This is a genomic window from Nonomuraea africana, from assembly GCF_014873535.1.
Classification (GTDB): Bacteria; Actinomycetota; Actinomycetes; order Streptosporangiales; family Streptosporangiaceae; genus Nonomuraea; species Nonomuraea africana.
In genome coordinates, this window is sequence record NZ_JADBEF010000001.1 from 7,902,930 (window position 1) to 8,014,463 (window position 111,534).

112 protein-coding genes and 6 pseudogenes (2 of these 118 running past the window's edge) are annotated in these 111,534 nt (G+C 69.4%); 81 read left to right on the forward strand and 37 right to left on the reverse strand.

The window, feature by feature from the left end; all coding sequences use genetic code 11:
* Positions 1-456: the 5' portion of a hypothetical protein gene (locus H4W81_RS37680; protein ID WP_192779160.1), read on the reverse strand. The gene continues 219 nt to the left of window position 1, outside the view; 456 of the gene's 675 nt are visible here — the first part of the coding sequence; the start codon lies at positions 454-456; the stop codon falls past the left edge of the window.
* 171 nt (positions 457-627) lie between these two features.
* Here H4W81_RS37680 and H4W81_RS37685 point away from each other — a divergent pair, with 171 nt between their 5' ends.
* Positions 628-3,360, forward strand: coding sequence for a protein kinase domain-containing protein (locus tag H4W81_RS37685; protein ID WP_192779161.1), 2,733 nt, complete (start codon positions 628-630; stop codon positions 3,358-3,360).
* A gap of 104 nt (positions 3,361-3,464) precedes the next feature.
* Here the strand turns inward: H4W81_RS37685 and H4W81_RS37690 are convergent, their stop codons facing one another.
* A complete protein-coding gene (locus H4W81_RS37690; RefSeq protein WP_192779162.1) occupies positions 3,465-4,175 on the reverse strand; it encodes a hypothetical protein in 711 nt (236 codons plus the stop codon).
* A 66-nt stretch (positions 4,176-4,241) separates the two neighbouring features.
* Here H4W81_RS37690 and H4W81_RS37695 point away from each other — a divergent pair, with 66 nt between their 5' ends.
* The 4 genes from H4W81_RS37695 (at position 4,242) to H4W81_RS37710 (ending at position 7,382) form a co-directional block, all read left to right on the forward strand.
* Positions 4,242-5,030 carry an ABC transporter ATP-binding protein gene (locus H4W81_RS37695; RefSeq protein WP_192779163.1) on the forward strand — a complete coding sequence of 263 codons (789 nt, stop codon included), beginning with the start codon at positions 4,242-4,244 and terminating at the stop codon, positions 5,028-5,030.
* A 76-nt stretch (positions 5,031-5,106) separates the two neighbouring features.
* A complete protein-coding gene (locus tag H4W81_RS37700; RefSeq protein WP_192779164.1) occupies positions 5,107-6,027 on the forward strand; it encodes an SPFH domain-containing protein in 921 nt (306 codons plus the stop codon).
* Positions 6,028-6,347: 320 nt separating this feature from the next.
* Positions 6,348-7,103 (forward strand): sulfite exporter TauE/SafE family protein, encoded by a 756-nt coding sequence (locus H4W81_RS37705; protein ID WP_192779165.1) that lies wholly within the window; start codon positions 6,348-6,350, stop codon positions 7,101-7,103.
* 30 nt (positions 7,104-7,133) lie between these two features.
* Complete coding sequence (locus H4W81_RS37710) at positions 7,134-7,382, forward strand: hypothetical protein (protein ID WP_192779166.1); 249 nt, start codon at positions 7,134-7,136, stop codon at positions 7,380-7,382.
* Here H4W81_RS37710 and H4W81_RS37715 read toward each other — a convergent pair.
* From H4W81_RS37715 to H4W81_RS37740, 6 genes are all read right to left on the reverse strand, one after another.
* On the reverse strand, positions 7,361-7,528 hold the full coding sequence (locus H4W81_RS37715; protein ID WP_192779167.1) for a hypothetical protein: 168 nt from the start codon (positions 7,526-7,528) through the stop codon (positions 7,361-7,363). The two genes, H4W81_RS37710 and H4W81_RS37715, sit on opposite strands and share 22 nt — an antisense overlap.
* A 368-nt stretch (positions 7,529-7,896) precedes the next feature.
* On the reverse strand, positions 7,897-8,781 hold the full coding sequence (locus H4W81_RS37720) for a Rieske (2Fe-2S) protein (protein ID WP_318782269.1): 885 nt from the start codon (positions 8,779-8,781) through the stop codon (positions 7,897-7,899).
* Between the two features lie 30 nt (positions 8,782-8,811).
* Positions 8,812-9,423: an HD domain-containing protein gene (locus tag H4W81_RS37725; protein WP_192779168.1), complete on the reverse strand. Its 612-nt coding sequence runs from the start codon at positions 9,421-9,423 to the stop codon at positions 8,812-8,814.
* 37 nt (positions 9,424-9,460) lie between these two features.
* A complete protein-coding gene (locus tag H4W81_RS37730; protein WP_192779169.1) occupies positions 9,461-11,557 on the reverse strand; it encodes a molybdopterin-dependent oxidoreductase in 2,097 nt (698 codons plus the stop codon).
* Between the two features lie 144 nt (positions 11,558-11,701).
* Positions 11,702-12,343 (reverse strand): hypothetical protein, encoded by a 642-nt coding sequence (locus H4W81_RS37735; protein ID WP_192779170.1) that lies wholly within the window; start codon positions 12,341-12,343, stop codon positions 11,702-11,704.
* A gap of 1 nt (position 12,344) precedes the next feature.
* A complete protein-coding gene (locus H4W81_RS37740) occupies positions 12,345-12,482 on the reverse strand; it encodes a hypothetical protein (RefSeq protein WP_192779171.1) in 138 nt (45 codons plus the stop codon).
* Between the two features lie 679 nt (positions 12,483-13,161).
* Between H4W81_RS37740 and H4W81_RS37745 the strand changes: the two genes are divergently transcribed.
* Positions 13,162-14,025 carry a helix-turn-helix domain-containing protein gene (locus H4W81_RS37745; RefSeq protein ID WP_192779172.1) on the forward strand — a complete coding sequence of 288 codons (864 nt, stop codon included), beginning with the start codon at positions 13,162-13,164 and terminating at the stop codon, positions 14,023-14,025.
* A gap of 54 nt (positions 14,026-14,079) precedes the next feature.
* Positions 14,080-14,304 carry a DUF397 domain-containing protein gene (locus H4W81_RS37750; RefSeq protein WP_192779173.1) on the forward strand — a complete coding sequence of 75 codons (225 nt, stop codon included), beginning with the start codon at positions 14,080-14,082 and terminating at the stop codon, positions 14,302-14,304.
* A gap of 71 nt (positions 14,305-14,375) precedes the next feature.
* On the opposite strand, the gene H4W81_RS37755 is transcribed toward H4W81_RS37750, so the two are convergent.
* Positions 14,376-15,764 carry an MFS transporter gene (locus H4W81_RS37755; RefSeq protein ID WP_192779174.1) on the reverse strand — a complete coding sequence of 463 codons (1,389 nt, stop codon included), beginning with the start codon at positions 15,762-15,764 and terminating at the stop codon, positions 14,376-14,378.
* A 69-nt stretch (positions 15,765-15,833) separates the two neighbouring features.
* Between H4W81_RS37755 and H4W81_RS37760 the strand changes: the two genes are divergently transcribed.
* The 4 genes from H4W81_RS37760 to H4W81_RS37775 all read left to right on the forward strand — a co-directional run bounded on the left by H4W81_RS37760 (position 15,834) and on the right by H4W81_RS37775 (position 19,310).
* On the forward strand, positions 15,834-16,682 hold the full coding sequence (locus tag H4W81_RS37760; RefSeq protein ID WP_192779175.1) for a helix-turn-helix transcriptional regulator: 849 nt from the start codon (positions 15,834-15,836) through the stop codon (positions 16,680-16,682).
* A gap of 16 nt (positions 16,683-16,698) precedes the next feature.
* Entirely contained in the window at positions 16,699-17,772 is a 1,074-nt protein-coding gene (locus tag H4W81_RS37765; protein ID WP_192779176.1) for a CapA family protein, read from the forward strand.
* A gap of 10 nt (positions 17,773-17,782) precedes the next feature.
* Positions 17,783-18,571: an alpha/beta fold hydrolase gene (locus tag H4W81_RS37770; RefSeq protein WP_192779177.1), complete on the forward strand. Its 789-nt coding sequence runs from the start codon at positions 17,783-17,785 to the stop codon at positions 18,569-18,571.
* Positions 18,572-18,644: 73 nt separating this feature from the next.
* Positions 18,645-19,310 carry a TetR/AcrR family transcriptional regulator gene (locus H4W81_RS37775; RefSeq protein WP_318782273.1) on the forward strand — a complete coding sequence of 222 codons (666 nt, stop codon included), beginning with the start codon at positions 18,645-18,647 and terminating at the stop codon, positions 19,308-19,310.
* On the opposite strand, the gene H4W81_RS37780 is transcribed toward H4W81_RS37775, so the two are convergent.
* Positions 19,279-19,638 (reverse strand): hypothetical protein, encoded by a 360-nt coding sequence (locus H4W81_RS37780; RefSeq protein WP_192779179.1) that lies wholly within the window; start codon positions 19,636-19,638, stop codon positions 19,279-19,281. The genes H4W81_RS37775 and H4W81_RS37780 overlap by 32 nt on opposite strands.
* 196 nt (positions 19,639-19,834) lie before the next feature.
* Here H4W81_RS37780 and H4W81_RS37785 point away from each other — a divergent pair, with 196 nt between their 5' ends.
* Positions 19,835-20,332, forward strand: a complete 498-nt coding sequence (locus H4W81_RS37785) for a tetratricopeptide repeat protein (protein WP_225958988.1) — start codon at positions 19,835-19,837, stop codon at positions 20,330-20,332.
* Between the two features lie 95 nt (positions 20,333-20,427).
* On the opposite strand, the gene H4W81_RS37790 is transcribed toward H4W81_RS37785, so the two are convergent.
* Positions 20,428-21,126 carry a hypothetical protein gene (locus H4W81_RS37790; protein WP_192779180.1) on the reverse strand — a complete coding sequence of 233 codons (699 nt, stop codon included), beginning with the start codon at positions 21,124-21,126 and terminating at the stop codon, positions 20,428-20,430.
* 295 nt (positions 21,127-21,421) lie between these two features.
* On the opposite strand from H4W81_RS37790, the gene H4W81_RS37795 reads away from it, so the two are divergent.
* From H4W81_RS37795 to H4W81_RS37805, 3 genes are read left to right on the forward strand one after another with little or no spacing between them, the layout of a single operon-like run.
* Positions 21,422-22,207 carry an endonuclease domain-containing protein gene (locus H4W81_RS37795; RefSeq protein WP_192779181.1) on the forward strand — a complete coding sequence of 262 codons (786 nt, stop codon included), beginning with the start codon at positions 21,422-21,424 and terminating at the stop codon, positions 22,205-22,207.
* The gene (locus H4W81_RS37800; protein WP_192779182.1) at positions 22,204-22,833 is read left to right on the forward strand and encodes a hypothetical protein; all 630 of its coding nucleotides are present in this window, start codon (positions 22,204-22,206) and stop codon (positions 22,831-22,833) included. The genes H4W81_RS37795 and H4W81_RS37800 overlap by 4 nt, the downstream gene beginning before the upstream one ends.
* A complete protein-coding gene (locus H4W81_RS37805; RefSeq protein ID WP_192779183.1) occupies positions 22,830-26,108 on the forward strand; it encodes a helicase HerA domain-containing protein in 3,279 nt (1,092 codons plus the stop codon). Before H4W81_RS37800 ends, H4W81_RS37805 begins: the two co-directional genes overlap by 4 nt.
* Before the next feature lie 34 nt (positions 26,109-26,142).
* On the opposite strand, the gene clpB is transcribed toward H4W81_RS37805, so the two are convergent.
* Genes clpB through dnaK form a run of 5 tightly spaced genes read right to left on the reverse strand, consistent with a single transcriptional unit; the run spans position 26,143 to position 32,742 of the window.
* On the reverse strand, positions 26,143-28,719 hold the full coding sequence (gene clpB / locus H4W81_RS37810; RefSeq protein WP_192779184.1) for an ATP-dependent chaperone ClpB: 2,577 nt from the start codon (positions 28,717-28,719) through the stop codon (positions 26,143-26,145).
* Between the two features lie 4 nt (positions 28,720-28,723).
* Positions 28,724-29,074: a heat shock protein transcriptional repressor HspR gene (locus H4W81_RS37815; protein WP_192779185.1), complete on the reverse strand. Its 351-nt coding sequence runs from the start codon at positions 29,072-29,074 to the stop codon at positions 28,724-28,726.
* A 4-nt stretch (positions 29,075-29,078) separates the two neighbouring features.
* Positions 29,079-30,260 carry a molecular chaperone DnaJ gene (dnaJ, locus tag H4W81_RS37820; RefSeq protein WP_192779186.1) on the reverse strand — a complete coding sequence of 394 codons (1,182 nt, stop codon included), beginning with the start codon at positions 30,258-30,260 and terminating at the stop codon, positions 29,079-29,081.
* A gap of 26 nt (positions 30,261-30,286) precedes the next feature.
* The gene (gene grpE, locus H4W81_RS37825) at positions 30,287-30,871 is read right to left on the reverse strand and encodes a nucleotide exchange factor GrpE (protein ID WP_192779187.1); all 585 of its coding nucleotides are present in this window, start codon (positions 30,869-30,871) and stop codon (positions 30,287-30,289) included.
* A gap of 2 nt (positions 30,872-30,873) precedes the next feature.
* Positions 30,874-32,742, reverse strand: coding sequence for a molecular chaperone DnaK (gene dnaK, locus H4W81_RS37830; RefSeq protein WP_192779188.1), 1,869 nt, complete (start codon positions 32,740-32,742; stop codon positions 30,874-30,876).
* A 168-nt stretch (positions 32,743-32,910) separates the two neighbouring features.
* Here dnaK and H4W81_RS37835 point away from each other — a divergent pair, with 168 nt between their 5' ends.
* Entirely contained in the window at positions 32,911-33,447 is a 537-nt protein-coding gene (locus tag H4W81_RS37835) for an RNA polymerase sigma factor (RefSeq protein ID WP_192779189.1), read from the forward strand.
* Positions 33,440-34,567, forward strand: coding sequence for a CU044_5270 family protein (locus H4W81_RS37840; protein WP_192779190.1), 1,128 nt, complete (start codon positions 33,440-33,442; stop codon positions 34,565-34,567). The genes H4W81_RS37835 and H4W81_RS37840 overlap by 8 nt, the downstream gene beginning before the upstream one ends.
* Here H4W81_RS37840 and H4W81_RS37845 read toward each other — a convergent pair.
* On the reverse strand, positions 34,564-35,022 hold the full coding sequence (locus tag H4W81_RS37845) for a hypothetical protein (protein WP_192779191.1): 459 nt from the start codon (positions 35,020-35,022) through the stop codon (positions 34,564-34,566). The genes H4W81_RS37840 and H4W81_RS37845 overlap by 4 nt on opposite strands.
* 81 nt (positions 35,023-35,103) lie before the next feature.
* Between H4W81_RS37845 and H4W81_RS37850 the strand changes: the two genes are divergently transcribed.
* The 14 genes from H4W81_RS37850 to H4W81_RS37915 all read left to right on the forward strand — a co-directional run bounded on the left by H4W81_RS37850 (position 35,104) and on the right by H4W81_RS37915 (position 48,442).
* A complete protein-coding gene (locus H4W81_RS37850; RefSeq protein ID WP_192779192.1) occupies positions 35,104-35,991 on the forward strand; it encodes a proline dehydrogenase family protein in 888 nt (295 codons plus the stop codon).
* A gap of 55 nt (positions 35,992-36,046) precedes the next feature.
* The gene (gene proC / locus H4W81_RS37855) at positions 36,047-36,841 is read left to right on the forward strand and encodes a pyrroline-5-carboxylate reductase (RefSeq protein ID WP_192779193.1); all 795 of its coding nucleotides are present in this window, start codon (positions 36,047-36,049) and stop codon (positions 36,839-36,841) included.
* Positions 36,842-37,131: 290 nt separating this feature from the next.
* Positions 37,132-38,481 carry an efflux RND transporter periplasmic adaptor subunit gene (locus H4W81_RS37860; RefSeq protein ID WP_192779194.1) on the forward strand — a complete coding sequence of 450 codons (1,350 nt, stop codon included), beginning with the start codon at positions 37,132-37,134 and terminating at the stop codon, positions 38,479-38,481.
* On the forward strand, positions 38,478-39,251 hold the full coding sequence (locus H4W81_RS37865; protein ID WP_192779195.1) for an ABC transporter ATP-binding protein: 774 nt from the start codon (positions 38,478-38,480) through the stop codon (positions 39,249-39,251). Before H4W81_RS37860 ends, H4W81_RS37865 begins: the two co-directional genes overlap by 4 nt.
* Positions 39,248-40,432 carry an ABC transporter permease gene (locus H4W81_RS37870; RefSeq protein ID WP_192779196.1) on the forward strand — a complete coding sequence of 395 codons (1,185 nt, stop codon included), beginning with the start codon at positions 39,248-39,250 and terminating at the stop codon, positions 40,430-40,432. Before H4W81_RS37865 ends, H4W81_RS37870 begins: the two co-directional genes overlap by 4 nt.
* Before the next feature lie 198 nt (positions 40,433-40,630).
* Positions 40,631-41,794, forward strand: a complete 1,164-nt coding sequence (locus H4W81_RS37875; protein ID WP_192779197.1) for an acetoin utilization protein AcuC — start codon at positions 40,631-40,633, stop codon at positions 41,792-41,794.
* A gap of 349 nt (positions 41,795-42,143) precedes the next feature.
* Positions 42,144-42,926, forward strand: coding sequence for a phosphatase (locus tag H4W81_RS37880; protein WP_192779198.1), 783 nt, complete (start codon positions 42,144-42,146; stop codon positions 42,924-42,926).
* A gap of 312 nt (positions 42,927-43,238) precedes the next feature.
* Complete coding sequence (locus H4W81_RS37885) at positions 43,239-43,442, forward strand: helix-turn-helix domain-containing protein (RefSeq protein ID WP_026214222.1); 204 nt, start codon at positions 43,239-43,241, stop codon at positions 43,440-43,442.
* 221 nt (positions 43,443-43,663) lie between these two features.
* Positions 43,664-43,762: a 30S ribosomal protein bS22 gene (locus H4W81_RS37890; protein WP_018654693.1), complete on the forward strand. Its 99-nt coding sequence runs from the start codon at positions 43,664-43,666 to the stop codon at positions 43,760-43,762.
* A 20-nt stretch (positions 43,763-43,782) separates the two neighbouring features.
* Positions 43,783-44,763, forward strand: a complete 981-nt coding sequence (locus tag H4W81_RS37895; protein ID WP_192779199.1) for an NAD-dependent epimerase/dehydratase family protein — start codon at positions 43,783-43,785, stop codon at positions 44,761-44,763.
* A 23-nt stretch (positions 44,764-44,786) separates the two neighbouring features.
* Positions 44,787-45,650, forward strand: coding sequence for a lysophospholipid acyltransferase family protein (locus H4W81_RS37900; RefSeq protein ID WP_192781282.1), 864 nt, complete (start codon positions 44,787-44,789; stop codon positions 45,648-45,650).
* Between the two features lie 175 nt (positions 45,651-45,825).
* Positions 45,826-46,407, forward strand: coding sequence for an RNA polymerase sigma factor (locus tag H4W81_RS37905; protein ID WP_225958989.1), 582 nt, complete (start codon positions 45,826-45,828; stop codon positions 46,405-46,407).
* A gap of 2 nt (positions 46,408-46,409) precedes the next feature.
* Positions 46,410-47,453, forward strand: coding sequence for an LCP family protein (locus H4W81_RS37910; protein ID WP_192779200.1), 1,044 nt, complete (start codon positions 46,410-46,412; stop codon positions 47,451-47,453).
* 26 nt (positions 47,454-47,479) lie between these two features.
* The gene (locus H4W81_RS37915; protein WP_192779201.1) at positions 47,480-48,442 is read left to right on the forward strand and encodes an alpha/beta fold hydrolase; all 963 of its coding nucleotides are present in this window, start codon (positions 47,480-47,482) and stop codon (positions 48,440-48,442) included.
* Positions 48,443-48,572: 130 nt separating this feature from the next.
* Here the strand turns inward: H4W81_RS37915 and H4W81_RS37920 are convergent, their stop codons facing one another.
* The 3 genes from H4W81_RS37920 to H4W81_RS37930 form a co-directional block, all read right to left on the reverse strand.
* Positions 48,573-49,445 carry an HAD family hydrolase gene (locus tag H4W81_RS37920; RefSeq protein WP_192779202.1) on the reverse strand — a complete coding sequence of 291 codons (873 nt, stop codon included), beginning with the start codon at positions 49,443-49,445 and terminating at the stop codon, positions 48,573-48,575.
* Positions 49,446-49,549: 104 nt separating this feature from the next.
* Positions 49,550-50,167: a DUF5667 domain-containing protein gene (locus H4W81_RS37925; RefSeq protein WP_192779203.1), complete on the reverse strand. Its 618-nt coding sequence runs from the start codon at positions 50,165-50,167 to the stop codon at positions 49,550-49,552.
* A 74-nt stretch (positions 50,168-50,241) separates the two neighbouring features.
* Positions 50,242-50,892: a sigma-70 family RNA polymerase sigma factor gene (locus tag H4W81_RS37930; protein ID WP_192779204.1), complete on the reverse strand. Its 651-nt coding sequence runs from the start codon at positions 50,890-50,892 to the stop codon at positions 50,242-50,244.
* A gap of 180 nt (positions 50,893-51,072) precedes the next feature.
* On the opposite strand from H4W81_RS37930, the gene H4W81_RS37935 reads away from it, so the two are divergent.
* The gene (locus H4W81_RS37935) at positions 51,073-52,665 is read left to right on the forward strand and encodes a putative quinol monooxygenase (RefSeq protein ID WP_192779205.1); all 1,593 of its coding nucleotides are present in this window, start codon (positions 51,073-51,075) and stop codon (positions 52,663-52,665) included.
* Positions 52,666-52,667: 2 nt separating this feature from the next.
* Here the strand turns inward: H4W81_RS37935 and H4W81_RS37940 are convergent, their stop codons facing one another.
* Positions 52,668-52,904, reverse strand: coding sequence for a glutaredoxin family protein (locus tag H4W81_RS37940; protein WP_192779206.1), 237 nt, complete (start codon positions 52,902-52,904; stop codon positions 52,668-52,670).
* A gap of 100 nt (positions 52,905-53,004) precedes the next feature.
* On the opposite strand from H4W81_RS37940, the gene H4W81_RS37945 reads away from it, so the two are divergent.
* From H4W81_RS37945 to hemL, 7 genes are all read left to right on the forward strand, one after another.
* Complete coding sequence (locus H4W81_RS37945; RefSeq protein WP_318782279.1) at positions 53,005-53,694, forward strand: redox-sensing transcriptional repressor Rex; 690 nt, start codon at positions 53,005-53,007, stop codon at positions 53,692-53,694.
* Positions 53,691-54,947 (forward strand): glutamyl-tRNA reductase, encoded by a 1,257-nt coding sequence (locus H4W81_RS37950; RefSeq protein WP_192779208.1) that lies wholly within the window; start codon positions 53,691-53,693, stop codon positions 54,945-54,947. Before H4W81_RS37945 ends, H4W81_RS37950 begins: the two co-directional genes overlap by 4 nt.
* Positions 54,944-55,843, forward strand: a complete 900-nt coding sequence (gene hemC, locus H4W81_RS37955) for a hydroxymethylbilane synthase (RefSeq protein ID WP_318782280.1) — start codon at positions 54,944-54,946, stop codon at positions 55,841-55,843. Before H4W81_RS37950 ends, hemC begins: the two co-directional genes overlap by 4 nt.
* A 35-nt stretch (positions 55,844-55,878) precedes the next feature.
* Positions 55,879-57,384, forward strand: a complete 1,506-nt coding sequence (locus tag H4W81_RS37960) for a bifunctional uroporphyrinogen-III C-methyltransferase/uroporphyrinogen-III synthase (protein WP_192779209.1) — start codon at positions 55,879-55,881, stop codon at positions 57,382-57,384.
* 10 nt (positions 57,385-57,394) lie between these two features.
* Positions 57,395-58,378 carry a porphobilinogen synthase gene (gene hemB / locus H4W81_RS37965; RefSeq protein WP_192779210.1) on the forward strand — a complete coding sequence of 328 codons (984 nt, stop codon included), beginning with the start codon at positions 57,395-57,397 and terminating at the stop codon, positions 58,376-58,378.
* A 135-nt stretch (positions 58,379-58,513) separates the two neighbouring features.
* Positions 58,514-59,140 carry a bifunctional DNA primase/polymerase gene (locus tag H4W81_RS37970; protein ID WP_192779211.1) on the forward strand — a complete coding sequence of 209 codons (627 nt, stop codon included), beginning with the start codon at positions 58,514-58,516 and terminating at the stop codon, positions 59,138-59,140.
* A gap of 165 nt (positions 59,141-59,305) precedes the next feature.
* Complete coding sequence (gene hemL / locus H4W81_RS37975; RefSeq protein ID WP_192779212.1) at positions 59,306-60,595, forward strand: glutamate-1-semialdehyde 2,1-aminomutase; 1,290 nt, start codon at positions 59,306-59,308, stop codon at positions 60,593-60,595.
* A gap of 41 nt (positions 60,596-60,636) precedes the next feature.
* On the opposite strand, the pseudogene H4W81_RS48020 reads toward hemL, so the two are convergent.
* Positions 60,637-61,443 (reverse strand): annotated as a pseudogene (locus H4W81_RS48020) (EamA family transporter); the annotation flags it as partial.
* Between the two features lie 73 nt (positions 61,444-61,516).
* Here H4W81_RS48020 and H4W81_RS37980 point away from each other — a divergent pair.
* Positions 61,517-62,434 (forward strand): LysR family transcriptional regulator, encoded by a 918-nt coding sequence (locus H4W81_RS37980; protein WP_192779213.1) that lies wholly within the window; start codon positions 61,517-61,519, stop codon positions 62,432-62,434.
* Here H4W81_RS37980 and H4W81_RS37985 read toward each other — a convergent pair.
* A complete protein-coding gene (locus H4W81_RS37985; protein WP_192779214.1) occupies positions 62,427-63,269 on the reverse strand; it encodes an EamA family transporter in 843 nt (280 codons plus the stop codon). The two genes, H4W81_RS37980 and H4W81_RS37985, sit on opposite strands and share 8 nt — an antisense overlap.
* A 51-nt stretch (positions 63,270-63,320) precedes the next feature.
* Between H4W81_RS37985 and H4W81_RS37990 the strand changes: the two genes are divergently transcribed.
* Genes H4W81_RS37990 through ccsB form a run of 5 tightly spaced genes read left to right on the forward strand, consistent with a single transcriptional unit; the run spans position 63,321 to position 67,877 of the window.
* Positions 63,321-63,953: a histidine phosphatase family protein gene (locus H4W81_RS37990; protein WP_192779215.1), complete on the forward strand. Its 633-nt coding sequence runs from the start codon at positions 63,321-63,323 to the stop codon at positions 63,951-63,953.
* A 56-nt stretch (positions 63,954-64,009) separates the two neighbouring features.
* Complete coding sequence (locus H4W81_RS37995; RefSeq protein WP_192779216.1) at positions 64,010-64,579, forward strand: TlpA family protein disulfide reductase; 570 nt, start codon at positions 64,010-64,012, stop codon at positions 64,577-64,579.
* Positions 64,572-65,294, forward strand: a complete 723-nt coding sequence (locus H4W81_RS38000) for a cytochrome c biogenesis CcdA family protein (protein ID WP_192779217.1) — start codon at positions 64,572-64,574, stop codon at positions 65,292-65,294. The genes H4W81_RS37995 and H4W81_RS38000 overlap by 8 nt, the downstream gene beginning before the upstream one ends.
* Positions 65,294-66,835 carry a cytochrome c biogenesis protein ResB gene (gene resB / locus H4W81_RS38005; RefSeq protein WP_192779218.1) on the forward strand — a complete coding sequence of 514 codons (1,542 nt, stop codon included), beginning with the start codon at positions 65,294-65,296 and terminating at the stop codon, positions 66,833-66,835. Before H4W81_RS38000 ends, resB begins: the two co-directional genes overlap by 1 nt.
* Positions 66,825-67,877, forward strand: coding sequence for a c-type cytochrome biogenesis protein CcsB (gene ccsB, locus H4W81_RS38010; protein ID WP_192779219.1), 1,053 nt, complete (start codon positions 66,825-66,827; stop codon positions 67,875-67,877). Before resB ends, ccsB begins: the two co-directional genes overlap by 11 nt.
* On the opposite strand, the gene H4W81_RS38015 is transcribed toward ccsB, so the two are convergent.
* Positions 67,874-68,173, reverse strand: coding sequence for a PLDc N-terminal domain-containing protein (locus H4W81_RS38015; RefSeq protein ID WP_225958991.1), 300 nt, complete (start codon positions 68,171-68,173; stop codon positions 67,874-67,876). The two genes, ccsB and H4W81_RS38015, sit on opposite strands and share 4 nt — an antisense overlap.
* A gap of 180 nt (positions 68,174-68,353) precedes the next feature.
* On the opposite strand from H4W81_RS38015, the gene H4W81_RS38020 reads away from it, so the two are divergent.
* Together H4W81_RS38020 and H4W81_RS38025 are read left to right on the forward strand one after the other, a co-directional pair.
* The gene (locus H4W81_RS38020; protein WP_192779221.1) at positions 68,354-69,457 is read left to right on the forward strand and encodes a hypothetical protein; all 1,104 of its coding nucleotides are present in this window, start codon (positions 68,354-68,356) and stop codon (positions 69,455-69,457) included.
* Positions 69,458-69,467: 10 nt separating this feature from the next.
* On the forward strand, positions 69,468-69,710 hold the full coding sequence (locus H4W81_RS38025; protein ID WP_183652078.1) for a hypothetical protein: 243 nt from the start codon (positions 69,468-69,470) through the stop codon (positions 69,708-69,710).
* Positions 69,711-69,900: 190 nt separating this feature from the next.
* Here the strand turns inward: H4W81_RS38025 and H4W81_RS38030 are convergent, their stop codons facing one another.
* Positions 69,901-70,119 (reverse strand): BldC family transcriptional regulator, encoded by a 219-nt coding sequence (locus H4W81_RS38030; RefSeq protein ID WP_183652076.1) that lies wholly within the window; start codon positions 70,117-70,119, stop codon positions 69,901-69,903.
* 256 nt (positions 70,120-70,375) lie between these two features.
* On the opposite strand from H4W81_RS38030, the gene H4W81_RS38035 reads away from it, so the two are divergent.
* Complete coding sequence (locus H4W81_RS38035; protein ID WP_192779222.1) at positions 70,376-70,594, forward strand: DUF4229 domain-containing protein; 219 nt, start codon at positions 70,376-70,378, stop codon at positions 70,592-70,594.
* Here H4W81_RS38035 and H4W81_RS38040 read toward each other — a convergent pair.
* Complete coding sequence (locus tag H4W81_RS38040) at positions 70,591-71,772, reverse strand: hypothetical protein (protein ID WP_192779223.1); 1,182 nt, start codon at positions 71,770-71,772, stop codon at positions 70,591-70,593. The two genes, H4W81_RS38035 and H4W81_RS38040, sit on opposite strands and share 4 nt — an antisense overlap.
* Before the next feature lie 77 nt (positions 71,773-71,849).
* Here H4W81_RS38040 and H4W81_RS38045 point away from each other — a divergent pair, with 77 nt between their 5' ends.
* The 20 genes from H4W81_RS38045 (at position 71,850) to H4W81_RS38140 (ending at position 92,261) form a co-directional block, all read left to right on the forward strand.
* Positions 71,850-72,584 carry a demethylmenaquinone methyltransferase gene (locus tag H4W81_RS38045; protein ID WP_192779224.1) on the forward strand — a complete coding sequence of 245 codons (735 nt, stop codon included), beginning with the start codon at positions 71,850-71,852 and terminating at the stop codon, positions 72,582-72,584.
* 433 nt (positions 72,585-73,017) lie between these two features.
* The gene (locus tag H4W81_RS38050; protein WP_192779225.1) at positions 73,018-73,884 is read left to right on the forward strand and encodes a DUF5753 domain-containing protein; all 867 of its coding nucleotides are present in this window, start codon (positions 73,018-73,020) and stop codon (positions 73,882-73,884) included.
* Positions 73,885-73,941: 57 nt separating this feature from the next.
* Positions 73,942-74,145: a DUF397 domain-containing protein gene (locus tag H4W81_RS38055; RefSeq protein ID WP_192779226.1), complete on the forward strand. Its 204-nt coding sequence runs from the start codon at positions 73,942-73,944 to the stop codon at positions 74,143-74,145.
* A 163-nt stretch (positions 74,146-74,308) separates the two neighbouring features.
* Positions 74,309-74,518, forward strand: a complete 210-nt coding sequence (locus H4W81_RS38060) for a DUF397 domain-containing protein (protein ID WP_192779227.1) — start codon at positions 74,309-74,311, stop codon at positions 74,516-74,518.
* Positions 74,519-74,801: 283 nt separating this feature from the next.
* The gene (locus tag H4W81_RS38065) at positions 74,802-76,040 is read left to right on the forward strand and encodes a geranylgeranyl reductase family protein (protein WP_192779228.1); all 1,239 of its coding nucleotides are present in this window, start codon (positions 74,802-74,804) and stop codon (positions 76,038-76,040) included.
* Between the two features lie 76 nt (positions 76,041-76,116).
* Positions 76,117-76,476 (forward strand): NADH-quinone oxidoreductase subunit A, encoded by a 360-nt coding sequence (locus tag H4W81_RS38070; protein ID WP_183652058.1) that lies wholly within the window; start codon positions 76,117-76,119, stop codon positions 76,474-76,476.
* Positions 76,477-76,479: 3 nt separating this feature from the next.
* Positions 76,480-77,031 (forward strand): NuoB/complex I 20 kDa subunit family protein, encoded by a 552-nt coding sequence (locus tag H4W81_RS38075; protein ID WP_183652055.1) that lies wholly within the window; start codon positions 76,480-76,482, stop codon positions 77,029-77,031.
* On the forward strand, positions 77,028-77,705 hold the full coding sequence (locus H4W81_RS38080; protein ID WP_192779229.1) for an NADH-quinone oxidoreductase subunit C: 678 nt from the start codon (positions 77,028-77,030) through the stop codon (positions 77,703-77,705). Before H4W81_RS38075 ends, H4W81_RS38080 begins: the two co-directional genes overlap by 4 nt.
* Positions 77,702-79,027 carry an NADH-quinone oxidoreductase subunit D gene (locus H4W81_RS38085; RefSeq protein WP_192779230.1) on the forward strand — a complete coding sequence of 442 codons (1,326 nt, stop codon included), beginning with the start codon at positions 77,702-77,704 and terminating at the stop codon, positions 79,025-79,027. Before H4W81_RS38080 ends, H4W81_RS38085 begins: the two co-directional genes overlap by 4 nt.
* Positions 79,024-79,680 carry an NADH-quinone oxidoreductase subunit NuoE gene (gene nuoE, locus H4W81_RS38090; RefSeq protein ID WP_192779231.1) on the forward strand — a complete coding sequence of 219 codons (657 nt, stop codon included), beginning with the start codon at positions 79,024-79,026 and terminating at the stop codon, positions 79,678-79,680. Before H4W81_RS38085 ends, nuoE begins: the two co-directional genes overlap by 4 nt.
* Positions 79,677-80,966: an NADH-quinone oxidoreductase subunit NuoF gene (nuoF, locus tag H4W81_RS38095; protein ID WP_192779232.1), complete on the forward strand. Its 1,290-nt coding sequence runs from the start codon at positions 79,677-79,679 to the stop codon at positions 80,964-80,966. Before nuoE ends, nuoF begins: the two co-directional genes overlap by 4 nt.
* A complete protein-coding gene (locus H4W81_RS38100; RefSeq protein ID WP_192779233.1) occupies positions 80,963-83,335 on the forward strand; it encodes an NADH-quinone oxidoreductase subunit G in 2,373 nt (790 codons plus the stop codon). The genes nuoF and H4W81_RS38100 overlap by 4 nt, the downstream gene beginning before the upstream one ends.
* Positions 83,332-84,684, forward strand: coding sequence for an NADH-quinone oxidoreductase subunit NuoH (gene nuoH / locus H4W81_RS38105; protein WP_192779234.1), 1,353 nt, complete (start codon positions 83,332-83,334; stop codon positions 84,682-84,684). Before H4W81_RS38100 ends, nuoH begins: the two co-directional genes overlap by 4 nt.
* Positions 84,671-85,186: an NADH-quinone oxidoreductase subunit NuoI gene (gene nuoI, locus H4W81_RS38110; protein ID WP_192779235.1), complete on the forward strand. Its 516-nt coding sequence runs from the start codon at positions 84,671-84,673 to the stop codon at positions 85,184-85,186. The genes nuoH and nuoI overlap by 14 nt, the downstream gene beginning before the upstream one ends.
* Complete coding sequence (locus tag H4W81_RS38115; RefSeq protein WP_192779236.1) at positions 85,179-86,012, forward strand: NADH-quinone oxidoreductase subunit J; 834 nt, start codon at positions 85,179-85,181, stop codon at positions 86,010-86,012. Before nuoI ends, H4W81_RS38115 begins: the two co-directional genes overlap by 8 nt.
* Positions 86,009-86,305: an NADH-quinone oxidoreductase subunit NuoK gene (gene nuoK, locus H4W81_RS38120; RefSeq protein ID WP_192779237.1), complete on the forward strand. Its 297-nt coding sequence runs from the start codon at positions 86,009-86,011 to the stop codon at positions 86,303-86,305. The genes H4W81_RS38115 and nuoK overlap by 4 nt, the downstream gene beginning before the upstream one ends.
* Before the next feature lie 66 nt (positions 86,306-86,371).
* A complete protein-coding gene (gene nuoL / locus H4W81_RS38125) occupies positions 86,372-88,198 on the forward strand; it encodes an NADH-quinone oxidoreductase subunit L (RefSeq protein WP_192781285.1) in 1,827 nt (608 codons plus the stop codon).
* A complete protein-coding gene (locus H4W81_RS38130; protein ID WP_192779238.1) occupies positions 88,198-89,715 on the forward strand; it encodes an NADH-quinone oxidoreductase subunit M in 1,518 nt (505 codons plus the stop codon). Before nuoL ends, H4W81_RS38130 begins: the two co-directional genes overlap by 1 nt.
* 44 nt (positions 89,716-89,759) lie before the next feature.
* Complete coding sequence (nuoN, locus tag H4W81_RS38135) at positions 89,760-91,262, forward strand: NADH-quinone oxidoreductase subunit NuoN (RefSeq protein ID WP_225960644.1); 1,503 nt, start codon at positions 89,760-89,762, stop codon at positions 91,260-91,262.
* A gap of 9 nt (positions 91,263-91,271) precedes the next feature.
* Complete coding sequence (locus H4W81_RS38140) at positions 91,272-92,261, forward strand: polyprenyl synthetase family protein (protein ID WP_192779240.1); 990 nt, start codon at positions 91,272-91,274, stop codon at positions 92,259-92,261.
* 202 nt (positions 92,262-92,463) lie between these two features.
* On the opposite strand, the gene rarD is transcribed toward H4W81_RS38140, so the two are convergent.
* On the reverse strand, positions 92,464-93,360 hold the full coding sequence (rarD, locus tag H4W81_RS38145; protein ID WP_192779241.1) for an EamA family transporter RarD: 897 nt from the start codon (positions 93,358-93,360) through the stop codon (positions 92,464-92,466).
* A 109-nt stretch (positions 93,361-93,469) separates the two neighbouring features.
* Between rarD and msrA the strand changes: the two genes are divergently transcribed.
* Both msrA and H4W81_RS38155 read left to right on the forward strand, forming a co-directional pair.
* On the forward strand, positions 93,470-94,123 hold the full coding sequence (msrA, locus tag H4W81_RS38150; protein ID WP_192781286.1) for a peptide-methionine (S)-S-oxide reductase MsrA: 654 nt from the start codon (positions 93,470-93,472) through the stop codon (positions 94,121-94,123).
* Between the two features lie 402 nt (positions 94,124-94,525).
* Positions 94,526-95,536 (forward strand): DUF6414 family protein, encoded by a 1,011-nt coding sequence (locus H4W81_RS38155; protein ID WP_192779242.1) that lies wholly within the window; start codon positions 94,526-94,528, stop codon positions 95,534-95,536.
* Positions 95,537-95,635: 99 nt separating this feature from the next.
* Here H4W81_RS38155 and H4W81_RS38160 read toward each other — a convergent pair whose 3' ends face one another.
* The 3 genes from H4W81_RS38160 to H4W81_RS38170 all read right to left on the reverse strand — a co-directional run bounded on the left by H4W81_RS38160 (position 95,636) and on the right by H4W81_RS38170 (position 97,524).
* Positions 95,636-95,848: a hypothetical protein gene (locus tag H4W81_RS38160; protein WP_192779243.1), complete on the reverse strand. Its 213-nt coding sequence runs from the start codon at positions 95,846-95,848 to the stop codon at positions 95,636-95,638.
* A 113-nt stretch (positions 95,849-95,961) separates the two neighbouring features.
* A complete protein-coding gene (locus H4W81_RS38165; RefSeq protein ID WP_192774199.1) occupies positions 95,962-97,152 on the reverse strand; it encodes an ISAs1 family transposase in 1,191 nt (396 codons plus the stop codon).
* Between the two features lie 102 nt (positions 97,153-97,254).
* Positions 97,255-97,524, reverse strand: a complete 270-nt coding sequence (locus H4W81_RS38170; RefSeq protein WP_192779244.1) for a hypothetical protein — start codon at positions 97,522-97,524, stop codon at positions 97,255-97,257.
* A gap of 114 nt (positions 97,525-97,638) precedes the next feature.
* On the opposite strand from H4W81_RS38170, the gene H4W81_RS38175 reads away from it, so the two are divergent.
* Together H4W81_RS38175 and H4W81_RS38180 are read left to right on the forward strand one after the other, a co-directional pair.
* Positions 97,639-98,880, forward strand: a complete 1,242-nt coding sequence (locus H4W81_RS38175; RefSeq protein ID WP_318782284.1) for a helix-turn-helix domain-containing protein — start codon at positions 97,639-97,641, stop codon at positions 98,878-98,880.
* 7 nt (positions 98,881-98,887) lie between these two features.
* Positions 98,888-99,364: a hypothetical protein gene (locus H4W81_RS38180; protein WP_192779245.1), complete on the forward strand. Its 477-nt coding sequence runs from the start codon at positions 98,888-98,890 to the stop codon at positions 99,362-99,364.
* Between the two features lie 98 nt (positions 99,365-99,462).
* On the opposite strand, the gene H4W81_RS50245 is transcribed toward H4W81_RS38180, so the two are convergent.
* From H4W81_RS50245 to H4W81_RS50255, 3 genes and pseudogenes are all read right to left on the reverse strand, one after another.
* Entirely contained in the window at positions 99,463-99,762 is a 300-nt protein-coding gene (locus H4W81_RS50245) for a replication initiator (RefSeq protein ID WP_420538762.1), read from the reverse strand.
* A gap of 58 nt (positions 99,763-99,820) precedes the next feature.
* Positions 99,821-100,804 (reverse strand): annotated as a pseudogene (locus tag H4W81_RS50250) (replication initiator); the annotation flags it as partial.
* Positions 100,805-100,862: 58 nt separating this feature from the next.
* Positions 100,863-101,555: pseudogene (locus H4W81_RS50255) on the reverse strand (recombinase family protein); the annotation flags it as partial.
* A gap of 105 nt (positions 101,556-101,660) precedes the next feature.
* On the opposite strand from H4W81_RS50255, the pseudogene H4W81_RS38195 reads away from it, so the two are divergent.
* Positions 101,661-101,759 (forward strand): annotated as a pseudogene (locus H4W81_RS38195) (peptide-methionine (S)-S-oxide reductase MsrA); the annotation flags it as partial.
* A gap of 114 nt (positions 101,760-101,873) precedes the next feature.
* Here the strand turns inward: H4W81_RS38195 and H4W81_RS38200 are convergent.
* Positions 101,874-102,560, reverse strand: coding sequence for a hypothetical protein (locus H4W81_RS38200; RefSeq protein ID WP_192779246.1), 687 nt, complete (start codon positions 102,558-102,560; stop codon positions 101,874-101,876).
* 227 nt (positions 102,561-102,787) lie between these two features.
* Between H4W81_RS38200 and H4W81_RS38205 the strand changes: the two genes are divergently transcribed.
* Together H4W81_RS38205 and H4W81_RS38210 are read left to right on the forward strand one after the other, a co-directional pair.
* Positions 102,788-103,939: a sensor histidine kinase gene (locus H4W81_RS38205; protein WP_192779247.1), complete on the forward strand. Its 1,152-nt coding sequence runs from the start codon at positions 102,788-102,790 to the stop codon at positions 103,937-103,939.
* The gene (locus tag H4W81_RS38210; RefSeq protein ID WP_192779248.1) at positions 103,936-104,592 is read left to right on the forward strand and encodes a response regulator; all 657 of its coding nucleotides are present in this window, start codon (positions 103,936-103,938) and stop codon (positions 104,590-104,592) included. Before H4W81_RS38205 ends, H4W81_RS38210 begins: the two co-directional genes overlap by 4 nt.
* Before the next feature lie 132 nt (positions 104,593-104,724).
* Here H4W81_RS38210 and H4W81_RS38215 read toward each other — a convergent pair.
* Positions 104,725-104,877: pseudogene (locus tag H4W81_RS38215) on the reverse strand (IS256 family transposase); the annotation flags it as partial.
* 185 nt (positions 104,878-105,062) lie between these two features.
* Between H4W81_RS38215 and H4W81_RS38220 the strand changes: the two are divergent.
* Positions 105,063-105,482, forward strand: a complete 420-nt coding sequence (locus tag H4W81_RS38220) for a response regulator transcription factor (RefSeq protein ID WP_318782285.1) — start codon at positions 105,063-105,065, stop codon at positions 105,480-105,482.
* Between the two features lie 11 nt (positions 105,483-105,493).
* Here the strand turns inward: H4W81_RS38220 and H4W81_RS38225 are convergent, their stop codons facing one another.
* Positions 105,494-106,159: a DUF4386 family protein gene (locus H4W81_RS38225; protein WP_192779249.1), complete on the reverse strand. Its 666-nt coding sequence runs from the start codon at positions 106,157-106,159 to the stop codon at positions 105,494-105,496.
* Between the two features lie 153 nt (positions 106,160-106,312).
* On the opposite strand from H4W81_RS38225, the gene H4W81_RS38230 reads away from it, so the two are divergent.
* From H4W81_RS38230 to H4W81_RS38250, 5 genes and pseudogenes are all read left to right on the forward strand, one after another.
* The gene (locus H4W81_RS38230) at positions 106,313-108,301 is read left to right on the forward strand and encodes a sensor histidine kinase (RefSeq protein WP_192779250.1); all 1,989 of its coding nucleotides are present in this window, start codon (positions 106,313-106,315) and stop codon (positions 108,299-108,301) included.
* A 1-nt stretch (position 108,302) separates the two neighbouring features.
* Positions 108,303-108,962, forward strand: coding sequence for a response regulator transcription factor (locus H4W81_RS38235; RefSeq protein ID WP_192779251.1), 660 nt, complete (start codon positions 108,303-108,305; stop codon positions 108,960-108,962).
* A gap of 237 nt (positions 108,963-109,199) precedes the next feature.
* A pseudogene (locus tag H4W81_RS38240) lies at positions 109,200-109,298 on the forward strand (peptide-methionine (S)-S-oxide reductase MsrA); the annotation flags it as partial.
* 469 nt (positions 109,299-109,767) lie between these two features.
* Entirely contained in the window at positions 109,768-110,172 is a 405-nt protein-coding gene (locus tag H4W81_RS38245; RefSeq protein ID WP_318782287.1) for a DUF6230 family protein, read from the forward strand.
* Between the two features lie 62 nt (positions 110,173-110,234).
* Positions 110,235-110,783: a DUF6114 domain-containing protein gene (locus H4W81_RS38250; RefSeq protein ID WP_225958993.1), complete on the forward strand. Its 549-nt coding sequence runs from the start codon at positions 110,235-110,237 to the stop codon at positions 110,781-110,783.
* A 47-nt stretch (positions 110,784-110,830) separates the two neighbouring features.
* On the opposite strand, the gene H4W81_RS38255 is transcribed toward H4W81_RS38250, so the two are convergent.
* Positions 110,831-111,534, reverse strand: the 3' portion of a protein-coding gene (locus H4W81_RS38255) for a SulP family inorganic anion transporter (RefSeq protein ID WP_192779254.1). 979 nt of this gene lie beyond the right edge of the window; 704 of the gene's 1,683 nt are visible here — the last part of the coding sequence; the start codon falls outside the window, past its right edge; the stop codon is at positions 110,831-110,833.

Below are 111,534 nucleotides of genomic sequence, written 5' to 3' on the forward strand. Positions count from 1 at the left end.
CGCGACCACGCCGAGCTTGGCCTTGGCCAGGCCCTTGGTGTTCTTCTTGAGCGTCAGCTGGAAGTTCAGCCACGTCGTGCCGCCGACCGGCACCTGGTACCGGGGCATGCACAGGAAGACCTGGCCCTGCCAGACGCACTTGGTGCCCTTGGGCCCGCCCCACTTCAGCGTCGGCACGACGCCCTTGGGCACGAAGCCGCCGATCCCGAAGTAGTCGGCGTCGTACGGCCCGCGGTTCTTCGCCTTGATGTAATACGTGATCTTGCCGCCGCGCTTGGTGGCCTTCGTGTACTTGACGCTCACGGTGAACTTCGAGAACGGGTCCTTCTTCGCGACGGCCACCACGGGGCTGGACGTCGCCGGTGCGACTGCCGCAACGGCCGGCGCGGCGGCGGCCAGCGGGGCCAGTGGTGCGATCAGGCCAAGGCCCAAGAACATGCCGAACTGTCGGCGCATGGTGCGGCTCCCCCTAACGGAACTGGAAATCCCCCATTCTCTAGACGATTATTGCCTAGGGTAAAGATTCCGCAAAGAGTGATGATCTATCGTGATATGGCGTTGCTTGCGTACCCTGCGCCACGCCGGTCACTCTTGCGACGGGGGAAACGCACGAGGGGGAGGCTGCAGGTGCCGGACAAGCACCCGTTACAGCCCGGAGACCCGGCTGAGCTGGGCCAGTACCGGTTGCTCGGACGGCTGGGCAAAGGCGCGCAGGGAGTCGTCTACAAGGCCCAGGGCCCTGACGGGGAACTGGTCGCGATCAAGCTGCTCAACACCAGGCTGGACCGTCCGGGCATCGACGCCGAGCGCTTCATGCGCGAGGTGGCGGCCGCGCGGCGGGTCGCGCAGTTCTGCACCGCGCAGGTGATCGGCGCCAACATGGACGGCGATCTGCCGTACATCGTCAGTGAGCTGGTCGAGGGGGTCTCGCTCCAGCGCGTGGTGCAGACCGACGGCCCCCGGTCGGGCGGGGCCCTCTACCGGCTGGCCGTGGGCACGGTCACCGCTCTGGCCGCCATCCACCGCGCCGGCATCGTGCACCGCGACTTCAAGCCGAGCAACGTGCTGCTGGGCCCCGACGGCCCCCGCGTGATCGACTTCGGCATCGCCAGGGCGCTGGACTCGTCGATGACGCTCAGCAGCGGAGTGGTGGGCACACCCGCCTACATGTCGCCCGAGCAGATCTCGGGCGAGCGGGTCGGCCCCGCGAGCGACATGTTCAGCTGGGCGCTGACGATGACGTTCGCGGCCACGGGCGCGCCCGCGTTCGGGCAGGACAGCCTGCCCGCGGTCATCTACCGGGTCATCAACGACGAGCCCGACCTGTCGGCCTTCCCCGACAGCCTGCGGCCGCTGGTGCAGGTCTGCCTGAGCAAGCGGGCGGAGGAGCGGCCCTCGGCGGCCGAGGCGCTGTTCTCGCTGCTGGAGAACCAGGGCGCGGTGGCCGAGCTGGACGCCGAGGTGGCGATGAGCACGGGCTCGCAGGTGGCGTCGGTCGACGAGCGGCCCCCCGGCGTCCTCGACTCGCTGCCGGACGGCTGGGCGAACCCCGACGACGCCGGCCGGAACCACCGGGCAAAGCCCTCCTCGCCGAATCCGGCGCCGTCCCACCCCGGCCAGCCGAACTCCGGGCCGAACCCCGGCCAGCCGAACCCCGGCCAGCCGAACCCCGGTCAGCCCGGCGCCGGACGGTCGCATCCCGGGCAGCCGAATCCCGGGCAGCCGAATCCCGGGCACTCGAACCCCGGGCAGCCGAATCCCAACCACTCGAATCCCGGGGGCTGGGCGAGCCCCTCGGAGTCGCATCCGAGCGGATGGGTGAGCCCCTCCGGGCTGCCCGCCAACGCCTACATCCCGCCGCAGACCCCCGCGCAGCCGTACCGGCCGCCGCAGGTCCACGTGCCGCCGCAGCAGCCGTCGTCCCCGGTGCCGCCCCCACCACAGGCCGTTCCCCCACAGGCCGTTCCCTCGCAGGCCAAGCCGCAGCAGGCGGCGGGGGGCGACGCGAACCCCGGCCAGCCGTACGCCGGGCAGTATCCGCTCGGCGCCTACCCTCCTCCGAGGGCGTCGCGCGACAACGACAATGACAACGACGCCTTCTTCAGGGAGACCAGACCCGAGGAGAAGCGGGCCGAGGACAGGGCGAGGCGGCGCAGGGCCGGCATGGTCGGCGGCGCGCTGGCACTCGCGCTTGCCCTGGCGGCTGGGGTGCTGGTCTTCGCCCCGAGGGCCTTCGAGGGCCGGCAGGACCCCACGCGGACCACGCTCGCGGGCGACACCACCTCGACCTCGCCTTCGGCCACCCCTTCGCCGCCGGCGTCCGTCACCCCCTCGGGATCGCCGTCGCCGAGCGTGTCACCGGTTCCCACGGGCACGCCCACCGCGCCGCCCCAGGTGCGCGTGCCTCCCGTCCTCGGCGAGCAGGACGGCAAGTCGCTGGCCGGCCACAGCGAGGCCGTCCAGTCGATGTCCGCGATCAAGATCAGCGGCAGCCAGCGGTTCGTGTCCGGCGGGCAGGACGGCGTGGTGCGGATCTGGGATCCGGCCAAGCGCTCCACGGTCGCCAAGCTGCGCGGCCACGACAACGACGTCTACGCGGTCGCCTGCGTCACCGTCGGCAGCACGCCGATGGCCGTGACCGGCGGCTACGACCACACCGTGCGCCTGTGGAACCTCAAGACCCGCAAGGGCACGGTCCTCGGCAGGCACCCGATCGCGGTCTTCGCCGTCGCCGTCGGCAAGGCGGGCGGCAAGTACGTCGCTGTGACCGGCGACGGCGACGGCATGCTGCGCTTCTGGGACCTCAAGAAGCGCAGGCAACTCGGCTCGGTCAAGGCGCACGGCAAGGACATCAACTGGCTGAGCGTCGGGCGCGTCGGCGACCGTCCCGTGGTGGTCTCGGCCAGCGAGGACGAGACGTTGCGGGTGTGGGACCTGGCCAAGCGCAAGGCGTACGGCAAGACGTACAAGGGCCACAGCAAGGCGGTGTTCTCGGTCGCGGTCGGGCAGGTCGACGGCAAGGCCGTGGTGGCGTCGGGCGGCAAGGACGAGAAGATCCGCCTCTGGGACCCGAAGACGGGGCGCTCGGTCGGCAAGGCGATGTCCGGGCATACGAGCAACGTCTACTCGCTGTCGTTCGGCTCGGTCGACGGGAAGGCGGTGCTGGCCTCGGGGAGCACGGACGGCACGATCCGCCTGTGGGACCCCCAGACGACCAAGGCCCTCGGCGGCAAGATCAAGGCCCACACCGGAGGGGTGTACTCGGTCGCCGTCGCCACGGTGGGGAAGGCACCGGCGGTGGTGTCGGCGGGCAAGGACAAGCGCATCAGGATCTGGCGCTTCGGCACACCTGGGCCGTGACGCGTGCCGCGTCACGGCGCCCGGCCACGCGCGCTGGAGGAGCGTCTCCCTGGAGGGAGGCCGGCCGGTGACGGGGGTGGGGCCGGGGCGGGCCTGCCGTACGGCTAGAGCGGTTCGAAGATGGCGTGGTGGGCGGAGACGAGCGCGCGGCGGACCGCGGAGTCGAGGGCGCGCAGGGCGACCGACCTGGTGGCGATCTGCGTCGCGGTGAGGCCGCGGTCGTCGGCGACGAGGAGCGCCGCCGACAGCCTGGACGCCAGCGCCGACACCCGGTGCGCGCGCGGCGGATAGCCGGGCGCGAGCGCGCTGTTCACGCGGTCCAGCCGTCCGGGATGTCCCTGCGGCGGCCCGCTCACCTCGGCCAGCGCCTCGGTGGCCGCCCGCATCGACGCGGTCAGCTCGCGCTCGGCCTCCGCCAGCGACGGCAGGTCCGCCCTCGGCGGCCCCGACTCGTGTACGGCGAGCAGCACCCCCGAGTACGACGACCCCCGCAGGTCGGGCGAGGGCACCAGCCCGAGCGCCCGGTCACCGAGCACCGCGATCACCGCCTCGCCCGCCTCCACCGCGGCCGCGTTGAACGCGGGCGGCCCCGACAGGCCGAGCGGATCCCCTGGAGCGGGCAGCGCGAGGCGCAACTCGCCGAGCCCGTCGACCCTGAGTTCGGCCAGGTACCTTCGCAGCGGCAGTGATCCCACCACCGCCGGGCCCGACAGCTTCTCGACCTGGTCGATGGCCTCGTCCAGGCCGACATGACCCGACAGCCAGGCGTTGCCCCACGCGACAAGCGGCGGTGAGATAGGCGATTCAGCGCGCACCGGTCCACGATATGCGCTCGCCCTGCAATAGGTTTGTCCCGAGCGTTCCATAGGGAGGGATCAGCGATGGGTGGTCAGGTGCTGCGGCTCCAGGACGTCGGAGTACGGCGTGACGGGGCGGCCCTGATACGCGGCATCGACTGGGCGGTCAACGAGGACGAGCGCTGGGTCGTGATCGGCCCCAACGGCGCGGGAAAGACGACGCTGCTGCAGGTCGCCGCCACGTTGCTGTTCCCCAGCGAGGGCGCCGTCGAGGTGCTGGGCGAACGGATCGGCCAGACCGACGTGTTCGACCTGCGTCCGCGCATCGGCCTGGCGAGCTCGGCTCTGGCGGAGCGGGTGCCGCAGGACGAGAAGGTCATCGACCTGGTGCTGACCGCGTCCTACGCGATCCTGGGTCGCTGGACCGAGGAGTACGACTCCCACGACGTCACCAGGGCCGTCGAGCTGATCGACATGATGGGCGTCGCCCACCTGATCAGGCGGCGCTTCGGCACCCTGTCCGAGGGCGAGCGCAAGCGCGTGCAGATCGCCAGGGCGCTCATGCCCGATCCCGAGCTGCTCCTGCTCGACGAGCCCGCGGCGGGCCTCGACATGGGCGGGCGCGAAGACCTGGTGCGGCGGCTCTCGACGCTCGCCTACGACCATCGCTCGCCCACCATGGTGCTGGTCACGCACCACGTGGAGGAGGTCCCGAACGGCTTCACCCACGCGCTGCTGATGCGTCACGGCTCGGTGGTGGCCCAGGGTCCGATCGAGCACGTGATGACGGCGGACAACCTCTCGCGCACGTTCGGGGTGCCGCTGGTCCTGGAGCGCAACGGTCAGGGACGTTGGTACGCCAGGCCTCAATAGCATTTGACGGCTCTCAAAAGGGAAAACCAAATATCATCTTCGTGGTCGGGGACCTTACGACTCGCGGAGTGTTGCCATGGGCACCGAACAGTTGATCGTCGCCATCGTCGTGGTCGCTGTGGTGGGCTTCGCCCTGGCACGGACCATCCGGATCATTCCCCAGGCAACAGCGGCGATCATCGAACGGCTCGGGCGCTACCACCGCACCCTCGATCCCGGCCTCAACCTCGTCGTGCCGTTCATCGACCGCATCAAGCAGATGATCGACCTGCGCGAGCAGGTCGTGTCGTTCCCCCCGCAGCCGGTCATCACCTCGGACAACCTCGTGGTGTCCATCGACACCGTCATCTACTTCCAGGTGACCAACCCCAAGGCGGCCACGTACGAGATCGCCAACTTCCTCGTCGGTGTCGAGCAGCTGACGGTGACGACGCTGCGCAACGTGGTGGGCGGGATGGACCTCGAGCGCACGCTGACCTCGCGCGAGGAGATCAACACCGAGCTGCGCGGGGTGCTGGACGACGCCACGGGCAAGTGGGGGATCAGGGTCAACCGCGTCGAGCTGAAGGCCATCGACCCGCCCGCGTCGATCCAGGACTCGATGGAGAAGCAGATGCGGGCCGACCGTGACAAGCGGGCCGCCGTGCTCACGGCCGAAGGGCAGAAGCAGGCGGCCATTCTGACCGCCGAGGGAGAGAAGACGGCGGCGGTGCTGAAGGCGCGCGGCGAGGCGGAGGCGGCGGTGCTGCGCGCCCAGGCCGAGGCTGAGGCGGCGGCCATGCGCGCCAAGGGGCAGGCCGACGCGATCGGGATGGTGTTCAAGGCCATCCACGAGGGCAACCCCAGCCAGCGGCTGCTGGCCTACCAGTACCTCCAGATGCTGCCCGAGATCGCCAAGGGCGACGCGAACAAGGTGTGGATCGTGCCTTCGGAGATGGGCAAGGTCCTGGAGAACCTCGGCGGCCTGTTCGGCACCCCCAAGGACAAGGAAGACTGACCTCCAGCCCGCACCCCTCGGGATCCCCCGAGACACCCCAGCCCGTTATCCCGCATTCGGATTCTCGAGGGAACCTCAGCTCGCCCCCCACCTCCGCGTTCCCCAAGAGGACCCAGCCGCCGTCCCTTGCGCCTCTCCAGGAACGCCAGCCCGCGCCCCGCCTCGGCGTCCCCCAAGAGAACACCAGCCGTCGTCCCCCTGCGCCTTCTCACCAGCCCGCGTCCCACCTGCCGGTTTGGTGGTGACCCCGGGAGTGGGCGGTGTAAGGCGTGGCTCTAGGCTCGGGCGACAGTGCATACGGAATACGAAAGGGGCGGGTCTTGTCGCCGTGGGAGGCGGTCGCGGTCTGCGCGGCCGGAGTCGCAGCAGGGGCCATCAACGCCGTCGTCGGGTCGGGGTCGCTGATCACCTTCCCCACCCTGGTGGCCGTGGGAGTCGACCCCGTGACCGCCAACGTCTCCAACAACATCGGCCTCGTCCCCGGCTCCTTCACCGGCGCGTACGGCTACCGCGCCGAGCTCAGGGGCCAGCGCGACCGCCTCGTCAGGCTGGCCACGGGCTCCGCGCTCGGCTCCCTGCTCGGCGGGCTCCTCCTGCTGGTCCTCGACCCAGACGTGTTCCAGGTCGTGGTGCCCATCCTGATCGCGCTCGCCTGTGTGCTGGTCGTCGTGCAGCCCAAGCTGAACGGCTGGGTGGCCGCGCGGAGGCAGCACGCGCACCCCGACGGCGGCCTCTGGTTGTGGCTCGGCGTGTTCGGCGCGGGCGTCTACGGCGGCTACTTCGGTGCCGCGCAGGGCGTGCTGCTCATCGGCCTGCTCGGCAGCTTCCTCGACGACGGGCTGCAGCGGGTCAACGCCGCCAAGAACGTCCTGTCGCTCGTCGTCAACGCCACGGCCGCCGTGCTGTTCGTGATCATCGCGCCAGTCGACTGGTGGGCCGTGCTGATGGTGGCCCTCGGCGCCACCCTGGGTGGCTTCCTCGGCGCGAAGGTGGGGCGCAAGCTGCCCGCTCCCGTCCTGCGCGGGTTCATCGTGTGCGTGGGCATCGTGGCGATAATCAAACTGGTGTACGGATAAATCCACAGGTAAATGGGTATAAAACAGGTCATGAAGGGTGATCGGGTCGAGATCGTGATCGACGCGGGAGGCACTCCGCGAACCTACGAAGTGATCGCCACGAAGGCCGGACGGCGGGTCGAAGTGGCCACGCGGCGCGGCCTGGTAGAAGTCAGCGAGGTGACACGGAGCGGCACCGCCGTACGCACCGCGCGTTTCATGTCCAGCCGCATCCTCGCCCTGGTCGAACACCCGGCCGACCTGCCCCGTCCCGCGGGTCAGCGGAAGTCGGCCGCGTGATCGGCCGCCCACTCCCGCAGTGACCTGGCGGGCCGTCCGGTCAGCCGCTCGACGGTGTCGGTGAACTCTTCGTGCTCCGTCGCGAAGGAGGCCCACGCGTCGAGCGCCTCCTCCACGATCGCGGGGTCGTCCCAGAACCCGAGCATCTGCTCGGCGGCCTCCTCGCGTGTGATCTCCGCACCTCGCGGCCCACGGCCTCGCCGACGATCCTGACCTGCTCCTCCTGGATGATCGCGGTGGGGCCGCTGAGCACGTGGTGTGTCAGGTTCGCCGACAGGTGACGATCCGGCGGGTGTGTTTCGCGATCGCGTGCACGACCTGGGCGGCGAACCCCGGCCAGATGAGGAAGAGTGACGAGTGACGAGGGGTCGATGAGGTCGCCTCGGACGGCTTCGACGCCGTCCGGCAGGACGGCCCGGGCGAGGTCCCTGACCGGTGTCCTGACCTGGGCGCCCTCGGCGACGAGCGGGGAACCGGTGTGGCGGCCGACATCGCCGGTCGCTCCGGTGACGGTTCAGGTCAACGGCCGCACCTGGATGATGCCGTCGCGCCGGACGCGGGTCTCGAACGTGGGGGCGGGGGCGGTGGCGGGGCCGTGCTTGACGCTGCCGTCGGCGATCCTGAACGTGCTGCCGTGCCACGGGCAGACCACGCAGGGCTCGCCGTTCTCGATCACCACCCGGCCCTGGTGCAGCGGGCCCGCCAGGTGCGAGCAGCGGTCGGCCAGCACGCTCACGCCGCCGGCGTGCCTGAGCACGAAGAGCTGGATGTAGCCGAGGCGACGGGTCACGGGACGGCCCTCGGGCAGGTCCTTGATCGGGCACAGGTCGTGCCAGCCGAGCGGCACCAGGTGGGCCACCTGCTCGGCGTGGTTGGCGCCGGCCGCCTGCCGGTAGGCCATGTGGCCGCCGAGGTAGCCGCCGACCGTCGCGGCGCCGAGTCCGAGCATGGACAGCGCCTTGCCGGCACCCTGCCGTCCGGCCATGCGCAGCAGCAGCGAGCCGGAGAACAGCCCGAGAGCGGTGAGGTTGGTCACGAGGTGGACGAAGCCCACCCGCTGCTGCTCGCGGTGGAGCGACGACCAGTCGGTGAGGCCCGCGGCCGCCGTCGGCACGGCTGCGGCCACCCCCGCGGCGAGGAGCGTCTTCGACGCCTTGGGGTCGGCGTTCACGAGGTCGAGGACGGCGACCGACATCCAACAGCCGATCGTCCCCGTCGCCAGCGCGGGGTGCAGCGGTTTGCCCGTGGGCACACCGTGCAGCCAGTCGCGGAGCCTGCCCGGCCGGATCTTCTCCCGTACGGCTTTGGCCAGCACGCCGATCGGCCGATCCATCGCCCTGCTCTTCTCGAGCTTGTCGGCGAGGTCGACCGGTCCAGCCAGCCTGACTTTCTCTTTCACGACCAAACCCCTACCCCGGCGGTAAGGGCATCACTCGGACAGATGGCCCCGGTTGACCGACAGGTCGATCAACTCGTTCGCGTAGGCGCCGAGCGACTCCGACCCGTCCTCGATGATCTTCGCCTTCTCACGCACCTGGTCGGCCGTCACCTTGAACAGCGGCCAGGTGCCGCCCTCGGTGTGGTGGTTGGCCAGGATCGGGGCGAACCTGTCGAGGGCCTTGGCGAAGCGCGCCTCGACCGTCTCGCGGGCCTCGAACTCCTCCCACAGCTCCCTGAAGAGCATGGCCTGGTCGGCCGGGAGCAGGGCGAAGATCCGGTCGGCGGCGGCGCGCTCGGCGTCGATCTGTGCCGCCACCGCGACGGGGTCGTAGATGAAGGTGTCACCCGCGTCGATCTCGACGAGGTCGTGCACGAGCAGCATGGCGACCACGCGCTGGATGTCGGTCCCGGGCGGCGCGTGCTCGGCGAGGATCATCGCCAGCAGGCCGACGTACCACGAGTGCTCGGCGTCGTTCTCGCGGCGTGATCCGTCCATGAGGCTGTTGCGGCGGATCACCCGCTTCAGCTTGTCGATCTCCACTGCGAAGGCGATCTGGGCGTTCAGTCGGTCCTCTTCTTGCGTGGTAGTCACGCGCGACACCCTAGTAACGTCGAACGTGTCCGGTCGACCGGAACGATCACAGGGCGGCGATCGTCACCGGAACGCCGTTGAACACGGCGTTGCCGGAAGGCATGTCGATCGCTGAGTCATCGGTCAGGACGTTCGCGCTGACCCCCGCGTGCTCGGCGGCGACCGTCTGTGCGCTGCCCACGTGGCCCCAGCCGTGCGGCAGGCTCACCACACCCGGCATGATCGTGTCCGTGGGCTCCAGCGTGACCGTGAGCCGCCCGGTGGCCGACGTGATCACCGCCTGCTCCCCGAGGGACAGGCGGGCGACGTCCGCGGGGTTGATCTGCAGCGTGCACCGGTTGCTGCCGCCGACCAGCGTGCTGACGTTGTGCATCCAGCTGTTGTTCGAGCGCAGGTGGCGCCTGCCGATCAGCACCATCTCGGGCGGGGCCTGCTCCAGCCGCTCCCTCAGCCGCTCGACGTCGTCCATGAGCTGCGGGGGCGCCAGCTCGACCAGCCCGGAGGCGGTGCGCAGGATCTCCGGCAGCCGCGGCTCCAGCGGGCCGAGGTCGAGCCCGTGCGGGTTCTCGCGCAGCTTCTCCAGCGACAGCCCGTACGGCCCGAGCCGCAGCATCATGTCCAGCCGGCGTTCGGCCCCGGTCTCCCCGGTCAGCTGGAGCTCGACCCCGGCCTTCTGGAGCGTCTGGTCGATGATGAACTCGTCCAGGTCGCCGTCGAGCCCCGAGGCGATCACCGCGAGCCGCGCCATGATCTCCGACTCCGACGGCCGCTCGCCCAGGGGCAGCACGGGCGGCGAGTAGCGCGTGTAGTTGCGCACCGCGAAGCCCAGCAGCGCGAAGTCGTAGTGCCCCGACTGCAGCACCCTCGGCGGCGGCAGGATCACGTTCGCGTGCCTGGTCGTCTCGTTGAGGTACGGGTCCACGCTGACCATGAAGTCGAGCCGCCCGAACGCCTCGTCCAGCCTGGCCCCGTTCGGCGCCGACAGCACGGGGTTGCCGGCCACCGTCACCAGGAACCGCACCTGGCCCTCGCCCGGCGTCTCGATCTCGTCGGCCAGCGTGGCCACCGGCAGCTCGCCGTTGACCTCGGGCAGGTGGCGCACCCTGCTGCGCCACCTGCCCGTCGTGTAGGGCCTGCGACTGCGCCGCGGCTCGGTCGCGGGCTTGGGGAACATCGCGCCGCCCGGCCTGTCGAGGTTGCCGGTGAGCGTGTTGACCACGTCGACCAGCCACTGGGCCAGCGTGCCGAACTCCTGCGTGCAGGTGCCGATCCTGGCGTACACCGCCGCCGTGGGCGCCGCCGCCAGCTCGCGGGCCAGCCTGACGATCGTCTCCTCCGGCACTCCGGTACGGCGGGCGACCACCTCGGGCGGGAAGTGCTTGGCCGCCTCCCTGACCTCTTCGAGGCCGTTGACCTCGACGGCCACGCGGGTGAGGTTCTCCGCGAAGAGCGTGTGGACCAGGCCGAAGAGCAGGTAGGCGTCGCTGCCGGGCCGGACGAACACGTGCTCGTCGGCCTGCGCGGCGGTCCTGGTGCGCCGCGGGTCCACCACGACCACCTTCCCGCCGCGCCGCCTGATCGCCTTGAGCCTGCCGGGGAAGTCGGGCGCGGTGCACAGCGAGCCGTTGGACTCCAGCGGGTTGGCGCCGAGCATCAGGAGATAGTCGGTCCTGTCGAGGTCCGGCACGGGTATGTGCAGCGGATGCCCGAACATCAGCCCGCTGGCCACGTGCTTCGGCATCTGGTCGGCGGTGCTGGCCGAGAAGACGTTGCGGGTGCCGAGCGCCCTGATCAGCGGCGCGGCGTAGAGCGCCCCCGCCATCGTGTGCGCACTCGGGTTTCCCAGGTAGACGGCGATCGTCTGCCTGTCACGCACGCCTTCGAGCGCGCGGGCGACCGTGGCGAAGGCCTCGTCCCACGACACCTCCCGCCACTGCTCGCCCTCGCGGACCAGCGGCTTGCTCAGCCGGTCGGGGTCCTCGTCGAGGTGGCCGAGGCTGGCGCCCTTGGGGCAGATGAAGCCCTTGCTGAACGGGTCTTCCTTGTCGCCCCTGACGCTGGTGACGTGGCCGCCGTCGTCGAGTGTGAGCGTCAGGCCGCAGACGGCCTCGCAGAGGGGGCAGGTGCGGTGCACGGTCGTCATCGCTACTCCTGGGTTCGACATCCGAACTCATCTTGTCCCGTACGGCGGGCGGTGTGAAGGCCTCTTCCGCCGCGCCTGCCGGTAGACATGGGGAAGGGGACGCCCGTCCGCCGTGGAGCGTCCCCTTGGTCGGTGGCCGGAGTGTCAGGCCGCGATGAGTAGCGCCGCTGTCGTATCGGGTGGCTCCTCGATCTCGGTGCGGGTGGACCGTAGGGACACCCAGCCGCTCCTGCCGTACAGCCTTTCGAGCCCTGGACTGACCGCCCCCGCCGTCTGCTCCCTGCGGACGATCTCGACGATCACCAGGTTGGCCCACCTGCGGTGCTTGTGAATCCGGACGTCTCGCGCGAAGCAGGCCGCCTCGATCTCCCCCGCGTATGCCTCGAAGTCCTCCGCGCAGATGCCCGCCCTCGTGAGCACCAGCGCCTTCTCTCCACAGGCGGTGGGCGTGATCCACAGGATGAGCGGGATCCGGCCCGCCCTGGTGTGCATGGTCGTCTCCGTGCAGAGCCGCTGCAGCCGGTGCCTGGAGGCCACGCACCAGGCGTGCGCGGCGATCCAGTTGCGTCCGACTCGGGTGACGGCGGGCACCGAGACCGCGCTGGTGAGCGCGATGAAGGGCACCCATCGCCCGCCGCCGAGCGCGGCGAGCAGCACCAGCACCAGTCCCGCGGTCAGCAGGAGCTCGGTGCGGATCCGCCAGAGCCTGGTGACGAGGCTGGAGCGCTCGACCGCTGGGAGGTCGCCGACTCCCGGGTAGATCTGGTGCCGAGGATTGCGTGACATCTCACGACACCTCCTCGGGGACGAGAGCGGTGCGCGACACCCTGAGCTGGTCGAACCGTGGGTCGCGGTAGGAGCGAGAGCCGAATCCCGTGCGCGTGACGGTCCAGCCGCGCCGGTGCGCGAACTCGTCGTACTCCATGCAGATCTCGCGATCCGTCCACGCGATGAGTTCCCGGATCCGGGACTTGATTCGACTGAGTCCCTTGGTACCTTGTGAGTACAACATAGAAGACCCCTTTCGCGGCATTCCTAGAGGTGGACTTCTGGGCCGGACCGGGCGCTGATGAGCTCGGCCGTCACCGGGTGGCAGCCCGATCGCGTGACGGTTGGAGACCAGCCTCGGTCCGGCTTTTTCGCGGCTTTCCTTTCGGCGGACCTGCATATCTGAACGGCGCCGTTGCCGGAAGGGGCGGGCCCTGAGGGCCGCGCTTGAGCGTCAGCGGAAGGCCCCGAGTAAGCGTCGTCATCTGGTCTTCCTGAGCCTGATCGTCCCTCCGGGACCTGGGCGCGGCAATAGCCTGGCGGGAGAAAAATCAAATTTCTTCGCAATTCCCGCTGAGAGATGCGCCGCACGAGTACCTGCAACTTGCACGCGAAATGTCAGGGGCCCTTGGGGCCGACGGGAAAGCATCGCGAGCCCACCCCCTGAACGCTGGGCTTTTGCTTGCCCCCACCGTCTCTCCATGTAAGCCTGGTGGCAAGCCTTGGTGCGAGTCTCCGTGCAACTTGCAGTGTAAGATTGGCGGAACGGCCCAGAAATTCAGGGCTCAAACGCTTCTTCTCCGCTACACCTTCATTCCCGGTGAGGAGAGTGGACGGTGCCACCAGAGCAGGGCAGCCCGACGGTGCGCAGGCTCAAACTCGGCCAGGAGCTCCGCCAGCTGCGCGAGCGCAGCGGGCTGACCGGGGCGCGAGCCGCCAAGGAACTCGGCTGGTCACCGAGCAAGGTGAGCAGAATCGAGGCCGCCAAGACCAAACCCGCCCACGACGACGTCAAGGCCCTCGCCAAGCTCTACAAGTGCGACGACGAGAAACTAGACGAATTGCTGGGCTTGGTGCGGGATGCGGACCGGCGGGGCTGGTGGGAGGATTACGAGGACAGCCTTCCCGGGGACTACACCAGATTCCTCGGCCTGGAGGCGGAGGCAATCGACCAGCGAACCTGGGAACCCCAGATCGTGCCCGGCCTCCTGCAAACGGAGCACTACGCCCGTGAGGTCATCCTGGCCACCCGCGGCATCGCGCGTATCACGCACAGCGGTGTCCGCAGCCGGGTGGAGTCCAGGCTCGACCGGCAGCAGCGTGTCCTGCACCGGCCCGACCCGCCCGTCTTCCGGGTGGTGCTCGACGAGTCGGCGCTGATGCGTCAGTTCGGTGAGCCATCGGTCATGCGTGAGCAGATGGAGCATCTGTTGGTGGTCTCCATGCTGCCGCGGGTGAGCGTTCGGATTCTGCCGTTGGATGCCCCTCATCCGGTCAACACGGGAGCCTTCATCCATCTGAAGTTCTCGGCGTTCGACGATGTTGTATACCTGGAATCGCTGTACGGGGCACGTTTTGTCGAGGACATGGAGCTGGTCGCCGGATACGAGACCGCGTTCGACCACATCAGTTCCGCCGCACTGGATGAGGACGCTTCCCGTGTCTTCATTCAGCGCAAGAGCATGACGTGGCGCCGTTAGCGCTGAACATCGCAAAACGGGGCAAAGGTGCCCCGTTACCCATTTGGGGAGAAAATGCACACCGATATCATCAAGGCCGACTGGCGGAAGAGCCGCTTCTGCAACGGAGCATCGGCCTGTGTCGAGTTCGCTCGCCTTGCTGACGGCAACGTCGCCCTGAGGGATTCCAAGCAGGAGGACGGGCCGGTTCTGGTCTTCACTCCTGGCGAGTGGGCCGCTTTTACCGCGGGTGTCCGTGACGGCGAGTTCGACCTCTCGGCTCTTGCCGTAAATGCTTGACCGGAACGGTCCCGACCGCGCCTTGCGCCATGACCGTCGGGACCGTTCTGCATTGCTCTGGAAGCCGGCGTTCAGGCGCGGGAGATCTTCGACCTGACGAGGAAGACGGAGCTCAGGCCGGCCAGTACGGCCAGCGCCGCCAGCGCGACAGCCGTCCCGAATGAGGCCTGTCCGGTGTGTCCCTGCATGAGGGAGATGAACAGCGTGCCCACCGTGGCCACCCCGATGACCTGGCCGAGCTGCATCACCGTGAGCAGCGCGCCGCTCGCGTCGGCCGCGTAGGCGCTCTCGACCTGCTGGGTGGCCATGTTCGTCACGGCGATCTGCACTCCGAGCCCCGCGCCGATCAGCGCGCTCACGACGGCGTACGGCACGCCGCCCCCCGAAGCGGCGGCCAGTCCGAGGTAGGCGGGCGCGGCCACGACGTACCCGACGGGCACCAGCGAGCGCTGCAACCGCGGGGGCAGCCGGGGCCAGGCCAGCCCCACCGCGGCGAAGGCCACCGCGCAGGGCACCAGCATCAGCCCCGACATGAGCGGGGTGAGGTGCAGCTCCCCCTGCAGGTGCAGCGCCGAGGTGAACAGGAAGGCGCCCCAGGTGGCGGGGCCGAACAGCAGGACCGCGAGACCCGGCCGCATGCCGGGCGCCCGCAGCACCCGCGCGTCCACCAGCGGCCTGCCGCCGCGCGCCGTCACCCAGCGCTCCACCCTGACGAACACGGCGAACATCACCAGGCTGAGCGCCATCGAGCCCCAGCCCCACAGCGGCCAGCCGAGCTCGCGGCCGAGCACCAGCGGCACGATGAACATCAGCACCGCGGCCGACAGCGTGAGCAGGCCGAGCGGGTCGAGTCCGGTCCTGCCGCCGCCGTGGTCGGCGGGGAGCACCCGTAGCCCCGCGACCAGAAGGAGCGCTCCAATGGGGACGAGCACCAGGAACACGATCCGCCAGCCGACGCCGAACCCGAGCAGGACGCCGCCGAGCGCCTGCCCGACCACGATGCCGCCGCTCACGACGGCCGACCAGAGGCCGAGCGCCCTGCCTCGGGCCTCGCCCTGGTAGTTGTGCTGGATCAGGGTCAGCACCTGCGGCATCATCAGGGCGGCTCCGGCGCCCTGCGCGAAGCGGAAGGCCACCAGCCAGCCCGTCGAGGGCGCGAGGCCGCAGCCCAGCGTGGTCAGCGTGAAGAGGGCCAGGCCGGTCAGGAAGGTGTTGCGATAGCCGAACAGGTCGCCGACGCGGGCACCGGTGATCAACAGGACGGCGTAGGTGATGGTGTAGCCCGCGACGATCATCTGCAGTCCCGCTCCTGAGGACTGCAGGTCCGCCTCGATCGTCGGGGTGGCGACGTTCACGATGTTGACGTTCAGGATGGCGAGGAACTGGCCGAGAAGCACGATCGCCAGGAGGAGGCCGCCGCTCCTGGTCGTGGACTTCTCGACGGACGGAGCTTGGATCATGCTTCCACGATGGTAGAAAGTAGATACTAGTAAAAAGAGTCCCTTTATCCTGGTATTGGCGGCACCTGGATGAGCAAAAGGCGCGACGACCTGGCGGCTTTCCTCCGCACCCGGCGCGAGCGCGTCACCCCCGAGATGGTGGGGCTGCCTCCGGGCACCCGCAGGCGTACGCCTGGGCTGCGCAGGGAAGAGGTCGCCCAGCTCGCGGGCGTGGGGGTGACCTGGTACACCTGGCTTGAGCAGGGGCGGCCGATCAACGTCAGCCTGCAGGTCCTCGACTCCATCGCGCGCACGCTCATGCTCGACGCCGCCGAACGTCACCAGCTCCACCTGCTGGCGGGGCACGCCGTCGCGGCTCCCGTCCACGACGCCGCCCGGGTCACGCCCGCGATGCAGCAGATCATCGACCAGCTCAGCCCGCTGCCGGCCGCCTACAGCAACAGCCGCCACGACGTCCTCGCCTGGAACCCCGCCTACGCCGCCCTCTTCCCCGAGCTGGTCAGCGCGCCGGTCGAGGAGCGCAACTCGCTGTGGCAGTGCTTCGTGCACCGCGAGTGGCGCACCGCGCTGGTCGACAGGGAGCAGGAGCTCCACGGCAGCGTCGCGGTGTTCCGCGGCGCCTACACCCGCCATGCCGACGACCCGTGCTGGCGCGACTTCGTGAAGCGGCTGTCGGCCGCCAGCCCCGAGTTCGCCGCGCTGTGGGCCACCCATGACGTGGCCGACCCCCGCTCGCGCGCCAAGACCTTCAACAACGAGGTGGTGGGGGAGCTGCGCTTCACGAGCGCGGTGTTCAACTGCGCCTCGGCGCCGGAGACCAGGATGATCGTTTACACTCCCGTCGACGATGCGACACGTTCGGCCGTGGTATGGCTCACGGCGCACAGCGAGCGTGCCCATGGCATGCTCGGTGCCTGAAAAACCAGGAGGGCAGATGAGACCGAGTCGCGCCATCACCGTCGTGGGGGTCGCGCTGGCGCTGACCGCCTGTTCGGCGGCCAAGTCCGAGCACATGGCCGACGTGGCGGAGAAGCCGACGATCGCGCCGAGTCTGCCGGAGGAGCCGGAGCGCCGGCCGTACACCATCTCCTTCGGGGGTGACGTGCACTTCGAGGGCGTGCTGAGGAGCAGGCTGGCCAACCCGCGCACCGCGCTCGGCCCGATCGCCAAGGTGCTGAAGGCCGCGGACCTCGCGATGATCAACCTCGAGACCGCGATCACGACGGGCGGCACGCCCGCGCCGGGCAAGCAGTACACCTTCCGCGCCCCGGCCACCGCCTTAACCGCGCTCAAGGCCGCGGGCGTCGACGTGGTCTCGATGGCCAACAACCACGGCATGGACTACATGGAGAGCGGTCTCGCCGACTCCATGGCCGCGATCAAGCGGTCGAAGTTCCCCGTGGTCGGCATCGGAAGGAACGAGACCGAGGCCTACAAGCCCTACCGCGTCACGGTCAACGGCAACCGCGTGTCGATCATCGGGGCCACCCAGGTGCTCGACGCGGAGTTCATCCAGTCGTGGAGCGCGGCCGGCGCCAAGGGCGGGCTGGCCTCGGCGAAGAACGAGGCCAGGCTCATCAGGGCGGTACGGCAGGCCCGCAAGTCCTCCGACACCGTGATCGTGCACCTGCACTGGGGCACCGAGATGCAGAAGTGTCCCAACCCCGCCCAGCTCTCCCTCGCCCCCAAGCTGGTCAAGGCGGGCGCCGACGTCATCGTCGGCGGTCACGCGCACATCCTGCTGGGCAGCGGCTACCTGGGCAACTCCTACGTCAACTACGGCATGGGCAACTTCGTCTTCTACAACTGGGGTCCCGAGACGGGCCGGACCGGCGTGCTCACGCTGACCATCGACGGTCGCAAGGTGCTGAAGGACAAGTGGACACCCGCCACGATACAGGGCGGCATCCCGATCCCGCTCACCGGCGCGGCCAGGAACCAGGCCATCGCCGGGTGGAAGAGCCTGCGCTCCTGCACTGGTCTGGCCGCGAGCCCCGCGGACAGCTAATCTTTGGACCGTGCGTCTAATAGCGTCCGACGATGTACGGCTGGCGCTCTACGAGCAGGGCGACCCGGCCAACCCCACGGTCGTGCTGCTCCACGGCTACCCCGACGACCACCGCGTGTGGGACCAGGTCGCCGACCTGCTGCGGGGTCGCTTCCACGTGGTCCGCTACGACGTGCGCGGAGCGGGCAGGTCGTCGGCGCCGCGCGCGGCCCGCGACTACCGGCTCGACCGGCTGGCGGCCGACATGGACGCGGTGCTCGACGCCGTCGGCAAGCCCAAGGTGCACCTCGCCGCCCACGACTGGGGCTCGATCCAGGGGTGGTACTTCACCGGCAGGAGCGACAGGTTCGCCTCCTTCACCTCGCTCGGCGGTCCGGGGCTCGACCAGGCCGCCGCCTTCTTCCGCCAGGCCGGCCCGATCAGGGCGCTCGGGCAGTTGCTGCGGTCGTGGTACATCGGCGCCTTCCAGCTGCCGGTGCTGCCCGAGCTGGCCATGGCGCCGCTGGCCCGGGCGCTGGGCGCCACGGCCGCCGACGCGCGCAACGGGCTCAACCTCTACCGGGCGAACATGCTCACCCGCTTACGCCGTCCGGGAGACCCGCACGTGAACGTGCCCGTCCAGCTGATCGAGTGCACGCGCGACCGCTACGTCTCGCCCTGGCTGCTCGCCTCCCTCGGCCAGTGGGCGCCGAAGTTCAGGCACCGACGGCTGGCCGCCGACCACTGGGCGCAGCGCACGCAGCCCGAGGCCGTCGCCAAACTGGTCGCCGAGTTCGCCGACTGGGCCGCCGACGAGTGAGCCGCGTTGCACGCCTTTCTACAATCGCGCTTTTCCAGGGACTGGGCGGCCGATTGGGGGCAAGATGAAGACCGTGTCCTCCTTGCCGGTTGACGAAGACGGCACCGAGCCCACCCCGCTCCGCCGTCAGCCCACGCAGCGCCGTAGCGCCCGCCGGGTCGAGCGCATGCTCGACGCCTGCGCCCACCTGCTCGACGAGGTCGGTTACGAGGCGCTGTCCACCACGCGCATCGCCGAGCGCGCGGGCGTGGCGATCGGGTCGGTCTACCAGTTCTTCCCCGACAAGCGCGCCATCACCCAGGAGGTGACCAGGCGCAACGTCGAGCTGTTCGTCTCCAGGGTGGGCGCCCGCTTCCTCGACGAGGACTATCGGGGGTGGTGGGAGGCGGTCGACGCGATCATCGACGAGTACGTCGACATGCACAGGACCGTTCCTGGCTTCAAGAGCCTCCACTTCGGCGACGTCGTCGACCTCAACCTGCTCGACTCCGACTCCGAGAACAACATGGTGATCGCCGGCCGGCTGCGCGGCCTGCTGCTCCAGGAGTACGGCCTGGCCGACAGCGAGGAGCTCGACGTGGCCGTGCTGGTCGCCGTCGAGGCGGGTGACGCCGTGCTCAAGCTGGCCTTCCGCCGCGACCCCAAGGGCGAGCCCGAGATCGTGGCCGCCGCCAAGCAGCTGATCAGGTCGTTCCTGTCGCGCAGGCTCAGTCCTCGCCGGCAGCGTCAGCAGGCGTGATCGGCGCCGGGTTCCACTCGGGCGCGGGCACCACCGGCAGGTCCTCCCTCGGCCAGCGGTGCCTGGGCGACTTGGGGGTCTCCGGCGCGGGCACGAACGCGGCGGGAACCGGTTCCCGCTCGGGCCTCGTCCTGGTTTGCGCAGGCCCGCACGGTCGGGGCAACGAGACCTTGGCCACCGTGGTCACCAGTCGCTGCTGGAGCGCCGCGACTCTCTGCTCGGCCGCCTCCACGGCCTCGAGTCTCGCGGAGAAATATCCGGCGGCACCCGGGATCACGGCGGACAACACCGCCGCACAGGCGATCGTGAAGGTCAACTGCTTGGACATGCCGAGCCCCTTCCGCCCCTGATGACGTGACCGCTTTATGCCCGTGGCCCTGCAGGAACACGCGGAGTGTAGTGGGGTTTGCACGAATCGTTGCCGAAGCTGTGCACACGCGGTGATGTGCATTGTCCAGGCAAAAGCCGGTGCGGCTCGATAGTCTCGCGGTGTGGCGCATGTGACCCGTGAGTACCTTGATCGCTTGCTTGAGCAGGCCCTACTGGCGGACGACCACGGATCGCTGGCCAGGCAGCTCGACGAGCTCGCCGTCGCCTACTCCTCGGGCGACGTCTCCCGCGCGGCCATCCTCGTGCTGGCCGCCGACGAGTGGCGGCAGGCCGGCCAGCCGGCCCGCGCGCTGGAGTGCTTCCAGCGCGCGCTCGACGACGGCGGCGAGTCCGGCATCGACCCGCGGGCGGGCATCGCCGACACGCTCTTCGAGCTCGACAGGCCAGGCGAGGCCAGGGACGTCATAGAGACCCTCAGAGCGGAGGGCACCACGACCCCGGCGACGGCGCACAACATCGCCGAGACCCTCGTGGCCTACGGCGACCTGCAGGGCGGGCTCGAATGGGCCACCCAGGCGGTGCTCACCTGCGCCGAGGACGACCCCGAGCACGTCGCGCTGCTGCGCACCCGCTACCGCATCAGGCTCGACCTCGGCCTGCCGGAGGACGAGCTCGACTCGCTGATCTCCTGACGCGTGAAGGGCCGCGCCCCCGTGGGCGCGGCCCTTCAGCCCGGTGGGACCCGCAGGACGGGCGGCGCGACACGTCCTGCGGATGTCATGGGCGCTCAGCCCAGGTCGAGGCGCTCGGTCAGCCCGGCCAGCCCGTCGCCGTCCGCCACCGGCAGACGCAGCCCCTTGGCATCGGGCTGAGCCTTGCCGCCCGGCTGCTCCATCAGCTCCCCGACCTTGGTCGCCACCTCGTTGACCGGAGGGGTCAGGTCGAGGAGGGTGCTCCCGCCGGTCACCCCGGCCGCGTCGGGCATGGCCATCTCGGGCACGGCCGCCTCGCCCAGCTCGGACACCTCGGCCAGCCGTGCCGCCTCGCCCAGCGTGGACACCTCGTCCAGCGCCTCCGCGTTCGGCAGCGGCGGCAGCGGCGGGAGCGACGGCAGTCCCGGCAGGTCGGGCGCCAGGGCCAGCTTGGACACCTCCTGCAGGCCCGCCTGGCCCGGCACCCCCGAGGGAAGGGAAGGCAGGCCCGCTCCCGCGGCCACACCGCCCATGTCGGAGACACTCAGCACCGCGGTCGAGCGCGACAGTCCGGGCATGCCGGCCGCCTTTGCCAGGCGCTCGGCCGACATCGCCAGCTCCGACTCCTGGGAGGCCCGCATCGGCGTGCGGGTCGTCTTCGCGCGCAGCCCGCCCACCTCTTCGCAGACCTCCGCCACGGTCGTCTCGTCGAGCAGCACGACCTTCTCATCACAGTTCTCGGCCGACGCGGGCGACATCGCCAGCCAGCCCGCCCCCGTCGCCAACACGGCCACCGCAAGGACGCTCCGAATGCCGCGTGATGCGTTGTACATGCACGTTCCCCCTTGATCGAGTTCGGTGATCCGACGAATCACGAAGCTAGTCACGGGGGTAGGGCTGCCCGCGTGTCTTGGGACAACGGTGGCGAAGCCGTTAATGATCGCGACGCGGGTCCAGAACATCTCGTAACACTCGCGTGCGGCGAGGCCGATTACGTATAGCTTCTGCAAAGAGTGGATGGTCCGCAATCAGGGGGATTCCGCAGTGTCGCCGGTCGTCCTCACGCATGCCGCGACCCCTCCTCGCCGGATGAGCGATCTGGTGGCGGCGGTGCTGCGCGACATGGAGGACCTCGCCGTGCGCCGCTTTCCGCAGTGGTTACCAGGCGCCGAGCAGATCCCCGGCCCCGGAGGCGCGGGAGTGCGCGCCGTGCGGCTGCTGGCCGTACGGCTGGCGGCGGGGGACAGGCAGTTCGGACCGTTCCTCGCCGACCTGGCCGAGGCGGCGCTCAGGGGCCGCCCCTGTACGGCCCGCCTCCCCGCCGAGATACGCGCGGCGGGTCTTGGAAGGGTGCTCGGCACGGGATCGACGATCGCGGTGACGCCGCCCCAGGGGATGAGCGGGGGCGAGGCGGAGCTGCTCGCGGCCGGCTGCCAGTGGCTGGAACGGTGGAGCGGCCTGCGCGTCCTGTGCGCCGCCGCCACCGCGCCTGCTCGGCCGTCTGCCGCGGGTGACGGGCAACCCACCCGGGTCAGGGGCAGGCCGCACCACGCGAGCAAGGCGGAGCAGCGGCTGGAGAGCGTGCTGGCCGGCTGCCCGTGGGCCGCGGACAGAGAGTGGAACCAGGGCTACCACCCGCACGCCCTCACCAACCCCATCAGGGTGGACCTGCTCTGGCGCGCGGCCCGCGTGATCGTGGAGATCGACGACGACAGCCATCTGCGGCCGGCGAAGTTCGAGGCCGACCGGCGGCGTGACGTGCTCCTGCAGCGGGACGGGTTCGTAGTGCTCCGCTTCACCAGCCACACCGTCCTGTCGGACCCCCAGTCCGTGGCCGGTGTGATCGAGGACTTCGTCAAGAGAGGCAAGCGATGAAACTGTCAGCCGTGGAGACGGCGGCCATGATCGTGCTCATGGTCGAGGGTGACGAGGTGCTCAACTCCGACCTCGCCAAGCAGCACGGGATCAAGCTGACCCCCAGGCACCGCAAGAACCTGAACGACCTGAAGCTGGTGGAGACCCGTCCACATGGCAGGACCATGGTCCACGTGCTGACCGACAAGGGGTGGGCGCGCCTGGCCGACGAGTTCCGGGAGGGGGTGGCCGCCTCGCCGGGAGCGACGGGCGGCGCGCTGCGCTCCCTCGCCTTCGGGGTCGCGCGCTTCATGGGCCGGACCGATCACCGTCTGGGCGACCTCTTCCAGCCGGAACCGCCCGCTGAAGGCCCCGAGGGACCTGGCGGCGTCGAGGGCAGGGTGCGCGGCGCCTACACCGAGCTGGCCCGCGAGCCCGGCGGCTGGGTGAGCCTGACCGACCTGCGCAGGCAGCTGAGCGAGCTCCCGCGGGACGCGGTGGACGACGCGCTGCGCAGCCTCAACAGGCAACCCGACGTCGTCATGGTGCCGGAGGACAACCAGAAGGCGCTCAGGGCGGAGGACCGCGAGGCCGCGCTGGTCATCAGCGACCAGCACAAGCACTACCTCGCGATCGGCGCGCGATGAAGGAGTGGGAAGCGCTCGGCGCGCTCAGGCTCAACGCGGTCCATGCGCCCGACGACGTGTGGCGGCCCTCGCCGTACCACGTGGAGAGCCTGCACTCGACGGCCGCGCTGGACCTCCGCAGGGGGCTGGCGGAGGCGAAGGAGAGCGCGGACGCCAGCCCGATCGGCGTGGTGATCCAGGGGCAGCGGGGTACCGGCAAGACCCACCTGCTGGGCTGGGCGCGCGAGCACGCCCAGCGCGAGGGCGGCTACTTCTTCCTGGTCGGCCTGCTGGACGCCAGGGACTTCTGGGACAGCATCGTGATCGCGATGCTCGACAGCCTCTGGCGTCCGGCCGAGGACGGCCAGTCACAGCTGCGGCTGCTGCTCAACAGGCTGGCGGCGCTGGCCGACGTGCCGAGGATGGTACGGCGAGCCGTCGACGGCCGCCGCCCGCTTGACGGGGAGGCCCTGGACCTGTTCGTGGGCGCGCTGCGCCGCAAGGGCGGCGTGGTCCTCAGGGACGCGCACGACACGGCGCGGGCGCTGGTGCTGCTGGCCTCCGACGATCTGGCGGCGCAGGACGTCGGGCAGGCCTACCTGTCGTCGATCCCCGACGAGGGACAGGGCAGGGAGTGGGGGCTGACCAAGGGCTACCGGTCGCCCCAGGAGGTGGTGCGCGACCTGTCGCGGCTGCTGGCGCTGACCGGGCCCTCGGTGATCGCCGTCGACCAGGTCGACGCGCTGGTCGCGCAGTCCACCTCCAGGCTCGGCGACGACGGCGGCCAGGGCGCGGTCATCGAGCAGGTCGCCGGCGGGTTGATGGCGCTGCGCGACGTCACCAGGCGGACGGTGACCGTCCTGTCGTGCCTGCCCCACACCTGGATGATGATCCGCGACCAGGCCACGGCCACCGTGCGCGACAGGTTCAGGGAACCGGCCACGCTCAGGGTGCTGAAGGACCCGCAGACCGCGCGTGCCATCGTCGAGCGGCGCTTCGCGGCCGGGTTCGGGCGGGTGGGGTTCGAGCCGCCGTACCCGACCTGGCCGGTGAAGGAGGACGCCTTCGGCAGCGCGGTCGGCCTGACGCCGCGGCAGATCCTCATCAAGATCGACAACCATGTGCGGGCCTGTCTCGCGGACGGCGAGATCAGGGAGCTCGACCGGCTGGACGAACCGGGCGGCGGCGGGGGTGAGGGAGAGGTCCCGCCGCCGGGTCCCGGTCCCTCGGGGCTGGCCGCTCTCGACGCTCGCTTCGCCGCGCTGAGGGAGAGCGCGGAGGTGGGACCGGCCACCGAGCCCGAGACGGAGGACGCCGTCCTGCCGGGGCTGCTGTCAGCGGGGCTGTCGGCGTGGATGGCGGGCAGGGGAGAGGCGGCGCACCGCTACGCCCAGGACCCGCCGCCGAGCAGGAAGCCCCCGCTGCACGCGCGCCTGCGGCTGACGCTGGACGAGGCGACGGAGGACGAGGTGCACTGGTGCTTCAGGGGCATCGCCAGCACCAACGCCGTCGCGGCGCTGCACCGGCTGAGGGCGGCGTGCGTCTCGGCGGGACTGCGGGCCGAGGTGCCGAAGCGGCGGCTGTTCGTGCTGCGGAACCAGGCCTGGTCGGGCGGGCCCCGGACCAAGGAGGCGCTGGCCGCCTTCGAGGCCGCGGGCGGCAGGGTGCTGCGGGTGGAGGAGTCCGATCTGCGGACACTGGCGGCGCTGCGCGACCTGCTCGAGGAGGAGCCGGCCCACATCCAGGAGTGGCTGGCGTCACGACGGCCGGCCGAGGATGTGAAGGTGCTGGTCGAGGCGCTCAGCCAGCCGTCCGTGCCGCCCGCGCGGAGCATCGGGGCGCCTGACGATCCCGACGCCACGGGGCCCATCGCCCTCCCCTCCGCCGCGCCCTCCGCCGCGCCCTCGGCCGCGCCCTCGGCCGTGACCCCGGCCGTGACCCCGGCCGTGACCCCGGCCGTGACCCCGGCCGTGACCCCGGTGAGGCGGGACGAGGCGGCGGAGCACGAGGAGGCCCACCTCCCGCCGGTGGACGCTGACGCCCCAGAGGCGGATGAGGGCGGCGGGCCGTACCTGGTGCTGGGCAGGAGGACCCACGGAGCGGAGCCGGTGCGGGTCGCGGTGGCGGCGCTGCGGAAGCACACGGCGATCTTCGCGGGCTCGGGGTCGGGCAAGACGGTGCTGATCCGCAGGCTGGTCGAGGAGTGCGCGCTCCAGGGCGTCTCCTCGATCGTCCTCGACCCCAACAACGACCTCTCCAGGCTCGGCACGGCCTGGCCCGAGCCACCCGCCACCTGGCAGGACGGCGACGGCGAGCGGGCGGCGGAGTACCTGGAGAGCACCGACGTCGTCGTCTGGACGCCGGGCAAGCAGGCGGGCCGTCCGCTGGCCTTCCAGCCGCTGCCCGACCTCGGCGCCCTCGTCGACGACCCCGACGAGTTCAGCCAGGCGCTCGACGCCGCCGTGGCCACGCTCGCGCCCAAGGCCAAGATCGATGGCGCGACCGCCAAGGCGCTGCAGTCGCAGGCGGTGCTGCGCGAGGCGACCAGACATCACGCCAGGCGGGGCGGCACCGGCCTGGACGGGCTCATCGCGCTGCTGTCGGATCTGCCCGACGGCGTCAGCGACCTGGCCAACGCCGCCAAGCTGGCCGCCGACGTGGCGCAGAACCTGCGCGCTGCCGTGATCATGGATCCGCTGTTCGGCGGGACCGGCGCACCTGTGGACCCAGGGGTGCTGCTCACGCCCGAGATTGGGCGTAGGGCCAGGGTTTCGGTGATCAACCTGGCCGGGCTGCCCTCGGAGGAACAGCGGCAGAGCTTCGTCAACCAGCTGCAGCTCGGACTCTTCTCCTGGATCAGGTCTCATCCCGCGGGAGGGCGACCGCTCGGCGGACTCCTCGTCATGGACGAGGCCCAGACCTTCGCCCCCAACGGCAGGAACACCGCCGCCACGGGCAGCACGCTCATGCTCGCCTCCCAGGCCAGGAAGTACGGCCTGGGCCTGGTCTTCGCCACCCAGGCGCCGAAGGGCCTGCACAACCACATCCCCGGCAACGCGGCCACCCAGTTCTTCGGCCTGCTGAACGCCCCGATCCAGGTCGCCGCGGCGACGGACATGGCCAGGGTCAAGGGCGGACGGGTGTCCGACATCGGGCGGCTGAGCGCGGGCCAGTTCTACGTGGCGGCCGAGGGGACCGGCTTCCACCAGATCAGGGTGCCCATGTGCCTCAGCCACCACCCCGAGTCCGCGCCCACCGCCGAAGAGGTCCTGGCGCTGGCCACCGGGACGCGGTGAAGCCCCGGACGAGGGTCCGGGGCTCCGGAAGGGGTCAGGCGGCGCGGGCGACCGTCAGTTTGTCGTCGCCGTCGACCAGGTCGACCAGGACGGTGTCGCCGTCGACCACCTCGCCCGACAGCACCGCCTTGGCGAGCTGGTCGCCGATGGCCGACTGCACCAGGCGGCGCAGCGGGCGGGCGCCGTACACCGGGTCGTAGCCGGTGATCGCCAGCCAGTCGCGCGCGGCGGGGGTGACGTCGAGCGACAGCCGCCGGTCGGCGAGCCGCTGCGCCAGGCGGTCGACCTGGAGGTCGACGATCTTGGTCAGCTCCTCCGAGCCGAGCGCGTCGAAGAGGATGACGTCGTCGAGCCTGTTGAGGAACTCGGGCTTGAACGACGACCGCACCGCCCCCATCACCGCGTCGCGCTTGGCGCCGTTCTCCAGCTTCGGATCGACGAGGTACTGCGAGCCGATGTTGGAGGTGAGGATCAGGATCGTGTTGCGGAAGTCGACCGTACGGCCCTGCCCGTCGGTCAGCCGGCCGTCGTCGAGCACCTGGAGCAGGATGTCGAAGACCTCGGGGTGCGCCTTCTCGACCTCGTCGAGCAGCACGACGGTGTAGGGGCGGCGCCGTACGGCCTCGGTGAGCTGGCCGCCCTCCTCGTAGCCGACATAGCCGGGAGGCGCGCCGACCAGGCGGGCGACGCTGTGCTTCTCGGAGTACTCGGACATGTCGATGCGGGTCATGGCCCGTTCGTCGTCGAAGAGGAACTCCGCCAGCGCCTTGGCCAGCTCGGTCTTGCCGACACCCGTCGGGCCCAGGAACAGGAAGCTGCCGGTCGGCCGGTCGGGGTCGGAGATGCCGGCGCGGCTGCGCCGTACGGCGTCGGAGACGGCCTGGACGGCCGGACGCTGCCCGATGAGGCGCCTGCCCAGCTCCTCCTCCATGCGCAGCAGCTTGGCGGTCTCGGCCTCGAGGAGGCGCCCCGCCGGGATGCCCGTCCAGGAGGAGATGACCTCGGCGATGTCGTCGGGGCCGACCTCCTCCTTGACCATCTGCTGCTCGGGGGTCTCCTTGGCGGCGGCCTCGAGCTCCTTCTCCAGGCGCGGCACCTCGTCGTAGAGCAGCCTGGACGCCTCGGCGTAGTTGCCGTCGCGCTGGAAGCGCTCGGCGGCACCGCGCGCCTCGTCGAGCTGCTTCTTCAGGTCACCGACCCTGTTGAGGCCCGCCTTCTCCTTCTGCCACCTGGCCACGAGGGCGTTGAGCTCCTCCTGCCGGTCTGCGAGCTCGGCGCGCAGGCGCTCGAGCCGCTGGACGGAGGCCTCGTCGGTCTCCTTGGCCAGCGCCAGCTCCTCCATCTTCATCCTGTCGACGTTGCGCTGGAGCTGGTCGATCTCGACGGGACGCGAGTCGATCTCCATGCGCAGCCGCGAGGCGGCCTCGTCGACCAGGTCGATGGCCTTGTCGGGGAGGAAGCGGCTGGTGATGTAGCGGTCGGAGAGGGCGGCGGCGGCGACCAGCGCGCTGTCGGCGATCTGCACCTGGTGGTGGGCCTCGTAGCGGCCCTTCAGCCCGCGCAGGATCGCGATCGTGTCCTCGACCGTGGGCTCGCCCACGAAGACCTGCTGGAAGCGCCGCTCCAGGGCGGGGTCCTTCTCGATGCGCTCGCGGTACTCGTCGAGCGTGGTCGCGCCGATCATGCGCAGCTCGCCGCGGGCCAGCATGGGCTTGAGCATGTTGCCCGCGTCCATGGCGCCCTCGGCGGCGCCCGCGCCGACCATGGTGTGCAGCTCGTCGATGAAGGTGATGATCTGCCCGTTGCTCTCCTTGATCTCGGAGAGTACGGCCTTGAGCCGCTCCTCGAACTCGCCGCGGTACTTCGCGCCCGCGACCATCGCGCTGAGGTCGAGCGAGATCAGCTTCTTCTCGCGCAGCGACTCGGGCACGTCACCCGCCACGATCCGCTGGGCCAGGCCCTCGACGACGGCGGTCTTGCCCACGCCGGGCTCGCCGATCAGCACCGGGTTGTTCTTGGTACGGCGCGACAGCACCTGCACCACGCGCCTGATCTCGGAGTCGCGCCCGATGACGGGGTCGAGCTTGCCGCTGCGGGCGTGCTCGGTCAGGTCGACGCCGTACTTCTCCAGCGCCTGGTAGGTGTCCTCCGGCGTCTCGCTGGTGACGCGGGCGTGCCCCCGTACCTTCTCGAACGCGTCGAGCAGCGCCTGAGGCGTGGCCCCCACGTCCTTCAGCAGGCTCGCCATCTCACCGCCGTCGGTCGCCAGGCCCACCAGCAGGTGCTCGGTCGAGACGTACTCGTCCTCGAGTCGCTTGGCCCGCTGCGCCGCGGTGTTGATCACCGTGAGGAGCTGGCGCGAGCTGGACGGCGCGCTCACCGTGGCGCCCTGCGCCTTCGGCAGCCCCGCCAGCGTGGTCTCCACCTTCGCGCGCAGCGCCTTCCAGTCGGCTCCGACCGCTTCGAGCAGCGGGACGGCGGTGCCGCCCGTCTGGGAGAGGAGAGCGGAGAGCAGGTGCGCGGGCGCGATCTCGGGATTTCCCTCGGCGGCGGCCCGCCGCATCGCGACCGACAGCGCTTCCTGGCTCTTCTGGGTGAGCTTGTAGTCCATGTGTTCAGGCCCCCGGTGGCAGCTCGTAGCGGATCAGAGCTCTGACCATGGACATCTCGGCCCTGAGGCGGTGAACCTCCTCACGCAGCCGCAACGCCTCGTTCTCCAGCTCCAGGATCCGCTTGATGCCGGCGAGGTTGATGCCCTCCTCCTGGGAGAGCCGCTGCACCTCGCGCAGCTGGATGATGTCTCGCATCGAGTAGAGGCGGCCGCGCCCCGCCGTACGCCCCGGGCACACCAGCCCGAGACGGTCGTACTGCCTGAGGGTCTGCGGGTGCAGACCGGACAGCTGCGCGGCCACCGAGATGACATAGACGGGTGTCTCGTCGGAAAGGTTGAAGTAGTTGGCGTCCATCGGCCTACTCGCTTCTGGCCCGTTGGATGAGGTCGGCCCTCGGGTCCTCACTCGCCGTGGCGGTGCGGAACTCCGTGAGCAGCTCGCGCGACTTGTCGTCGAGCTGCTGGGGGACGAGCACCTCGATCGTGGCGAGCAGGTCGCCCTTGGTGCCGTCCTTGCGAGCGGCCCCCCTGCCGCGCACCCTGAAGGTGCGGCCGTTGGGAGTGCCCGCGGGAATGCGCAGAGTGACGGGCAGGCCCTTGAGCACCGGGACCTTGATCTCCGCGCCGAGCGCCGCCTCGGCGAAGGTGACGGGAACGGTGACGGTCAGGTTGTCGCCCGACCGCCCGAACACCGCGTGCGGCTTCACGTGGGTCTGGATGTAGAGGTCTCCGGCGGGACCGCCGTTCTCGCCGGGCGCGCCCTTGCCCTTGAGCTTGACCCGCTGGCCGTCGGCCACCCCCGCGGGGATGCGCGCCTGGATCGTGCGGGTGCTCTTGGCCCGGCCGCTGCCGTCGCAGACGGGGCACGGGTCGTCGACGAGGAGGCCGCGGCCCTTGCAGTCGCGGCACGGCTCGGAGAAGGCGAAGTTGCCCAGGTTGCGGCTGGCCGCTCCGGTGCCCTCACACGTGGGACAGACCCTCGGGGTGGTGCCGGCCTTGGCGCCCGTGCCGCTACAGGCCTTGCACGCCGATGACGTGGTCAGCCTGAGCGAGACGGTGTGGCCCTCGACGGCCTCGGTGAAGGACAGCGTGACCTCGGACTCGATGTCCTGGCCACGCCGCGGCCTGGTCGTCGTGCCCGTGGTGCGCGTGCCCGCGCCGCCGCCCCTGTTGAACAGCCCCCCGAAGAGGTCGCCGATGCGGTCGCTCGCGCTCCCGCCCTGCTGGCCGGTGCCGCCGAACAGGTCGCCGAAGTCGAAAGGAAATCCGCCGCCACCGCCCGGCCTCGGAGCGCCCACGCCCGAGCCGAACAGCGTGCGCGCCTCGTCGTACTCCTTGCGCCGCTTGGAGTCGGAGAGCACGTCGTTGGCCTCGGAGATCTCCTTGAACCTGGCCTCCTTGGCGGTGTCACCCGGATTCGCGTCCGGGTGGTACTGCCTGGCCAGCTTCCGGTAGGCCTTCTTGATCTCGTCGGCGGTGGCGGTCTTGGGCACACCAAGGACGGCGTAGTAGTCCTTTTCCAAGTAGTCCTTGGTGCTCATCTATGCGTCCTTTCGGGGGATGTTTCTTAGTCTTCGTCAGACGCGGCAGGGGCGTCCTCGGGCTCGGCCACCGCGACCCGTGCGGGACGCAGCACCCGATCGCCGATGCGGTAACCGAGCTGCAGCACCTCGATGGCGGTCGGCTCGGTCACCTCCGAGGAGTAGCTGTGCATCAGCGCCTCGTGGACGGTCGGGTCGAAGGGCTCGCCCTTCTGGCCGAACGAGGTCAGCCCCAGCTTGGTGACAGCGGCCTCCAGGGACTCGGCGACCTTGGCGAAACCGCCGTTCAGCTCGCCGTGGTCGCGGGCCCTGCCGATGTCGTCGAGAACCGGCAGCAGTTCGGCGAGGGCACCTGCGACGGCCTGCTCGCGGACCGCGACCCTGTCCCGCTCGACCCGCCTGCGGTAGTTGGTGTACTCCGCCTGCAGGCGCTGGAGGTCGGCGGTGCGCTCGGCCAGCAGCTGAGTGTCACCACCCTCCGCCACGGGGGGAGCGGCCGTGGGCTGCTGCTCCTCCGTGGTGGGCCTCGCCTGACCCGTCTCCGGGTCGATCTTGCGGTTGTCGCGGATCACCGGCTCCGTCTCGGGCCCGTTATCGCGCGGGTCAGACATCGTCACTGGTCCTTCTTGGGCTGGTCTTCGTCCACGATCTCGGCCTCGACGACGTCGTCGTCACCGTCGGCCTTGGCCTGCCCGGTGGCCTGGTCGCCCTCGGGAGCGGCGCCGCCCGCCTGCTGGGTCTGAGCGTAGATCGCCGAACCCATCTTCTGGCTGACGGTGGCGAGCTTCTCGGCCGAGTTGCGGATCGTGTCGGTGTCGGTGCCCTCCAGAGCCTTCTTCAGCTCCGCGAGCGCGTCGTTCACCTCGGTCTTGATCTCGCCGGGAACCTTGTCGTCGTTCTCGCGGAGGAACTTCTCCGTCTGGTAGGCGAGACCGTCGGCGTTGTTGCGGACCTCCGCCTCCTCGCGGCGCTTCTTGTCCTCCTCGGCGTACGACTCGGCCTCGCGCATCATCCGCTCGATGTCGTCCTTCGGCAGCGCGGAGCCGCCGGTGATCGTCATCGTCTGCTCCTTGCCGGTGCCGAGGTCCTTGGCGGAGACGTTGACGATGCCGTTGGCGTCGATGTCGAAGGTGACCTCGATCTGCGGGATGCCGCGCGGAGCCGGGGCGATGCCCGTGAGCTCGAACGTGGCGAGCTTCTTGTTGTACGAGGCGATCTCGCGCTCGCCCTGGTAGACCTGGATCTGCACCGACGGCTGGTTGTCCTCGGCCGTGGTGAAGACCTCGGAGCGCTTGGTCGGGATCGTCGTGTTGCGCTCGATGATCTTGGTGAAGATGCCGCCCTTGGTCTCGATGCCCAGCGACAGCGGGGTCACGTCGAGCAGCAGGACGTCCTTGACCTCACCCTTGAGCACACCCGCCTGCAGGGCGGCGCCGATGGCGACGACCTCGTCGGGGTTGACGCCCTTGTTGGGCTCCTTGCCGCCGGTCAGCTCCTTGACCAGGTCGGAGACGGCGGGCATGCGGGTCGAGCCACCGACGAGCACGACGTGCGCGATGTCGGCGACCTTGATGCCGGCGTCCTTGATGACCTGGTGGAACGGGCCCTTGGTCCGCTCGAGCAGGTCGGCGGTGAGGCGCTGGAACTCCGAACGGGTGAGCTTCTCGTCCAGGTGCAGCGGGCCCTCGGAGGAGGCCGTGATGTAGGGCAGGTTGATGTTGGTCTCGGACTGGCTGGACAGCTCGATCTTGGCCTTCTCCGCCGCCTCACGCAGACGCTGGAGAGCCATCTTGTCCTTGGCCAGGTCGACGCCGTGCGCGTTCTGGAAGCGCTTGACGAGCTCGTCGACGATGCGCTGGTCCCAGTCGTCGCCACCGAGGTGGTTGTCGCCCGAGGTCGCCTTCACCTCGACGAAGCCGTGGCCGTCCTCCTGGCCGACGTCGAGCAGGGACACGTCGAAGGTGCCGCCGCCGAGGTCGAAGACCAGGATGGTCTGGTCCTTGTCCTTGTCGAGGCCGTAGGCGAGGGCCGCCGCGGTCGGCTCGTTGATGATGCGGAGCACGTTGAGGCCCGCGATCGTGCCGGCCTCCTTGGTGGCCTGGCGCTGGGAGTCGTTGAAGTAGGCCGGGACGGTGATCACGGCGTCGGTGATCTTCTCGCCCAGGTAGGCCTCGGCGTCCTGCTTGAGCTTCTGCAGGACGAACGCGCTGATCTGCTGCGGGGAGAACTTCTTGCCGTCGATCTCCTGGGACCAGTTGGTGCCCATCTCGCGCTTGACCGAGCGAATCGTCCGGTCCACGTTGGTGACGGCCTGGCGCTTGGCCACCTCGCCCACCAGGACCTCGCCGTTCTTCGCGAAGGCGACCACGGACGGCGTGGTCCTGGAGCCCTGCGCGTTCGCGATGACAGTGGGCTCACCGCCCTCGAGGATCGAGACGACGGAGTTGGTCGTCCCCAGGTCGATACCTACCGCACGTGCCATGAGTACGTCCTTGTAGTCAAAGTTGAGCTGATAAGGCTCAACCTATGAACGGCCGGATGGTTTGTCAAACGAGTTGAGCCTACTCGACTCAACCCGGATCCTCGTGAAAGCATTCCCGGCTTCCGGGCAAAAACGGGTGACTCACGATCCCGAACGAGGCGTGGTGCCATGACAGTTCCCCCTTCGACCGCGCAGGACGCGACCACCTGGATGGAACAGATCTTCGACGAGCACTTCCCCGAGGTGCACCGCTACATCGCCCGCAGACTCTCCCCCGACGTCGCCGACGATCTGGCCGCCGAGGTGTTCCTGGTGGCCGTCCGCGGCGGCTACGACCCGTCCAGGGGCGAGATCAGACCCTGGCTGTACGGCATCGCCACCAATCTGGTCTCGCGGCATCGCCGTACCGAGATCAGACGATGGAAGGCGCTCAGCCGTACGGCGGAGCCGAGGGCGGAGGCCCACGAGGAGGCGACGCTCGCGCGCGTCGCGGCGGGGGCGCTGACCGGCAGGCTGGCGGGGGCGCTGGCCGGGCTCAAGCGCGGCGACCGCGACGTGGTCTTACTGATCGCCCTGACGGGCCTTACCCACGCGGAGGTGGCAGAAGCCCTCGGCATCCCCTTCGGAACCGTCGCGTCCCGGTTGAACAGGGCGCGCAAGCAGTTGCGAAGGACGCTCGGCGACCTGGAGGACCACGATGGATGAGATCAGGCTGCTCTCGGAATCGCTGCCGGACACGCCGCCGCCGTCGCCCGAGGTGACGGCCAGTGCCAGGTCGAGGGTCGTCATGGCGGCAGGCGCCTCGGGCGCGCGGCCGCGGCGGACGCCGCAGGCCGGGTCCGCGCGCCGGTGGGCGTGGGGATGGACGGTCGGGGCCGCCATGGCCACGGCGACGGTCGTCACCGCCGTCATCGTGCTCGTGTCGAGCCTCACCACGGTCGCCGCCCCCGTCATAGTGCGTCCGACGGGCATCGACCTCCTGCTGCAGGTCGCCGACAGCGCGGCGAGGCAGCCGGCGACGGCGGGGGCCTACTGGCACACCAAGGCCGTGAACGGAGGATCCTTCAGCACGGGGGAACCCCCGTACACCTTCGAGGCGCAGTCCACGATGGAGGTGTGGCAGCCCCGCGATCTGGCCGACCACGCCCTGACCATGGACTGGACCCGCTTCGTGAGACCCGCCTCACCGCAGGACGAGCAGGCATGGCGTGCGGCGGGCGCGCCGGAGAGGGTGCGGCCGGTCTGCGCCGAGGGAGACGACGACTGCGAGCCGATCAGGGTCACCGAAGTGCCGTCGGACTGTTCCTACATGTGGAAGGTCGAGGACAGTTACCTGTTCGACGAGGGGGTCGGCAAGTTCACCGTCGACGATCTCCGGAAGCTGCCCGACGACCCCGAGCGGTTGCGCGAGGCGCTGAGGCCGTACCACCAGACCTGGTACGACCAGGGATCCAAGCAGAGCTTCGAGGAGTTCCTGCCCACCGCGTCGGGCCTGCTCTGGCTGCCGATCGAACCGGGAACCAGGGCGGCGCTGCTGCGGCTGCTCGCGACCCTGCCCGAGACCAAGGTGCACGGCGAGACGGTGGACCCGCTGGGGCGGCCGGGGCTCTCCGTGTCGTTCGACGAGGAGGGCGCGGTGCTGGTGTCGGGGAAGGAGGAGACGCCGATCCAGAACCGCACCGTCCTCGACCTCACGACCGGGATGCCGCTCGCCGACCTCGACGTCGACCCCACGGGACGGATCGCAGGCTACGAGGCGATGGAGATCGCGCAGTGGACCGACCTGCGCCCCGAGGAGCCCCGGGGCTGCAAGAAGACCTCCTAACGCGGCTTGGCGCCGTCGACGATCTTTCGCTTGCCGATCGGGGCCTTCAGCTTGACCGTCGTGGTCTTCTGGACGGCGAGCATGATGCAGGCGACGTCCTTGGCCTTCGCGGCCGTGCCCTCGTACAGGGTGATGGTGACGGTTCTGGAGGTCTCCTTCACCTTCACCCTGTCGAGCACGGTGCACGGCTCGACGCCCGACCACCAGACCAGCTTGACCTTGCGGCCCCTGTCGACGGGCTTGGCACTGGCGAAGCGCACCTTGCGGGTGTTGACGGTGTCGCCGACCGGCTTGACCACCTTGGGGGGCGGGGTCGGGGACTGCGAGGGCGTGGTGATCACCGGCTGGGCGGTGACGGGTCGATGGGGGGCGGAGTGGCTCGCGGCACCGGTTGCGGCCGCGCCACAGCTCACGGTCAGCATCAGACATCCGGCCAGCAGGGCTGTTCTACGCATATCCCTAAGACGGATCCCGGGACGGGCGGGTTCACGGCGAGGTTTGGTGATGTGCGGCGATCGGCGGTCTAGGCTGGATATGTGCTGCGTCACGTCCTTCTCGCCGCCTCTCGAAGCGCCCGCGCCGAGCGCCTGGTCTCCTCCTTCCGCCTGACGAGGCAGGTGGTCAAGCGCTACGTGGCCGACGACGTCGGCGCCGTGGTGCGCGACCTCACCGGCAGGGGCCTGCTCGTCACGGTCGACCACCTGGGTGAGGAGGTCGCGGACCGGACCCAGGCCGACCACGAGGTGCGCGCCTGCCTCGCGATGCTCGACGGCCTGCCCGAAGGGGGCGACCTCTCGGTCAAGCTGACCGCGCTCGGCCTGCGCCTGTCGGAGCAGATGGCTCTCGACAACGCCGCGTCGGTCTGCGAGGTGGCGGCGAGCAAAGGTCTCACGGTCACCCTCGACGCCGAGGAGTACGACACCGTCGAGGCCCAGCTGTCGATCCACTCGACGCTCCGCAAGGAACACGCCGACGTCGGCGTGGTCGTGCAGGCCTACCTGCGCGAGGCCATAGAGCGCTGCAAGAGGCTCGACGGCTCCAGGGTGCGGCTGTGCAAGGGCGCCTACAACGCGCCGGAGGCGCTGTCCCACACCTCGCCGAAGGAGATCGACCGCAGCTACGTCCGCTGCCTCAAGGTGCTCATGGAGGGCACCGGCTACCCGATGGTCGCCACGCACGACCCGCGCCTGATCGAGATCGCCTCCGCGCTGGCGGTGCTGCACGGGCGCGACTCCACCGCCTTCGAGTACCAGATGCTGTACGGCGTGCGCCCCGCCGAGCAGGAGCGCCTGGCCGGGCTCGGCTCCAGGATGAGGGTGTACGTGCCCTACGGCGACGACTGGTACGCCTACCTCATGCGCCGCCTGGCCGAACGCCCCGCCAACCTCGCCTTCTTCGTCCGCTCCCTGCTTTCACGCGGCTGACCTCCGGACGCCGACCACCGGACCGCGGTTTCCGCAGGCTGGGTAGGCTTCCCGCATGATTGCGATTCTGGGGACCGGCAAGATGGGCGAGGCCCTGCTGTCGGGACTGCTGCGGGCCGGGTTCAAGCCGGGCGACATCCTGGCCACCGTGCGCAGGGACGAGCGGGCCCAGGCGCTGCGAGAGACCTACGGCGTGCGGACGGTGTCCAACTCCGAGGCGGCCAAGACCGCCGACACGCTGATCCTCGCGGTGAAGCCGCAGGACATGGCGGCCCTGCTGGCCGAGATCGCCCCCTACGTGCCCGCCGACCGCCTGGTCATCTCCGCGGCGGCCGGCATCACGACCGCCTTCGTCGAGCAGCGGCTCGGCGCGGACGTGCCGGTGGTCAGGGTCATGTCGAACACGCCGATCAGGTTCGACGAGGCGATGAGCGTCATCTCCGCCGGCGCGCACGCCGGCGAGGAGCACCTCCAGTTCACCGAGAACCTCCTGCGCCCGGTGGGCAAGGTGCTGCGGATCCCCGAGTCGCAGCAGGACGCCGCCACGGCGCTGTCGGGCAGCGGCCCCGCGTACTTCTTCTACCTCGTCGAGGCGATGGTGGACGCGGGCATCCTGCTCGGCATGCCGCGCGCGGCCGCGCTCGACATGGTCACACAGTCGATCGTGGGCGCGGCGATCATGCTGCGCGACTCCGGTGAGCATCCGGTGATCCTCCGCGAGGCGGTGACGTCGCCCGGCGGCACGACGATCGCGGCGATCGCCGAGCTGGAGCGGCACAGCGTGCGCGCGGCCTTCCTCGCCGCCATCGAGGCCGCCCGCGACCGTGGTCGTGAGCTCGCCTCGGGCTGAGCCCGCCAAAGGGACCCGCTATTAGGAAACTCTCCTTAATCGGCCTGGCGGGCGTCGGCACCGTCTTCGCGCTGGACGCGGCGGGCAGCTTCGCCGTCAGCACGCTCTGCCTGCTGCTCATGCGGGTGAAGATCACCGGAGGTCGGCGAGCCCATGCTGCGCAGCTGAAGGAGGGCTGGCACGCGTTCCGCTCCCGCACCTGGATGTGCGGGTGCGCGGTGTTGCCGGCCGTACCGGCGGTGAGAGGGGTTCGTCGGGGGGTCGCCTGACCCTGCCTTTACCCTAAGCGGGTGACGGTTCGTCGCGGGCTGGCCCCGCTGCTCGTCCTGTTAGCGGTGACCGGCTGCACGGCCGACGAACCGCCCGCCTTCCAACTGGCCGAGGTGAAGCGCGCCCCGGTCACCGAGGTCGTCGAGGCGCCTGCCACGATCGGCGCCAGGGCCACGGCGACCCTGCGCGCGCCCGCCCAGGGCACCGTCGGCAAGCTCTACGTCCGCGAGGGCGACAGGGTGGCCAAGGGCCAGATCCTCGCCAGGATCCGCTCCCCGCAGGCGGTCGACCAGCTGAGCCAGGCGCGCAGGGCGGCCAGGCCCGCCGCCGCGCCCGCCGCGCCGCGGCTCAGCGTGGCCGCCTTCGACACCAGCGCCTTCGACCGCAAGGTGCTCACGCACTTCGCCCGCGCGAGGGCCGAGGCGCGCAAGGTCAAGGACGCGGCCGCGCGCAGGCAACTGCTGTCGGCGATCTCGCTGGCCGAGACCCAGCACCGGGCGCAGAAGCAGGCGCTCTCCCAGATCACCGCCTCGCTCAACCGCACGATCAGCGGCTTCACCAGCCAGCTGACCAGCGGGCTCACCTCGTCCATGTCGTCGCTGCAGGCGGCCTCCCGCACGCAGGCCAGGGCGGCGGTCAAGGCGGCGGAGACGACGGTGAAGGGGCTCACCATCAAGGCGCCCTTCGGCGGCGTCGTCACGCTCGGCCGTCCGTCGGGCGGCGGCGCGCCCAGCGGGCTGAGCGGACTGCTCGGGCAGCTCCCCGGCGCCTCGGGCGCGCAGCTGCCGGCCGTACCCTCCGGCGGATCCTCCGGCGGCGGCGCGCCGGTGGCGACCGGCGTGCCCGTCTCCGCCGGCGACGCGATCGTGACCGTGACCGACGTGTCCAGGCTGACCCTCTCCGCGGACGTCGACGAGACCGACGTGCTGCTGGTCAAGCCGGAGACCCGCGCGGAGGTCGAGCTCGACGCGGTGCCCGGCGCGACCTACACCGCCAGGGTGACCGGCGTCGGCGTCCAGCCCATGCAGGCCAGCACCGGCGGCGTCAGCTATCCGGTGCAGCTCTCGCTCGGCTCCGGCCGCTTCGACGACGGCTCCACGGCGCCCACTCCCAAGCCCGGCATGAGCGCGGTCACCAGGCTCACCGTCCGCGAGGCGCCCGACGCCGTCGCGGTGCCGGCCTCCGCGGTCGTCTCCAGCGGGCGCGAGAGCGTGGTCTGGGTCTCGGCGGACGGTACGGCCCAGCGCCGCGTGGTCAAGCTGGGCGCCCAGGGCGAGGTCATGGTCGAGGTGGTGAGCGGGCTGACGGTGGGCGAGCGCGTCGTGGTCAAGGGCGCCGACGCCGTACGGCAGGGCCAGCGGCTGTCATGAACACGGCCCTGGAGGCGGTCGACCTCAAGCGCTCCTACCAGCTCGAAGGCCTGTCGGTCGAGGCGCTGCGCGGGGTGAGCCTGCGGATCGAACCGGGCGAGTTCGTGGCGATCATCGGGCCGTCGGGCTCCGGCAAGTCGACGTTGATGCACCTGCTCGGCTGCCTCGACCGGCCGACGTCGGGAGCGCTGCGGGTCAACGGGGTGGAGATGTCGGGACTGTCCGACACCTCCCTCGCCGAGCTGCGCAACAGGACGATCGGCTTCGTCTTCCAGTCGTTCCACCTGCTGGGCCGTACGTCGGCGCTGGACAACGTGGCGCTGCCGCTGGTGTACCGGGGGACGGGCAAGGCCGAGCGGCGGGCCAGGGCTCGCAGGGCGCTGGAGGCGGTCGGGCTCGGACACCGGCTCGACCACCGGCCTTCGCAGATGTCGGGCGGGGAGCAGCAGCGGGTGGCGATCGCCAGGGCGCTGGTGGGCGAGCCGTCCGTGCTGCTGGCCGACGAGCCGACGGGGAACCTGGACACGCGCAACGGCGACGAGGTGATGGCCATCCTCGACAGGTTGAACGCCGAGAGCGGGGTGGCGATCGTCCTGGTCACCCATGAGCCGGAGGTCGCCGCCCACGCCCGCCGCCAGATCCACGTGCGCGACGGGCTGATCGAACTCGACACCGCACTGGGAGATGGTGGCGGGCGTTCCGGGGAGGCTGGGGGTTCTGAGGTAGGTCCTGTGGATCCTCGTGGCCCGGATGAGGGTGAGCTCAGGTGAGGGGGCGTGAGGCGTTCTTCATGGCGCTGGAGGCCCTGCGGGTCAACCGCCTGCGCAGCACGCTCACCATGCTCGGCGTGATCATCGGCGTCCTGGCCGTCGTCATCCTGGTGGCGATTGGCTCGGGTGCGAAGAACGCCATCGAACGTGAGATCTCCGGCCTCGGCAGCAACATCATCCTGGTCGTCCCAGGCCAGCTCAGCGTGGGCGCCGCCCCCACACAGAGCAGGATGAACCTGTCCGACGCCGCGTTCGTCCGGCGTGTGGTCGGCGACCCCGCCAAGGTCACCGTCTCGGTCCAGTCCGGCGAGACCGTGCGCGTGGGCAGGACCGAGGCGTTCGTCACGATCGTCGGCACCGACGAGAACCTGCCCAACATCTTCCAGCGCCCGCTCGACCGAGGCCGCTACCTGACCGAGACCGATGTCGACACCCGCCGCAGGGTCGCGGTGCTCGGCGCCGAGGTGGCCGACGAGCTGTTCGGCGACGTCGATCCGGTCGGCAGGCAGATCACCGTCTCGGGCGCCCGCTTCCGCGTGGTCGGCGTCTACACGACGGTCGGCGCGACCTTCGGGGTGGCCCGCGACAAGGAGATCCACGTCCCCGTCACCACCGCCCAGCGGCTGATCGGCGCGGACAAGATCAACGGCATCGCGGTGGGCGCCTCGGGCCCGGACGAGATCGAGCCGCTCCAGCAGAGGGTGGTCGCCGCGCTGGGCGAGCGCTACCCGGGCGAGCGCTTCTCCGCCGTCACCCAGACCCAGCTGCTCGGCACGATCGGCAGCGTGCTCGGCATGCTCACCGGCGTGCTCGCCGCCATCGCGGGCATCTCGCTGCTGGTCGGCGGGGTCGGCGTCTCCAACATCATGCTCGTCAGCGTGCGGGAGCGGACCAGGGAGATCGGCCTGCGCAAGGCGCTCGGCGCCCGCCAGCGGGACGTGCTGACCCAGTTCCTCATCGAGGCCGTGCTGCTGACCACCATCGGCGGCCTCCTCGGCATCCTGCTGGGCGTCGGCGGCGCGCTGGCCATCCAGGCCGTCACCCCGGTGCCCGCCGCGATCACCTGGTGGTCGATCGCGCTGGCCTTCGGGGTCTCGGTGGCCGTCGGCGTCTTCTTCGGTGTCGCCCCCGCCCGCAGAGCCGGCCGCCTCGACCCGGTCGTCGCCCTGCGCGCGGAGTAGTCCAGACCGCTCCGTGGGGCGAAGAGGTTCCCGCGGGGTTGCGGTCCTTTGGACGACGACTGGTCTGCACGGGGCTGCGGTCTTTGGAGGGACGACTTTGCGCGGGGGTGTGGTTGTGGACGCGAGGGTGTGGGCTTCCAAAAGCGGGGAGGTGTGGGTATTTCGCCCCGGTTACCGGCGCTGCGGTAACGTCGGCGCATGAGCGAGTCGGTGCGAGTCGTCTGGGACGACGCCCTCACTGCCTATGACTTCGGTCCAGGACATCCACTCGCTCCCGTCAGGGTCGAGCTGACCATGGCGCTCGCGCGCGAGCTGGGCGTCCTCGACCGGACCGAGGTGGTCGGCTGCGTGCCCGCCACCGACGACGAGCTGGCCCTCGTCCACAAGCGCGACTACATCGAGGCGGTCAAACGCGTCTCCGCCCACGGCAGGCCCGATCTGGCTGCGGGGCTCGGCACCCCCGACAACCCCGCCTTCGCCGGCGTCCACGAGGCCTCCGCACTGATCGCGGGGGCGTCGCTGGCCGCCGCCCGCACGGTCTGGGAAGGTACGGCCGAGCACGCCGTCAACGTCGCGGGCGGCCTGCACCACGCCATGGCCAACATGGCCAGCGGTTTCTGCGTCTACAACGACCCCGCCGTGGCGATCGCCTGGCTGCTGGCCCAGGGCGCCTCGAAGATCGCCTACGTGGACGTGGACGTCCATCACGGCGACGGCGTCCAGGCCCTCTTCTACGACGATCCGCGCGTGCTGACGATCAGCCTCCACGAGAGCCCCCGCACGCTGTTCCCCGGCACGGGATGGCCGAAGGAGACCGGCGCGGACGGCAGCGCGGTGAACGTGGCGCTGCCCGCGGGCTGCGGCGACGAGGGCTGGCTGCGTGCCTTCGACGCGGTCGTGCCCCCGCTGCTGCGGGAGTTCCAGCCGGACATCCTGGTCACCCAGCACGGCTGCGACAGCCACGCGCTCGACCCGCTGGCCCACCTCATGCTCAGCCTCGACGGCCAGCGCACCGCCTACGAGGCCCTGCACCGCCTCGCCCACGAGACGGCGGGCGGAAGGTGGGTCGCCACCGGGGGTGGCGGCTACGAGCTCGTGCAGGTGGTTCCCAGGGCGTGGACGCACCTCATCGCGGAGGTGTCCGGCCACCCGATCGACCCTTCCACGCCGACCGGCCCCGCCTGGCGGGCGCTGGTGCGCGAGCGCACGGGAGAGGCGCCGCCGCTCACGATGACCGACGGGCGCATACCCGAGATCCGTGACCTGTCGGGCGGCTACGACCCCGCGGACCCCATCGACCGAGCGATCATGGCGACCAGGAACGCGGTGTTCCCCTCGCACGGCCTGGACCCGCTGCCGTAGCCAGAGCCCGTGTGGTCAGAGCCGGTGTGTTCAGAGCGTCGCACCTCTGGTTCGTCCGCGCGCCCTCCCGATCTTCCCTCAGGGCCGTTTCGTGGTCGCCGAGAAAGCGAAATCGGCGGCCGCTTTTCCTTTCTGACGGAAAGGAAGCCACCTGTTCGTAGCGGGTCCGCGCGGACATGCCGATCCGCTTGGCCGGGACAGGGACGGCGCGGGGCCTGCGCGCGACTGCCGTGAGGAGGGGCGGCGGTGTGGGAGCCCCAGGAGGAAGATTCCGGAATTTCGCAGTATGAGAGGTGGTTTGGACCATTCAAGGAGCGCGTAGGCTCCGGGGAGTGAGAAGGAGAGGCAAGTGCTGAGCCGCGACGAACTCCGCGAGCACCTGATCCGCACGCGCATCGCCGGAGATGTCGCGACCAGTCGCGAGAACAACCTCGATCACTACCGGTCGGTCGCCAACCGCGATCCCTACTTCCTCTTCGGCCTGACCAGCCTCCAGAACTGGACCTACCGCGACGTCCTCGCCCAGATGGCCAAATCGGCGGGCGTCGTCGCCGATCCGGGGCACCGCGAGGGTCAGGACACCATCGATCCCGACCGGACGATCGACGCGCTCGACCTCATGGCCGACAGGATCGCCTCAGCGCTGGCCAAGCCCTCGCCCCGGATCCTCTTCGCCACGGGCCACCCGACCGGGCTGCTCGCCGTCCACCTGCCTCTGGCGGCCGCGGTGGCGGCAAGGGGAGCGACGCTTCTGACCCCCGCCGAGGACTGGGCCTACTGGGGCGCGGGTTTCGGCAGGAAGCGCAAGATCCGCTATCTCGGCGACGTCGCGATGCTCGACGACAGGGGCGGCTTCGTCCACACCCATGACTCGGCGCCCATGGAGGCGATGCTGGCCGAGCTCGGCGACATCCGGCCTGACCTCGTCGTCGCCGACCACGGCTGGGCCGGCGCGGCCGGCGAGGCGGGCATCGCGACCGTCGGATTCGCCGACAGCAACGACCCTGCCCTCTTCCTCGGCGAGGCCGAAGGGAAGATCGATGTCGTGGTTCCTCTCGATGACAACGTGCTACCACGCTATTACGCACCGTTGACGGAGCGACTCGTCACACGTGTCTCACGTGCCCTTTGAGTCGAATTCGGCCCTCCCTATACCGTCTTTTCGCGCCTGCATTCCAAGAGGCTCGTCGTCCCTTTGCCAACTTTTGGCGGGGGCTGGGCGACTCTTATGTGTACGAAGTTGGACGGTTCCAACGTCCAGGCGAGGGATGCTGCCCGGCTGCTGGCCAGCCAGTTTGCTGGTTCGGCTGACAGGTGGCTCCGATAACTGAGAAAATAGGGGGTTTGCGCACTCGGAGTCCCGACTTACGCTGACGGCAGTACACGTGCGTGAGCAATGGCACCAGTGGGGATAACCCGGAAACACGTGCGGAAGAGGCGTCCGATGGGTGCAGGCGAAAGACCTCTCAGCGAGGTGAAGTTCCTGACCGTGGCGGAAGTGGCCACGGTCATGCGGGTGTCCAAGATGACGGTGTACCGACTGGTGCACTCGGGCGAGTTGCCGGCCATCCGAGTCGGCCGGTCGTTCCGAGTGCCCGAGCAGGCGGTGCACGACTACCTGAGGGAGGCCTACATCGAGGCTGGATAAGCCCTGATGCCGGTCCTCCTGCGGTGAGACGTGCGCCTGCCATCCAGGCGGGCGGGCCGGCCGCAGGTCCATTCGAGGTAGCGGTGTGATCGGTGGTCACATCGCGAATGCTGGCGCGGGTCACCCCCAGGGGGCGATCTACCGTGGATCGCCGGTAGTCTGTTGACCCGGTGTGCGCTCGCACATCGGTTCAGCCTTGCTATCAGTAACCTGGGGGTCCCGTGGGCTCTGTCATCAAAAAGCGCCGCAAGCGGATGGCCAAGAAGAAGCACCGCAAGCTGCTGAAGAAGACCCGCATCCAGCGGCGTAACAAGAAGTAGACGCAGTCTGTGAGGCGCCGATGACCCACACCGTGCTTGTCACCGGGGTCTCGCGCCACATCGGCGCCCGGGTGGCGAGCGTTCTCGCGGCAGACCCGGACATCAGCCGCGTCATCGGAGTGGACACCGTGCCGCCCTCCTCTCTCACGCGAGAAGGCGGCATCTCCCTCGGCCGGACGGAGTTCGTCCGGGTGGATCTACGCAGCCCCGACATCGCTCAGGTGATCGCGGCTGCGGACATCGACATCGTTGTGCACATGAGTCTCGTCAGCGCCCCCTCGCGGGGCGGTGGCAGGGCCTCCATGAAGGAGCACAACGTGATAGGCACCATGCAGTTGCTCGGTGCCTGCCAGCGGTCGGCGACCGTGCGTCGCGTGGTGGTTCGTTCCACCACCGCGGTCTACGGTTCGTCGCCCAAGGATCCGGCGGTGTTCACCGAGGACGTCGAACCTCACGACAGCCCGTCCCACGGCTATGCCAAGGACGCGGTCGAGGTCGAAGGCTATGTCCGGGGCTTCGCGCGCCGTCGTCCCGACCTGACGGTGTCGATGCTGCGCTTCGCCAACTTCATGGGCCCCGGCGTCGACTCGCCGCTGACGCGCTACTTCACCCAGCCCGTCCTGCCGACGGTGTTCGGTTTCGACCCCCGGCTGCAGTACGTCCACGAGGACGACGCGGTGGAGGTGCTGCGGCGGATGGCGCTGGACGACCACCCCGGCACGTTCAACGTGGCCGGGGAGGGCGTGCTCCTGCTGTCGCAGTGCGCCCGCCGAGCGGGGACGCTGGCCGTCCCGCTCATCTCGCCTGCCTTCCGGCTGCTCGGAGAGGTGGTCAGGAGCGCCGGCCTGGTCGACTTCTCACCCGAGCAGCTGCGCCTGCTGCGCCACGGCAGGGCGGTCGACTGCTCCAAGCTCTTCGCCGAGCTGGGGTGGCGGCCCAAGTTCACCACCGCGGCGGCCTTCGACGACTTCCTGCGTTCCAGGAAAGGTGTCAGGACGTGAGCGTTCCCGGAGAAGAGCGCCGGGTGATTCCCATCACCGAGGCGCCGTCCTACACCGCGCCCGAAGACTCCCTCGCCGAGCTGCTGGCCTTCGTCCGCCGCCGCATCGCGGGCGAGTACGAGGTGGACGAGTTCGGCTACGACGCCGAGCTCACCGACAAGGTCCTGCTCGAGCTGATCAGGCCCCTCTACCGGCACTGGTTCCGCGTCGAGACCCTCGGCCTCGGCAACATCCCGGACGACAGCGGCGCCCTGATCGTCGCCAACCACTCGGGCACGCTTCCCGTCGACGCGCTGATGATGCAGGTCGCCGTGCACGACGAGGCGCGACGCGCACTGCGCCTGCTCGGCGCAGACCTGGTCTACCAGCTGCCGGTCCTCGGCCACCTGTCGCGCAAGACGGGTCACACGCTGGCCTGCCGCGAGGACGCCGACCGCCTGCTGCGCAAGGGTGAGCTCGTCGGGGTCTTCCCCGAGGGTTTCAAGGGCGTCGGCAAGCCGTTCTCGGAGCGATACCAGCTGCAGCGCTTCGGCAGGGGCGGCTTCGTCGCCTCGGCCATCCGCGCGGGCGTGCCCATCGTGCCCACGGCCATCGTCGGGGCGGAGGAGATCTACCCGAAGATCGGCGACCTGCGTCACCTGGCGCGCGTCCTCGGCCTGCCGTACCTGCCGATCACGCCGTTCTTCCCGTGGTTCGGGCCGCTCGGCCTGGTGCCGCTGCCGTCCAAGTGGATGATCGAGTTCGGCGAGCCGATCCGCACCGACAGCTACGACGCCTCGGCGGCCGACGACCCGATGCTCGTCTTCGAGCTCACCGACCACGTGCGCGAGGTCGTCCAGCAGCTGCTCACGGCCCTTCGCCTACGCCGCGGTCACGCCTTCTTCTGACCAGCCGTACGGCCCGGCGTGAACCCGAACCCCCGCTGAGGGAGAGATGTCGGGGACCACGTTGATTCCGTCGAGCCGTACGGCGCGGCGTGCCGTACGGCGCGGCGTGAACCCGAACTCCTGCTGAGGGAGAGATGTCGGGGACCACGTTGATTCCTTTGAAGGGGGCGGCCTGTTGACCGCGCCGACTCACGTCAGGATCAGGGACGACGAGCTGATCCGAAGTTCCCTGACCGACCCCGAGCAGTTCGCCGAGCTGTTCGACCGCTACTCGGGCATGCTGTACCGCTACGTCTCCAAGCGCCTCGGTCCCGAACCGGCCGAGGACCTGGTCGGGGAGACGTTCCTGATCGCGTTCGCGAAGCGGAAGAAGTACGACCCGTCCTACACGGACGCGAGGCCGTGGCTGTTCGGGATCGTCACCAAGCTCCTGTCGCGCCACCATCGCAGCGAGGCGGCCCGCTACCGGGCACTGCAGCGCGCCCCGCACGACGGCGTGACCGAGTCGCACGTGGACCGGGTGGTGACGGGGATGACGGCGCGGGCCGCCCGACCGCAGCTGGCCACCGCTCTCGCCGCGCTGCCCGCCAGGGACAGGGACGTGCTGCTGCTGATCGCGTGGGGCGACCTGTCGTACGAGGAGGTCGCCCTGGCGCTGTCCATTCCCGTCGGGACCGTGCGCTCCCGGCTGAACAGGGCCCGCAGGAAGGTCCGCGCGGCGCTCGGCGACACCAACCCGATGAACGAGGAGGAGTGACCATGGACGATCTGAGGATGCTCCGCGACCTCGGGCAGGAGCTGGAGCACGAGCCGCCCGCGTCGCTGGTGCGCCAGCGCGACCGCTACAGGGAGTCGCCGCGCCGCAGGTTCAGGCTGAGCGGCTGGCCGGTGCTGGGGCTGGCCGCCGCGGCGACCGCGGCCGCGGTGGCCGTGCCGATGGTGCTGATCGGCGGCCAGCAGCCGCTGGCGGGCAGTACGGTGCCCGGGCCCGCGGGGGCCCGCCCGTACAAGGCGAACCAGGCGCTCAACGTGCTGCTCATCGGCTCCGACACCCGCAGGGGCGAGGGCAACGCCAAGTACGGCCCGCTCGACGCCAAGCAGGAGCGGGGCGCCAGGGCGGACACGATGATCCTGCTGCACCTGTCGGCCGACGGGAAGTGGGCCGCGGCGGTGAACCTGCCCCGCGACTCCATGGTGGACCTGCCCGCCTGCGAGCAGACCCCGGCCATGCACGGAATGCTCAACGCCGCCCTCGCCAACGGCGGGCTCAGGTGCGCGTGGGCGGCCGTGGAGAGCGTGACGAAGGTCAGGGTCGACCACGCCGTCGAGGTCGACTTCTCCGGGTTCAAGGAGATGGTCGACGCGGTCGGGACCGTCCGCGTGGAGGTGCCCAGGCCGATCGACGACCGCAAGTCGAAGTTGAAGCTTCCCGCCGGAGTGAGCGAGCTCAACGGGGAGCAGGCGCTCGGCTACTTCCGGCTGCGCGCCTACGGCGACGGCAGCGACCTGCAGCGCATCAAGCGCCAGCAGGACCTGCTCGCCTCCCTCATCAGGGAGGTCAGGAGCGACCCCACCAGAATCGGCGCGTTCATCGAGGCGGCGAGCAAGGCGGCCGTCACCGATGAGGGGCTGGGGGTGAAGGAGATGTCCGACATCGCGAGGGGCATGGCGGAGGCCGAGGTCTCCTTCCACACCGTTCCCTGGATCACGAGCCGGCGCGATCCCAACCGGATCGAGTGGAAGCAGCCGGATGCCGCCCGGCTGTTCAAGAAGATCGCCCACGACCAGCCTATTGGACGCTGAGTCCAGCAAGGGTTATCGTCGGCGGCATGAGAGCGTGGAAGGTCGCCGCGGGGGTGCTGGCAGGTGTGGCCATCGGGGCTGCGGCCCGCGCGCGGAGGGGCTCGGTGCCCCAGCCGCTGCGCGGACGGGTCCTCACCGTCACCACCCCCGACGGCGTACGGCTGGCGGTGGAGGTCGACTCGCCGGAGTCACCGTCGTACGCCGTGGTGTTCGCCCACGGCTGGGTGCTCAACAGGCACTCGTGGCACTTCCAGCGTGAGGCGCTGGCGGGCCGGGCCATGCTGGTCTCCTACGACCAGCGCGGCCACGGCGACTCCACCGCCGGCCCGCCCGACTGCTGCACGATCGAGCAGCTAGGCGAGGACCTGCACACGGTGATCTCCGCCGTCGTGCCGTCCGAGCTGCCGGTGGTGGTGGTCGGCCACTCGATGGGCGGGATGACGGTGATGGGTCTGGCCGCGGCCCACCCCGAGCTGTTCGGCTCACGCATCGTCGGCGCGGCCCTCGTCAGCACGTCGTCGGGACGGCTGGGCGAGAGCACGTTCGGCCTGCCGGGCGTGTTCGGCCGGCTCGCGCCGAGGGTGACCCCGCGCGTCATGAGCGCGCTCAGGGACCCGCTGATCACCCCGGTCACCACGCTGCCCCTCACCCGGTACATGGCCTTCGGCCCTCGGGCGGAGCACCTCCGCTTCGTCAACCGCATGGTCGCGGCCACGCCCGCCGCGGTGATGGCGGGCTTCTTCCACGGCATGGTCGCCCACGACAAGCTGGCGGCGCTGTCCGCGCTCAGCGAGGTGCCGACGCTGGTGATGGTCGGCGCGCACGACCGCCTCACCCCGCTGGTCCACAGCCACAGGATCGCCGAGGCGCTGCCCTCCGCCCGGCTGGTCGTGGTGCCGGGAGCCGGGCACATGCTGGCGCTCGAACGTCCCTCGGTGGTCGGCGCCGAACTGTCCGCCCTGCTGGAACGGTGTCGGCCAGAAAGCTGAGGATCTCCCCGTGCGCGGCGGCACGGCTCCGGTCGCCTCCGGTCGAGGTGCCTCACCTGGCGCGCCATGGAGAGTGCCACCACCCTCAGGACAGCGACGGGCCGGGAAAGGGACGGGTCGAAGGCCGGGCTCAGGTGGAGCGGTAGTGGCGGCGGAGCGCGATGCCCGCCGCGATGCCGCCCGCCACCGCGCCCAGCCCCGCCGCGATCGGCAGCGCGGTCAGCGTGGCCTTGCGCCCCGTGCGGTAGTCGCGGATCGGCCAGCCGTGCTTCTTCGCGTGCTCCCGCAGCTCCGAGTCGGGATTGATGGCCACCGCGTGCCCCACGAGCGAGAGCATCGGCAGGTCGTTCGCCGAGTCGCTGTAGGCGGTGCAGCGGGTCAGGTCGAGGCCCTCGCGCCGAGCCAGCGCTCGTACGGCCTCGGCCTTGGCGGGACCGTGCAGCAGGTCGCCGACCAGGCTGCCGGTGTAGACCCCGTCACGCGACTCGGCGACCGTGCCGAGCGCGCCGGTCAGGCCGAGCCGCTGCGCGATGACCCTGGCCAGCTCGACGGGGGTCGCGGTGACCAGCCAGACGCGCTGCCCGGCGTCGAGGTGCGACTGGGCGAGGGCGCGGGTGCCCGACCAGATGCGGTCGGACATCTCCTCGTCGTAGATCTCCTCGCCGAGCCGTACGACGTCCTCGACCTTGCTGCCCGCGACGAAGGCGAGCGCCGTCTCCCTCGCCACCGCGATGTGCTCGGGGTTCTCGTTGCCGCGCAGCCGGAAGACCGCCTGGCCGACCGCGAACTTCAGCAGGTCGGAGGAGGTGAACATGCCACGCGTGGCCAGACCCCTGGCGAAGTGGTAGATGGAGGCGCCACGCATCATCGTGTTGTCCACGTCGAAGAAGGCGGCGGCCTGGAGGTCGGGCTCGGCGGGGAGCGTGGCCACGGCGGCGGCTGCCGCCACCTCTCCGGCGATCTCCGCCTCGGTCGCGCGTTGCCGTCGAAGTAGCCGCCTCATAGCCCCACAGCTTAACCGGCACATGTCAGCGAAGCCCCGCGGAAGAGCCCGCCGCCCCGGCCGAAAACCCCGGATTCAGCCGCCATCGTCCCGCCGCCCCGGTTTCAGCCGGCAGGGAGGCGGAGGCCGTCGATGTAGTCGAGGTAGCCGCTGGCCTGTTCCTGGTCGACGTCGTTGAGCCGTTCCAGCATGGGGTCGACCGCCTTGTGCTGCTCCTCGACGAATTTGTTGATCTTCTCCTGGTCCCGGGGGGCCGCCCTGTCCATCCGTTCCATCGCCGAGCGCGTGCTCTCCTCCATCTCCTGGAGCGTGGCGCCGACGTGCGGTCCGCCTCCGCCGGCGTCGAGCAGTGCCCTCAGTTCCTCGGCCCGCTTCGCGGCCGCCTCCAGCTCGCCGTCCGCCTTGTCGGGGTTGAGGTCGTAGATCGCGCCCTCGGCCGCGCGCTTGAGCGGGTAGAGCAGGTCGCCGGGCACCGCCTTGTAGGTCACCATGACCGACAGCACCATCACCATCGCCATGCCCGCCGACAGCACGGGGGTCAGCCATCGCCACTGCCTGCGCCGTTCGGGGACGGGCGCGGCGGCGAAGGTCTCGGACATGAGGGTCTCGCGCAGCCTGGCTCTGAACGCCGGATCGGGACCGGGGCCCAGCGGGAGATTGTCCCCCAGGTCGGTGAGTTGGCGCAGAAGGTCATCATGGCGCCGATGCCGTGACCTACCCATGAACGCTCCCTGCCGCCCCCGGATGGTGATCTACTGGTGGTGATACTTGCCTAACGACCTGCCGCCGGGTGAGGTTACGCCAGATCGGGCTTGAGGGCCCTGGCCAGCGAGCGAATCGCACGGAACTGCAGCGCTTTGATCGCTCCACTCTTCTTCCCCATGATCAGCGCGGTCTCCGCGAGTGACAGTCCGTGCAGGAACCTCAGGACGACGCATTCCTGCTGCTCGGGATTGAGGTCACGGACCGCTCGCAGCACGCGGTCGTTGATGATCGCCGTGACGACGGCGTTCTCCGGGATGTGCGCCCCTTCGAGCGGCACGTCCAGCACCTCGGCGGTCGAGACCTCCAGGCGGTACCTGCCTGACTTGAAATGGTCGGCGACCAGGTTCCGCGCGATGGTCACGAGCCAGGCGCCGAAGTCACGGCCCTGCCAGGTGAAGTCGCTGATCCGGCGGAGCGCGCGAAGAAAGGTCTCGCTGGTGAGATCCTCGGCGAGGGGATGGGAGCCGACCCTGAAGTAGATGTAGCGATAGACGAGGTCCAGATAGCGGTCGTAGAGCGTTCCGAAGGCGTCGCTGTCGCCGGCTTTCGCCCGCAGGACCAGCGCGCGCAGCTCGCCGTGGTCCGCCTCCTGGGCGTCTTCGCGCACGACAAGCTCGCTCGTCCGTGCTCCTCCAACGGCCGCTGGAGGAAGTAGCCCGGCGAACGACCACGATTCAGGCATCCGGTATCCCTAGGGGTAAGGGGTGCGGCGTGCTCGAACACTCTAGAAATCAACTGGAAATTCCACAATCCACACTGGGCCCGGCATGACTACCTGTAACCCGCGGATACCGTGTGGACCAACCAGCTTCCCTCTTCGGCTACCGGTTGGGAGGTGATGTCCGGCAGCATTGGGGGCACCATGGAACTCCTCGTCGCAGTGATCGCGTTCGCCGGCGCTCTGCTCGCAGGGATCGCCGCGTACGCCTTGGTGCGCCGCCTCCAAGAAGAGCGTGAAGGCTGGCTGATCGCCTGGACGGTGGCCGCGGTCGCACTGTGCGTGTCACTGGCTGTGATCGGATTGGGCGGCCTCACGTCGTTCGGCGCCCTCACCTTCAGGCTCTACCAGCTGTTCGGAGCCCTCCTCGCGCCGCTCTGGCTGGCCATCGGCCTCATCCAGCTGCTCGCGGAGAAGGGCAGGGTGAGCTTCGCCACCTGGCTGCTCGGCACCGCCACCACCATCGTCGCCACCTACATCGTCGTTCTCGACCCGATCCGCGACGAGGCGAAGTTCCAGACCGAGACCCTGCCCGCGGCGAGCCACTGGGGCCTGGTCGCAGGCGCCGTCCTGACCGGCGTGCACGCCCTGGTCGTGCTGGTCATGCTGGGCTGCCTGGCGGTGGCCGGCCTGCGCTGGCGCAAGGGCGACGAGTACGACACCGACAACATGCACGCGGCCCTAGTGATCGCGCCCAGCGGCATCGCGCTGGTGGGCGCCGTGCGCTTCAGCGTGCCGGCCGTCTTCACCGTCGCGCTGCTCCTGGTCGCCGCGGCCGCGGTCTGGTACGCCGTGCTGCGCCCGCTCGCGCCGTACGACGACGAGGAGGACGAGATCGACGACGAGGCCTGGGAGACCCGCCCCTCCGGGCGCAGAGCCGTTCAGGAGCCCGCTCAGGCGCCCGCGCCCGCCCAGCCCCGGAGGTCAGGACTGGGCGACCTGGTGGCCGAGTACCGGGCGGGCGAGCAGGAGATCGACTACGCCGCGCGCATGTCGCCCGCCTCCGACGCCTTCGCCGCGGGGCCCGCCACCGGCTACGTCATGTCGGCCAACGGCGCCGACGCGCCCCTTCCGCAGAGCGGTCCCCAGAGCAACGGCTACCACACGGGCACCCATCCGAGCGGCGCCCATCCGAGCGGCGCGCACCAGGGCGGGGGCCCGCAGACCGGCCCCCACGGCATCCCTCAGCCCCAGGCTCCGCAGGCGGCGCCCGAGACCGGCATGTTCGGTGTCCCCGACGGCCTGGCGGCCTCCCAGGGCTACGGCAGGGCCGCCCGAGAGCCCGAGTACGGCATGCCGGGCACCGGTTCGCTGTACCCGGGAGCGGAGATCTACCCCGGCGCGGAGAGCCCCGCGTTCGGCACCGGCGCCCACACCGCCCCCGCCGTGGGCACGTCCCGCCCCTCGCCGAACATCTACGGCCTGCTGACCGTCTTCACGATCATGGACGGCTCCGGCGACGCCTTCGACCGGCTGGCCGAGGAGACCGTCGACGCCGTACGGCGCAGCGAGCCCGACACGCTGGTCTACGCCTGCCACGCGGTGAAGTCGGCCCCGCTGCAGCGCATCGTCTACGAGCTCTACCGGGACGAGGTCGCCTACGTCGACCACCAGCGCCAGCCGCACGTGGAGCGCTTCCTCACCGAACGCCAGTCGATGGTGCTGGCCACCAACGTCATCGAGCTCAACGTCAACGCCGCGAAGGTGGTGCCGCTGCCCACGGCGTTCCAGCTCTGAGGTCAGTCGGTCAGGGCCGCGCGCAGGCGCGCCTCCGACACCTTCCAGAAGTCGTGCTGCACGCCGTCGACCAGTGTGACGGGAATCATCTCCCAGTACTTCTCCGTCAGCTCGGGTGAGGAGTTGATGTCGATCTCCTCCCACGGCACCCCCAGCTCGGCCGCGACCCTGGAGATGATCGTCCGGGCGTCGTCGCAGAGATGGCAGCCGGGCTTGCCCAGCAATGTGATCTGGTGCATGCCCCCACCATAGCCACGACTTTGTGCGTCGGTTCACAAAGGGATTAGTCTGAAAGACGGCCACGATACCGATCGCGTAAGTCCCAAGGAGTCCCGGCACGTGATGCGTCAGCCCCAACCGCGTGACCGCGGCATCCCTGAGGCGACGGTGGCCAGGCTGCCGTTGTACCTGCGGGCGCTCAACGGGATGGCCGAGCGCGGCATCGCGACGGTGAGCTCCGAGGACCTCGCCTCGGCGGCCGGAGTCAACTCCGCCAAGCTCCGCAAGGATCTGTCACATCTCGGCTCGTACGGCACGCGCGGCGTAGGCTATGACGTGGAGTACCTCGTCTACCAGATCTCCCGTGAACTCGGTCTGACCCAGGACTGGGCGGTGGCCATCGTCGGAGTCGGTAACCTCGGCCGCGCCCTGGCCAACTACGGCGGCTTCGTCTCGCGTGGATTCAGAGTCGCCGCGTTGCTCGACGCCGACCCCGAAATCGTGGGCGACGACATAGCGGGGTTGAATGTTGAGCACATCGACGAACTGGAAGCCGTCATCAAGAGACGCGGAGTCTCGATCGTCGTGCTGGCCACCCCAGCGGCCGCGGCGCAGGAGTTGTGCGACCGGGTGATCGCGGCCGGGGTGACGAGCATCCTGAACTTCGCCCCCGTCGTGCTTTCGGTGCCCGACACTGTCGATGTCCGTAAGGTCGACCTATCGATCGAGCTGCAGATCCTTGCGTTCCACGAGCAGCGCAAAGCGGATCGGATGAGTGGGGGGCCACTTATGGCCGTGGACAGCCAGTGAGTGTTCTTGTTATCGGGCTCAGCCACCGGAGCGCTCCGGTGGCCCTTCTGGAGCGCGTGTCGGTCTCCGGCGACGCGCTGGTCAAGCTCCTGCACGACGTGCACACCGAGGTGAACGTCGCCGAGGTCATGGTCGTCTCGACCTGCAACAGGGTCGAGGTCTACGCCGCGGTCGACCGCTTCCACCCGGCGCTGACCTCGATCACCAACCTGCTCGCCGTGCACTCGGGCGTGCCGGTGGACGACCTGACGCCGCACCTGTACGTCCACTACGAGGACCGCGCGGTCGAGCACATCTTCTCCGTCGCCGCCGGCCTGGAGTCGATGGTCGTCGGCGAGGGCCAGATCCTCGGCCAGACCCGCCAGGCGCTCAAGCTGGCGCAGAAGCACGGCACGGTCGGCGCGACCCTGAACGAGCTGGCCCAGCAGGCGCTGAGGGTCGGCAAGCGCGCCCACTCCGAGACCGGCATCGACCGGGCCGGCGCCTCCCTGGTCACCGCGGGCCTGTCGTTCGCCGGCGACCTGACCGGCCGGCGCGCGCTGGTCGTGGGCGCGGGCGCGATGAGCGGTCTCGCCGTCGCCACGCTGGCGCGCGTGGGCATCACCGACGTCGTGGTCGCCAACCGCACCTTCGCCAAGGCCGTACGGCTGGCCGAGACCGTCGGCGGCAGGGCGGTCCACCTGTCCGAGGTCCCCCGAGAGCTTCAGGACGCCGACCTGGTCATCTCCTGCACGGGCGCGGGCCACCACACGATCACGCCGGAGATGCTGCAGCACCCGGTCTTCCTGCTCGACCTGGCGCTCCCGCACGACATCGACCCCGCGGTCAGGGAGCTGCCCGGCGTCACGCTCGTCGACCTCGAGACGATCAGGGAGTCGGGCGTCGGGGCGGCCGAGAGCGGCCCCGTGAACGCCGTGAGAGCGCTGGTGGCCGAGGAGCTCGAGGCGTTCCTGTCGGCCGAGCGGGCGGCGCGGGTCACCCCGACCGTCGTGGCGCTGCGCAGCAAGGCCGCCGACGTGGTCGAGGCGGAGCTGGGCAGGCTGATGATGCGCCTGCCCGAGCTCGAGGGCAGGGCCCGCGACGAGGTCGAGCAGACCGTGCGGCGCGTGGTGGACAAACTGCTCCACGAGCCGACTGTGCGTGTCAAGAGGCTCGCGACCTCACCCGCAGGTGATCATTATGCGGAAGCGCTGCGCGAGCTGTTCGACCTGGATCCGAAGAAGCCTGAGGCCGTGAGGAGGGTGGACCTGTGAAGCTGGGAACCCGTCGAAGCCTCATGGCGACGACCCAGTCGCAGATGATCGCCGATCTCTACACGGCGAAGACCGGCCAGACGATCGAGCTGGTCGGCATCACGACGTTCGGCGACGTGACCAAGGCCCAGCTGTCGCAGCTCGGCGGCACCGGCGTGTTCGTCAGCGCGCTGCGCGACAAGCTGGTCGAGGACGAGATCGACTTCGCCGTCCACTCGCTGAAGGACCTGCCGACCAAGCAGGACCCGCGCTTCACACTGGCGGCGCTTCCCGAGCGGCACGACGTGCGCGACGCGCTGGTGGGCAGGCTCAAGTTCGCCGACCTCGCGCCCGGTGCGAAGGTGGGCACCGGCTCGCCGCGCCGCATCGCGATGCTGCGCGCGCTGCGCCAGGACCTCGACTACGTGCCGATCCGCGGCAACGCCGACACCCGCATCGGCAAGGTCGCCTCGGGCGAGCTCGACGCTGTCGTCCTGGCCTCCGCGGGGCTGACCCGCATCGGCAGGCAGGCGGAGATCTCCCAGATCTTCGAGGTCGAGGAGCTGCTGCCCGCACCTGGGCAGGGCGCTTTGGCCGTAGAGTGTCTCTCGACCAGGTCTGACCTGGTCGACTTCCTCAGCGTGCTCGACGATCCGCGGACCCGTTCCGCGGTGACGGCCGAGCGCGCGGTGCTGTCCGCTCTCGAGGCGGGATGCTCGGCCCCGGTTGGCGCCTTCGCCCTCGATGACGGGCACACGCTGAACCTGACCGCAGCGGTCGTCGCGCTCGACGGCCGCGAAGCGGTGCGCAAGTCCGCCGCCGGTTCTCCTTCGGAGGCCATGGAGCTGGGCCGCGATCTCGCGGCCGCCATGATCGCCGAAGGGGCCGACAGATTGATGGGGGAGCATTCCCATTGAGCTCCGATAGTCCAACCTCCGCTTTCGTCGCCTTCGTGGGCGCGGGCCCAGGCGACGAGGGCCTCCTCACGCTCCGCGGCGCCGAGCTGCTGGGCAGGGCCGACGCCGTCGTGCTCGACCAGGAGGCCTTCGGCCCGCTGCTCAAGTACTGCAAGGAAGGCGTCGAGGTCGTCCAGGGCGACTTCGTGAAGCGTGCCAAGGCGGGCCAGCTCGTCGTGCGCCTGTGCGAGGGCGACCCGATGCTGTTCTCCTCGATCACCGAGGAGGTCGCGGCCTGCACCGCGGCGGAGGTGGACTTCGAGATCGTGCCGGGCGTGCCGCCCGCCACGGCCGTGCTCGCGTACGCCGGGATCCCCCCTGCCTCCGACGTGCCCGAGTTCAGGATCGTCGACGCCGCGCAGGAGCAGGACTGGGCCTCCCACGCCACCTGCCCCGGCACGCTGGTCATCTACAACGGCATCGACCAGGCCGTGGCGATCGGCAAGGCGCTGATCTCGAACGGCAAGCCCGACTCCACGCCCGTCGCCGTCAGCGGCGCGGGCACCACGACCGAGCAGTACACCGTCGCCACCACGCTCGCCAGGCTGCAGCCCGACCTCAAGCACGCGGGGTTCACCGAGCCCGCGCTGATCGTGGTCGGCGAGGCCGTCGGCCTGCGCGACCAGCTGTCGTGGTTCGAGACCAAGCCGCTGTTCGGCTGGCGGGTGCTCGTGCCGCGCACCAAGGAGCAGGCCGCGGGCCTGTCGGAGCAGCTGCGCTCCTACGGCGCGGTGCCCGAGGAGGTCCCGACGATCTCGGTCGAGCCGCCGCGCACCCCGCAGCAGATGGACCGCGCCATCAAGGGCCTGGTCACCGGCCGCTACGAGTGGGTCGCCTTCACCAGCGCCAACGCCGTCAAGGCGGTGCGGGAGAAGTTCGAGGAGTACGGCCTCGACGCCCGCGCCTTCGCCGGGCTGAAGGTCGCGGCGGTGGGCGACGCCACCTCGCAGGCGCTGGTCGAGTTCGGTGTGAAGCCCGACCTGCTGCCCTCGGGCGAGCAGTCGTCCGAGGGGCTGGTCGCCGAGTGGCCGCCCTACGACTCGATGCTCGACCCGATCAACAGGGTGCTGCTGCCGCGTGCCGACATCTCCACCGACACGCTGGTCGCGGGGCTGACCGAGCTGGGCTGGGAGTGCGACGACGTCACGGCCTACCGGACCGTCCGCGCCGCGCCTCCGCCCGCGCCCATCCGTGAGGCGATCAAGGGGGGCGGGTTCGACGCGGTGCTGTTCACCTCGTCCTCCACGGTCAGGAACCTCGTCGGCATCGCGGGCAAGCCGCACAACGTCACGGTCATCGCGGTCATCGGGCCGCAGACCGCCAAGACGGCCGAGGAGTTCGGGCTGCGCGTCGACGTGATGGCCGACAAGCCTTCCGCTTCCGCGCTGGCGGCCGCGCTGGCCGAGTACGGTCGTAAGCAGAGGCAGGCGGCGCTGGAGGCGGGCGACATCCCGCGCAGGCCGTCGCAGAACCGCAGGGGCGCACGCAGGCGCACCAAGTAGGGGGACCCCCATGACCGCTGAGTTTCCCGCCGCCCGTCCGCGGCGGCTGCGCCGTACGCCCGCCATGCGGCGGATGGTGACGGGCACCCGGCTGCACCCGGCCGAGCTGATCCTGCCGGTGTTCGTCAAGGAGGGCATCAGCGAGCCCCAGCAGGTCGGCTCGATGCCGGGCGTCGTCCAGCACACCCGCGACTCGCTGCGCAAGGCCGTGAGCGAGGCGGCGGAGGTGGGCGTGGGCGGCGTCATGCTGTTCGGCATCCCCGCCGTAAAGGACGGCCACGGCAGCGCCGCCGACGACCCCGAGGGCATCACCCAGCGGGCGCTGCGCGACGTGGTGTCCGAGGTGGGCGACGCGCTGGTGGTCATGGCCGACACCTGCCTCGACGAGGTCACCGACCACGGGCACTGCGGCATCCTCACCCCCGACGGCGAGGTCGACAACGACGCCACGCTCGACCGCTACGTCTCCATGGCGCTCGCCCAGGTCCGCGCCGGCTCCCAGATGGTCTCGCCGAGCGGCATGATGGACGGCCAGGTCGGCGCCATCAGGGCCGGTCTCGACGCGGCGGGCTTCGCCCACATCCCGATCATGGCCTACGCGGCGAAGTACGCCTCCGCCTTCTTCGGGCCCTTCCGCGACGCGGTCGAGACCCCCAAGGACTTCGGTGACCGCAAGGCCTACCAGCAGGACCCCGCGGGCCCGCGCGGCGAGGCGCTGCGCGAGGTACGGCTCGACCTGGCGGAGGGCGCCGACATCGTCATGGTCAAGCCCGCCCTCGCCTACCTCGACATCCTGCGCGAGGTCCGCGACACGGTCGAGGTGCCGGTCGCGGCCTACCAGGTCAGCGGCGAGTACGCGATGATCGAGGCCGCCGCCGCCAACGGGTGGATCGACCGCGACAGGGCGATCATGGAGTCGCTGGTCGCGATCCGCCGCGCCGGGGCGGACCTGATTCTCACGTACTGGGCGGCGGAAGTGGCTCGCAGAATCTGAACGTGGGGGTTTGCCGTCGGGTCATGGGACGTATGCGTTAGAGTGCGAGGACAAGTGCTGGTGTGTCCCTTGTGAAGCCTTGTCTTGTGCCCGGGGACCTCTTCTCACGCACGGGGACTCGAACGGGAGACACCAATGGTGGGGGTACCACTCGCTCGGCGTACCAAAAGGCGGACGCGGCCGACGCGCATCGACTCTGTCCTGCAGTACGCGGCCCTGGGCTGGGCCAGCGTGCCAGGCGCCCATCCGCTGCGCCGGGGGTCCCGCGCCTGCTCGTGTGACCGCATCGGCTGTCCCGACCCCGGCGCGCACCCCCTTTCGCCCGCGTGGAGCCTCCAGGCCACGACGGACACCGCCCTGCTCACCCGCTGGTGGCAGCGCGAGCCCGAGGCCAATGTGATCCTCCCCACCGGCCGCGTGTTCGACGTCTTCGACGTACCACTGGCCGCCGGGCTCACCGCGCTGGCCCGCATGGACGCCGCTGACTTCCCCTCAGGCCCGGTCGCCGCCAACGGTGACCGGGTGCTGTTTTATGTGGCCACCCGGGGCAACCCCGAGGACGAGGACGAGTGGTGGTCCTGCAGCCTCGACGTGGCCCCCACCACGATCGACGACACGCCGGGGCTGCGCTGGCACTGCCGCGACAGCTTCGTCCTGGCGCCGCCGTCCACGTTGCCGACCGGCCAGCCGACCTCCTGGCTGCGGCCCCCTGACGGCCGCCCGCTCCCCGACCCGCTCCGCGTCCTCGACTGGCTCGTCTGACCCGCCCAGCGCCATCCCCGGCCGGGACCTCCTCCGCCGCCCGGCCACCGAAGAGACGTCCACCCGTGCCCACGCGAGGTCTCGACCGCCCCCCTAGAGACGTCCGCCTGTGTCCACGTGCGGCCTCCGGAGATAGCAGGGGGTGGGGATCGTAGGCTGGAGCGCGTGAGCCGTACACAGAACTCAGAGGAACTCTTCGAGCGCGCCCGCGCCATCGTCCCCGGCGGTGTCAACTCTCCCGTCAGGGCGTTCGGCGCCGTAGGGGGAACGCCGCGATTCATGGCAGCGGGCGATGGCCCCTACATCACCGACGTCGACGGCAACCGCTACGTCGACCTGGTCTGCTCGTGGGGTCCGATGATCCTGGGCCACCGCCACCCCTCCGTCGTGGCGGCCGTGTCCGAGGCGTTGTCCCACGGCCTGTCGTACGGCACCGCCACCCCCGGCGAGGTCGAGCTGGCCGAGGAGATCGTGGCCAGGATCGCCCCGGTGGAGAAGGTACGCCTGGTCAGCTCGGGCACCGAGGCGACGATGAGCGCCGTACGGCTGGCCCGCGGCTTCACCGGACGCTCCAAGATCATCAAGTTCGCCGGCTGCTACCACGGCCACGTCGACGCGCTGCTCGCCTCGGCGGGCTCGGGCGTGGTGACCTTCGGGCTGCCCGACACGCCCGGCGTCACGGGAGCCGCGGCGGCCGACACCATCGTCCTGCCGTACAACGACCTGACGGCGGTCGAGGAGGCCTTCCGCACCGCCGAGATCGCCTGCGTGATCACCGAGGCGTGCCCTGCCAACATGGGCGTCGTCCCGCCGCTGCCCGGCTTCAACCAGCGGCTGAAGGAGCTGTGCGCGGCCAACGGTGCCCTGCTCATCGTCGACGAGGTGCTGACGGGCTTCAGGGTGTCGAGCGCGGGCTGGTACGGGCTCGACCCGGTGGAGGCCGACCTCATGACGTTCGGCAAGGTCATGGGCGGCGGGCTGCCCGCCGCGGCCTTCGGCGGGCGGGCCGACGTGATGGCGCACCTGGCCCCCGAGGGCCCCGTCTACCAGGCGGGCACCCTGTCGGGCAACCCGCTGGCCACCGCCGCGGGCCTGGCCACGCTGCGCGGCCTCGACGACGATGCCTACGCCAGGATCGACGCGGCGGCCGCGGCGGTCTCGGCCGCAGCCTCGAAGGCGCTGGCGGCGGAGGGCGTGCCGCACCGGCTGCAGAGCGCGGGCAGCCTCTTCTCGATCTTCTTCACCGATCGGGAGGTGACCGACTTCGCCGCCGCCCAGACGCAGAACACGAAGGCCTACACCGCGTTCTTCCACGCGATGCTGGACCAGGGCGTCTACCTGCCGCCCTCGGCGTACGAGGCGTGGTTCCTGTCGGCCGCGCACGACGAGGCGGCGGTCGGTCTGATCGTCGACGCGCTGCCCGTGGCCGCCAGGGCCGCCGCCTCGGCGGCGTAGCCGCGGGCGGCGCGGGGCCTGGTGCCCGCGTACAGCGCGCCCGAGACGATGAGCACCCCGGCGAGCAGCTTCACCCACGAGATGCTCTCGCCGGTCACCAGGGCCGCCGACGACAGGCCGAAGACCGGGATGAGCAGCGTGTACGGCGCGACCGTCGACGCGTCGTAGCGCTTCAGCAGCCATCCCCACACGCCGAACCCGCCCAGCGTCGAGATGAACGCCACGTACATCAGCGACGCCACCCCCTCCCACGCGAAGGTCAGGTGCGGCACCCCCTCCACCGCCAGCGACAACAGGAGGAGGGGCGGGGCCGACAGCGCGCTCACCCACACCATGAAGCGCAGCGAGTCGGGCGGCGCGGCCTTGCGCTGGATGACCGTGCCCAGGCCCCAGGAGGCGGCCGCGCCCACGCACATCAGGAAGGCGCCGAACGGGCCGCCCGCGCCGAAGTCGTAGGCGACGATCGCCAGGCCCGCGAAGGCGACGGCCAGCCCGACGATCCTGCGCGTCCCCGGCCGCTCGCCCAGCAGCACCGCCGCGAAGACCACCACGAACAGCGCCTGGGTCTGCAGCACCAGCGAGGAGAGCCCGGGCGGCATCCCGGCTCGCATGCCGACCAGCAGCAGCCCGAACTGGCCCACGCCGACCGCGGCGGCCACGCCGACGATCCACCGCCAGGCCACGCCGGGCCGTCCCGCGAACAGCAGCGCGGGGAAGGCGGCGAGGGCGAACCGGAGCGCGGCGTAGAGGAGGGGCGGGAAGTGCTGGAGCCCGACCTCCATGACGACGAAGTTGAACCCCCAGACGGCCGCCAGTCCGATCGCGAGCAGGACGTGCTTGAGACGCATTCCACCATGCTCACCAGACAAGACACTTGAGCACAAGCAACACTTTCTTAGGTGAAAGGTTTAGAATGGCTACATGCTTGACCTGAACCGGCTGAAGGCGCTGCACGCCGTCCACGTCTACGGGTCGGTGGGCGCCGCCGCCGACGCGCTGATGGTCACCCCGTCCGCGGTCTCCCAGCAGCTCGCGAAGCTCGAGCGCGAGACCGGCGCCACGCTGCTCGAACGCAACGGGCGAGGGGTGAAGCTCACCGACGCCGCCGGACTGCTCGCCGAGCACGCCGAGAAGATCCTCGCCCTGGTGGAGACCGCCGAGGCCGACTTCGAGGCGCTGCGGGGAGCCGTCGTCGGCAGGCTCAACATCGGCGCGTTCCCGACCGCGGCGCGAGGGCTCATGCCGCAGGCGCTGACGCTGCTCCAGCAGCGCCATCCCGACCTGGCCGTGCACCTGAGCGAGCGCGAGCCCGAGCGCCAGATCAGGGAGGTCGCGCGCGGCGAGCTCGACCTGGTCGTCGTCCAGGACTGGCTCAACAGGCCCATCGCGGTGCCCGAGGGGCTGTCCAGGGCGACGCTGCTCGACGACATCGCGGACGTCGCGCTGCCCGCGACGCACGCGCTGGCCGAGCGCAGGGAGGTCGCGCTGGCCGAGCTGAGCGGCGACAGGTGGATCAGCTCCTCGCCCGGCACGATCTGCCACGACTGGCTGGTCTTCACCCTGCGCAGCGCCGAGCTGGAGCCGGAGATCACCTGCATGGCCGACGAGTACCCGACCCAGCTGGCGCTGGTCGAGGCGGGACTCGGCTGCGCGATCGTGCCGAGGCTCGGCAGGGTCCACATCCCCGAGGGCGTGCGGATGGTGCCGATCATGCCGCGCCAGACCCGGCGCATCTACGCGCTGTGGCGCACCGACGCCGCCCGCCGGCCCGCCATCCGGGCCGCGGTCGAGGCGCTCGTGGCCGCCAGCAGGGAGCTGGAGACCGGCTGGATCAGCTGACCGCGATCGCGACCATCCCGCCGAGGATGACCCCTGCGGCGAGCAGTCTGCGCCGCAGGTCGCCCTCGGCCAGCAGCCGCCCTCCCATGACCACCGCGATCAGCACGCTCACCTCCCGCATCGGCGCGACCACGCTGACCGGCGCCAGCCTGAAGGCGAACAGCGCGAGCAGGTACGACAGCGGCACCAGCACGGCCGCCCCGAGCACCTTCGTCCAGTGCTCGCGCCACACCTCGGCGACCAGCCGTCGCCTCTCGCCGAGCGCGAACGGCGTGATCGCCAGCATCCTGAACAGCTCGCCGAGATAGATCAGCACCATCGGCGCGACCGCGGACTCCTTCACCAGCTGGGCGTCCCAGAGCGTGTAGCCCGCGATGAACACGCCCGTCATCAGCCCGAACAGCAGCCCCCTGACGTCTCCCACGCCGCCCCCGCTGAGCAGGAACACGCCGATGCCCACCAGCAGGATGCCCGCGACGCCGAGGTGTGTCGGGTGCTCCCCGAGGAACAGCACGGCGGCGGCGCTGGCCAGCATCGGCCCGGTGCCCCTCGCCACCGGGTAGACCACCGACAGGTCGCCGTGGCGGTAACCACGCTGGAGCAGCACGAAGTAGGCCAGGTGCAGCGCCGTGCTCACGCAGATCAACGGCACCATCCGCCATGACGGCACGGCGCCCGTGACCAGCGCGGCAGGTGTCCACAACACGGTCGAGGCGGCGGCGACCAGCCACAGGAACACAACGGCGTCGGCCTTGGCCGCCTGCTTGCTCAGCAGGTTCCATCCGGCATGGGAGACGGCGGCGACCAGGACGAGGGCGAGCGCGAGAGGGTTCACCGGTCCACTTTCGCAGGGCGGGCCGACGCGAACGGATAGGGTGGGGCCACCATGGCTGAGACCACCGTCGTTCACCTGCTGCGGCACGGAGAGGTGTACAACCCCAAGGGCATCCTGTACGGCAGGCTGCCCGGCTACCGCCTGTCGGAGACCGGCCTCCTCATGGCGGAGACGGTCGCCAAGGCCGTGGCCGACCGCGACATCGTCCGCGTCTACAGCTCCCCGCTCGAGCGCGCCCAGGAGACCGCCGCCCCGCTCGCCGCCAAGCTCGGCCTCGACGTCGAGATCGACGAGCGGCTGATCGAGGCGGGCAACGTGCTGGAGGGCAGGCCAATCGCCCGCCTGGTCAGGAGCCCGCGCAACTACCGCCACTTCTGGCATCCGGGCCGGCCGTCGTGGGGCGAGCCGTACACCGAGGTGGTGGCGCGCATGCGCGACATGGTCGACACCGCGCGCGCGGCCAGCCGCGGGCACGAGGCGGTGCTGGTCAGCCACCAGCTGCCCATCTGGATGATCAGGGTGGCCGCCGAAGGGCGCAGGCTGTGGCACGATCCACGCCGCCGCCAGTGCGCGCTCGCCAGCCTGACCACGTTCACCTTCGACGGCGACCGGCTCGTCAGCATCGGTTACAGCGAGCCGGCCGCGGCGCTTCTCAAGGGCCGCCCCAGCGTCCCGGGCGCGTGATCCCGCCGGTAGAGTTACAAGCTCTACCGGCTGTAGTACAAGGAGATCCTTCTCCCGTGCGCGCTCAATCCTCAGCTCTCGCCCTCGCGGCCCTGCTCGCCGTCTCCGGTTGCGCGGGGAACGTCAGCGGCCAGCCACAGGCGGGCGACACCAGGTTCGTGGCGGGCGACGGCAAGGTCACCGTGTTCCCCGCGGCCGACCGCAAGGCGGCGCCCGCGGTCGAGGGCATGACGCTCGACGGCGCCAAGGCCTCCGTCGCCGCGCACAAGGGCAAGGTCGTCGTGCTCAACTTCTGGGCGTCGTGGTGCGGCCCCTGCCGGGCCGAGGCGCCGGTGCTCAAGGACATCTACGCCAAGACCAAGGCCAGCGGCGTGGAGTTCATCGGCATCGACTTCAAGGATCGCCAGGCCGACGCGCTGGCCTTCGAGCGCACCGAGCAGCCGGGCTACCCCAGCATCTTCGACCAGCCGGGCAAGGTGGCGCTCTCCTTCCAGGGCACCGTCCCGCCCGCCGCGATCCCCTCCACGCTGATCATCGACGAGCAGGGCAGGGTGGCGGCGCGGGCGCTCGGCGCGGTCAAGTACAACGACCTGCTCAAAGCCGTCACCCAGGTGCGCGATGAGTGACGTCGTCGCCTCGGGTTCGCTGCTGCTGGCCGTGCCGATCGCGGTGCTGGCGGGGCTGGTGTCGTTCCTTTCCCCGTGCGTGCTCCCGCTGGTCCCCGGCTACCTGTCGTACGTGACCGGCATGAGCGCCGATCCCAAGCGCGGCCGGCTGGTGCTCGGCACCGGCCTGTTCGTCCTCGGCTTCGCGGTGGTGTTCGTGGCGGGCGGCGCGCTGTTCGGCGGCCTCGGCTCCGCCCTGTACGGCAGCGCTGACGTGATCACCAGGATCGTCGGCGTCCTGACGATCGCGCTCGGCCTGTCCTTCATGGGGGTCATCCCCGGGCTCATGCGCGACGTGCGCATCCACAAGGTGCCGAGCGCGGGCCTGGCCGGCGCGCCGCTGCTCGGCGTGGTGTTCGGCCTCGGCTGGACGCCCTGTATCGGCCCCACCCTCGCCGTCGTGCTCTCGCTGGGCTACAACGAGGGCAGCGCGGCCAGAGGCGCCTTCCTCGCCGTCGCCTACGCCGCGGGGCTCGGCCTGCCGTTCGTGATCGCCGCCCTCGCCTACAGCAGGGCGCTGCGCACCTTCCGCGCCATCCGCAAGCATTCGCAGCTCATCACCAGGATCGGCGGCGGCATGCTGGTCGCCGTCGGCGTGTTGCTCGTCACCGGAGTCTGGGGGCAGATCATCGCTGGCATGCAGACGTGGATCGGCGGATTCGAGCCGGTGATCTGATGACGGTCGACGAGATCCAGAAGGAGACGCCCAAGCCCACCAGGCTCGGGTTCGTGGGGTGGCTGCGCTGGTTCTGGCGCACGCTCACCTCGATGAAGACCGCGCTGGTGCTGCTGTTCCTGTTCGCGCTGGCCTCCATCCCCGGCTCGCTGGTGCCGCAGCGCTCGGTCGAGCCCGACAAGGTCGCGCTGGTCTACCAGAACAGCCCCGAGCTCGCCGAGTGGTACGACCGCTTCTACCTCTTCGACGTCTTCACCGCTCCCTGGTTCGCGGCCATCTATCTGCTGCTGTTCACCTCGCTGATCGGCTGCGTCCTCCCGCGCACCACCACGTACCTGAAGGAGCTGCGCCGCAAGCCGCCCACGGCGCCCAAGAACCTGTCGCGCCTGCCGTACCACGCGAAGGTCGAGGGCGGGCCGGACGAGGAGGAGGCGGCCCGCCGGCTGCGGAAGCTGCGCTTCAGGGTGGTCACGGGCCCCGGCTGGGTGTCGGCGGAGAAGGGCTACCTGCGCGAGACCGGCAATCTGCTCTTCCACGTCGCCCTGCTGGGGCTGCTGGTGGCCGTCGGCATCGGCTCCCTGTACGGCTACCGCGGCAACGTGCTGGTCGTCGAGGGTGACGGGTTCGCCAACACCGTCGCCGCCTACGACCGCTACATGCCCGGCAGCCGCGTCTCGGCCGAGTCGCTCGAGCCGTTCCACTTCACGCTGAAGGAGTTCCAGGCCAGCTACCAGGTGACGGGCGACAAGCGCGGCCAGGAGCTCGACTACACCGCCAAGCTGCGGGTCAACGACGCCTACGACTTCGACCTCAAGGTCAACGAGCCGCTCGAGGTCAACGGCACGCAGACCTACCTGATCGGCCACGGCTACGCGCCGGTGTTCAAGGTCACCGACGGCAAGGGCCAGGTCGCCTTCGACGGGCCGGTGCCGTGCCTGATCGAGAGCAAGGCGACGCTGACCTCGGGCTGCGTCGTCAAGGTGCCCGACGCCCAGCCGGAGCAGCTGGGGTTCCTGCTGCAGTTCCTCCCGACCAGCGTGCGGCTCACCGACGGCAGCCACGTCTCGGCCTTCCCCGGCGAGCTGAACCCGGAGGCGAAGATCGTCGGCGCATTCTCCGGCGACCTCGGGGTGCGCTCGGGCAAGCCGCAGTCGGTCTACCAGCTGGCGCCCGACGACGTCATGAAGAAGCTGAACCCGCTGGTCATGGGGTCGAAGGCACCGCCGCCCCTGGCAGTGGGGAAGTCCTTCGACCTTCCCGACGGCCTTGGGAAGATCGAGTTCACCGGTGTGAAGGAGTGGATGACGCTCCAGATCGCCCACGACCCTGGACGCATGCCAGCGCTGCTGGCCTCCGGGCTCGCGACCGTCGCCCTGGTGCTGTCGCTCATGATCCGCCGTCGCCGCGTGTTCGTCCGGATCAAGGACGGCACGGCCGACGTGGGCGGGCTGACGCGCACCGAGGGGTCGGGCACGGGCTTCGACGAGGAGTTCGCCGACATCGTCAAGGTCCTATCCGCAGGAGAGAAGGATGTCCGCTGAGCAACTCGCAGGACTGAGCGACGACCTCGTCCTCGGGACCGTCCTGCTGTACCTGGCCGCGATGGTCGGGTTCGCGCTGGAGCTGGCCTTCGGCCGGGCCCGCACGAACACCGGCGCCACCGCGATCACCGTCACCGAGTCGGGCGTCACCGAGTCGGGCGTCACTGAGGACGTGGCCGCGGGCGCGGCAAAGGAGGCGCTGGCCGCCGCGGGCTCCGTGGCCGCGGGAGCTTCGTCAGCCGCCCTGGCCGCCTCGAAGCCCGGTGAAGGAGACGGTGCGGACGGCGTGGTCGTCCGGTCGCCGGAGCCGCCGTCCTGGGCCCCGATCGCGGGCGGGATCGGCGTGCTGCTGGCCTGGCTGGGCCTGGCCGCCAACCTCGGCTCCGTCATCACCCGAGGGCTGGCCGTCGGCCGCTGGCCGTGGGGCAACATGTACGAGTTCGTGGTCTCCATCTGCCTCGCGGCGGTGGCGGCCTTCCTCGTCACGCAGCTGCGGAGCAACGTCCGCTTCCTGGGCGCGTTCGTCATGGTGACGGCCGCCCTCGGTCTCGGCTTCGCCGTCATCTGGCTGCACGTCCCGGCGGGGCCGGTCGTGCCCGCGCTGAACTCCTACTGGATCGCCATCCACGTCTCGGCCGCGATCGTCGCCAGCGGACTGTTCACCGTGGCGGGGGTCTCCGGCATCCTCTACCTGATCCGCCGTGACGGGTTCTCGCGCCTGCCCACCCGGGCCGATCTCGAGCGGGTCGCGCACCGGGCGATCGTCTTCGCCTTCCCCGTGTGGACCTTCGCCGTCATCGCGGGAGCGCTGTGGGCCGACAAGGCGTGGGGTCGTTACTGGGGCTGGGACCCGAAGGAGATCTGGGCGTTCATCACCTGGATCGCCTACGCCGCCTACCTCCACGCCCGCGCCACGGCGGGGTGGAAGGGCCGCTCCGCGACCGTCGTGCAGCTGATCGCCTTCGCCTGCCTGCTGTTCAACCTGGTCGGCGTCAACATCTTCCTCGGCGGCCTGCACAGCTACGCCGACGTCGGCGGCTAGTCGTCGTCGCGCATGCGGCGGTCGAGGTCGCGCAGGAAGTCGGGGTCGTCGTCGGGCCCGCGCGGTGGCTCCACCAGGTCGTTGATCGAACGGCCGGGCATGCGCAGCGGGCGAGAGCGCGTGGGACGGCCGAGCAGCAGCCAGAAGACGCTGCCGACCAGGGGCACGAGGACGACGACGAGGACCCAGAGGACCTTCGGCAGGTTCCTGACCTCCTCGTCCGGGGTCGTGATGACGTCGAACAGGGAGTAGAGCCAGAAGGCCAGCACCGCCAGGCCGAGAAGCACGCTAGGCATGCCCGCACTGTAGGCCATGGATCGCGTGATCGTGTCGCCGAGCTGCCCCATTTCGGGTGACTCGGGAAGATCGGCAGCGTACGGTGGAGGCTGATTTCCCGGCAGTCCGACCAAAGGCGGCGCCGGGCCGGTGACCCCAGGTTCCTGGTCCGGCGGGCTCCAGGGTCGTGGAGAGGTGCGATGGCCTTTTCTGACGACAGGCGGTCAGGCGACAGGGGCCGGCATCGGCGGGGGAGCCGTTGGTGGCGGCGCGGTTCCTACCTCTCGTCCCGCCGCTCCGACGCGCCGCGCGAGTCGTTCTGGGCCGGCGACCGGCCCGAGCGCGACGACGATTCGGGCGCGTTGTGGGGCCTGTTCGGCGGACGGCAGGACAGAAACCGGTCGGGCACGCGGCGGGAGCAGTCCCGCCCCGCCGTCGAGCGGAAGGCCGCGCAGGAACGGCCGGAGGAGCGGGCCGGCGAACAGCAGAGGCGCTCATGGCCCCCGGGAACGCAGGGACGGCCCGTGGGCGGAGACACGCGGGACAGAGGGACGAGCGAGCGCCGCGACGCGCCCCGGCAGGCGGAGAAGGGCTCGCGGTACGCCGCCTCCGTCGTCGACCGGCCGCAGTACACCTGGCAGGACTTCGAGCGGGTCGACGAACGTCCGAGAGCGCAGCCCAACAGGCCCGACGCGCCCGCCAGGGGCGACGGCCTGGCCCACTGCGGGTGGCTGGAGGGCATCCTGCACCGCCAGTGGGACGCGCGACAGGGGCCGCCGTCGGCCGACGCGGTGCGGGCGGTCGAGAGCCTGGCCAGGTTGCCCGAGCGGCTCAAGGAGCTGCTCGCCGACGGTCTCGAGGGCATCTACGTCGGCGAGGGCGGCGTGCCCGACCTCGACGACATGGGCTACCTGCGCGGCGCGCCGCTGCCCTCGGGGCGGGCGTCGTGGGACATCTGCGCGGGCGCGTACGGCGACCGCAAGATCGTCGTTGGCGACCGCCCCTCGCCCACGCCCGACGTGATGATGCACGAGGTCGGCCATGCCATCGATGACGTCGACTCCCCTCATGGGGATTGGGTGTCGGACTCGCCGGAGTTCGTGGCACTCTACGAGCAGGCCCAACCCCTGCTGGCCTCCTCCTTCCACCGGCAGGGCGGCGGGCTGGGGCGCAAGGAGTTCTTCGCGGACGCCTTCGCGGCGATCGCCTCGCGCCAGCGGCCCGCCCTGGTCGACATGCTGGGCGGTGACACGCGGATGGCGCTCAATGTCATGTTGTTCTTCAACCGGCGCTACGGAATCTAGGTGATCAGCCATGTACGTGATCCGGCTCGCTGACGGGACTCTGCGCGTGCCGCAGAGCCTGACCAGCGAAGACGGGCGGCTCATCGGCAACGCGTACGTCGAGGTGGAGCCCGGCGATCCGGACTACGAGCGGTGGCTGCCCGAGGCGCTGACCGAGGAGGAGCTGGCCGAGCGGCGGCGGCGCTGGGAGGAGGAGAACGACGAGCTGGAACGCGCGTTCCTGGCCTTCAAGTCGCAGCAGGAGGAGACCTGAAGGGCATGACGGCTCGCCGGGCTGACCATGCGACGTGACGGCGGCCGGCCGGAGTCCGCTGGAGCGGCGTGGGAGGACAGGCCTCGGCCACGAACGGCGGGTGGGTCTGGGCGCGCCTGCCGTACACGCCGATCATCCGAACCGGTGACCCTGCGGGTTGTGACTAGCAGGATCACCGGCTGACGGAACGTCAGACGCGCGGGGACTCACCAGGCCGGTCGGCCGTAAGAACGTCCTCGCCACGCAGAAGGGCGTGTACTTCCGATTCGCGGAAGCGACGGTGCCCTCCGGGGGTACGGATGCTACTGATGCGGCCTGCCGCGGCCCAGCGCGTCACCGTCTTTGGGTCTACCCGGAAGAGGGCGGCTACCTCTCCCGGCGTCAGCAGACGCTCGCTGCTACTCTCCACCAATCTCTCCCCCTCGCATCCCGCTTCCTGCCAGCGGGCGGACAGGTACCCAGTGTGTCGAGCGAACCCTGATTTATCCGTGCTTTTCTACAAAGATCACGGGTTGTTATCAGCTGACTGCCCGATTGTTATATGATAGAGCCTCTTTGGGGCTCTCGTGGGTGTTTCTTTACGAAAGCGCCTGACTGGGAACAGTAGCAGCGCTCGCGCCCGGTGCGTAGAGCGACCGGCCCAGGGGGCCGAGTAACCTCGACGTGTGCATCCTGTACTCGTTTACACCGCGTCGCGGATCGGGCTGTTCCTCGTGACTCTGGGTGTGCTCTATCTGCTGAACCTCCGCCACCCGCTGGTGCTGATCGCGGTGGCGTTCGTGATCAGCGGGATAGCCAGCTACGTCCTGCTGTCCAAGCAGCGTGACGCCATGAGCGCACGCATCAGTGACAAGATCGACCGGCCGAAGCCGGAGGACGACTAGGGCAGGGGGAACATGCCAATCCGGGCATGGTACTCCCGTCCGAGTCGCGTTGTGTCACTACCAACGAGTAGTCCGCCGGGGTGGGCCAGAAATGCCTTGACTCCGATGCCACGCTCACGGCCGGGATTCCAGCCGAGCGCCTTTCCCGTGACGGGATGAATGGCGGCGATTCCCTCACGTGGCACCGCTCCGGGGCCCGCCGAGTCGCGGCCGCCTGGATTGTTCATCCAGCGCTGGTGTCCGCCCACGTACACGGCCGATCCCGTCACTGACACCGAGTAGAGCGAGTCGCCACCCGTGTGGTTGACCCAGGTGGGCCTGACCCGCTGGCCTCGCGCGTAGGTCTCGAACCTGGCCGCGGTGTCGCACAGCTTCCTCCTGCCGCCCGGCCCGCCCGTCGTGACGACGGCGAAGTAGCTCCCGTCGGGGGCGAAGTCGAGCCCTCGCACATAGGAGGGGAAGACGTCCATGCAGTCGGCGGCATAGGCGTCGGTGCGCCAGTCGGCCACCTTCGCGTTCACCGCGCTGATGTCGATCAGGCCGAGCTGCGGCCTGGACAGGCCGTTCAGCGTGGTGAAGCTGCCGTCGACGGCCAGGCGATCGCGGTTCACCGCCAGCGCGTGGACCCGCACCCTCGGCGTGCGCGGATGGCCGGGCGTGATCGCGAAGCTCGTGTCGGCCACGCCGGTCGTGGCGTTGAGCCTGGCCAGCGCGAGTCTCGGCCGGGTGAAGTCGCCGCCGACGTAGAGCTTCGACCCCTTTCTGGCCAGCGTGGAGACCGTGCCTCCGCTCACCCTGGGGTTGAAGCTCCGCACGACCGAGCCGTCGGACAGGCGCAGCCGTACGAGCCCGTTCCCGCCGACGTAGACGGTGTCGCCCGCGCCCTCGGCCAGCGCGTTGACCGGCTCGGACATCACGGGGGCGAAGTCGGGGAGGATCTCGCCCGTGCGCAGGTCGTAGGCGAAGAGATTGTCACGGTCCAGCGTCATGGATCGGCGCGCGTCGCTCACCTCGCTGAAGGAACCGCCGACGACGACGGTGTCGCCGACCAGGGCGATGGCGTTGACGATGCCGTCGAGGACGTGGGGCGTGTTGTCGACCGGATTGGCCGACACCACGCGCGCGTGCGCGATGGGGGAGACGGCGAGGAGCGCCGCGAGGGTGGTTCGGGCAAGCATTCGCCAAGTCTTAGCAGACAGTGAGTAATCGAGTGGCTACTTCAGGTTTATTGCCGCTAAAGCCCTAGGCTTGTCCCATGACCCGAGCTCAGTTGGACAAGCAGCCGCATGAGGTCGCCGCGATGTTCGATCGCACGGCCCGGCGATACGACCTCGTGAACGACGTCATCTCGCTCGGTCAGGTACGGCTGTGGCGCAAGGCCGTCGCCGACGCCGTCGACGCGGGGCCCGGCGAGATCGTCCTCGACCTCGGGGCGGGCACGGGCACCTCCACCGACGCCTTCACCGGCCTGGGCGCCCGCGCGATCGCCTCCGACTTCTCCATCGGCATGCTGAGCACGGGTGTCAGGCGCAGGGGGCGCAACGCGCTCACCGGCCCCGGCCTGCCGTTCATCGCCGGGGACGCGCTGAACCTGCCGTTCGCCGACGACGCCTTCGACGCCGTCACGATCTCGGTGGCGCTGCGCAACGTGCACGACACCGAGCAGGCGCTGCGCGAGATGCTCCGCGTCACCAAGCCGGGCGGCCGCCTGGTGATCCTCGAGTTCTCCCACGTGACGGTCAAGTCGTTCGACCTGATCTACCGCGAGTACCTGATGAAGCTGCTGCCCAAGGTGGCCAAGGTCTTCGGCTCGAACGACGACTCCTACGAGTACCTCGCCGAGTCCATCCGAGACTGGCACGACCAGCCGGCCCTGGCCCGGGTCATCCAGCGGGCCGGCTGGGAGCGGGTGGCGTGGCGCAACCTCAACCTGGGCATCGTCGCCCTGCACCGGGGCTACAAGCCCCAGGGGTCAGCTTCTCGGTCGTGAACAGTGAACGACCGAGCTCGCAGCTCCTCTCCGTCGATGGATTCGACGCCCGTGGTTCCTGACTGGCTCTGAAGAGTTCCAGAGGAGGAAGCTCCCCTTGCGCGATCCGCGCCCGGGGGTGACTCTGGTCATGTCTCACGGCTCCGATGTCCTGTCGTAGGTGCGCGGGTGCTGCGGGACCTTACGGGCGGATGGGCGGCGACCATCCGCCCGCGTCGTCTGCGTGGACATCCGGCTCGATGCTCGTGGGAGGTGCGCGCGTCTTCATCGGATTCACCGCCTTTTTCGCGGCGTAGGGGATTAAGATGAGGTTTTCCCTCCGGGAAGTGTCATGCAATTCCCGCTGGGATTATTGAAGAGATGCCCGCCTTTGTAGGGGTTCAATCCCTATGGGCGGTGGGTAGTACTTCGACACGCTTGTGAGGAGAGCTGAGTGGCGCGGGAGCCGAGCCCCACCGTCAGCCGACGCCGACTCGCCGCAGAGCTGCGTCGACTCCGCGAGGATGCCCAGGTAACGGGAACCCAGGTCGCCCAGGTACTGGACGGGTCGTCCTCCAAGGTCTCCCGCATGGAAAAAGCCCAGGTGATCGCCCACAAGGACGACGTCGCCCTGCTGGCCGACTTCTACCATGTGCCGCCGGTCGTCCGTGAGGCGCTCCTCACCCTGGCGGAGGAGGCGGGCGAGAAGGGCTGGTGGGAGGCGTACGGAGACTCTCTCGCCGAGTCGTACATGAGTTACATCGGCCTCGAGGCCGGCGCCGAGTCGATGCTCACCTGGCAGAACGTCACCGTTCCCGGCCTGCTGCAGACGGCCGACTACGCGCGGAGCGTCAACGGCTCCGGGCATCCGCTCAGCGCCATTCCACCCGCCGAGGCCGAGCGGGCGGTACGCGTCAGGCTGCGCAGGCAGCAGCTGCTGGAAGGGCCCTCACCCCTGGTGGTGGACGCCCTGCTCGACGAGTCGGTGCTGCACCGCCGCTTCGGCCCTCCCGAGGTGATGCGCGAGCAGCTTCAGCACATACTCAAGATGGCGCAGCTGCCCAACGTCTCCGTCCGCATCGTGCCGCTCGACGCGCCGCACGGGCCGTCGACCCATGCGTTCGTGCTGCTGAAGTTCCCGCCCCGGGCGGGGCTGGACAGCATCCACGAGGACCTCGTGTACTTCGAGCACGCCACTGGTGCCGTGTTTGAGGAGCGATATACCGAGACGTACCGAGTTGAGCAGTTATTTCGTCAGATGTCCGCTGAGGCGTTGACCGAGGAGGATTCACTGAAGATGCTCGGAGAGCTCAGTCGGTGAATCCCGCGCCCGCTGTCGGGGTATGCACCTCTTTGCCCCCGACAGTGAGGATGTGCCATGGAGTCAGCGACCTCGGAGGAGATCGTATGGCGCAAGAGCAGCTTCAGCGGACCGACAGGCGAGTGCGTGGAGGTCGCCCGCATCCCTGGGGGAGGCGCGCTGGTCAGAGACTCCAAGGCGCCCGATGAGGCGGTTTTGCGGTTCAGCGAAGGTGAATGGCGAGCTTTCGTGGCCGGGATGCTGAACGGGGAGTTCCACTGACAACACCCGGAAAAGTGATATTTCACTATCCTCCGGTCACGATTCCGTAAAGCCCCTGCGGGGTGCCTCCGCGGTCGATTTAATCGCGCGCAGGGTGGTCATACACGCGCGCTCCGGCAGGGCAAGATATCGGAGCGCCACTAGACATGGGGTGAATCGGCCAGTGGACGCTGTTGTTGCTGGGGCTGCTGTCGGCAGCTGGCGCAAGAGTAGTTACAGCAACATCAGCGGCGAGTGTGTGGAGGTCGCTCCCGCCGCCGGTGGCGTGATGGTGCGCGACTCGAAGAACCCCGGTGGGGCGGTGCTGGCGTTCACCGGCGGAGAGTGGCGGGCCTTCCTCGCGGGGGTCCGCGACGCCGAGTTCGACCTCTGACTCCCGGCTCGATGTTCGTGTCAAGGCCCTCTGTCGGTGACAGGGGGCCTTCCCCATGTGCAAACCATGTACCCGCCTGCCCCCCGGTGCCGGAAAAGCGCTAGACTTCCAGCCGACAAAGTTTGTGAAGAGCTTCACAAAGGAACGAAGGCCCACACTCCGCGGCCAACAAGCGTGTAGGACAGGACAGGTCCGTGACCGTGCCAGCTGACAGCAGGCAAGCGCAGGAGCTCGCCGTGAGCGCGCGAGGAACCAGCCAACCAGCGGCGAGGCGGGCGCGACCATGAACGCCGTTGACGCCGACGTCATCGTCGTCGGCGCGGGTCCCGCCGGATCGGCGACGGCGTTCTATCTCGCCCAGTCCGGGCTCGACGTGCTGCTGCTCGAGAAGACCCGTTTCCCCCGCGAGAAGGTCTGCGGCGACGGTCTGACCCCGCGGGCGGTCAAGCAGCTCATGAACATGGGCGTCGACATCGACGCTCCCGGATGGGTCAGGAACAAGGGCCTGCGCGTCGTGGGCGGCGGCGGTCGCTACGACCTCGACTGGCCGCAGCTCGACAGCTTCCCCGACTTCGGCCTGGTGCGCACCAGGCAGGACTTCGACCAGGTCGTCGCGGCCACCGCGGTGAAGGCCGGCGTCCGCCTGATGGAGGGCGTCAACGTCACCGGCCCGATCCTGGACGACCGCAGCGGGCACATCGTCGGTGTCACGACCAAGGACGGCGCCTCGTACCGCTGCCGCGTGGTGGTGGCCGCCGACGGCAACTCCACCAGGCTCGCGCTGGCGATGGGGCTGCACAAGCGGGAAGACCGTCCGATGGGCGTCGCCGTACGGACGTACTTCGAGTCCCCGCGCCACGATGACGACTACCTGGAGATCTGGCTGGAGCTCTGGGACGAGGAGACGTTGCTGCCCGGGTACGGGTGGGTGTTCGGCGTCGGCGACGGCACCTCCAACGTCGGCCTCGGGCTGCTCAACACCAGCGACGCGTTCAAGAACATCGACTACCGCGACCTGCTGAAGCGGTGGACGCGCAACATGCCCGCCGAGTGGGGCTTCACCGAGGCGAACATGACGGCCCCGATCAGGGGCGCGGCGCTGCCGATGGCGTTCAACCGGCAGCCGCACTACACCCGCGGCCTCGTACTCGTGGGCGACTCGGGCGGCGCGATCAACCCGTTCAACGGTGAAGGCATCGCCTACGCGATGGAGACGGGCGAGGTGGCGGCCGAGGTGATCGCCAAGGCGCTGCGCGGCACCACGGCGGCCCAGCAGGAGCGGATCCTGCGGAGCTACCCGCAGGTGCTCAAGGACGCCTACGGCGGATATTTCACGCTAGGCAGGTGGTTCGTCGAAGCTATTGGGAAGCCTGGCGTGATGAGCTTCGGCACGCGGCATGGTCTGCACCACCCCAGCCTGATGCGCTTCGCCCTCAAACTCCTTGGTAATCTCACCGACCGGCGAGGCGATGCGTCAGACCGGATCATCAACGCTCTCGCGAAGGTCGCCCCACCAGCATGAACCGTTCATCCGCCCGGCACACATACAGTTCAGTCCGCGCGCCCGCGCGCGTGGAGATGGGAGAGGAGGCGTAGCGATGGATCTTTATGTGCCCATCCTGGTGCTCGCCATTGTCGCGGGGGGCTTCGCGCTCTTCTCGGTGGCGATCGCCCCGTTCACCGGTCCCAAGCGCTGGAACCGCGCGAAGCTCGACGCCTACGAGTGCGGTATCGAGCCGACCCCCCAGCCTGTCGGTGGCGGACGCTTCCCGCTGAAGTACATGATCACCGCGATGCTCTTCATCGTGTTCGACATCGAGATCATCTTCCTGTACCCGTGGGCCGTGTCGTTCGACATGCTCGGGGTCTTCGGGCTGGTCGAGATGGTGCTGTTCATCGTCACCGTGCTCGTGGCCTATGCCTACGTGTGGCGCCGCAAGGGTCTGGACTGGGACTAGAAAATGGGACTTGAAGAGAAACTCCCGAGCGGGTTCATCCTCAGCACGGTCGAGGCGGCCGCGGGGTGGGCCAGGAAGAACTCGGTGTGGCCGGCCACGTTCGGTCTCGCCTGTTGCGCGATCGAACTGATGGCGACCGGTGCATCGCACTACGACCTGGCGCGCTTCGGCATGGAGCGCGCTTCGGCGTCTCCTCGCCAGGCCGACCTGATGATCGTCGCGGGCCGCGTGTCGCAGAAGATGGCGCCGGTGCTCCGCCAGATCTACGACCAGATGGCCGAGCCCAAGTGGGTCATCGCCATGGGCGTGTGCGCCTCCAGCGGCGGCATGTTCAACAACTACGCCATCGTGCAGGGCGTCGACCACATCGTGCCCGTCGACATCTACCTGCCGGGGTGCCCCCCTCGGCCCGAGATGCTGATCGACTCGATCGTGAAGCTGCACGACAAGATCCAGAACATGAAGTTCGGCGCGCACCGCGCCAAGCAGATCGAGGAGCTCGAGCTGCAGGCGCTCCGCACGCTGCCCCTGATCGACCAGGAGGCCTCCAAGTGAGCGAGAACCTCCCCGAGGTGCCCAAGGCGCAGGTGCCCGAGGAGCCGGTGGCCCGCCAGGGCATGTTCGGCGCCACCGGCACCGGCGACACCTCCGGCTACTCCGGCCTCGTCGTACGGCGGGCGCCCCGCCTGTCGACCCCCCGCCCCTACGGCGGCTACTTCGACGAGCTCGTCGACAAACTGGAGACCTTCGACGACGACGCCATCGAGCGCGTGGTCGTCGACCGCGGCGAGCTGACCCTCCACGTGAAGCGCGAGAAGCTGGTGGAGGTCTGCCGGCGCCTGCGCGACGAGCCCGAGCTGCGCTTCGAGCTCAGCCTGGGCGTGAGCGGCGTCCACTACCCGCACCTGGCGGGCGAGGAGCTCCACGCGGTCATCCACCTGTGCTCCATCACGCACAACAGGCGGGTCCGCCTCGAGGTGAGCGCGCCCGACTCCGACCCGCACATCCCCTCGACGGTCGGCGTCTACCCGACGCACAACTGGCACGAGCGCGAGACGTACGACTTCTTCGGGATCATCTTCGACGGTCACCCCGCGCTGACCAGGATCATGATGCCGGACGACTGGGACGGTCACCCGCAGCGCAAGGACTACCCGCTCGGCGGCATCCCCGTCGAGTACCGCGGCGCCGAGATCCCCTCGCCGGACAACAGGAGGTCATACGCGTGAGCACCGGCTACGACGAGGCGACCGAGGGCAAGGTCTACTCGGTCAACGGCGCCGACTGGGACGACGTCGTCGGCGCGGTCCGCGACTCCGAGGACGAGCGCCTGGTCATCAACATGGGCCCGCAGCACCCGTCCACGCACGGCGTGCTCCGCCTGATCCTCACCCTCGACGGCGAGACGGTCACCGAGGCCCGTACCGGCATCGGCTACCTGCACACCGGCATCGAGAAGAACATGGAATACCGGACGTGGACCCAGGGGACCACGTTCGTCACCCGCATGGACTACCTCGCGCCGCTGTTCAACGAGACCGCGTACTGCATGGGCGTGGAGAAGCTGCTCGGCATCGAGGACCGCATCCCCGAGCGCGCGCAGGCCATCCGCGTGATGATGATGGAGCTCAACCGGATCTCCTCGCACCTGGTCGCGATGGGCACGTTCGGCATGGAGCTGGGCGCGACCACGCCGTTCCTCTTCGGCTACCGCGACCGTGAAATGGTCATGGACCTGTTCGAGTACATCACGGGTCTGCGGATGAACATGGCCTACGTCAGGCCGGGCGGCGTCAGCGTCGACCTGCCGGCGGGCACGGTCGACAAGGTCGGCGAGTTCCTGAAGGAGATGCCCAAGCGCATCAAGGACATCCGCAAGCTGCTCGACGAGAACCCGGTCTACACCCGCAGGACCAAGGATGTGGCCTACCTCGACCTGACCGGCTGCATGGCGCTCGGCATCACGGGCCCGATGCTGCGGGCCGCGGGCCTGCCGTGGGACCTGCGCAAGTCGCAGCCCTACTGCGGGTACGAGACCTACGAGTTCAACGTCGCCACCCAGCAGAGCTGCGACGTGTACGGCCGTTACCTCGTCCGCATGCAGGAGATGGAGGAGTCGCTCAAGATCATTGAGCAGGCTCTCGACCGCATCGCGGGACCGCTGAAGAACAAGCCGGTCATGATCGAGGACAAGAAGATCGGCTGGCCCGCGCAGCTGGCGCTGGGCCCTGACGGCTTCGGCAACTCGCCCGACCACATCGCGCACATCATGGGCAGCTCCATGGAAGCGCTGATCCACCACTTCAAGCTGGTCACCGAGGGCTTCAGGGTCCCGGCGGGCCAGGCCTACGCGGCGGTGGAGTCGCCCCGCGGCGAGCTCGGCGCGCACGTGGTCAGCGACGGCGGCACCCGCCCGTACCGCGTGCACTTCCGCGAGCCGTCCTTCACGAACCTGCAGGCCGTACCGGCAACCTGCGAGGGTGGCCAGGTCGCCGACGTCATCGCGGCTGTGGCATCCATTGACCCGGTCATGGGAGGTGTTGACCGGTGAGTTACTCGCCGGAAGTCCGGGAGCGTCTCGAGAGGGACGCCAAGGAGATCATCGGGCGCTACCCGAAGACGCGCTCGGCGCTGCTGCCGCTGCTGCACCTGGTGCAGTCGGAGGACGGTTACGTCTCCGACGCGGGCCAGGAGTTCTGCGCGGAGATGCTCGGCCTGAGCAAGGCCGAGGTCGTGGGCGTCTCGACGTTCTACACGATGTACAAGCGCAAGCCGATGGGCGACTACCACGTCGGCGTCTGCATCAACTCGCTGTGCGCCGTCATGGGCGGCGACCAGATCTGGGAAGAGCTGTCGGAGCACGTCGGCGTCGGCCACGACGAGACGACCACCGACGGCAAGGTGTCGCTCGAGCGGCTGGAGTGCAACGCCGCCTGCGACTTCGCCCCCGTGATGATGGTCAACTGGGAGTTCTTCGACAACCAGACGCCCGAGTCGGCCAAGCAGCTCGTCGACGACCTGCGCGACGGCAAGAGCATCTCGCCGACCCGCGGACCGAAGAAGCTCTGCACCTTCAAGGAGGCCTCCCGGGTGCTCTCGGGCCTGCCCGACGATCTGGCCGGCGACGGCCCGTCGGCGGCGGGTCCCTCGCTCGAGGGCCTGAAGGTCGCCAAGGCCAACGGATGGAAGGCCCCCGAGGCATGAGCACCACACTCACCCCGGTCCTGACGGCCAACTGGGACCAGGCCAACTCCTTCACCATCGAGGGCTACGGGCCCTACGACGCGGCGAAGAAGGCGCTCGGCATGGACCCCGACGCGGTCATCCAGGCCGTCAAGGACTCCGGTCTGCGCGGCCGCGGCGGCGCGGGCTTCCCCACCGGCATGAAGTGGGGCTTCATCCCGCAGGGCGACGGCAAGCCGCACTACCTCGTCGTCAACGCCGACGAGTCGGAGCCCGGCACCTGCAAGGACATCCCCCTGATGATGGCCAACCCGCACTCGCTGGTCGAGGGCATCATCATCACCTCCTACGCCATCCGCGCCAACCACGCGTTCATCTACGTGCGCGGCGAGGTGCTGCACGTCATCCGCCGCCTGCACGCGGCCGTGCGTGAGGCGTACGAGAAGGGCTACCTCGGCAAGGACATCTTCGGCTCCGGTTACGACCTGGAGCTGGTCGTCCACAGCGGCGCGGGCGCCTACATCTGCGGCGAGGAGACGGCGCTGCTCGACTCGCTGGAGGGTTTCCGGGGTCAACCGCGTCTCAAGCCTCCGTTCCCAGCCGTGGCGGGCCTGTACGCGTCGCCCACTGTGGTGAACAACGTGGAGTCCGTGGCCAGTGTTCCCTCGATCATCGCCAACGGGGCCGACTGGTTCGCCTCGATGGGGACCGAGAAGTCCAAGGGCTTCGGCATCTTCTCGCTGAGCGGCCACGTCACCCGTCCGGGCCAGTACGAGGCCCCGCTCGGCATCACGCTGCGCGAGCTGCTGGACATGGCCGGCGGCATCCGCGAGGGCCACCAGATCAAGTTCTGGACCCCCGGCGGCTCCTCCACGCCGATCTTCACCGACGAGCACCTCGACGTCCCCCTCGACTTCGAGGCGGTCGGCGCCAAGGGCTCGATGCTCGGCACCCGCGCGCTGCAGATCTTCGACGAGACCACCTGCGTGGTCCGCACGGTGCTGCGCTGGACCGAGTTCTACGCCCACGAGTCGTGCGGCAAGTGCACGCCGTGCCGTGAGGGCACGTACTGGCTCAAGCAGGTGCTCAAGCGCCTCGAGGCGGGCCAGGGCACCGAGGACGACCTGGCGCTGATCACCGACATCGCCGACAACATCCTGGGCCGCTCCTTCTGCGCTCTGGGCGACGGTGCCACCAGCCCGATCCACTCGTCGGTGAAGTACTTCCGCGACGAGTACCTCAAGCACTTCGAGGTCGGCGGCTGCCCGTTCGACCGCAAGAAGTCCACCGTGTGGGGTGACAAGTGACAACGACAGCCGTAGAGACCACAGTCGTCACCCTCACGATTGACGGCTTCCAGGTCAGCGTGCCCAAGGGCACGCTGATCATCAGGGCGGCCGAGCTCCTGGGCATCCAGATCCCCAGGTTCTGCGACCACCCGCTGCTCGACCCGGCGGCCAACTGCCGCCAGTGCCTGGTCGACATCCCCGACGCGGGCAACGGCCGCGGCTTCCCCAAGCCGCAGCCCTCCTGCGCGATCGAGGTCGCCGAGGGCATGGTCGTGCAGACCCAGCTCACCTCGCCGGTCGCCGAGAAGGCGCAGCGCAGCGCGATGGAGCTGCTGCTCATGAACCACCCGCTGGACTGCCCGGTCTGCGACAAGGGCGGCGAGTGCCCCCTGCAGAACCAGGCGATGTCCAACGGACAGGGTGAGTCGCGCTTCCACGAGCACAAGCGCACCTTCCCCAAGCCGCTGCCGCTGTCGGCGCAGGTCCTGCTCGACCGCGAGCGCTGCGTGCAGTGCGCGCGGTGCATCCGCTTCTCCGACGAGATCGCGGGCGACCCGCTCATCGACTTCTTCGAGCGCGGGGCCAAGGAGCAGGTGGGCATCGCCGACGGCAAGCCGTTCGACTCCTACTTCTCCGGCAACACGATCCAGATCTGCCCGGTCGGCGCGCTGACCAGCGGTGCCTACCGCTTCCGCGCCCGCCCGTTCGACCTGGTCTCCACCCCGAGCGCCTGCGAGCACTGCGCGTCCGGCTGCGCCCTGCGCACCGACCACCGCCGCGGCAAGGTCACCCGCCGTCTGGCCGGCATGGACATGCAGGTCAACGAGGAGTGGAACTGCGACAAGGGCCGCTTCGCCTTCACCTACGCGACGCAGCCCGACCGGCTCAAGACGCCGCTGGTCCGCAACGAGGAGGGCCTGCTGGTCCCCGCGTCGTGGCCCGAGGCGCTCGCGGCCGCGGCCGCCGGCCTGGCCAAGGCGCGCGGCAAGGCCGGAGTCCTGGTCGGCGGCAGGGTGACCGTCGAGGACGCCTACGCCTACGCCAAGTTCGCCCGCGTCGCGCTCGGCACCAACGACGTCGACTTCCGCGCCAGGCCGCACTCGGCCGAGGAGGCCCAGTTCCTGGCGCACGCGGTCGCCGGCAAGGGCATCGAGATCTCCTACGCCGACCTGGAGCAGGCGCCCGCCGTCCTGCTGGTCGGGTTCGAGCCGGACGAGGAGTCGCCCATCGTCTTCCTGCGCCTGCGCAAGGCGTGGCGGAAGAAGGGCCTCAAGGTCACCTCGATCGCCCCGTTCGCCGGCGAGGGCCTGGCCAAGATGGGCGGCACGCTCATCAGGACCGTGCCCGGCGGCGAGGCCGACGCTCTCGACGAGCTCGGCTCCGTGGCCGAGGGCACGATCATCCTGGCGGGCGAGCGGCTGGCCGCCGTCCCCGGCGCCCTGTCGGCGCTGGTACGGCTCAGCGCCGCCTCCGGCGCCAAGCTGGCCTGGATCCCGCGCAGGGCGGGTGAGCGCGGCGCCGTCGAGGCGGGCGCGCTTCCCAACCTGCTGCCGATCGGGCGCCCGGTCGACGACGAGTCCGCACGGGCCGAGGTGGCCCGCGCGTGGAACGTCGGCTCCCTGCCCGCCACCCCGGGCCGCGGCACCGACGCCATGCTGGCCGCCGCGCTGAACGAGGAGCTCGACGCGCTGCTCGTGGCCGGCGTCGACCCGTACGACCTCGCCGACCCCGAGGCGGCGCTGGCCGCGCTGGAGAACACGCCGTTCATCGTCAGCCTGGAGATCCGCGCCAGCGCGGTCACCGACCGGGCCGACGTCGTCCTGCCGGTCGCCGCCGTCGCGGAGAAGGCGGGCACGTTCGTGAACTGGGAGGGCAGGGGCCGCTCGTTCGAGCGGGCGCTGAAGGTCCCCGGTCTCATGAGCGACCTCGGCGTGATCGCCGCCATCGCCGACCACATGGACGTGCACCTCGGCCTGCCCGACGCCGCCGCGGCGCGCAAGGAGCTCAGCGGCCTCGGCGCCTGGCGCGGCTCCCGGGTCTCGGCGCCGAACGGCAGCGCCAGGCCCCAGGGCCGGCCCCAGCAGGGCGAGGCCGTCCTGGCCGCCTGGCACCAGCTCCTCGACGCGGGCAGGCTCCAGGACGGCGAGCCCTACCTCGCGGGCACCGCCCGCGCGGTCGAGGCGCTGCTGTCGGAGAGCACCGCCGCCGAGATCGGCGTGGTCGACGGTGGCAAGATCGTAATCGGTGAGACGGTGTCACTGCCCGTGCGCGTCGCCGACCTGCCCGACCGGGTGGTCTGGGTGCCGGCGAACTCCGCAGGCAGCTCGGTCACGCGCGACCTGCGCGCGGTGGCCGGCGACATCGTCAAGATCGGGAGTGCCTCATGAGCCTGCCAGTCCTCGCGGTCGATCCGACCCTTGCCGACTTCGGCAAGGACCCGCTCTGGATCACCATCATCAAGGCGGTCGGCGTCTTCGCCTTCCTGATGCTCGGCATCCTGTTCGGCGTCTGGTACGAGCGCAAGCTGATCTCCCGCATGCAGAACCGCTACGGTCCCAACAGGGCGGGCAAGTTCGGCCTGCTCCAGTCGGTGGCCGACGGCATCAAGATGGGCCTCAAGGAAGACCTCTTCCCCAACACCGTCGACAAGGCGCTCTACCTGCTGGCCCCGGTCATCATGGTGATCCCGGCCTTCCTGGCCTTCTCGATCACGCCGTTCGGGCCGATGGTCAACATGTTCGGCGTGCAGACGCCGCTGCAGCTGGTCGACCTGCCGGTCGCGGTGCTGTTCATGCTGGCGATGGGCGCGGTCTCGGTCTACGGCGTGATTCTCGCCGGGTGGTCGTCCCGCTCGCCGTACGCGCTGCTGGGCGGTCTGCGGTCGGCTGCCCAGGTGGTCTCCTACGAGATCGCGATGAGCCTGTCGTTCGTGGCGGTGTTCCTGTTCGCGGGCACGCTGTCCACCTCGGAGATCGTCTCCGCGCAGGCCGCGGGAGGCGCGCTGGAGATCGGCGCGCTGAGCATCCCGATGCCCTCCTGGTACGTGATCCTGCTGCTGCCGTCGTTCCTGATCTACGTGGTCTGCGCCTTCGGCGAGGCCGCCCGCATCCCGTTCGACCTGCCCGAGGGCGAGGGCGAGCTGGTCGGCGGCTTCCAGACCGAGTACTCCTCGTCGCTGAAGTTCGCGCTGATCATGATGGGCGAGTACCTGCACACCTTCACCGCCTCGGCGATGGCGGTCACGCTGTTCCTCGGTGGCTGGCGGGCTCCGTGGCCGATCTCCCTGTGGGACGGCGCGAACACCGGGTACTGGCCGGTGCTGTGGTTCCTCGTCAAGTTCGTGCTGGTCTTCTCCGCCGTGATCTGGACCCGTGCCTCGCTGCCGCGGGTGCGTTACGACCAGCTGATGGCACTGGGCTGGAAGGTGCTGATCCCGCTGAACCTGGCGTGGATCATGCTGGTCGCCGTCGTCAAGCTGATGCGGACCGGCGACGGCAGCATCGACAAGACGCCGGTGATGGTCGTCGGAGCCATCGTCATCGTCGGAGCCTTTGCCGTCTGGTGGCGCTTCGACACCGTGAACCAGCGCCGCAAGGACGCGGAGAAGGCCAGGGTCGCAGCCGAGTTCGAACAGCTCGCCAACGAGCCGACGGCCGGCGGCTTCCCTGTACCGCCGCTTGACCTGCCGCACTACCACGGGGCGGAGCGCAAGGAGGTTCCCAGTGGGACTAACTGATTTTCTGAACCCCGTGAAGGGGTTCGGCGTGACCTTTCACACGATGTTCAAGAAGCCGGTCACGACGAACTATCCGGAGGAGAAGAAGCCGACGGCTCCTCGCTTCCACGGTCGTCACCAGCTGAACAGGTGGCCGGACGGCCTGGAGAAGTGCGTCGGCTGCGAGCTGTGCGCCTGGGCGTGTCCCGCTGACGCGATCTTCGTGGAGGGCGCGGACAACACCGAGGACGAGCGCTTCTCGCCCGGCGAGCGCTACGGGCGCATCTACCAGATCAACTATCTGCGGTGCATCCTGTGCGGCCTGTGCATCGAGGCCTGCCCGACCAGGGCGCTCACCATGACCAACGAGTACGAGCTCGCCGACTCCAGCCGCGAGAGCCTCATCTACACCAAGGAGATGCTGCTCGCGCCGCTCACCCAGGGCATGGAGCAGCCTCCGCACCCCATGCGGCTCGGCGAGACCGAAGAGGACTACTACCGCTTGGGGCGCGATAATGGGTGAGACCATTACGTTCTGGGTGCTCGCCGTCGTCTCCGTCGGCGCGGCGCTCGGGATGATCTTCAGCCGCAAGGCGGTCTACTCGGCCCTCTTCCTCGGCGGCGTCATGCTGTGCCTCGCGGCGCTCTACGCCGTGCAGGAGGCGCCCTTCCTCGCCGCGGTGCAGATCATCGTCTACACCGGCGCGATCATGATGCTCTTCCTGTTCGTGCTCATGCTGGTGGGCGTCGACTCGGCCGACTCCCTGGTCGAGACCCTCAGGGGTCAGCGCGTCTGGGCGTCGATCGCCGGCGTCGGCTTCGCCGTCCTGCTGATCCTGGCCGTCGGCAACGCGCTGTTCGTGCCGGAGCCCGCGGGGCTGGCCGCCGCCACCGAGCAGGCGGGCGGCAACGTGCAGGCGCTGGCCAGGCTGGTGTTCACCCGCCACGTGTTCGCCTTCGAGGTCACCTCCGCGCTGCTGATCACCGCCGCGCTCGGCGCGATGGTGCTGGCGCACCGCGAGCGGACCACCCCGAAGGCCACGCAGAAGGACCTGGCTCGCGCCCGCTTCGTCGACGGCGACCCCTCGCCGCTGCCGGCGCCGGGCACCTACGCCAGGAACAACGCCATCGACATGCCCGCGCTGCTGCCCGACGGCTCGGTCTCCGAGCTGTCGGTCAACCGCCACATCGCGCGCTACGACGTCGAGCAGGGCCTCCTGCCCGATGACCCCAAGCTCGCCGAGGCGCTCAAGCACGCGGTCGAGGAGGAGCCCGTGACCGAGCGGAGCCACAGGCACGAGCAGGCTTCGTCGCAGGAAACCGAGTCGCAGGCCGAGGTGACCAAGTGACCACCGAGTACCTGGTCCTCTCGGCGCTGCTCTTCGCGATCGGCGCGCTCGGCGTGCTGATCAGGCGCAACGCGATCGTGGTCTTCATGTGCGTCGAGCTCATGCTCAACGCCTGCAACCTCGCGTTCGTCACCTTCGCCAGGATGCACGGCAACCTCGACGGTCAGATCATCGCGTTCTTCGTGATGGTCGTGGCCGCCGCGGAAGTCGTGGTCGGTCTGGCCATCATCGTGACGATCTTCCGAACCCGCAGGTCGGCATCCGTGGACGATGCCAACCTGCTGAAGTACTAAGAGGTGACAGTGGAACCGGCTGAGATCATCCCGCACTCCGGTGGAGTGATCGGGGCCTCCTGGCTGATGATCGCACTGCCCCTCTTGGGCGCGGCGATCCTCCTGCTCGGCGGGCGCCGTACCAACTCATGGGGGCACTTTCTCGGTGTCCTGATGTCGCTGGGTTCGTTCGTCGTCGCGGTGCTCGCCTTCCTCCAGCTCGCTGGTGGTCGTTACAGCATCCGCCTGTTCGACTTCATTCCCGGCATCGCCGACATCAGCCTGCTGGTCGACCCGTTGTCCATCGGCTTCTGCCTGCTGATCACCGGTGTGGGTTCGCTGATCCACATCTACTCGATCGGCTACATGTCGCACGACCCCGACCGCCGCAGGTTCTTCGGCTACCTGAACCTGTTCGTCGCGGCCATGCTGCTGCTGGTGCTGTCGTCCAACTACGTCGGCCTGTTCATCGGCTGGGAGGGCGTGGGTCTCGCCTCCTACCTGCTGATCGGCTTCTGGCAGTTCAAGCCCAGCGCGGCGGTGGCGGCCAAGAAGGCCTTCATCGTCAACCGCGTCGGCGACTTCGGGCTGCTGGTCGCGATCTTCCTGATGTGGACCACGTTCGGCTCCCTGGCCTTCGGTGACATCTCCGGCAAGGTCGGCGAGACCTCGCAGGGCACGCTCACCGCGATCGGCCTGCTGCTCCTGCTCGGCGCCTGCGGCAAGTCGGCCCAGCTGCCGCTGCAGTCCTGGCTCCTGGACGCGATGGAGGGCCCGACCCCGGTCTCGGCCCTCATCCACGCCGCGACCATGGTCACCGCCGGTGTCTACCTGGTGGTCCGCTCGGGCTTCGTCTTCGAGGCCGCGCCCACCGCGCAGCTGGTCGTCACCATCGTCGGCGTCGCCACGCTGCTGGCCGGTGCGATCATCGGTTGTGCGAAGGACGACATCAAGAAGGGCCTGGCCGGCTCGACGATGTCGCAGATCGGCTACATGATGCTCGGCGCGGGTCTCGGCCCCGCCGGCTACGCGTTCGCGATCGGCCACCTGTTCACGCACGGCTTCTTCAAGGCCAACATGTTCCTCGGCGCCGGATCGGTCATGCACGGCATGAACGACGAGGTGGACATGAGGAGGTACGGCGGCCTGCGCAAGGTCATGCCGGTGACGTTCGTGACGTTCTTCATCGGCTACCTGGCGATCATCGGCTTCCCGCTGCTGTCCGGTTACTTCACCAAGGACGGCATCATCGAGGCGGCCATGCACCACAGCGCCGTCCTCGGCTGGCTGGCCGTGCTCGGCGCGGGAATCACCGGCTTCTACATGTCGCGGATGGTCTTCATGACCTTCTTCGGCGAGAAGCGCTGGGACTCCGAGGCGCACCCGCACGAGTCGCCCGCGGTGATGACCTGGCCGCTGATCATCCTGTCGATCGGCTCGGTCTTCCTCGGCGGCTACCTGATCCTGGGCGGCAGGCTTATGGAGTTCCTCGCTCCCGCGGTCGGTCGTCCCGAGGCGGAGCCGCACTTCGACCCGTTCACCCCGGCCGGCCTGGCCACGCTGGCCCTGGTCGCCGTCGGCGCCGGTTTCGCCTGGGTGAGGTACGGCAGGGCCGCGGTCCCCGAGGTCGCTCCTCGTGGCTCGTTCCTCACCGTCTTCGCGCGGCGTGACCTGTACGGCGACGCCCTCAACGAGGCGCTGCTCATGCGCCCCGGTCAGTGGCTCGCGCGCATCGCGGTGTTCTTCGACAACCGCGGCGTCGACGGCCTGGTCAACGGGCTGGCGGCGACGATCGGCGGCACGTCGGGACGGCTCCGCCGGCTCCAGACGGGCTTCGCGCGGACGTACGCGTTGTCCATCCTCTTCGGCGCTGCCGTACTGGCCGGCGCTCTGCTCCTCGTAGGGAACCTGTGATGCCCTGGCTTACGATCCTGATGGCGGTGCCCGTGGTGGGCGCCGTCCTGGTGGCCCTCACGCCGAAGGGCAACGACAAGCTGGCCAAGCAGCTCACGCTGGCCGTCTCGGTCGTGGTGCTGGCGCTGACCATCGCGATGGCGGTGCAGTTCAGCCCGAAGGGCAACCGCTTCCAGTTCGTCGAGACCTACGAGTGGATCCCGCGCTTCGGCGTCCACTACGGCGTCGGCGTCGACGGCATCGCCCTGGTGCTGATCGCGCTGTCCGCGGTGCTGGTGCCGATCGTGGTGCTCGCCTCGTGGCACGACGCCGACTCCCCGAACGCCAAGCGCTCGGTGAAGACGTACTTCTCGCTCCTGCTGGTGCTCGAGGCCATGATGATCGGCGTCTTCGCGGCGACCGACATCTTCCTCTTCTACGTCTTCTTCGAAGCCATGCTGATCCCGATGTACTTCATGATCGGGTCGTACGGCGGCGCCCAGCGGTCCTACGCGGCCGTCAAGTTCCTGCTCTACTCGCTGTTCGGCGGCCTGCTCATGCTGGTCGCGGTCATCGGGCTCTACGCGATCGCGGGCAAGAACACCTTCATGTTCCCCGAGCTGATCGGGGCCATCCAGGACCCGACCACGCAGAAGTGGCTGTTCGCCGGCTTCTTCTTCGCGTTCGCGGTGAAGGCGCCGCTCTGGCCGTTCCACACCTGGCTGCCCGACGCGGCCGCCCAGGCCCCGGCGGGCGCGGCCGTGCTGCTGGTCGGCGTGCTGGACAAGGTCGGCACGTACGGCATGCTCCGCTTCTGCCTGGAGCTGTTCCCCGACGCGTCGAAGTTCTTCACGCCGCTGGTGATCGTGCTGTCGGTGGTCGGCATCATCTACGGCGCGATCGTGGCCATCGGCCAGACGGACATGAAGCGCCTGATCGCCTACACCTCGATCTCGCACTTCGGCTTCATCGCCCTCGGCGTGTTCGCGATGACGAACGACGCGGGCGCGGGCGCCACGCTCTACATGGTCAACCACGGCTTCTCCACCGGCGCGCTGTTCCTGATCGCCGGGTTCCTCATCGCGCGGCGCGGCTCGCCGTACATCGAGGACTACGGAGGCGTGCAGAAGGTCACGCCGAAGCTGGCGGGCGTGTTCCTCATCGCCGGTCTCTCCGGACTGGCCCTGCCCGGACTGTCGTCCTTCGTCAGCGAGTTCATGGTCCTGATCGGCACCGCCGAGCGGTACATGGTTCCCGCGATCATCGCCGCGACCGGCGTGGTCCTGGCGGCCATCTACATCCTGTGGATGTACCAGCGGGTCGCGGGCGGCCCGACGGCCGAGTCGGTCAAGGGGTTCAAGGACCTCAACGGCCGCGAGCTGTGGGTGGTCGCCCCGCTGGTCGCCCTGATCATCGGGCTCGGCTTCTACCCCAAGCCGCTGCTTGACGTGATCAACCCGGCGGTCGACCACACGCTGGTCTCCGTCCAGGTGGAGAAGTTCACCCCGGCGATTGCCGAGAAGGGGGCCGGACAGTGAATGGCATCCAAGCGCCGACGATCGAGTACGGCACGCTCGCGCCGATGCTCGTCATCTTCGGCGCCGCGATCATCGGCGTGCTGGTCGAGGCGTTCGCGCCGCGCTACCTGCGCAAGTCGATCCACGTGCCGCTGACGCTGCTCAGCACGGCCGGCGCCTTCGTGCTGGTCATCTTCCAGGTGATCGGCGGCGTGCCCACCACGGCCGCGGCCATGGGCGCCATCGCGGTGGACGGTCCCGCGCTCTTCTTCTGGGGCGTCATCCTCGTCCTGTCCTTCGTGAGCGTGCTGCTGGTCATCGATGACGACCACTTCGTCGCCTCGGCCGCGGCCGTCCCCGGCAGCGCCGCGGAGGAGGAGGCGGAGATCGCCGGTGGCGCGCACACCGAGGTCTACCCGCTGATCATGTTCGCCGTCGGCGGCATGCTGCTGTTCGCCTCGTCGAACGACCTGCTGGTGATGTTCGTCGGCCTCGAGGTCATGTCGCTGCCGCTGTACCTGCTGTGCGGCCTGGCCCGCCGGCGCCGCCTGCTGTCGCAGGAGGCGTCGATGAAGTACTTCCTGCTCGGCGCGTTCTCCTCGGCCTTCTTCCTGTACGGCATGGCCTTCGTGTACGGCTTCGCCGGCTCGGTCGACCTGGCGAAGATCAACGCCGCGCTCGGCACGGTCGGCGGTCTGGACACCGTGCTGCTGATCGGCCTGGCGCTGCTCGGCGTCGGCCTGCTGTTCAAGATCGGCGCCGCGCCGTTCCAGGCCTGGAAGCCTGACGTCTACCAGGGCGCCCCGACCCCCGTCACCGCCCTCATGGCCTCGGGCACGCTCGTTGCGGCCTTTGGCGCGGTTCTGAGGGTCTTCTGGGTGGCACTGGGCAACCTTGACTGGGACTGGCGTCCGGTCATGTGGGGCGTCGCGATCCTGACCATGATCGTCGGTGCGATCCTCGCGATCACCCAGACCGACATCAAGCGGATGCTGGCCTACTCCTCGATCGCGCACGCGGGCTTCCTGCTCATCGGCGTGATCGCGACCAGCCCCGACGCCGAGGGCAACGCCGCCTCGCTGTCGGCGATCATGTTCTACCTGCTCGTCTACGGCATCACCACGGTCGGCGCGTTCGCCGTCGTCACCATGGTGCGTGACGCGGGCGGCGAGGCCACCCACCTGTCGCGGTGGGCCGGTCTCGGCAGGCGATCGCCGATGCTCGCGGGCGTGTTCGCGTTCTTCCTGCTGGCCTTCGCCGGCATCCCGCTCACCAGCGGGTTCTTCGGGAAGTACGCGGTGTTCTTGGCGGCCGTGGCCAACGGCGCGACGCCGCTGGTCATCGTGGGTGTGGTCTCCTCGGCGATCGCCGCGTTCTTCTACGTTCGCGTGATCGTGCTGATGTTCTTCAGCGAGCCCGCGGCCGACGGTCCCACCATCGCGGTGCCCACTGCGGCCACCGCGGCTGTTATCACTCTTGCGGCAGCGGTTACGGTAGTGCTGGGGGTTTTCCCGCAGCCTGTCCTGGATCTCGCCGACAAGGCTGCCTCTGCCTTGTTCATCCGCTAAGGGGAATGTATGTCCGCGCCACCGGTTGTTGATCTGCCCATCGACGATGAGCGGTTGGCGCAGGACTTGGCCAGCGGTCTCGCGTCCGTCGAGAAGATGCTGCGCACGTCGGTCGAGAGCGAGGACGCCTTCGTCACGGAGGCGTCCAAGCACCTCATCGAGGCCGGCGGCAAGCGGTTCCGGACGATGATGGTGCTGCTGGCCGCGCAGTTCGGTGATCCCTCCGCGCCGGGCGTCGTGCCCGCCGCGGTGGTGATCGAACTGACCCACCTGGCCACGCTCTACCACGACGACGTCATGGACGAGGCCCCGGTCCGCAGGGGATCGCCCTCGGCCAACGCCAGGTGGGACAACACGGTGGCCATCCTCACCGGCGACTTCCTGTTCGCGCAGGCGTCGGAGATCCTGGCCGACCTCGGCGCCGAGGCCATCAAGATCCAGGCGCAGACGTTCTCCCGCCTCGTACGCGGGCAGATCCGCGAGACGATCGGGCCCTCCTCCGGTGACGACCCCATCGCGCACTACATCAGGGTCCTGGCCGACAAGACCGGCTCGCTCATCGCCACCTCGGGCCGCTTCGGCGGGCTGCTCGCCGGGGCCTCTCCCGACGTCGTGGAGCGCCTCTCGAACGCCTGCGAGGCGATCGGCGTGGCGTGGCAGCTCGGCGACGACCTCCTGGACGTGGCCTCCACCTCGTCCGAGTCGGGGAAGACCCCCGGCACGGACCTCCGCGAGGGGATCAGGACGCTGCCGGTGCTCTACGCGCTGGAGTCGTCGCCGTCCTCGCGGCTGAGGGAGCTGCTCAGCGGGCCGGTGGCGGACTCCGACGTGGACGAGGCGCTGCGGCTGCTCCGCGCCGACGAGGGGATGGTACGGGCCCGCCAGGAGCTCGACGCCTGGGTGAACAGGGCTCGGGGGGAGCTGGCGGAGCTGCCGGACATCCCGGCGCGGGCGGCGTTCCTGTCCCTGTGCGACTACGTGGTGGAACGCTCGGGCTGACCCTGCTCTTCCGGCCTGGGTCGTCTCGCGCGGTGTCCCGCCCCTGGGGTGTTCCGCTCTTGGGTGGTCCTGTTTTCCGGGGCGCCGTGACGGCGGGGACCGGAGTCCTGCTGGGCGGCGCGCCTGCGATGGAGGGGACCCTGTGACCGGCGGGGGTGCTTGGGGGCTTTGCCGTACAGGATTGTCCTGGTTTTTCGGCGGATCACACGGGTTGGAGCTCGGCCGCGCGGCGGGCGCGGGCGGAGCGGAGGCTGTCGTAGGTGAAGACCGCCAGCGCCAGCCACACGATCGCGAACCCCGCCCAGCGGCTGGGCGGCATGGTCTCCTTCACGATCAGCACGCCCACCAGGAACTGCAGGATCGGCGCGATGTACTGCAGCAGGCCGATCGTCGTCAGCGGCACCCTGATCGCGCTGGCCGTGAAGAACAGCAGCGGCACCGCCGTGACCACGCCGCCACCCGCCAGCAGGAGCGCGTGCCACGGGCCGTGGTCGCCGAACGTCGCGCCGCCGGACTGCTCCAGGTGGACGAGGTAGGCCAGCGCGGGCGCCAGCAGCACGAGCGTCTCGATCGTGAGGCTCTCCGCGGCGCCGACGTTCGCCTTCTTCTTCACCAGCCCGTAGATGCCGAAGCTCATCGCGAGCGTGAGCGCGATCCACGGCAGGCGTCCGTAGTCGATGGTCAGCACGAGGACGGCCAGCGCGCCGAACCCGACCGCCGCCCACTGCATGGTCCGCAGCCGCTCCTTGAGCAGGATCACCCCGAACAGCACGCTCACCAGCGGGTTGATGAAGTAGCCGAGCGCCGACTCCACCACGTGTCCCGAGTTGACGCCGTAGATGTAGGTGCCCCAGTTGACGGTGATGAGCACCGCCGCCAGCGCCAGCAGTCCGACCTGTCTGCGCGTCAGCTGCCTGAACCACGACCAGTGCCGGCGCACCGCCAGGATCGCCACCACGGCGACCAGCGACCACGCCATGCGGTGGGCGAGGATCTCGATCGCTCCCGAGGGCTTCAGGAGGGGCCAGTAGAGCGGGAAGAGTCCCCACAGGGCGTAGGCGGCCACCCCGTAGAGGACTCCGCGACGTTGGTCAGGCATGTAACCGATTTTTACGCCTTACTCCATTAAACACAAATGCGTATTGCTATATGGGATGATGTAGGGCCGCTTAAGTGTTGTCGCGTACAGTCGATGGAGGAGGTGGATGATGGGCTGGCTGTTCGGCACGCACAAGTCATCGATGGTGGACCCCTCGGACGCGCTACCGGGACGCCCGACCCCGATGCCCGTGCCCGCTCGCCACGCGGTCCTGGACGCTCCCCTCGTGGGCGCCGAAGGCGAGATCGCGGACTTCGGGCTCGGGTGCTTCTGGGGCGCCGAGCGGAAGTTCTGGGAGACGCCGGGGGTGGTGTCCACGGCGGTGGGCTACCAGGGCGGCTACACGCCGAACCCGACGTACGAGGAGGTGTGTTCGGGTCTGACCGGGCATGCCGAGGTCGTCAGGGTGGTGTTCGACCCTGCGCGGGTGTCGTATGCGGAACTGCTGCGCGTGTTCTGGGAGGCGCATGACCCTACGCAGGGGATGCGTCAGGGGAACGACGCGGGGACGCAGTACCGGTCGGCGGTGTACTTCCACTCGGGGGAGCAGGAGAAGGCGGCGCTGGCGTCCAGGGACGCCTATCAGGGGGTGCTGAGGGCGTCGGGGTACGGCGAGATAACAACGGAGATCGCTCCAGCGGGCCCGTTCTACTACGCGGAGGACTACCACCAGCAGTACCTTCACCGCAACAAAAACGGCTACTGCGGCATCGGCGGCACGGGCGTGGCCTGTCCTGTCGGTCTGACCTCCGGCGAGGCGTAGACCTGCGGAGATAGCTAGATCCTGGCCCGTGGTCACCCGGCACGCCCGGCGTCGATCATGGGCCAGAGCCGTCTTCGGCGACAACCTTCACTACACGGTCAAGGGCGTGCCGCCTGCGGCGTCCCGCCACGCGTCGGGCGGTCGCTGGCCGCGCTGCGGCCTGGGGGCCGGTCGCGGCCAGCACCGCCCACACGCATTTTGTACTTTTGTGACAAGAAGTGCACAAACGGCTGCTATTTGTCCCCACGTCCTCTATGGCATCCGCCTGGGAGCTTAGCACTTACGCTTGTTGGGTGACGTTTAGTCGGCTAGCCGCACGAGCTTTACCTGTGGTCTGATAGGCGAGGCCCCGAGTCGGGCCCCGACCCTACCTCTGTCGTCGCTCAAGATAGGAGTAACTACGTGTCTGCGTATCTGCGAGAATATCTTTATGCCGACGTGGATAAGATCCGCTCCCTTGCTGGTCAGCTAATGGAAGGAGTTCCGGAAGAGTCTCGCACAACCGAAAAGCGTGTGAAGCAGCTTTCGCTAGGAATTAAGGCCGTCGCTGGCAGTGCGAACGATTGGGCCTCGGAAGAGTACGTTAATAAGTCGTTAGCAGACTCTCTGTTTGCTACTCTCGAAGATATACTGGAAAGTGAGGGGTGGCTTCAGGATATTTCCGATGTGCTTATGGCGGCCGAAACTGATCTAACGAATCTTTCGGACTCCTATCCGCCAGCACAGTTGGTCCGGATCACAGGTCCAGGTGTGCTCTTTGATGCTAGACTCGTTGCCCGCGTGCTGAGTGGCTTGGCCGCCGCTGGTGATGGAGTTGCGGCACTAATTCGTTCTGAAAATCAGTCAGGGCCCAAAAATTCTCAAGGTGCTGGACGTAAGAACCATCAGAAGCAGCAAGTCACTACTCCTGACGCTGACACGCTGGAAGCAATGATCCTCGACTTCGATCCGGCCGCACTTGGGCTTAATGCCCAATTTTTGCGCTCGATCGTCAAAGTGTCGCGTGGTGTATTCAGTCCAGGAGTCCATCTGATGCTTACTCCTCGAGGGGACGATATTACTATCACCGCCCGACTGCAAGAAGGGCGTAAATACCTGGAGACCGACCCGGAGATCCTGTTCTCGCGATACGGTACTGCCAGGCAAACCTGGACGCTAGTCGGCTCCATTGGAGCCTACTCGCAGAGTGTATCCAGCAGTGATTTGGACCAGCACTCTTTCATGGAAGGCGACACCATCAGTCGATCTAAGTTCGCTGGTTACATTAATAAATTCATGCAGCTCATAGGCTATCAGGGATTGGCTGACATGCCACAATTCCCTGGGTTTTCTATTGTCCCTCTCGCTGCCTATCGAACCATTGTAGGGCCTCGGCTTGTAGAAATTGAAAAGCAAGGCGAAGCTAGAGTTTAAGACTATACGCCTCAGTTACCTTCGTGTAGGGCGGGCTGCCGCCCCGCTTCCGGTGCTCGGGCCTGGAGGCCCTGTGCTCCGGATCGGGTTGCCATCGAGTTACCTGCCTACCGCTGGTTGCCGTGACTTCTGGTGCCTGATCTCAGCCTGTAGATGCTCGGCCAGTTCCTCCAAGGTCTCTCCGCAACGTACGTTGGAGAGTCCGCTGATCTTGGGCATGAAGTTGACTCGCATGGCGACCCAGCCACCGGACATGTCGGTGATCTGCCAGCCGGGGAATCTGTTGAGCAGTTGCTGCACGGTCAGGGGCACGGCTGTGCTCCGGCGATCAGTGATGAGAGCGGATGCGACATGCGCAGTTGCGTGTAGCGAAGGGCGACTCGGTGGGCGGCGCGGGCCGGCTGGGTGACAGGGCTGAAGCGTTCTCATGTGGCGAGACCGAGTAGCTGAAGCCCGTCGCCTGGGTGGCTGCGGTAGTGGTCAGTGGCGGCGCTGATGTTGGTCCAGCCGATCAGGCGGGCCAGGCCGATGGCCAGGTTGCGCAGGCTCGCCAGGATGCGTGGAGCGGCGCCTTTCCGCACTCTGCAGGCGTCTTCGTGGTAGGTGACGTCGCGGATGTGGTGCAGGGCCTCGATGCTCCAGTGGCCGCGGATGAGGGTGGCGAGGTGGGCGTGGATGACCCGGCCCGGCGGGAGACTGGTGACGGCGTAGATCGTGACGATGGTGGTCTTGCCGCTCTTGTGGTCGGTGCGGCGGCGCTTGACCTGGATGGCCTGCAGGGCGTGCGGGAAGGGCAGGCCCGGGCGGGCGGTGCAGATCTTCATGCGGCGGATCTCGCGGCGGCCATGCCCGGTCTCGTCGGTGCGGTCATTGAGGATGGCCTCGCGCCAGGGCAGGGCCTTGAGTCGGCGGTGCAGGGTGGGCTGGTTGCCCTTGACGACGAGCAGGTAGTGGCCGCCGGCGGCGACGATCTGGCGGGCATGTTCGTGCTGGGTGTGCAGGGCGTCGGCGGTGATCACCACGCCGGACAGATTCAGGTCGGCCAGCAGCGGCGTGAACGCGGGGATCTCGTTGCTCTTGGCCTGGATCTGGGCTTGGGCCACGACGGTCTGGGTGTCGTGGCGGACGGCGGCCAGCAGGTGGGTTACGCCGTCACCGGTGCGGCTGCCGCGCAGCGTCTTGCCGTCCACGGCCAGGCCGAGTAGCGGTTGTCGGGTGCTGGGGGTGGGCGGTGCGGCGCAGGCGGCCAGCTTGGTCAGATAGGCGCAGGTCGCGGTGTCGAAGGCGTCGCCGTCCAGGCGGGCCAGCAGCCGTCCCAGGGTGCTGGCGGCCAGCCGCGTCGCGGCGGGCAGGCCGAGCTGGACGCGTAGTTCAGGGTCGCATCCGGTGATGAATCTGGTGATCTTCGCCAGGGAGGTGGCGCCGCCGAGTACGGCGAGCAAGGCTAAGGCCAGCAGCGGTCCGAGTTGGTAGCGGCGCCCGCGACGGTTACGTGGGTCGGGTACGGCATCCAGGACATCGGCCAACGCGGGCAGGTCGGTCAGGTCCGTCATCGGGTCGGTGGTGGTGACGTGCTCCAGGTGGCGGGAGAGCACGTCGATCGGGGAAGATGGCACGCGAACGCGGCCCCTGTTCTTGATCGACTGGCTAGACACCGACGATCATCAGGGGTCGCGTTTGTCATCTCCGCACCGGGGCGCCCTCAACCACCTGCCCGTCTACAGGGCTACGACCGTCTCACCAGCCGAGAACGCTTCAGCCCTGGGCTGGGTGAAGGGGTGTCCTGCGTAGATCGGTCGGTGTCTGCGTGGGTTCCAGCCGGTGCGCCACCAGTACGTGACGTCCGCGCACCAAACGATCAGGCCGACCCAGACCGACACCATGGGCGTGCCGTAGTCGTGATGGACGTCGGCAGTGATTCCCTCTTCCGCAAGGGCGGCGGCCAGTTGTGGTGCGGCGGCCAAGGGGTGAGGCGGCAGTTCGCTCATCTACTGAGCGTTGCCGTCATGAAACCGCAGGTGAACGGCCTAGTGCTGCTGGTGGTACGGGTATTCCCGTCACGAATATCGGTACGGCCGAGGTTGGCGGCTTAACCTAGCGTTGTGACCCAGATACCGCCGCAGTTCTGGTCCGGGCCAGTCGTGGCTGCCGCTCTCGCCGAGTGCGATCTACCAACCATCCTCGAAGAGGTGCGGCGGGCGCACGGTTGGACGCAGGGCCAGCTCGCTGAGGCGGTTGGCTACTCCCAGAGTTGGGTGTCCAAGGTGTTGCGTGGTCGTCAGCCGCTCACTGTGGACCAGGTTCGGGAGACATCCATCCAGATCGGGGTGCCGCTTCACTTGCTCCGATTCGGAGCCCGAGGAGATGACGATCCGACGAAGCGCAGAGATTTCGGCAAGGCGCTGGCGTTGACCGCGCTGGCGGGCGTGGCCCTGCCCAAGCGTCCCGATGTGGACGAGACGACGGCCGCCACGCTGACCAGCATCACCGGCGCTCAGCGTCGGTTGGAGGCGGTCACGCCTGCACGCGAACTCGCCAGGTCGGCTGTGGCGCAGGTCGATCTCGCGAGCCGCGTTCTCGGCCGCGCGTCGCGATCTGCGCACGCCGAAGAGATCCGGGCCGGTCTGAGCGAGGCGGCGGGCTTCGCGGCCTGGGTGCATGCCGACATGCAGGACACCGGTTCGGCGCGCCTCTACTACCGTCGCGCCGTCGACAGTGCACGACAGGCCAACCATGCGCTGCTGGCCGCCTACATGATCGGCAGTCTGGCCGCGTTCGAGATCGACGCCGACGATCCGCTGATCGGACTGAATCTCTTGGCGCGGGCGCGGCGGGAGATCGGTGAGCGGCCACCGGCCATCGCTCGCGCGTGGCTGTCGAGTCTCGAAGCGCTCGGCCATGCGACCGCGCGGGACGAGGCGGCAGCGCTTCAGGCGTTGAGTGCGGCTGAGGCGGCGATACGAGCTGGTCAGCGGGCCGTCGCGCCGCCCTGGCCGTGGGTGTTCCCCTTCGATCATGCGAAGCTGGCGGGTTATCGGGCCCTGGTGATGGTACGGCTCAAGCGGCCGGTCGAGGCCGTTGCCGCCTTCAACGAGTCGCTTTCGTCGGCCCAACCCGGTGCCAAACAGCGAGGTGTGCTCATGACGGAGGTGGCGACGGCTGAGGCGATGTCGGGGCGCTACGAGGAGGCGCTGTATCTGGCGTCCAATGCACTCACTGTGGCGACGACGTATGGCTCTGAGCGTGTCCTGCACCGGGTCAAGAACTTCCGCCGGTCGTATGCCGGGCCGTCGTCCAGCGCTCTGCGCTCGTTCGACGAACGTCTTCACGCCATTTCGATCTAGGGGGATCATGGTTCGCATCGCTGTGTCCGGCCATCGGGGCTTGCCGGAGGAGACCGCCGTACTGATCGACGGGGCGGTACGTAAGGCGCTTGCGGAGTACGGCTCGGGTATCACCGGGTTGTCCTGTCTGGCGGATGGGGCCGATCAGATCTTCGCTCGTGCGGTACTCGATTTCGGTGGCGTGCTGGAGGCCGTGATCCCGGCCAAGGAGTATCGGGACGGGCTGCCGGGCGAGTGCCATGCTGCGTATGACGAGTTACTGGGCCGGACGGTCCGGACTCACCGGCTGGACTTTGTGGAGTCCACCGCGGAATCGCACATGGCGGCCAGCGCGCGGATGCTGGACGACGTCGATGTGTTGTTCGCCGTCTGGGACGGGCAGCCCGCCCGAGGTTATGGCGGGACTGCGGACGTGGTGGCCGAGGCGCGGCGGCGGGAGGTGCCCGTCCGGGTGATCTGGCCCGATGGGGCCCGGCGAGATTAGGAGCCTCTCGGCGCTAGGTACCTGGTCAGGCGGCTGATAGGCCTCTAGGTGAGCCTCTAGACCTAGAGGTGATCTCTCTAGGTCTAGAGACACGGGCCCTATCGGTTCTCGCTTGCTTGCTGTCGTGCAATCCTGCGAGCGGTGGCGATCCGTGGGCGAGCTACCTCGGCCCAGAAAGCCTCTCCGTGGCGGTGGCCGTTTCCGGCATAGTGCCATTCGCCCACCGTCACGGTTTTCTCCGGATCGGGAGGCGGAGTGCCCGTGATCAGCCGGGCTTGCTCGGCGCGGAAGTCGGCGCGGGCCTGTCGTATGTCCCCGAGTCTGATCGAGTAGTGGCGGGACTTGGTGGAGAAGTGTCCCCGGTAGCCGAGCATATGCGCCCACTGTCGCAGGAGCAGGGTTGTAGGGCTGGAGCTCGGCGAGGCTGAAACAGGTGTAGATCATGCGGCGGGTGTGCTCGGTGACCTCCAGACCGGCGATCTGTCCGGCATGCCGAATCGGACGGTCTACGGTGCCTGCGGACTCGGCTCCCTTGGTCGCGTACTTGGCCACGTACGCGGCGACTCGCTGATCGCTCAGTTCGCCCAGTTCGGCCGAGACGTAGACCGGTCGTACGTCGAGCTGATCGCCCCACCGGACGGGCGAGGGCGGTCCGTCCTTTATTCGGACCGCGACCTGACCGGCGGTCTGGCGTATGGCCCGGTCGAGCAGGTCGATCGTGATGTGGTCCGGAGGGCGGTCGGCTGGTCCGTCCGGTCCGTCGAGCCTGACGACGGCATGGAAGTGGACCAGGCCGCGAGCTTGATACTCGGCGACCTTGGCGTATGAGAGGCGGACTGTCCGGCGTAGCTCCATTCGGGTGATGCCGAGCAGGCGGGCCAGGACGCTCGGCACGGTCTTGGTGAACTCCCGCCAGAGCATGCCTGCGTTCGGAGCGGGCTTGGCGGCGCTGAGCGGCAGCGGTGAAGCCTTGAGCCTCGGTGCGGAGGCGGGCGATGCGCTTCTCAAGCTCCGGTGCTGTTGAGAAGAACAGCTCGTTCGTGATGTTGCCCGCCGTCCACTGCACACGTAGCTCCTCCAGGCGGGTCTTCGCGCCCTCGTACTCCGCCTGGCCCGGCCACTCGGCTGGAGCGGCGGACGCGGCGAGTTGGACCTGTTCCAGCTTGGCGAGTACTGCTTCCGATATGAAGAGATCGACCATGTCGCCGCGCCGTCCGAGACCGCCGCAGCCACCAGCGGTCTTGCCGGGACAGATGTAGATGTGCTGGACGCAGTCCTTGCTGTGGGTGACGCGTAGTGAGGTGTTGCATAGGGAGCCGTCAGGCTGGGCACGGCCACAGCGGAGGAAGCCGGTGAGCAGGTAATTCGGCTCGCGGAAGTCCGGTGTGAGGATGTGGCCGATACGCCCGTCCCGGTGGATGTGGTGGCCTCTGCGGGCATCGAAGATGTTCTTGACCGCCATCCACTGTTCGGGTGTCACGATCGGTTCCCACTGCCCGACGACGGGGTTGCCCGCTGCGTCCCGGACGAGTTCGCCGTTGATCTCCCGCCAACCGCAGATGCGGGGATTCTGAACGGTGATCTTGAGCGAAGCGGAGGTCCACTCATTGCCCAGCGAGGTCTTCGCTCCCTCTCGGCGCCACTGGTTGGTGATGGAGTGCAGCGAGCGGCCTGCGATGAGGTCCAGCACCGCCTGTCGTACGAGAGGTGCCTCATTGGGGTCGAGGGAGAGGCGGTCGGGCTTCCATCCGAACGGGCGCGTACCGCCGACGGGGAGTCCTTGCTCGGCGCGCGTCCGATGCGAGCGGCGCATGCGGCGCTGCATCTTGCGGACCTCCATCTTGGAGATCACCGCACCGAAGAGGCCCATGCTCTCGGTGTCCTCGCTGTACAGATCCTTCGGGCCGCGAGCGTCGGCGAACACGCGGCCGTCCTGGTACGTGATCGCTTCAACGAAGCGCTCGTAGTCACCGGGCCGCCGGGCGAGGCGGTCTTCGGCGACGATCACGACGCCTTGGACTGCCGTACCGTTGGGCAGTTCGCCGGCCCGTAGAACTCGTAGCATGGCCTCGAAGTCGTCGCGTACGACGTCGGCCTTCGCTGCTGACTTGTCGTTGTCCGTGTACTCGTGGACGACCGTCCACCCCTGCCGTTCCGCCGTCTCCCGGTTGAGGCGGTGCTGGTCCTGCACCCCATGCTCATCCCGCCTTATGTCGGCGGAAATGCGAGCGTAGGAGACGACCGGGACATTGGGATGTAACTCTCCTCACATGAATTGTTGCGGAGAGTCAAGTTCTACCACCAGCAATATTTGTGGAAGAACCCGAACGGCTACTGTGGCATCGGTGGCACCGGAGTGTCCTGCCCGGTGGGCGTGGCGCCTGCCGGCGAGTGATCGGGACCGTCTTCGCCGAGGTCTCTGCGCTATGGGCGGAGCACATGGGACCGCATCATCAGCGGTGCTCGAGCAAGCCCGGCGCCGCTGAGGGCGCCGGCGTTCTCGCTTCGATCAAGCGGTCGGGGTCGACGCGGCCAGCGCCTCGGCGCGGACCACGTCGGCGGCCGAGCGGCGCAGCAACCGGACGCCGACGAGCACCAGTGGCGCATAGCAGGCCAGGGCGACCGCGGCACCCACGTACGCGGGCAGCATCGCCGCCGCCACGAACGGCAGCAGGATCACCGGCACCGTCCACCAGCCGACCACTCCGGCGCGGGCGAGCCCGGCCATGAGCAGCGGGAGCATGGCGACACCGCACAGGATTCCGGTGAGCCGCCACAGCGCGAGCGACGGATCGGCGGTGACGGTGTCGAACACCTTCGCCGCGTCGGCGAGCGGCACCGTGTTCGGCATGGCGCCGGTGAACCAGTCGGACAGCAGCATGCCGGACATTTGGATAGCGCCGAAGGTGGACAATGCCACTCCGGCCGCCGTGAGGCCCCGGCCCCGTCGGCCACGGAGGAGCGTCAAGGTCGCCGGAACGCCGAGCGCGATGAGCACCCAGGCGTAGTGGAGCAGGTTCGCGGACAGCAGTGACACCCCGTAGTCGGCGGCCAGTGACGCCAGGTAGCGTTCGGACGAGTCGTCCGCCTGCGGCGGCGAGGTGAGCATGCCGCCGAACATCAGAGCGGGGGCGAGTACGAGCGCGCCGCCGGCGAGTCGGCGCAGGGGAGTGGAGGCGGTGGCTGTGGCGTCCATCGGGTGTTCCTTTCAGATATCTCGGTTGAGCTGCCGTAACGCTATGGGCGCGTTCCGGTCCGCCGGATCGGCGTAGCGGGCCGTCCGAAGTGCGATTCCGAGTCACTCATCCAGCTGCAGGGTCCTCTCCGGAGATGACCCGCGGTCGTATGCCGTCCTCCCCGGGTCTGATCCGCGTTTCGGTCCCGCTCGCTACCGTCGGTGCCCCGACGATGAGAGGAGCGGCCGTGGGCGCACCATGGAACCGCCGGAGACGGTTGCTCGCGGGCGCCGTCGGGGGTGCGTTGTTCGGTGTCCTCGCGTTGGCCGAGGCGTACGGCGACCCGCGCGGCGACGACGGCCGGGCCGCCGTCGTCGGCCTGAGACTGGTGCTGTCGCTGTGCTTTCCGCTCGCCGCCCGTTATCCGATCACCGCGATGTCCGTTGCGATGCTGTCGTTCCCGTACGCGATGCTGATCGGCGCGAAAGGCGTGGGCGGAGCTCAGCTCATCGCCGAACTGGTGCTCGTGGCGCATGCGGCCTACCGGGCGGAACCACGTCGTTCCCTCGCCGCGTCGGTGTGCGCCGCCGTGGTTCCGGCGGTCGCGCTCGTCTGGGGTGGTGAAGGCCTTTGGGAGTTCGTGTTCTTCGGCACATTGGTAAGCGCCGCCTGGAGCCTCGGCGCACTGCTGCGGCGGGAGCAGTCGCGCTCTCGTCAGCTGGCCGCGCTCGCTGCCGAACTGGCCGCGGAGCGGGAGGCGCGGGCGCGGGCGGCGGTGGCGGAAGAGCGCGCCCGCATCTCCCGTGAGCTGCACGACGCGGTGGCGCACACGGTCAGCGTGATGACCATGCAGGCCGGGGTGGTGCGCCGCCGGCTGGCCGACCGGCCGGTCGAGCGCGACGCGCTGGTGCAGGTGGAGCAGCTTGGCCGGCGTTCTGTCACGGAGTTGCGCCGTGTGGTCGGCCTCCTGCGTCCCGACGACGCTGACGGGCTGGCTCCGCCGCCGTCTCTGCGGAGGGTCGACGACCTGGTGATGGAGGTGCGTTCGGCCGGGCTCCAGGTAACGTCCACGGTGTCCGGTACGCCAACCTTGCTGCCGTTGGGCGTTGACATGTCCGCGTACCGGATCGTCCAGGAGGCGTTGACGAACGTCTTGCGCCACGCGGTGGCGGCGGTCGCGACGGTGACCGTGGCGTACGAGCCGGACAGCGTCAGCGTCCGGGTGCTGGACGACGGGCGGGGCGCCGCCGCACCGGGGCCGGGGCCGGACGGTGGGCACGGCCTGGTAGGGATGCGTGAACGTGTGGGCATGTTCGGCGGGGAGTTGCGTGCCGGCCCGTGTGCCGAGGGCGGCTTCGAGGTGTACGCGCGGTTTCCACTTGGAGAGGGGATGCGATGATCCGGGTGCTGCTGGCCGACGACGAGGCGATCGTGCGGGCCGGCCTGCGCATGCTGATCTCCGACGAGCCGGACATGGACGTCGTTGGGGAGGCGGCCGACGGCAACGAGGCGGTGCGGGTGGCCGCCGCGCGCAGGCCCGATGTGGTGCTCATGGACGCCCGCATGCCGGGACTCGACGGCATCGCCGCCGCCCGCGCTATCGCCGAGGCGCATCCCGAGATCAAGGTGCTGGTGCTCACCACGTTCGACGAAGAGGCCATCGTGGACGGGGCGCTGCGCGCCGGTGTCGCCGGCTTCCTGCTCAAGGTGTCACCTCCGGAGCAGTTGCTGGAGGCGCTGCGTGAGGTGGCCGCCGGGCGCGGTCTGCTCGACCCGGCGGTGGTTCCGCGGGTAATCGGCGGGTACGTACGAGCACCGGAGCCGCTGCCCCGAGACTCGGCGCTCGACCGGCTCACCGGCCGGGAGGCCGAGGTGCTCGCCCTTGTCGGCCGGGGGCTGTCGAACTCCGAGATCGCAGCTCGGCTGTACCTTGGAGAAACCACGGTGAAGACGCACCTGGGCCGGGCGTTGGACAAGCTCGGGCTCCGCGACCGCTCGCAAGCCATCGCCTTCGCATACAGGAGCGGACTCATCCGTCCCGGCGAGGACTGAGCGGTCACGAGGCGGACTTGTTCGCCGATTCCCTCAAGCCGCGGGTCACCGTCCGGCAGGATCGACTTAAGGACGGTCACGTCCACGGACGTGGTGTATGAATCGATCTTCGCGTGATCCTGTTTCTGCAGGTTAAGCGGTAAGTGTCTGCGTGAGTGGGTTCTGTGCGGGTGTGTCGCCGGGGATCACGTGGATCCGGGCTTTGGTGAGGATGTCCAGGCTCATGTAGCGGCGGGCTTCGACCCACTCGTCGGTCTGCTCGGCCAGCACGGCGCCGATCGATCTGGCTGATCATGAGGCATGGCGTGCCCCCTGCCTGCGGTGCCTCACGTTAATGAGACGGCCGGGGTGCGCAAGGGCTCACTGATCACGAGGCAACTCCTCATTTTCCGGGGATCCGCTCGATTGGCCGTCATGCCCTGGCCAACGCCCGCGCGATCGCCGAGGCGCATCCCGAGGTCAAGGTGCTGGTGCTGACCACGTTCGACGAAGAGGCCATCGTGCACGGGGCGCTGCGCGCCGGAGTCGCGGGTTCCCTGCTCAAGGTCTCGCCGCCCGAGCAGTTGCTGGAGGCTCTGCGTGAGGTGGCCGCCGGACGCGGTCTGCTCGATCCGGCGGTGGTGCCGCGGGTGATCGGCAGGTACGCACGAGCGCCGCAGCCCCTACCCCGGGACCCGGCGCTCGACAAGCTCACTGGCCGGGAGTCCGAGGTCCTCGCCCTTGTGGGCCGGGGACTGTCGAACTCCGAGATCGCGGGCCGGCTGTACCTCGGGGAGACCACAGTGAAGACGCACCTTGGCCGAGCCCTGGACAAGCTCGGGTTGCGTGACCGCTCGCAGGCCATCACCTTCGCCTGCGAGAGCGGACTCGTCCGTCCCGGTGAGAACTGAGTGGGCGGACATCAGACGAGGGCGGCGGGCTCCGCCTCGGGCTCGGCGATGGCGACGAGCCGACCGGCCAGGGGTATGAAGCCTGCCAGCTGCACCAGCCCGCCCACGATGGTGACGGCCAGGGGGAACTCACCGCTGGACAGGATGAAACCGACCACCAGGAGCACGGCCGACCAGCGTGGAAGGACGCCGGTGCGGAGGATTGCAGCGGCCAGCACGACCAGACCGATCACGACCGAGGCCAGCATGGGCAGCATGACCCAATCGAACCAGGGAGAGGCCTGGTATCGCTGGTAGGCAGCGATGGCCTCGGCGGCGACTCCGCCTTCGGGGGCCAGGCCCAGGACGACCGGCCGCATGCCCGACACGACTAGGCCGAGCGCACCGGCCAGGGCGAACAGTAGGCCGGAGATCGTCCCGGCCAGCGGTGCCCGGCCGTGCAGCACCCGCATCACGGCCAGGCCGATGGGGATGAAGCAGGCAACGAAGATCATGTAGAGGACGGTGCTGAGGGCGTAGGTGTCCCGGTTGGCGGCCACCTGGGCGAGGTAGACCGCCGCGTCGATCCTGGGAAGGCCGACGTTTTCGACCAGATGCCAGACCGCGCCGGCGAGAGGACCCACGGCGATCGCCGCGGCGAGCAGGAACGGCCTACGGGGGGTGGGGGACGTGCTCATGGTTGGTACTCCTCGGTAAATCGCGGCCTTTTGCCGTATGCCGAGAACACTGACGCAGTCCTGTCCCGGGCCGCCTGAGGCGGCTGTCTCCTCCTCGAATAGGGACGATATGTCCCGTGTGGTTGGGACATCGCATAGCGGACAATTCTCCATATGCGTTCGCGTCTGGTGATGATGGGGGAGTTGGTCGCGGGGGCCGCCGCCGCAGCGACCCTGGCCGGGTTCGCGCTGCGGCTGCGGTCATCGGCAGGCTTCGCCGACGACTACTGGTTGTGGATCTCGATCACGGCCATGGTGTACGGCGCGCCCGGCGCGTTCCTCATCCGGCGCGGCCGGACGATTCTGGGCTGGCTGTTCGTCGCGGTGAGCGCGAGCGCCGCGACGAGCGTCTTCACCGGGGAGTACGCCGCCGTCGCGAGCGGACAGGGCTGGCCCAGCCGGCTGGTCATGCTCTGGCTGTCGGTGTGCAGTTGGCTGCCCGCCTACGTGATCGTGGCGGCTGTCGTCCCCTACTGGCTGCCATCGGGCGAGCGGCCGACGGGGGTGTTCCGCCCGTTGATGTACGTCGGGTGCGCCTCCGTGGTGGCCGGAACAGTCGCGTGGGCGTTGTTGCCGTGGGAGCACAGCGACGATCGGGCGCTGGCCGACAGTGGGCTGGTCAACCCGCTGGGCGTCGCGGGGGCCGAGGCGCTGCTCCAGGTCTGCCTGGTCATGGTCGCGGTCGCGGCGCTGGGCGGGCTCGCGTCCCTCGGCGTACGCCTGCTCCGAGCCGACGGCGACGAGCGCGGCCAGTTGGCCTGGGTGGCCGCCGGTATGGCGAGCACCCTGCTCCTGCTGGTCGCCGCCCAGACGGTCGAGGCACGCGGCTCTGGGGTCCTGCTGGCAGCCTCGGCCGTGCCATTGCCGATCTCTGTATTGCTGGCGATCCAGCGGTACCGGATGTGGAACATGGAGAAGGTGCTGCGCCGCGGACTGGTTTGGGCGCTCATGTCAGCCGAGATCGCGCTCTGCTACGCGGTGGTCGTCGCGCTGCTCGGAGATCTCCTCGGCCGCAGCGTCGGGGCTCCCCTCGTCGCCGCAGCGGTGGTGGCGATCAGCGTGGCTCCCGTACACAGGTTTCTGCAGAGGGGGGTACGGCGGCTGCTGTACGGCGAGGCGGCGGATCCGTACGACGCGCTGGGGCGGTTGGGCGCGACCCTGGAGACGGCGGCGGCTCCCGCCGAGGCGCTCGAGCGGCTGGCCGGGGACGTCGCCAGGATCCTCCAGGTTGCGGCCGTGTGGGTGCTGGTGCTGGACGGGCCGGAGTCTCGTCACGGAGACGATCTCGGCGTGGACCCGGTGCGGGTGTCATTGGTGCACGCCGGGGAGACGGTGGGGGAGATGCTGCTGACCCGGCCGCGCGCCGGAGAGTTCCGTCCCGCCGAGGCTCGGCTGCTGCACGTCCTGGCCCGGCAGGCAGGTGCGGCAGCGCACGCCGCCCGGCTCGCGGCGGATCTGGATCGGTCGAGGCGGGCGCTGGTCGCCGCGCGCGCTGAGGAACGCCGCCGACTGCGCCGGGATCTGCACGATCATCTCGGGCCGAGCCTGTCGGCCGTACACCTGCAACTGGAGACCGTGCGTGACACGGTGGCGACCGATCCGGACGGGGCGCGTGCGCTTGCCGACCGGTGCGCCACATGGGTGGCCGGCGCCGTCGGCGATGTCCGTCGCATCGTGGATGGCCTCGGCCCGTCCGCCTTGGATGATCTGGGCTTGGCCGAGGCGCTGCGCGCGCAGGCGGCGAGGTTCCACCGTCCCGGGCTGGAGATCCGGTTGCGCCTGCCCGAGCAGGGACTGCCGCCGCTTCCGGCCGCCACCGAGGCAGCTGCCCTGCGCATCGTGGGCGAGGCGCTAGCCAACACCGCCCGGCACGCGCGCGCCGGCGGCTGCGACATAGATGTGGAGCTGACGCCGGACGCGCTCTGCTTCTCTGTGCGCGACGACGGCGTGGGCATGGGGAGCTCTGACCACGGGCGGCGAGTGGGCGTGGGCCTGGAGTCGATGGCCGAGGCCGCCGCCCAGCTTGACGGGAAATGCGAGATCCTTGTCCCAGCCGGCGGGGGCACCGAGATCCGCGTGCGGCTGCCGAGAGCCGAGGTGTGAGATGCGCGTTCTGATCGTGGATGACCACCCCATGTACCGGGAGGGACTGGTCGCGGCGCTCTCCGGCCAGCCCGGCGTCACGGTCGTGGGTGAGGCGGGCGACGGGGCGGCCGCCGTCGAACTGGCCGTCAGGCGCGCTCCCGACATCGTCCTGATGGATCTGCATATGCCGGTCATGAACGGCGTCGAGGCCACCGGGCGCTTGCTGAGCGAGCGGCCGGATATCGCGATCGTGGTCCTGACGATGCTGGAGTCCGACGACTCGCTGGCGGCGGCCGTACGAGCAGGCGCTCGTGGCTACCTCCTCAAGGGGGCGGGCCGGGCCGAGATCCTTCGGGCGCTGGAGACGTGCATGGAGGGCGGTGCCTACTTCGGCCCGAACGCCGCCCGGGCACTCGCCGGGCTCGTCGGCTCCGAGCCCCGGCGGACCGTCGCCAACCCGGTCCTGCCCGAGCTTACCGAGCGCGAGGTGGAGATCCTCGACCTGATGGCGCGCGGACTGTCCAACGCCGCCATCGCCTCCCGGCTCTACGTCTCCGACAAGACGGTCCGTAACTACGTCAGCGCCGTGTATGGCAAGCTCGGCGTCAACGACCGCGCCGCCGCGGTGGCACGAGCCCGCGATGCCGGACTGGGCTCTGGACTGCCCGGCGGGCGCTGAGTGCCCCGCATGCAACGCGCTCGCCTTGATCAAGTCACCGCTCGAAAAGCCGATCTTACTCACCATGCCTCTGCCTGCGAGGCTACAAGCGGTGACTTCGGGCCGGTCTCCCCGAGCTGGGCCCCGCGAGGTCCATGAGCAGGCTGTGTGGGAAGACCGTGCAGGTGGTCCCGATCTGAGACTGCTCGTGAAGTGGCCCGGTGTCGCCGTCAGGAACTACCGCAGGCAAAGAACTTCTACCACCAGCAGTACTTGTGGAAGAACCCTGGCGGATACTGCGGGATCGGCGGCACCGGCGTCGCTTGCCCGGTAGGCATCGCGCCTGCTGGCGAGTGAAACAAGGTCGTCTTAGACGAGGTCTCGGTCCTCTGGGCCGAGCACCTCGGTCAGCCGTTTCCGGGCATGGGGGACGTCTTCCCGGAGTTCGTGCTCGCGGATGCCTACATGGCGGGCATTGTGACCTCGTATGTCGGCTCTCAGTGCGGCGTTCTCATGGAGGAGCAACGTGGTCTCTTGAGTTCATGCGCGCGTGATCTCCGGTGGGTACTCAGGCGCGTTTGTGGTCGAGAGGCACGAGCTTTCGTGGCCCGATCAGTGCGCATCACAGACCTGATCCTGGGCCGAGCAACGCTGGAAGAGCGTCGGGCAGTGACAGCGGCGACAGTCTTCTCTACAGGGTCAAAGGCGGCCCGCTGCGCGGCCCGCCGGGCGCGCTGGTCGTTCTGCGTGCCCGGGCTGCGGCTCTCCGGCCGGTCCGGGCACGCACCGCCCGCGCGCCCGTGAGGTCGACCTGGCCGGCGGCGTCGTGCGGAACGCGAAAGGCCAGGTGATCCCCGTCGTGAAGACCGGCATCCGGCGGGCTGTGGCGACTGGCCTGTGCCAGAGCGTTCTCATCAGGTCGCCCCTGGGGTCCGTCACGGTGAGGCTCACAGGTGGCCTCGGCGGCAATGAGGTGACCGTCGAGAACATGGTGGTCGACGTGGCGGTGGCGCGGACCGCCGCTACGCTGACCGGCATCCAGCTGGGGCGTGACGCCGGCACCCTGGACGCCGTACCAGGGCTGAGGGGTCCGGTCGGCACATTCGGCGGGCAGGGCAGGACGATCACCCTGCGTGATGTCAGGCTGCAGGCGTGGGCCGTGACCGCCGCGACCTTCAGCCTCCCCGACCTCACGATGAAGGTGATTCCGGGCGTGCATGAGTGCTTCTAGCGCGGCCCGGTCGTGCGATGGCGATGGCGCGGGGCTGAGGGCGGGACCTGTGGAGGAGGACAATGAGGTCGTGGCGGCAGTCGCGCCCGTTCTGGGGCGGCCTGTTGGTCTTGCTGGCGGGGATGGAGCTGCTCAGCATCCCGTTCACGATGAATGCGCTGCCGGTGGTGGTCATGTCCGGCTCGGTGGGGGCCGTCTACCTGATCGCGCTCGTGATGATGATCCTGGGCGTGCTGCTCTGGCTACAGCCCGGGCAGCGGGTTTTCCTGGGTGTCGTGGCCATGCTGTTGTCGCTGGCGTCCTTCATCTACTCCAACCTGGGTGGCTTCCTGGTCGGCATGAGTCTGGGCTTGGTGGGCGGCGCGCTGGCCGTCGCCTGGACTCCTGTCGACCGGCCAGTGATCCGCCTGGGCTCCATCGACGTTCGCGTGGTGCTCGCCTCCGCCCTCGTGTTCTTCTCGCGTGCGCAGGCGATGTGCCGGGTGGCACCTGGCGGCCTTCTGTCGCCTCGCCGGCGGATGGCGCAGGCGGGCCGGGATTCCGGCGCCGATCCCACTGGCGTGGATCACGCGGGTGTGGATTCGGCCGCGGCGTCGCGCAGGTCGGGCTGAGATCCGGGGCTCGTATACGCCGTTGAGCACCTGCTGTGGTGCCGCCTTCACTGCTTTCGCAGGGCGGTGAAGGCCTCGCGTACGTCGGGGAAGACGGGGAGCTGCCGGGTGACGCCGTCGTGGTAGGGGTTGGCTCGCAGCACGGCCAGGACGGGCTCGGGGACACGGGTCAGCACGAACCGGCAGCCGAGTCCTTGCAGGTCGGCCGTGAGCCGGGCCAGGGCCTCGGCGGCCGTGGCGTCAAGATAGAACACCGCCTGCGCGTCCAGGATCACGCCGCGCGGACGCGGCTCGGGCGCTGTCACCAGGGAGAGCACCCTCTGCCGGATCCGCCGGGCGTTGGCGAAGAACAACGGCGCATCGACGCGGTAGATGAGGATGTCGGGGTGGGGCGATGAGCCGTCGGTGATCTCGCGAGGGGGCTCGTTGTCGTCGTAGACGGCGAGTAGGGCGTCGTGGGGGCGTGCGGCGCGGCGGAGGAGTTGGCTCGCCGACAGGAGCACGGCGACGAGCAGGCCGCGCAGCACCCCGAGAGCCAGCACGCCGACGACCGCGGCGAGGGCGATCACGCTCTCCGCGCGCCATCCGCGCCACAGATTCAGAAAGCCGGTGACGTCGATGAGTTTGGGTGCGCCCACCATGACGACGGCGGCCAGCACCGTCATCGGGAGCAGCGCGATCAGCGGCCCGCCGGAGATGAGGACGAACATGACGATGCCCGCCGTGGCGAGCTGGAAGATTTGGGACTGCG

What these genes read in the sequence shown, in the direction of transcription:
- H4W81_RS37695 (WP_192779163.1), top strand. Translation starts at nt 4,242, where the DNA reads ATGGGTGGTCAGGTGCTGCGGCTCCAGGACGTCGGAGTACGGCGTGAC.
- H4W81_RS37700 (WP_192779164.1), top strand. Translation starts at nt 5,107, where the DNA reads ATGGGCACCGAACAGTTGATCGTCGCCATCGTCGTGGTCGCTGTGGTG.
- H4W81_RS37710 (WP_192779166.1), top strand. Translation starts at nt 7,134, where the DNA reads ATGAAGGGTGATCGGGTCGAGATCGTGATCGACGCGGGAGGCACTCCG.
- H4W81_RS37715 (WP_192779167.1), bottom strand. Translation starts at nt 7,528, where the DNA reads ATGCTCGGGTTCTGGGACGACCCCGCGATCGTGGAGGAGGCGCTCGAC.
- H4W81_RS37730 (WP_192779169.1), bottom strand. Translation starts at nt 11,557, where the DNA reads ATGACGACCGTGCACCGCACCTGCCCCCTCTGCGAGGCCGTCTGCGGC.
- H4W81_RS37735 (WP_192779170.1), bottom strand. Translation starts at nt 12,343, where the DNA reads ATGTCACGCAATCCTCGGCACCAGATCTACCCGGGAGTCGGCGACCTC.
- H4W81_RS37740 (WP_192779171.1), bottom strand. Translation starts at nt 12,482, where the DNA reads ATGGAGTACGACGAGTTCGCGCACCGGCGCGGCTGGACCGTCACGCGC.
- H4W81_RS37750 (WP_192779173.1), top strand. Translation starts at nt 14,080, where the DNA reads ATGCACACCGATATCATCAAGGCCGACTGGCGGAAGAGCCGCTTCTGC.
- H4W81_RS37755 (WP_192779174.1), bottom strand. Translation starts at nt 15,764, where the DNA reads ATGATCCAAGCTCCGTCCGTCGAGAAGTCCACGACCAGGAGCGGCGGC.
- H4W81_RS37760 (WP_192779175.1), top strand. Translation starts at nt 15,834, where the DNA reads ATGAGCAAAAGGCGCGACGACCTGGCGGCTTTCCTCCGCACCCGGCGC.
- H4W81_RS37765 (WP_192779176.1), top strand. Translation starts at nt 16,699, where the DNA reads ATGAGACCGAGTCGCGCCATCACCGTCGTGGGGGTCGCGCTGGCGCTG.
- H4W81_RS37780 (WP_192779179.1), bottom strand. Translation starts at nt 19,638, where the DNA reads ATGTCCAAGCAGTTGACCTTCACGATCGCCTGTGCGGCGGTGTTGTCC.
- H4W81_RS37795 (WP_192779181.1), top strand. Translation starts at nt 21,422, where the DNA reads ATGAGCGATCTGGTGGCGGCGGTGCTGCGCGACATGGAGGACCTCGCC.
- H4W81_RS37800 (WP_192779182.1), top strand. Translation starts at nt 22,204, where the DNA reads ATGAAACTGTCAGCCGTGGAGACGGCGGCCATGATCGTGCTCATGGTC.
- H4W81_RS37805 (WP_192779183.1), top strand. Translation starts at nt 22,830, where the DNA reads ATGAAGGAGTGGGAAGCGCTCGGCGCGCTCAGGCTCAACGCGGTCCAT.
- clpB (WP_192779184.1), bottom strand. Translation starts at nt 28,719, where the DNA reads ATGGACTACAAGCTCACCCAGAAGAGCCAGGAAGCGCTGTCGGTCGCG.
- H4W81_RS37815 (WP_192779185.1), bottom strand. Translation starts at nt 29,074, where the DNA reads ATGGACGCCAACTACTTCAACCTTTCCGACGAGACACCCGTCTATGTC.
- dnaJ (WP_192779186.1), bottom strand. Translation starts at nt 30,260, where the DNA reads ATGAGCACCAAGGACTACTTGGAAAAGGACTACTACGCCGTCCTTGGT.
- grpE (WP_192779187.1), bottom strand. Translation starts at nt 30,871, where the DNA reads ATGTCTGACCCGCGCGATAACGGGCCCGAGACGGAGCCGGTGATCCGC.
- dnaK (WP_192779188.1), bottom strand. Translation starts at nt 32,742, where the DNA reads ATGGCACGTGCGGTAGGTATCGACCTGGGGACGACCAACTCCGTCGTC.
- H4W81_RS37835 (WP_192779189.1), top strand. Translation starts at nt 32,911, where the DNA reads ATGACAGTTCCCCCTTCGACCGCGCAGGACGCGACCACCTGGATGGAA.
- H4W81_RS37840 (WP_192779190.1), top strand. Translation starts at nt 33,440, where the DNA reads ATGGATGAGATCAGGCTGCTCTCGGAATCGCTGCCGGACACGCCGCCG.
- H4W81_RS37845 (WP_192779191.1), bottom strand. Translation starts at nt 35,022, where the DNA reads ATGCGTAGAACAGCCCTGCTGGCCGGATGTCTGATGCTGACCGTGAGC.
- proC (WP_192779193.1), top strand. Translation starts at nt 36,047, where the DNA reads ATGATTGCGATTCTGGGGACCGGCAAGATGGGCGAGGCCCTGCTGTCG.
- H4W81_RS37865 (WP_192779195.1), top strand. Translation starts at nt 38,478, where the DNA reads ATGAACACGGCCCTGGAGGCGGTCGACCTCAAGCGCTCCTACCAGCTC.
- H4W81_RS37875 (WP_192779197.1), top strand. Translation starts at nt 40,631, where the DNA reads ATGAGCGAGTCGGTGCGAGTCGTCTGGGACGACGCCCTCACTGCCTAT.
- H4W81_RS37885 (WP_026214222.1), top strand. Translation starts at nt 43,239, where the DNA reads ATGGGTGCAGGCGAAAGACCTCTCAGCGAGGTGAAGTTCCTGACCGTG.
- H4W81_RS37895 (WP_192779199.1), top strand. Translation starts at nt 43,783, where the DNA reads ATGACCCACACCGTGCTTGTCACCGGGGTCTCGCGCCACATCGGCGCC.
- H4W81_RS37910 (WP_192779200.1), top strand. Translation starts at nt 46,410, where the DNA reads ATGGACGATCTGAGGATGCTCCGCGACCTCGGGCAGGAGCTGGAGCAC.
- H4W81_RS37915 (WP_192779201.1), top strand. Translation starts at nt 47,480, where the DNA reads ATGAGAGCGTGGAAGGTCGCCGCGGGGGTGCTGGCAGGTGTGGCCATC.
- H4W81_RS37920 (WP_192779202.1), bottom strand. Translation starts at nt 49,445, where the DNA reads ATGAGGCGGCTACTTCGACGGCAACGCGCGACCGAGGCGGAGATCGCC.
- H4W81_RS37925 (WP_192779203.1), bottom strand. Translation starts at nt 50,167, where the DNA reads ATGGGTAGGTCACGGCATCGGCGCCATGATGACCTTCTGCGCCAACTC.
- H4W81_RS37930 (WP_192779204.1), bottom strand. Translation starts at nt 50,892, where the DNA reads ATGCCTGAATCGTGGTCGTTCGCCGGGCTACTTCCTCCAGCGGCCGTT.
- H4W81_RS37935 (WP_192779205.1), top strand. Translation starts at nt 51,073, where the DNA reads ATGGAACTCCTCGTCGCAGTGATCGCGTTCGCCGGCGCTCTGCTCGCA.
- H4W81_RS37940 (WP_192779206.1), bottom strand. Translation starts at nt 52,904, where the DNA reads ATGCACCAGATCACATTGCTGGGCAAGCCCGGCTGCCATCTCTGCGAC.
- hemB (WP_192779210.1), top strand. Translation starts at nt 57,395, where the DNA reads ATGACCGCTGAGTTTCCCGCCGCCCGTCCGCGGCGGCTGCGCCGTACG.
- H4W81_RS37970 (WP_192779211.1), top strand. Translation starts at nt 58,514, where the DNA reads ATGGTGGGGGTACCACTCGCTCGGCGTACCAAAAGGCGGACGCGGCCG.
- H4W81_RS37980 (WP_192779213.1), top strand. Translation starts at nt 61,517, where the DNA reads ATGCTTGACCTGAACCGGCTGAAGGCGCTGCACGCCGTCCACGTCTAC.
- H4W81_RS37990 (WP_192779215.1), top strand. Translation starts at nt 63,321, where the DNA reads ATGGCTGAGACCACCGTCGTTCACCTGCTGCGGCACGGAGAGGTGTAC.
- H4W81_RS38000 (WP_192779217.1), top strand. Translation starts at nt 64,572, where the DNA reads ATGAGTGACGTCGTCGCCTCGGGTTCGCTGCTGCTGGCCGTGCCGATC.
- resB (WP_192779218.1), top strand. Translation starts at nt 65,294, where the DNA reads ATGACGGTCGACGAGATCCAGAAGGAGACGCCCAAGCCCACCAGGCTC.
- ccsB (WP_192779219.1), top strand. Translation starts at nt 66,825, where the DNA reads ATGTCCGCTGAGCAACTCGCAGGACTGAGCGACGACCTCGTCCTCGGG.
- H4W81_RS38015 (WP_225958991.1), bottom strand. Translation starts at nt 68,173, where the DNA reads ATGCCTAGCGTGCTTCTCGGCCTGGCGGTGCTGGCCTTCTGGCTCTAC.
- H4W81_RS38020 (WP_192779221.1), top strand. Translation starts at nt 68,354, where the DNA reads ATGGCCTTTTCTGACGACAGGCGGTCAGGCGACAGGGGCCGGCATCGG.
- H4W81_RS38025 (WP_183652078.1), top strand. Translation starts at nt 69,468, where the DNA reads ATGTACGTGATCCGGCTCGCTGACGGGACTCTGCGCGTGCCGCAGAGC.
- H4W81_RS38040 (WP_192779223.1), bottom strand. Translation starts at nt 71,772, where the DNA reads ATGCTTGCCCGAACCACCCTCGCGGCGCTCCTCGCCGTCTCCCCCATC.
- H4W81_RS38045 (WP_192779224.1), top strand. Translation starts at nt 71,850, where the DNA reads ATGACCCGAGCTCAGTTGGACAAGCAGCCGCATGAGGTCGCCGCGATG.
- H4W81_RS38055 (WP_192779226.1), top strand. Translation starts at nt 73,942, where the DNA reads ATGGAGTCAGCGACCTCGGAGGAGATCGTATGGCGCAAGAGCAGCTTC.
- H4W81_RS38065 (WP_192779228.1), top strand. Translation starts at nt 74,802, where the DNA reads ATGAACGCCGTTGACGCCGACGTCATCGTCGTCGGCGCGGGTCCCGCC.
- H4W81_RS38070 (WP_183652058.1), top strand. Translation starts at nt 76,117, where the DNA reads ATGGATCTTTATGTGCCCATCCTGGTGCTCGCCATTGTCGCGGGGGGC.
- H4W81_RS38075 (WP_183652055.1), top strand. Translation starts at nt 76,480, where the DNA reads ATGGGACTTGAAGAGAAACTCCCGAGCGGGTTCATCCTCAGCACGGTC.
- nuoF (WP_192779232.1), top strand. Translation starts at nt 79,677, where the DNA reads ATGAGCACCACACTCACCCCGGTCCTGACGGCCAACTGGGACCAGGCC.
- nuoH (WP_192779234.1), top strand. Translation starts at nt 83,332, where the DNA reads ATGAGCCTGCCAGTCCTCGCGGTCGATCCGACCCTTGCCGACTTCGGC.
- H4W81_RS38115 (WP_192779236.1), top strand. Translation starts at nt 85,179, where the DNA reads ATGGGTGAGACCATTACGTTCTGGGTGCTCGCCGTCGTCTCCGTCGGC.
- nuoL (WP_192781285.1), top strand. Translation starts at nt 86,372, where the DNA reads ATGATCGCACTGCCCCTCTTGGGCGCGGCGATCCTCCTGCTCGGCGGG.
- H4W81_RS38130 (WP_192779238.1), top strand. Translation starts at nt 88,198, where the DNA reads ATGCCCTGGCTTACGATCCTGATGGCGGTGCCCGTGGTGGGCGCCGTC.
- nuoN (WP_225960644.1), top strand. Translation starts at nt 89,760, where the DNA reads ATGCTCGTCATCTTCGGCGCCGCGATCATCGGCGTGCTGGTCGAGGCG.
- H4W81_RS38140 (WP_192779240.1), top strand. Translation starts at nt 91,272, where the DNA reads ATGTCCGCGCCACCGGTTGTTGATCTGCCCATCGACGATGAGCGGTTG.
- rarD (WP_192779241.1), bottom strand. Translation starts at nt 93,360, where the DNA reads ATGCCTGACCAACGTCGCGGAGTCCTCTACGGGGTGGCCGCCTACGCC.
- msrA (WP_192781286.1), top strand. Translation starts at nt 93,470, where the DNA reads ATGGGCTGGCTGTTCGGCACGCACAAGTCATCGATGGTGGACCCCTCG.
- H4W81_RS38170 (WP_192779244.1), bottom strand. Translation starts at nt 97,524, where the DNA reads ATGAGCGAACTGCCGCCTCACCCCTTGGCCGCCGCACCACAACTGGCC.
- H4W81_RS38180 (WP_192779245.1), top strand. Translation starts at nt 98,888, where the DNA reads ATGGTTCGCATCGCTGTGTCCGGCCATCGGGGCTTGCCGGAGGAGACC.
- H4W81_RS38200 (WP_192779246.1), bottom strand. Translation starts at nt 102,560, where the DNA reads ATGGACGCCACAGCCACCGCCTCCACTCCCCTGCGCCGACTCGCCGGC.
- H4W81_RS38210 (WP_192779248.1), top strand. Translation starts at nt 103,936, where the DNA reads ATGATCCGGGTGCTGCTGGCCGACGACGAGGCGATCGTGCGGGCCGGC.
- H4W81_RS38225 (WP_192779249.1), bottom strand. Translation starts at nt 106,159, where the DNA reads ATGAGCACGTCCCCCACCCCCCGTAGGCCGTTCCTGCTCGCCGCGGCG.
- H4W81_RS38230 (WP_192779250.1), top strand. Translation starts at nt 106,313, where the DNA reads ATGCGTTCGCGTCTGGTGATGATGGGGGAGTTGGTCGCGGGGGCCGCC.
- H4W81_RS38235 (WP_192779251.1), top strand. Translation starts at nt 108,303, where the DNA reads ATGCGCGTTCTGATCGTGGATGACCACCCCATGTACCGGGAGGGACTG.
- H4W81_RS38250 (WP_225958993.1), top strand. Translation starts at nt 110,235, where the DNA reads ATGAGGTCGTGGCGGCAGTCGCGCCCGTTCTGGGGCGGCCTGTTGGTC.